This is a genomic window from Bradyrhizobium sp. LVM 105 (assembly GCF_003957705.1).
Lineage (GTDB): Bacteria > Pseudomonadota > Alphaproteobacteria > Rhizobiales > Xanthobacteraceae > Bradyrhizobium > Bradyrhizobium frederickii.
Map to the genome: position 1 here is coordinate 111,359 of NZ_QZMV01000015.1, position 96,765 is coordinate 208,123.

General features: G+C 65.2%; 106 protein-coding genes (1 of these 106 running past the window's edge). 55 read left to right on the plus strand and 51 right to left on the minus strand.

Annotated features, from left to right (window positions below):
- Nucleotides 1-377: the 5' end (the start) of a sigma 54-interacting transcriptional regulator gene (locus D6B98_RS31175; protein ID WP_126260851.1), read on the minus strand. It extends 1,573 nt beyond the left edge of the window; 377 of the gene's 1,950 nt are visible here — the first part of the coding sequence; its start codon is at nucleotides 375-377; the stop codon falls past the left edge of the window.
- A gap of 159 nt (nucleotides 378-536) precedes the next feature.
- Here D6B98_RS31175 and D6B98_RS31180 point away from each other — a divergent pair, with 159 nt between their 5' ends.
- The 4 genes from D6B98_RS31180 (at nucleotide 537) to cynS (ending at nucleotide 4,349) form a co-directional block, all read left to right on the plus strand.
- The gene (locus tag D6B98_RS31180; RefSeq protein ID WP_126260852.1) at nucleotides 537-1,916 is read left to right on the plus strand and encodes a CmpA/NrtA family ABC transporter substrate-binding protein; all 1,380 of its coding nucleotides are present in this window, start codon (nucleotides 537-539) and stop codon (nucleotides 1,914-1,916) included.
- Nucleotides 1,917-2,073: 157 nt separating this feature from the next.
- Nucleotides 2,074-2,916, plus strand: a complete 843-nt coding sequence (gene ntrB / locus D6B98_RS31185) for a nitrate ABC transporter permease (protein ID WP_126260853.1) — start codon at nucleotides 2,074-2,076, stop codon at nucleotides 2,914-2,916.
- 5 nt (nucleotides 2,917-2,921) lie between these two features.
- Nucleotides 2,922-3,845, plus strand: a complete 924-nt coding sequence (locus D6B98_RS31190; protein WP_126260854.1) for an ABC transporter ATP-binding protein — start codon at nucleotides 2,922-2,924, stop codon at nucleotides 3,843-3,845.
- Between the two features lie 15 nt (nucleotides 3,846-3,860).
- Nucleotides 3,861-4,349 carry a cyanase gene (cynS, locus tag D6B98_RS31195; RefSeq protein ID WP_025037304.1) on the plus strand — a complete coding sequence of 163 codons (489 nt, stop codon included), beginning with the start codon at nucleotides 3,861-3,863 and terminating at the stop codon, nucleotides 4,347-4,349.
- A 114-nt stretch (nucleotides 4,350-4,463) separates the two neighbouring features.
- Here cynS and D6B98_RS31200 read toward each other — a convergent pair whose 3' ends face one another.
- Nucleotides 4,464-4,787, minus strand: coding sequence for a DUF1476 domain-containing protein (locus D6B98_RS31200; RefSeq protein ID WP_126260855.1), 324 nt, complete (start codon nucleotides 4,785-4,787; stop codon nucleotides 4,464-4,466).
- Between the two features lie 323 nt (nucleotides 4,788-5,110).
- Here D6B98_RS31200 and purC point away from each other — a divergent pair, with 323 nt between their 5' ends.
- The gene (purC, locus tag D6B98_RS31205) at nucleotides 5,111-5,878 is read left to right on the plus strand and encodes a phosphoribosylaminoimidazolesuccinocarboxamide synthase (protein ID WP_173015815.1); all 768 of its coding nucleotides are present in this window, start codon (nucleotides 5,111-5,113) and stop codon (nucleotides 5,876-5,878) included.
- 14 nt (nucleotides 5,879-5,892) lie between these two features.
- Nucleotides 5,893-6,135 carry a phosphoribosylformylglycinamidine synthase subunit PurS gene (gene purS / locus D6B98_RS31210; RefSeq protein ID WP_007602264.1) on the plus strand — a complete coding sequence of 81 codons (243 nt, stop codon included), beginning with the start codon at nucleotides 5,893-5,895 and terminating at the stop codon, nucleotides 6,133-6,135.
- A gap of 158 nt (nucleotides 6,136-6,293) precedes the next feature.
- On the opposite strand, the gene D6B98_RS31215 is transcribed toward purS, so the two are convergent.
- Nucleotides 6,294-7,310, minus strand: a complete 1,017-nt coding sequence (locus D6B98_RS31215) for a magnesium and cobalt transport protein CorA (protein ID WP_126260856.1) — start codon at nucleotides 7,308-7,310, stop codon at nucleotides 6,294-6,296.
- Between the two features lie 177 nt (nucleotides 7,311-7,487).
- On the opposite strand from D6B98_RS31215, the gene purQ reads away from it, so the two are divergent.
- The 3 genes from purQ (at nucleotide 7,488) to D6B98_RS31230 (ending at nucleotide 10,079) form a co-directional block, all read left to right on the plus strand.
- Complete coding sequence (purQ, locus tag D6B98_RS31220; protein WP_126260857.1) at nucleotides 7,488-8,189, plus strand: phosphoribosylformylglycinamidine synthase subunit PurQ; 702 nt, start codon at nucleotides 7,488-7,490, stop codon at nucleotides 8,187-8,189.
- Nucleotides 8,186-9,160 (plus strand): tripartite tricarboxylate transporter substrate binding protein BugD, encoded by a 975-nt coding sequence (locus tag D6B98_RS31225; RefSeq protein ID WP_126260858.1) that lies wholly within the window; start codon nucleotides 8,186-8,188, stop codon nucleotides 9,158-9,160. The genes purQ and D6B98_RS31225 overlap by 4 nt, the downstream gene beginning before the upstream one ends.
- A 181-nt stretch (nucleotides 9,161-9,341) precedes the next feature.
- Nucleotides 9,342-10,079, plus strand: coding sequence for a tetratricopeptide repeat protein (locus D6B98_RS31230; RefSeq protein ID WP_126260859.1), 738 nt, complete (start codon nucleotides 9,342-9,344; stop codon nucleotides 10,077-10,079).
- Nucleotides 10,080-10,267: 188 nt separating this feature from the next.
- Here D6B98_RS31230 and D6B98_RS31235 read toward each other — a convergent pair whose 3' ends face one another.
- Entirely contained in the window at nucleotides 10,268-10,657 is a 390-nt protein-coding gene (locus D6B98_RS31235) for a RidA family protein (RefSeq protein WP_126260860.1), read from the minus strand.
- A gap of 145 nt (nucleotides 10,658-10,802) precedes the next feature.
- Here D6B98_RS31235 and D6B98_RS31240 point away from each other — a divergent pair, with 145 nt between their 5' ends.
- Entirely contained in the window at nucleotides 10,803-11,399 is a 597-nt protein-coding gene (locus D6B98_RS31240; protein WP_126260949.1) for a TetR/AcrR family transcriptional regulator, read from the plus strand.
- 33 nt (nucleotides 11,400-11,432) lie between these two features.
- Here the strand turns inward: D6B98_RS31240 and D6B98_RS31245 are convergent, their stop codons facing one another.
- Both D6B98_RS31245 and D6B98_RS31250 read right to left on the minus strand, forming a co-directional pair.
- A complete protein-coding gene (locus D6B98_RS31245) occupies nucleotides 11,433-12,395 on the minus strand; it encodes a DMT family transporter (RefSeq protein ID WP_126260861.1) in 963 nt (320 codons plus the stop codon).
- A gap of 75 nt (nucleotides 12,396-12,470) precedes the next feature.
- On the minus strand, nucleotides 12,471-12,950 hold the full coding sequence (locus D6B98_RS31250; RefSeq protein ID WP_164718984.1) for a PaaI family thioesterase: 480 nt from the start codon (nucleotides 12,948-12,950) through the stop codon (nucleotides 12,471-12,473).
- A 183-nt stretch (nucleotides 12,951-13,133) separates the two neighbouring features.
- Between D6B98_RS31250 and purL the strand changes: the two genes are divergently transcribed.
- Complete coding sequence (purL, locus tag D6B98_RS31255; RefSeq protein ID WP_126260862.1) at nucleotides 13,134-15,344, plus strand: phosphoribosylformylglycinamidine synthase subunit PurL; 2,211 nt, start codon at nucleotides 13,134-13,136, stop codon at nucleotides 15,342-15,344.
- 120 nt (nucleotides 15,345-15,464) lie between these two features.
- On the opposite strand, the gene D6B98_RS31260 is transcribed toward purL, so the two are convergent.
- Nucleotides 15,465-16,655: an acyltransferase family protein gene (locus tag D6B98_RS31260; RefSeq protein ID WP_126260863.1), complete on the minus strand. Its 1,191-nt coding sequence runs from the start codon at nucleotides 16,653-16,655 to the stop codon at nucleotides 15,465-15,467.
- A 184-nt stretch (nucleotides 16,656-16,839) separates the two neighbouring features.
- Between D6B98_RS31260 and D6B98_RS31265 the strand changes: the two genes are divergently transcribed.
- Nucleotides 16,840-17,013 (plus strand): DUF1328 domain-containing protein, encoded by a 174-nt coding sequence (locus tag D6B98_RS31265; protein WP_126260864.1) that lies wholly within the window; start codon nucleotides 16,840-16,842, stop codon nucleotides 17,011-17,013.
- A 102-nt stretch (nucleotides 17,014-17,115) separates the two neighbouring features.
- On the opposite strand, the gene D6B98_RS31270 is transcribed toward D6B98_RS31265, so the two are convergent.
- The gene (locus D6B98_RS31270; protein WP_126260865.1) at nucleotides 17,116-17,475 is read right to left on the minus strand and encodes a DUF427 domain-containing protein; all 360 of its coding nucleotides are present in this window, start codon (nucleotides 17,473-17,475) and stop codon (nucleotides 17,116-17,118) included.
- 188 nt (nucleotides 17,476-17,663) lie between these two features.
- On the opposite strand from D6B98_RS31270, the gene D6B98_RS31275 reads away from it, so the two are divergent.
- Entirely contained in the window at nucleotides 17,664-17,900 is a 237-nt protein-coding gene (locus D6B98_RS31275) for a BolA family protein (protein ID WP_011088461.1), read from the plus strand.
- Nucleotides 17,901-17,945: 45 nt separating this feature from the next.
- Nucleotides 17,946-19,127, plus strand: coding sequence for a low temperature requirement protein A (locus D6B98_RS31280; protein ID WP_164719001.1), 1,182 nt, complete (start codon nucleotides 17,946-17,948; stop codon nucleotides 19,125-19,127).
- Between the two features lie 12 nt (nucleotides 19,128-19,139).
- Here D6B98_RS31280 and egtD read toward each other — a convergent pair whose 3' ends face one another.
- Nucleotides 19,140-20,111, minus strand: coding sequence for an L-histidine N(alpha)-methyltransferase (egtD, locus tag D6B98_RS31285; protein WP_164718985.1), 972 nt, complete (start codon nucleotides 20,109-20,111; stop codon nucleotides 19,140-19,142).
- Between the two features lie 137 nt (nucleotides 20,112-20,248).
- The gene (egtB, locus tag D6B98_RS31290; protein ID WP_164718986.1) at nucleotides 20,249-21,544 is read right to left on the minus strand and encodes an ergothioneine biosynthesis protein EgtB; all 1,296 of its coding nucleotides are present in this window, start codon (nucleotides 21,542-21,544) and stop codon (nucleotides 20,249-20,251) included.
- A 241-nt stretch (nucleotides 21,545-21,785) separates the two neighbouring features.
- On the opposite strand from egtB, the gene grxD reads away from it, so the two are divergent.
- The 4 genes from grxD to D6B98_RS31310 are packed head-to-tail and all read left to right on the plus strand — an operon-like array spanning nucleotide 21,786 to nucleotide 25,240.
- Nucleotides 21,786-22,112: a Grx4 family monothiol glutaredoxin gene (grxD, locus tag D6B98_RS31295; RefSeq protein WP_126260869.1), complete on the plus strand. Its 327-nt coding sequence runs from the start codon at nucleotides 21,786-21,788 to the stop codon at nucleotides 22,110-22,112.
- Nucleotides 22,113-22,115: 3 nt separating this feature from the next.
- The gene (locus D6B98_RS31300) at nucleotides 22,116-22,670 is read left to right on the plus strand and encodes an O-acetyl-ADP-ribose deacetylase (RefSeq protein WP_126260870.1); all 555 of its coding nucleotides are present in this window, start codon (nucleotides 22,116-22,118) and stop codon (nucleotides 22,668-22,670) included.
- Between the two features lie 43 nt (nucleotides 22,671-22,713).
- On the plus strand, nucleotides 22,714-24,000 hold the full coding sequence (locus tag D6B98_RS31305) for a serine hydrolase domain-containing protein (RefSeq protein WP_164718987.1): 1,287 nt from the start codon (nucleotides 22,714-22,716) through the stop codon (nucleotides 23,998-24,000).
- Nucleotides 24,001-24,037: 37 nt separating this feature from the next.
- A complete protein-coding gene (locus tag D6B98_RS31310) occupies nucleotides 24,038-25,240 on the plus strand; it encodes a serine hydrolase domain-containing protein (RefSeq protein WP_502699950.1) in 1,203 nt (400 codons plus the stop codon).
- Here D6B98_RS31310 and D6B98_RS31315 read toward each other — a convergent pair whose 3' ends face one another.
- From D6B98_RS31315 to D6B98_RS31355, 9 genes are all read right to left on the minus strand, one after another.
- Nucleotides 25,241-26,308, minus strand: coding sequence for a threonine aldolase family protein (locus D6B98_RS31315; protein ID WP_126260872.1), 1,068 nt, complete (start codon nucleotides 26,306-26,308; stop codon nucleotides 25,241-25,243).
- Between the two features lie 36 nt (nucleotides 26,309-26,344).
- Nucleotides 26,345-26,647, minus strand: coding sequence for a type II toxin-antitoxin system RelE/ParE family toxin (locus D6B98_RS31320; protein WP_126260873.1), 303 nt, complete (start codon nucleotides 26,645-26,647; stop codon nucleotides 26,345-26,347).
- A complete protein-coding gene (locus D6B98_RS31325; RefSeq protein WP_126260874.1) occupies nucleotides 26,626-26,853 on the minus strand; it encodes a hypothetical protein in 228 nt (75 codons plus the stop codon). The genes D6B98_RS31320 and D6B98_RS31325 overlap by 22 nt, the downstream gene beginning before the upstream one ends.
- A 116-nt stretch (nucleotides 26,854-26,969) precedes the next feature.
- Nucleotides 26,970-27,587, minus strand: coding sequence for a 30S ribosomal protein S4 (gene rpsD / locus D6B98_RS31330; protein ID WP_126260875.1), 618 nt, complete (start codon nucleotides 27,585-27,587; stop codon nucleotides 26,970-26,972).
- 296 nt (nucleotides 27,588-27,883) lie between these two features.
- Nucleotides 27,884-28,648, minus strand: coding sequence for an acyltransferase (locus D6B98_RS31335; protein ID WP_126260876.1), 765 nt, complete (start codon nucleotides 28,646-28,648; stop codon nucleotides 27,884-27,886).
- 196 nt (nucleotides 28,649-28,844) lie between these two features.
- On the minus strand, nucleotides 28,845-29,618 hold the full coding sequence (locus D6B98_RS31340; RefSeq protein WP_126260877.1) for an HpcH/HpaI aldolase family protein: 774 nt from the start codon (nucleotides 29,616-29,618) through the stop codon (nucleotides 28,845-28,847).
- A gap of 61 nt (nucleotides 29,619-29,679) precedes the next feature.
- Nucleotides 29,680-30,477, minus strand: coding sequence for a glutamate racemase (murI, locus tag D6B98_RS31345; RefSeq protein WP_126260878.1), 798 nt, complete (start codon nucleotides 30,475-30,477; stop codon nucleotides 29,680-29,682).
- 155 nt (nucleotides 30,478-30,632) lie between these two features.
- Nucleotides 30,633-31,439, minus strand: a complete 807-nt coding sequence (locus D6B98_RS31350) for a Crp/Fnr family transcriptional regulator (RefSeq protein WP_164718989.1) — start codon at nucleotides 31,437-31,439, stop codon at nucleotides 30,633-30,635.
- Nucleotides 31,440-31,687: 248 nt separating this feature from the next.
- On the minus strand, nucleotides 31,688-32,761 hold the full coding sequence (locus D6B98_RS31355; RefSeq protein WP_126260880.1) for a SecDF P1 head subdomain-containing protein: 1,074 nt from the start codon (nucleotides 32,759-32,761) through the stop codon (nucleotides 31,688-31,690).
- A gap of 255 nt (nucleotides 32,762-33,016) precedes the next feature.
- Between D6B98_RS31355 and D6B98_RS31360 the strand changes: the two genes are divergently transcribed.
- Both D6B98_RS31360 and D6B98_RS31365 read left to right on the plus strand, forming a co-directional pair.
- Nucleotides 33,017-34,924: an acyl-CoA synthetase gene (locus D6B98_RS31360; protein WP_126260881.1), complete on the plus strand. Its 1,908-nt coding sequence runs from the start codon at nucleotides 33,017-33,019 to the stop codon at nucleotides 34,922-34,924.
- A gap of 198 nt (nucleotides 34,925-35,122) precedes the next feature.
- Nucleotides 35,123-36,925 carry a caspase family protein gene (locus D6B98_RS31365; protein WP_126260882.1) on the plus strand — a complete coding sequence of 601 codons (1,803 nt, stop codon included), beginning with the start codon at nucleotides 35,123-35,125 and terminating at the stop codon, nucleotides 36,923-36,925.
- 133 nt (nucleotides 36,926-37,058) lie between these two features.
- On the opposite strand, the gene D6B98_RS31370 is transcribed toward D6B98_RS31365, so the two are convergent.
- Nucleotides 37,059-38,234: a M20 aminoacylase family protein gene (locus D6B98_RS31370; protein WP_126260883.1), complete on the minus strand. Its 1,176-nt coding sequence runs from the start codon at nucleotides 38,232-38,234 to the stop codon at nucleotides 37,059-37,061.
- Nucleotides 38,235-38,344: 110 nt separating this feature from the next.
- Complete coding sequence (gene purB, locus D6B98_RS31375; protein ID WP_126260884.1) at nucleotides 38,345-39,652, minus strand: adenylosuccinate lyase; 1,308 nt, start codon at nucleotides 39,650-39,652, stop codon at nucleotides 38,345-38,347.
- 554 nt (nucleotides 39,653-40,206) lie between these two features.
- On the opposite strand from purB, the gene D6B98_RS31380 reads away from it, so the two are divergent.
- Nucleotides 40,207-40,794: a TetR/AcrR family transcriptional regulator gene (locus D6B98_RS31380; protein ID WP_126260885.1), complete on the plus strand. Its 588-nt coding sequence runs from the start codon at nucleotides 40,207-40,209 to the stop codon at nucleotides 40,792-40,794.
- 49 nt (nucleotides 40,795-40,843) lie between these two features.
- Here the strand turns inward: D6B98_RS31380 and D6B98_RS31385 are convergent, their stop codons facing one another.
- The 3 genes from D6B98_RS31385 to D6B98_RS31395 form a co-directional block, all read right to left on the minus strand.
- Entirely contained in the window at nucleotides 40,844-41,149 is a 306-nt protein-coding gene (locus tag D6B98_RS31385; RefSeq protein WP_126260886.1) for a hypothetical protein, read from the minus strand.
- A gap of 111 nt (nucleotides 41,150-41,260) precedes the next feature.
- A complete protein-coding gene (locus D6B98_RS31390) occupies nucleotides 41,261-41,911 on the minus strand; it encodes a response regulator (protein ID WP_126260887.1) in 651 nt (216 codons plus the stop codon).
- Between the two features lie 7 nt (nucleotides 41,912-41,918).
- Nucleotides 41,919-43,289: a sensor histidine kinase gene (locus tag D6B98_RS31395; RefSeq protein ID WP_126260888.1), complete on the minus strand. Its 1,371-nt coding sequence runs from the start codon at nucleotides 43,287-43,289 to the stop codon at nucleotides 41,919-41,921.
- A 201-nt stretch (nucleotides 43,290-43,490) separates the two neighbouring features.
- Between D6B98_RS31395 and D6B98_RS31400 the strand changes: the two genes are divergently transcribed.
- The 5 genes from D6B98_RS31400 (at nucleotide 43,491) to D6B98_RS31420 (ending at nucleotide 47,855) form a co-directional block, all read left to right on the plus strand.
- The gene (locus D6B98_RS31400) at nucleotides 43,491-44,273 is read left to right on the plus strand and encodes a MotA/TolQ/ExbB proton channel family protein (protein ID WP_126260889.1); all 783 of its coding nucleotides are present in this window, start codon (nucleotides 43,491-43,493) and stop codon (nucleotides 44,271-44,273) included.
- Nucleotides 44,270-44,956, plus strand: coding sequence for a DUF2135 domain-containing protein (locus D6B98_RS31405; RefSeq protein ID WP_126260890.1), 687 nt, complete (start codon nucleotides 44,270-44,272; stop codon nucleotides 44,954-44,956). Before D6B98_RS31400 ends, D6B98_RS31405 begins: the two co-directional genes overlap by 4 nt.
- The gene (locus tag D6B98_RS31410) at nucleotides 44,949-45,554 is read left to right on the plus strand and encodes a hypothetical protein (protein ID WP_126260891.1); all 606 of its coding nucleotides are present in this window, start codon (nucleotides 44,949-44,951) and stop codon (nucleotides 45,552-45,554) included. The genes D6B98_RS31405 and D6B98_RS31410 overlap by 8 nt, the downstream gene beginning before the upstream one ends.
- A gap of 115 nt (nucleotides 45,555-45,669) precedes the next feature.
- A complete protein-coding gene (locus D6B98_RS31415; RefSeq protein WP_126260892.1) occupies nucleotides 45,670-46,410 on the plus strand; it encodes a metallophosphoesterase family protein in 741 nt (246 codons plus the stop codon).
- 5 nt (nucleotides 46,411-46,415) lie between these two features.
- Nucleotides 46,416-47,855: a bifunctional serine/threonine-protein kinase/universal stress protein gene (locus D6B98_RS31420; protein WP_126260893.1), complete on the plus strand. Its 1,440-nt coding sequence runs from the start codon at nucleotides 46,416-46,418 to the stop codon at nucleotides 47,853-47,855.
- Between the two features lie 26 nt (nucleotides 47,856-47,881).
- Here D6B98_RS31420 and D6B98_RS31425 read toward each other — a convergent pair whose 3' ends face one another.
- From D6B98_RS31425 to rpe, 5 genes are all read right to left on the minus strand, one after another.
- Nucleotides 47,882-48,070 carry a hypothetical protein gene (locus D6B98_RS31425; protein WP_126260894.1) on the minus strand — a complete coding sequence of 63 codons (189 nt, stop codon included), beginning with the start codon at nucleotides 48,068-48,070 and terminating at the stop codon, nucleotides 47,882-47,884.
- Nucleotides 48,071-48,098: 28 nt separating this feature from the next.
- Nucleotides 48,099-48,272, minus strand: a complete 174-nt coding sequence (locus tag D6B98_RS40200; RefSeq protein ID WP_164718990.1) for a hypothetical protein — start codon at nucleotides 48,270-48,272, stop codon at nucleotides 48,099-48,101.
- Nucleotides 48,273-48,277: 5 nt separating this feature from the next.
- Nucleotides 48,278-48,421 (minus strand): hypothetical protein, encoded by a 144-nt coding sequence (locus tag D6B98_RS40205; protein WP_164718991.1) that lies wholly within the window; start codon nucleotides 48,419-48,421, stop codon nucleotides 48,278-48,280.
- A 91-nt stretch (nucleotides 48,422-48,512) separates the two neighbouring features.
- The gene (locus D6B98_RS31430; RefSeq protein ID WP_245481502.1) at nucleotides 48,513-49,073 is read right to left on the minus strand and encodes a hypothetical protein; all 561 of its coding nucleotides are present in this window, start codon (nucleotides 49,071-49,073) and stop codon (nucleotides 48,513-48,515) included.
- Nucleotides 49,074-49,160: 87 nt separating this feature from the next.
- A complete protein-coding gene (rpe, locus tag D6B98_RS31435; protein WP_126260896.1) occupies nucleotides 49,161-49,862 on the minus strand; it encodes a ribulose-phosphate 3-epimerase in 702 nt (233 codons plus the stop codon).
- A 250-nt stretch (nucleotides 49,863-50,112) separates the two neighbouring features.
- Here rpe and D6B98_RS31440 point away from each other — a divergent pair, with 250 nt between their 5' ends.
- Entirely contained in the window at nucleotides 50,113-50,895 is a 783-nt protein-coding gene (locus tag D6B98_RS31440; RefSeq protein WP_126260897.1) for an EF-hand domain-containing protein, read from the plus strand.
- Between the two features lie 12 nt (nucleotides 50,896-50,907).
- Here D6B98_RS31440 and D6B98_RS31445 read toward each other — a convergent pair whose 3' ends face one another.
- From D6B98_RS31445 to D6B98_RS31455, 3 genes are read right to left on the minus strand one after another with little or no spacing between them, the layout of a single operon-like run.
- Nucleotides 50,908-51,120 (minus strand): KTSC domain-containing protein, encoded by a 213-nt coding sequence (locus D6B98_RS31445; RefSeq protein ID WP_126260898.1) that lies wholly within the window; start codon nucleotides 51,118-51,120, stop codon nucleotides 50,908-50,910.
- A 51-nt stretch (nucleotides 51,121-51,171) separates the two neighbouring features.
- On the minus strand, nucleotides 51,172-52,167 hold the full coding sequence (locus D6B98_RS31450) for a P1 family peptidase (protein ID WP_126260899.1): 996 nt from the start codon (nucleotides 52,165-52,167) through the stop codon (nucleotides 51,172-51,174).
- Nucleotides 52,168-52,224: 57 nt separating this feature from the next.
- Entirely contained in the window at nucleotides 52,225-55,032 is a 2,808-nt protein-coding gene (locus D6B98_RS31455) for a PAS domain S-box protein (protein WP_126260900.1), read from the minus strand.
- 236 nt (nucleotides 55,033-55,268) lie between these two features.
- Here D6B98_RS31455 and D6B98_RS31460 point away from each other — a divergent pair, with 236 nt between their 5' ends.
- Nucleotides 55,269-55,655: a response regulator gene (locus D6B98_RS31460; RefSeq protein ID WP_164718992.1), complete on the plus strand. Its 387-nt coding sequence runs from the start codon at nucleotides 55,269-55,271 to the stop codon at nucleotides 55,653-55,655.
- Between the two features lie 83 nt (nucleotides 55,656-55,738).
- Here the strand turns inward: D6B98_RS31460 and D6B98_RS31465 are convergent, their stop codons facing one another.
- The 5 genes from D6B98_RS31465 to D6B98_RS31485 all read right to left on the minus strand — a co-directional run bounded on the left by D6B98_RS31465 (nucleotide 55,739) and on the right by D6B98_RS31485 (nucleotide 60,829).
- Entirely contained in the window at nucleotides 55,739-56,857 is a 1,119-nt protein-coding gene (locus D6B98_RS31465; protein ID WP_126260901.1) for a branched-chain amino acid ABC transporter substrate-binding protein, read from the minus strand.
- 161 nt (nucleotides 56,858-57,018) lie between these two features.
- The gene (locus D6B98_RS31470; protein ID WP_126260902.1) at nucleotides 57,019-57,756 is read right to left on the minus strand and encodes an ABC transporter ATP-binding protein; all 738 of its coding nucleotides are present in this window, start codon (nucleotides 57,754-57,756) and stop codon (nucleotides 57,019-57,021) included.
- Complete coding sequence (locus D6B98_RS31475) at nucleotides 57,753-58,586, minus strand: ABC transporter ATP-binding protein (RefSeq protein ID WP_126260903.1); 834 nt, start codon at nucleotides 58,584-58,586, stop codon at nucleotides 57,753-57,755. Before D6B98_RS31475 ends, D6B98_RS31470 begins: the two co-directional genes overlap by 4 nt.
- Nucleotides 58,583-59,884, minus strand: coding sequence for a high-affinity branched-chain amino acid ABC transporter permease LivM (gene livM, locus D6B98_RS31480; protein ID WP_126260904.1), 1,302 nt, complete (start codon nucleotides 59,882-59,884; stop codon nucleotides 58,583-58,585). The genes D6B98_RS31475 and livM overlap by 4 nt, the downstream gene beginning before the upstream one ends.
- Nucleotides 59,885-59,911: 27 nt before the next feature.
- On the minus strand, nucleotides 59,912-60,829 hold the full coding sequence (locus D6B98_RS31485) for an ABC transporter permease subunit (RefSeq protein ID WP_126260905.1): 918 nt from the start codon (nucleotides 60,827-60,829) through the stop codon (nucleotides 59,912-59,914).
- 279 nt (nucleotides 60,830-61,108) lie between these two features.
- On the opposite strand from D6B98_RS31485, the gene D6B98_RS40210 reads away from it, so the two are divergent.
- Together D6B98_RS40210 and D6B98_RS31495 are read left to right on the plus strand one after the other, a co-directional pair.
- Nucleotides 61,109-61,279: a hypothetical protein gene (locus tag D6B98_RS40210; protein WP_164718993.1), complete on the plus strand. Its 171-nt coding sequence runs from the start codon at nucleotides 61,109-61,111 to the stop codon at nucleotides 61,277-61,279.
- Nucleotides 61,280-61,553: 274 nt separating this feature from the next.
- Entirely contained in the window at nucleotides 61,554-62,090 is a 537-nt protein-coding gene (locus D6B98_RS31495; RefSeq protein WP_126260906.1) for a hypothetical protein, read from the plus strand.
- On the opposite strand, the gene D6B98_RS31500 is transcribed toward D6B98_RS31495, so the two are convergent.
- The 3 genes from D6B98_RS31500 to D6B98_RS31510 all read right to left on the minus strand — a co-directional run bounded on the left by D6B98_RS31500 (nucleotide 62,052) and on the right by D6B98_RS31510 (nucleotide 64,722).
- Nucleotides 62,052-62,444: a carboxymuconolactone decarboxylase family protein gene (locus D6B98_RS31500; RefSeq protein WP_126260907.1), complete on the minus strand. Its 393-nt coding sequence runs from the start codon at nucleotides 62,442-62,444 to the stop codon at nucleotides 62,052-62,054. The genes D6B98_RS31495 and D6B98_RS31500 overlap by 39 nt on opposite strands.
- A gap of 112 nt (nucleotides 62,445-62,556) precedes the next feature.
- A complete protein-coding gene (gene pcaD, locus D6B98_RS31505; RefSeq protein ID WP_126260908.1) occupies nucleotides 62,557-63,339 on the minus strand; it encodes a 3-oxoadipate enol-lactonase in 783 nt (260 codons plus the stop codon).
- 27 nt (nucleotides 63,340-63,366) lie between these two features.
- Nucleotides 63,367-64,722 (minus strand): 3-carboxy-cis,cis-muconate cycloisomerase, encoded by a 1,356-nt coding sequence (locus tag D6B98_RS31510; RefSeq protein ID WP_126260909.1) that lies wholly within the window; start codon nucleotides 64,720-64,722, stop codon nucleotides 63,367-63,369.
- A gap of 172 nt (nucleotides 64,723-64,894) precedes the next feature.
- Between D6B98_RS31510 and D6B98_RS31515 the strand changes: the two genes are divergently transcribed.
- The 11 genes from D6B98_RS31515 (at nucleotide 64,895) to adhP (ending at nucleotide 74,122) form a co-directional block, all read left to right on the plus strand.
- Nucleotides 64,895-65,341 carry an SRPBCC family protein gene (locus D6B98_RS31515; protein WP_126260910.1) on the plus strand — a complete coding sequence of 149 codons (447 nt, stop codon included), beginning with the start codon at nucleotides 64,895-64,897 and terminating at the stop codon, nucleotides 65,339-65,341.
- A 134-nt stretch (nucleotides 65,342-65,475) separates the two neighbouring features.
- A complete protein-coding gene (locus D6B98_RS31520; protein WP_014494194.1) occupies nucleotides 65,476-65,961 on the plus strand; it encodes a (2Fe-2S)-binding protein in 486 nt (161 codons plus the stop codon).
- 27 nt (nucleotides 65,962-65,988) lie between these two features.
- Nucleotides 65,989-66,795, plus strand: coding sequence for an FAD binding domain-containing protein (locus D6B98_RS31525; RefSeq protein WP_126260911.1), 807 nt, complete (start codon nucleotides 65,989-65,991; stop codon nucleotides 66,793-66,795).
- 59 nt (nucleotides 66,796-66,854) lie between these two features.
- Nucleotides 66,855-67,778, plus strand: coding sequence for an AAA family ATPase (locus D6B98_RS31530; RefSeq protein WP_126260912.1), 924 nt, complete (start codon nucleotides 66,855-66,857; stop codon nucleotides 67,776-67,778).
- 146 nt (nucleotides 67,779-67,924) lie between these two features.
- Entirely contained in the window at nucleotides 67,925-69,127 is a 1,203-nt protein-coding gene (locus D6B98_RS31535; protein WP_126260913.1) for a vWA domain-containing protein, read from the plus strand.
- Between the two features lie 10 nt (nucleotides 69,128-69,137).
- Nucleotides 69,138-69,461, plus strand: a complete 324-nt coding sequence (locus D6B98_RS31540; RefSeq protein WP_007602422.1) for an XdhC family protein — start codon at nucleotides 69,138-69,140, stop codon at nucleotides 69,459-69,461.
- A gap of 2 nt (nucleotides 69,462-69,463) precedes the next feature.
- Complete coding sequence (locus D6B98_RS31545) at nucleotides 69,464-70,165, plus strand: XdhC family protein (protein WP_126260914.1); 702 nt, start codon at nucleotides 69,464-69,466, stop codon at nucleotides 70,163-70,165.
- The gene (locus D6B98_RS31550; protein ID WP_126260915.1) at nucleotides 70,162-71,766 is read left to right on the plus strand and encodes an NTP transferase domain-containing protein; all 1,605 of its coding nucleotides are present in this window, start codon (nucleotides 70,162-70,164) and stop codon (nucleotides 71,764-71,766) included. The genes D6B98_RS31545 and D6B98_RS31550 overlap by 4 nt, the downstream gene beginning before the upstream one ends.
- Nucleotides 71,767-71,996: 230 nt before the next feature.
- Nucleotides 71,997-72,386, plus strand: a complete 390-nt coding sequence (locus tag D6B98_RS31555) for a DUF4189 domain-containing protein (protein WP_126260916.1) — start codon at nucleotides 71,997-71,999, stop codon at nucleotides 72,384-72,386.
- A 161-nt stretch (nucleotides 72,387-72,547) separates the two neighbouring features.
- Complete coding sequence (locus D6B98_RS31560; protein ID WP_126260917.1) at nucleotides 72,548-72,958, plus strand: DUF2000 family protein; 411 nt, start codon at nucleotides 72,548-72,550, stop codon at nucleotides 72,956-72,958.
- Nucleotides 72,959-73,096: 138 nt separating this feature from the next.
- Nucleotides 73,097-74,122, plus strand: coding sequence for an alcohol dehydrogenase AdhP (adhP, locus tag D6B98_RS31565; protein WP_126260918.1), 1,026 nt, complete (start codon nucleotides 73,097-73,099; stop codon nucleotides 74,120-74,122).
- A gap of 4 nt (nucleotides 74,123-74,126) precedes the next feature.
- On the opposite strand, the gene D6B98_RS31570 is transcribed toward adhP, so the two are convergent.
- From D6B98_RS31570 to D6B98_RS31580, 3 genes are read right to left on the minus strand one after another with little or no spacing between them, the layout of a single operon-like run.
- Nucleotides 74,127-74,540 (minus strand): GFA family protein, encoded by a 414-nt coding sequence (locus D6B98_RS31570; protein ID WP_126260919.1) that lies wholly within the window; start codon nucleotides 74,538-74,540, stop codon nucleotides 74,127-74,129.
- A gap of 12 nt (nucleotides 74,541-74,552) precedes the next feature.
- Complete coding sequence (locus D6B98_RS31575; RefSeq protein WP_126260920.1) at nucleotides 74,553-75,017, minus strand: SRPBCC family protein; 465 nt, start codon at nucleotides 75,015-75,017, stop codon at nucleotides 74,553-74,555.
- Nucleotides 75,014-75,349 carry an ArsR/SmtB family transcription factor gene (locus tag D6B98_RS31580; RefSeq protein WP_126260921.1) on the minus strand — a complete coding sequence of 112 codons (336 nt, stop codon included), beginning with the start codon at nucleotides 75,347-75,349 and terminating at the stop codon, nucleotides 75,014-75,016. The genes D6B98_RS31575 and D6B98_RS31580 overlap by 4 nt, the downstream gene beginning before the upstream one ends.
- Before the next feature lie 108 nt (nucleotides 75,350-75,457).
- On the opposite strand from D6B98_RS31580, the gene D6B98_RS31585 reads away from it, so the two are divergent.
- The 6 genes from D6B98_RS31585 to D6B98_RS31610 all read left to right on the plus strand — a co-directional run bounded on the left by D6B98_RS31585 (nucleotide 75,458) and on the right by D6B98_RS31610 (nucleotide 81,637).
- Nucleotides 75,458-76,144 carry a TetR/AcrR family transcriptional regulator gene (locus tag D6B98_RS31585; protein ID WP_126260922.1) on the plus strand — a complete coding sequence of 229 codons (687 nt, stop codon included), beginning with the start codon at nucleotides 75,458-75,460 and terminating at the stop codon, nucleotides 76,142-76,144.
- Nucleotides 76,141-77,058, plus strand: coding sequence for an HlyD family secretion protein (locus D6B98_RS31590; RefSeq protein ID WP_245481503.1), 918 nt, complete (start codon nucleotides 76,141-76,143; stop codon nucleotides 77,056-77,058). Before D6B98_RS31585 ends, D6B98_RS31590 begins: the two co-directional genes overlap by 4 nt.
- Nucleotides 77,055-77,987 (plus strand): ABC transporter ATP-binding protein, encoded by a 933-nt coding sequence (locus D6B98_RS31595; RefSeq protein ID WP_126260923.1) that lies wholly within the window; start codon nucleotides 77,055-77,057, stop codon nucleotides 77,985-77,987. The genes D6B98_RS31590 and D6B98_RS31595 overlap by 4 nt, the downstream gene beginning before the upstream one ends.
- The gene (locus D6B98_RS31600; protein WP_126260924.1) at nucleotides 77,984-79,147 is read left to right on the plus strand and encodes an ABC transporter permease; all 1,164 of its coding nucleotides are present in this window, start codon (nucleotides 77,984-77,986) and stop codon (nucleotides 79,145-79,147) included. The genes D6B98_RS31595 and D6B98_RS31600 overlap by 4 nt, the downstream gene beginning before the upstream one ends.
- 110 nt (nucleotides 79,148-79,257) lie before the next feature.
- On the plus strand, nucleotides 79,258-80,565 hold the full coding sequence (locus tag D6B98_RS31605) for an adenylate/guanylate cyclase domain-containing protein (RefSeq protein ID WP_126260925.1): 1,308 nt from the start codon (nucleotides 79,258-79,260) through the stop codon (nucleotides 80,563-80,565).
- A gap of 157 nt (nucleotides 80,566-80,722) precedes the next feature.
- Complete coding sequence (locus D6B98_RS31610; protein WP_126260926.1) at nucleotides 80,723-81,637, plus strand: PhzF family phenazine biosynthesis protein; 915 nt, start codon at nucleotides 80,723-80,725, stop codon at nucleotides 81,635-81,637.
- A gap of 119 nt (nucleotides 81,638-81,756) precedes the next feature.
- Here the strand turns inward: D6B98_RS31610 and D6B98_RS31615 are convergent, their stop codons facing one another.
- Together D6B98_RS31615 and D6B98_RS31620 are read right to left on the minus strand one after the other, a co-directional pair.
- Nucleotides 81,757-82,218: a DUF488 domain-containing protein gene (locus D6B98_RS31615; protein ID WP_126260927.1), complete on the minus strand. Its 462-nt coding sequence runs from the start codon at nucleotides 82,216-82,218 to the stop codon at nucleotides 81,757-81,759.
- Nucleotides 82,219-82,357: 139 nt separating this feature from the next.
- Nucleotides 82,358-83,179: a DUF72 domain-containing protein gene (locus D6B98_RS31620; RefSeq protein WP_164718994.1), complete on the minus strand. Its 822-nt coding sequence runs from the start codon at nucleotides 83,177-83,179 to the stop codon at nucleotides 82,358-82,360.
- Nucleotides 83,180-83,296: 117 nt separating this feature from the next.
- Between D6B98_RS31620 and D6B98_RS31625 the strand changes: the two genes are divergently transcribed.
- The 4 genes from D6B98_RS31625 (at nucleotide 83,297) to D6B98_RS31640 (ending at nucleotide 86,833) form a co-directional block, all read left to right on the plus strand.
- Entirely contained in the window at nucleotides 83,297-83,677 is a 381-nt protein-coding gene (locus D6B98_RS31625) for a hypothetical protein (RefSeq protein ID WP_126260929.1), read from the plus strand.
- A gap of 71 nt (nucleotides 83,678-83,748) precedes the next feature.
- Entirely contained in the window at nucleotides 83,749-83,952 is a 204-nt protein-coding gene (locus D6B98_RS31630; protein WP_126260930.1) for a hypothetical protein, read from the plus strand.
- Nucleotides 83,953-84,192: 240 nt separating this feature from the next.
- Nucleotides 84,193-85,326, plus strand: coding sequence for a glycosyltransferase family 2 protein (locus tag D6B98_RS31635; RefSeq protein ID WP_126260931.1), 1,134 nt, complete (start codon nucleotides 84,193-84,195; stop codon nucleotides 85,324-85,326).
- 4 nt (nucleotides 85,327-85,330) lie between these two features.
- Nucleotides 85,331-86,833, plus strand: a complete 1,503-nt coding sequence (locus tag D6B98_RS31640; RefSeq protein ID WP_126260932.1) for a glycosyltransferase family 39 protein — start codon at nucleotides 85,331-85,333, stop codon at nucleotides 86,831-86,833.
- Nucleotides 86,834-86,838: 5 nt separating this feature from the next.
- Here D6B98_RS31640 and D6B98_RS31645 read toward each other — a convergent pair whose 3' ends face one another.
- Nucleotides 86,839-88,725: a CHASE2 domain-containing protein gene (locus D6B98_RS31645; RefSeq protein ID WP_126260933.1), complete on the minus strand. Its 1,887-nt coding sequence runs from the start codon at nucleotides 88,723-88,725 to the stop codon at nucleotides 86,839-86,841.
- Nucleotides 88,726-88,817: 92 nt separating this feature from the next.
- Nucleotides 88,818-89,342, minus strand: coding sequence for a FecR domain-containing protein (locus tag D6B98_RS31650; protein ID WP_164718995.1), 525 nt, complete (start codon nucleotides 89,340-89,342; stop codon nucleotides 88,818-88,820).
- A gap of 691 nt (nucleotides 89,343-90,033) precedes the next feature.
- On the opposite strand from D6B98_RS31650, the gene D6B98_RS31655 reads away from it, so the two are divergent.
- Nucleotides 90,034-91,125, plus strand: a complete 1,092-nt coding sequence (locus D6B98_RS31655; protein ID WP_164718996.1) for a DUF2778 domain-containing protein — start codon at nucleotides 90,034-90,036, stop codon at nucleotides 91,123-91,125.
- A gap of 31 nt (nucleotides 91,126-91,156) precedes the next feature.
- Here the strand turns inward: D6B98_RS31655 and D6B98_RS31660 are convergent, their stop codons facing one another.
- From D6B98_RS31660 to D6B98_RS31670, 3 genes are all read right to left on the minus strand, one after another.
- Nucleotides 91,157-92,509, minus strand: a complete 1,353-nt coding sequence (locus D6B98_RS31660) for a caspase family protein (protein ID WP_126260936.1) — start codon at nucleotides 92,507-92,509, stop codon at nucleotides 91,157-91,159.
- A gap of 108 nt (nucleotides 92,510-92,617) precedes the next feature.
- A complete protein-coding gene (locus D6B98_RS31665) occupies nucleotides 92,618-93,256 on the minus strand; it encodes a glutathione binding-like protein (protein WP_126260937.1) in 639 nt (212 codons plus the stop codon).
- Nucleotides 93,257-93,267: 11 nt separating this feature from the next.
- Nucleotides 93,268-93,861, minus strand: coding sequence for a cysteine hydrolase family protein (locus D6B98_RS31670; protein ID WP_126260938.1), 594 nt, complete (start codon nucleotides 93,859-93,861; stop codon nucleotides 93,268-93,270).
- Nucleotides 93,862-93,990: 129 nt separating this feature from the next.
- Between D6B98_RS31670 and D6B98_RS31675 the strand changes: the two genes are divergently transcribed.
- The 3 genes from D6B98_RS31675 to D6B98_RS31685 all read left to right on the plus strand — a co-directional run bounded on the left by D6B98_RS31675 (nucleotide 93,991) and on the right by D6B98_RS31685 (nucleotide 96,054).
- The gene (locus D6B98_RS31675) at nucleotides 93,991-94,830 is read left to right on the plus strand and encodes a LysR family transcriptional regulator (RefSeq protein WP_126260953.1); all 840 of its coding nucleotides are present in this window, start codon (nucleotides 93,991-93,993) and stop codon (nucleotides 94,828-94,830) included.
- Nucleotides 94,831-94,958: 128 nt separating this feature from the next.
- The gene (gene lepB, locus D6B98_RS31680) at nucleotides 94,959-95,708 is read left to right on the plus strand and encodes a signal peptidase I (RefSeq protein ID WP_126260939.1); all 750 of its coding nucleotides are present in this window, start codon (nucleotides 94,959-94,961) and stop codon (nucleotides 95,706-95,708) included.
- A 70-nt stretch (nucleotides 95,709-95,778) separates the two neighbouring features.
- Complete coding sequence (locus D6B98_RS31685) at nucleotides 95,779-96,054, plus strand: GIY-YIG nuclease family protein (protein WP_126260940.1); 276 nt, start codon at nucleotides 95,779-95,781, stop codon at nucleotides 96,052-96,054.
- 336 nt (nucleotides 96,055-96,390) lie between these two features.
- Here the strand turns inward: D6B98_RS31685 and D6B98_RS31690 are convergent.
- Nucleotides 96,391-96,765: TCP-1/cpn60 chaperonin family protein (locus tag D6B98_RS31690; protein ID WP_283810176.1), on the minus strand; the 375-nt coding region annotated here is incomplete at its 5' end.

Here is a 96,765-nt window from a genome sequence, read left to right on the forward strand (position 1 = left end):
AGATCGGTCAGGGTGAGCAGCACCAGCGTGCGGTCGCCATGGCTGACGAGGCAACCTGAATATTCGAGGCGGAGCTCCTGGCCCGTGGCGTGACGCGGCGTCAGCGCAGTGGTCCAGTAGGCGCGCTTGTGCAGCACGGCCTGGGTGAACACGGTGAGTGCAGGAAGCTGGCCGGCGTGCAGGGCGCTGGCTTTGGTCTGTCGCAACAGCACGCGGTCATAACCGAGCAGGGTGCAGGCAGCCGGATTGGCGTCAACGATAAGGTCATCATAGGGATCGATCAGAAGCGTGGCCTCGACCGAGGATTCGAAGGCCGCCACGCGCGGGTCGAGGGCCTCGGCGGTATCGTCATGGGCCGGCATTGGCGTCGTTGCCATTGCGAAATCTCGTAATTGAACTACGAAATCTCGTTTATCACGAGTTTTCGTAGCGGCCAAGCGTGACTGAAAATGCTGCGTCCTCAAGGCACTGGCCGCTGTGACGGACGTGGCATGCTCCTTGCGTAATTACACCTGCAACGACGCGCAGGAGGGCCGATGTCCACGTTCGACAATCCGTTTGATCCCGATCGTAACCTTCGAGCCGGCTGCGCCTGCGGCCAGCATCGTTCTGCTGCAGAGCACGAGCAGGCGGCAGCGCTACGCTGCGAGCCGGTGGAGAGCGAGGAAAAGCGCTACGAGGGCGTGGTCGCCTCCGCCGTGATGCGCGCGATGTTTCCCCAGGACGTGGCGCGGCGTGCTTTCCTGAAATCGGTCGGTGCATCGACTGCGCTCGCGGCACTGTCGCAGTTCTTCCCGCTCAAGACGGCGACCGAGGTGTTTGCGCAAGGAGGCGCCCCCGAGAAGAAGGATCTCAAGGTCGGCTTCATCCCGATCACCTGCGCCACGCCCATCATCATGGCGGCGCCGATGGGCTTCTATTCCAAGCACGGTCTCAACGTCGAGGTGGTCAAGACCGCCGGCTGGGCCGTGATCCGCGACAAGACCATCAACAAGGAATACGACGCCGCCCACATGCTGGCGCCGATGCCGATCGCGATCTCGCTCGGTCTGGGTGCCAACGCCATTCCGTTCGCGGTGCCTGCGATCGAGAACATCAACGGGCAGGGCATCGTGCTCGCGACCAAGCACAAGGACAAGCGCGATCCGAAGGACTGGAAGGGCATGAAGTTCGCCATCCCCTTCGACTATTCCATGCACAATTACCTCTTGCGCTATTATCTCGCCGAACACGGTCTCGACCCCGATACCGACGTGCAGCTGCGCTCGGTGCCGCCGCCGGAGATGGTGGCGAATTTGCGCGCCGACAACATCGACGGTTTCCTGGCGCCCGACAACATCTGCCAGCGCGCGATCTATGACGGCGTCGGCTTCATGCACCTGTTGTCGAAGGAGATCTGGGACGGCCACCCTTGCTGCAGCTTTGCCGCCAGCCGCGAGTTCATCACGAGTGCGCCGAACAGCTTTGCGGCGCTGACGCGGGCCATCGTCGATGCCACGGCCTACGCCTCCAAGGCGGAGAACCGCAAGCAGATCGCGGAAGCGATCGCGCCGGCCAATTACATCAACGCGCCGGTCACGGTGCTGGAGCAGGTCCTGACCGGCACCTATGCCGACGGCCTCGGCGGGGTGAAGACCGACGCCAAGCGCGTCGATTTCGATCCGTTCCCCTGGCAGTCCTTTGCGGTCTGGATGCTGACGCAGATGAAGCGCTGGGGCCAGATCAAGGGCGACGTCGACTACAAGGCCGTGGCCGAGCAGGTGTATCTGGCAACCGATACCAAGAAGCTGATGACCGAGATGGGCCTGTCGCCACCGGCGAGCGCCTACAAATCGTTCGCGGTGATGGGCAAGACTTTCGATCCGGCCAAGCCGGAGGATTACGTGGCGAGCTTCAAGATCAGGAAGGCGTCGTGAGAAGCTGTGTCGTTCTTTCTTCACCTCGCCCCGCTTGCGGGGAGAGGTCGATCGCGAAGCGATCGGGTGAGGGGGGCTCTCCGCGAGTCCAATTCTCACCTCCTTCGCGGAGAGCCCCCCTCACCCCAACCCTCTCCCCGCAAGCGGGGAGAGGGAGATGACCACATCGTCCCTCCGTCTCCGCGCGGGCCTCGTCTCGATCGCGCTGCTCGCCGCGTTTCTCGGGATCTGGCATCTCGCCACGCGCTCGACCGGAACCGCGGCGACGATGAGCCCCGAATATGCCAAGCTGATGGGTCTGACCGCGACGCAAGGCAAGTCCGCCATGCCCGGGCCGCTCGATGTCGGCGCCAAGCTGTGGGAGCATCTGAAGCGGCCGTTCTACGACAACGGACCGAACGACAAGGGCCTCGGCATCCAGCTCGCTTATTCCATCGCGCGCGTCGGCACCGGCTATCTGCTGGCCGTGCTGGTCGCGATCCCGCTCGGTTTCCTGATCGGTATGTCGCCGCTGCTCAGCAAGGCGCTCGATCCCTTCATCCAGGTGCTGAAGCCGATCTCGCCGCTGGCCTGGATGCCGCTCGCGCTCTACACCATCAAGGATTCCTCGATCTCCGCGATCTTCGTCATCTTCATCTGCTCGATCTGGCCGATGCTGCTCAACACCGTGTTCGGCGTCGCCAGCGTGCGCAAGGAATGGATCAACGTGGCGCGCACGCTCGAGGTCGGCACCGTCAGGCGCGCCTTCACCGTGATCCTGCCCGCAGCCGCGCCGACGATCCTGACCGGCATGCGCATCTCGATCGGCATCGCCTGGCTCGTCATCGTCGCCGCCGAAATGCTCGTCGGCGGCACCGGCATCGGGTATTTCGTCTGGAACGAGTGGAATAACCTCTCGATCACCAACGTCATTATCGCGATCCTCCTGATCGGGATCGTCGGCATGCTGCTCGACCAGATCCTGGCGCGCTTCACGCGCATGGTCACGTTTCCGGAGTAGGCGCGGTGTCCGACAAGTTCATCTCCATCGAAGCGATCGCAAAGCGCTATCCCGGCGCAGGCGGCGCCACGACCACCGTGTTCGAAAATCTGTGGCTGTCGATGGCGCGCGGCGAGTTCGCTTGCGTGATCGGCCATTCCGGCTGCGGCAAGACCACGGTGCTCAACATCCTCGCCGGCCTCGATGCGCCGAGCGAGGGCGCGGTCATCGTCGACGGCCAGGCGATCTCCGGCACCAGCCTCGACCGCGCCGTGATCTTCCAGAGCCATGCGCTGTTGCCCTGGCGCACCGTGCTCGGCAACGTCGCCTACGCCGTCAGCTCGAAATGGCGGAGCTGGGACCGTGCCAAGGTCAAGGCGCACGCGCAGAGCTTCATCGATCTCGTCGGTCTCACCGGCTCCGAGCACAAGCGGCCCTCGGAACTGTCGGGTGGCATGAAGCAGCGCGTCGGCATCGCGCGGGCGCTGTCGATCACGCCGAAGATGATGCTGATGGACGAGCCGTTCTCGGCGCTGGACGCGTTGACGCGCGGCACGCTGCAGGACGAGGTCCGGCGCATTTGCCTGGAGACCGGGCAGACCGCGTTCATGATCACCCACGACGTCGACGAGGCGATCTATCTCGCCGACAAGATCTTCCTGATGACCAATGGGCCCGGCGCGGTGCTCGCCGAGGTGGTCCAGAACCCGCTGCCGCGGGATCGCGGCCGCACCGATCTGCACCGCCATCCGCTCTACTACGCGCTGCGCAACCACATCATCGATTTCCTGGTGACGCGCAGCAAGACCTTCACGGCCGAGACACCCGGTCACGATCCGCGCAACGTGCCGGTGGTGCACATCGGCAAGCCCGGGCTGACGATCGCCTCGAACGGCGAGGAGCAAAGACAGACCTGGATACCCGGGCCCAGTCCCGGACTCACTGCCTGAAGAGGAGACCCAGACATGAAACGCGAAGACCTCACCGAGAAGCTGCTCGACATCAAGCGCGAGAAGGGCTGGAGCTGGAAGCACATCTGCGAGAAGATCGGCGGCTATTCCGAGGTGTTGATCGTCGGCGCGATCATGGGCCAGATGAAGCTGACCAAGCCGCAGGCGGCCAATGCCGGCGAGCTGTTCGGCCTGTCGAAGGCCGAAGTCGCGATGCTGAACGAAGTGCCGATGCGCGGCACCGGCACGCCGATGCCGCCGACCGATCCGCTGATCTACCGCTTCTACGAGATGGTGATGGTGAACGGCCCTGCCTGGAAGGCGCTGATCGAGGAGGAGTTCGGCGACGGCATCATGTCCGCGATCGACTTCGACATGGGGATCGAGCGCGTCGCCAACCCGAAGGGCGATCGCGTCAAGATCACCATGAGCGGCAAGTTCCTGCCGTACAAATATTACGGCGCCAGCGGCAATGTGCCGGAGTACGGTTTCAAGGAAGAGTGAGGTTTGGGGTCATTCCGGACGCCGCGTCAGCGGCGATCCGGAATCTCGAGATTCCGGGTTCGGCTCTGCGAGCCGCCCCGGAATGACGGTGTGTGTGGGGGGATGCGCGGGCGCTTATTTCCCTGCCTTCACCTCGGCGGCCGCGACCGCCAGCAGCTCGCTCATCTTGGCGCGAATCGCCTGCTCGGTGACGGCGACGTTCTTGGCGGCGAAATCGGCCGCCAGCTTGCGCACGACGTCGGCATCGCCGGCCTCCTCGAAGTCGGACGCGACCACTTCCTTGGCATAGGCCGTGGCGGCATCGCCGGACATGCCGAGCTTTTCAGCCGCCCACAGCCCGAGCAGCCGGTTGCGGCGGGCCTCCGCCCTGAACTTCTGCTCCTCGTCGAGGGCGTATTTCTTCTCGAAGCCTTCCTGGCGCTTGTCGAACTCGCTCATGCCTTGTTCCAAATCCCCTGCTGAATGGTGCGGGAGCCTTCCGTTGCGGCGCCCCGGGTGCATGCCTACATAGATAGCACGAATCGGCAAAACAACGGGCCGTTAAGCCGCAGGCAAGACGGTATAAGTTGGCGCCGGACGGCCGGATCGATTGTGCTCGGACAGCCAATCGGATAGGTTGCCTGAATGCTTGGTTCCCGTTCTGTTTCCAAGGGTTTATGGATGGGTTCCGGGCCGTTCACGGCAGCTCCGCTGTGGGTCATAAATCCTGGTAATCGGAGCACACCAAATACATGGATTTCAACAAAACACGGTACATCCCCATGAGCCGTCGGCGTCGCATTTATGAAGGCAAGGCAAAGGTTCTCTATGAAGGCCCGGAGCCCGGTACCCTGATCCAGCACTTCAAGGACGACGCCACCGCGTTCAATGCGAAAAAGCATCAGGTGATCGAGGGCAAGGGTGTCCTCAACAACCGGATCTCGGAGTACCTGTTTCAGCACCTCAACGACATCGGGGTGCCGACCCATTTCATCCGCCGCCTCAACATGCGCGAACAGTTGATTCGCGAGGTCGAGATCGTGCCGCTCGAAGTGGTGGTTCGGAACGTCGCCGCCGGCTCGCTGTCACAGCGTCTCGGCATCGAGGAAGGCACCCAGCTGCCCCGGTCGATCATCGAATTCTACTACAAGAACGACCAGCTCAACGATCCCATGGTGTCGGAAGAGCACATCACCGCCTTCGGCTGGGCGACGCCGCAGGAGATCGACGACATCATGGCGCTCGCCATCCGCGTCAACGACTTCCTCACCGGTCTCTTCCTCGGCATCGGCATCCGCCTCGTCGACTTCAAGATGGAGTGCGGCCGCCTGTTCGAGAACGAGATGATGCGCATCATCGTCGCCGACGAGATCTCGCCGGATAGCTGCCGGCTGTGGGACATCAAGTCGAACGAGAAGCTCGACAAGGACCGTTTCCGCCGCGACCTCGGCGGTCTGTTGGAAGCCTATACGGAAGTTGCAAAGCGCCTCGGCATCCTGATGGAGAACGAGCGTCCGCAGGGCTCCGGCCCGGTGCTGGTGAAGAGCTGAAGAGGAATCTTGACGTGAAGGCACGTGTCACCGTTACCCTGAAGACGGGCATCCTCGATCCGCAGGGCAAGGCCATCGAAGGCGCGCTGAAGTCGCTCGGCGTCGACGGCGTCGCCAGCGTCCGCCAGGGCAAGGTGTTCGACATCGAGCTCGCCGGCGCAGACAAGGCCAAGGCGGAAGCCGCGCTGAAGGACGCCGCGGACAAGCTGCTGGCGAACACCGTGATCGAGAACTATCGGGTGGAGTTGATCGGCTGAGCTGCCACTCCTCATCCTGAGGAGCGCGCTGTTCGCGCGCGTCTCGAAGGATGGAGGCCGAGCTGTAAGAGCTGGGCCTGCATGGTTCGAGACGGCGCTTGCGCGCCTCCTCACCATGAGGGTCTATTAGCTGAGCTGCTGTTGGTTGAACGCTTTGCTCACAGCCATCCGACGCTGCGAAAACGCAAGTACAGCGTGGTGCACGCCGTCAGCATCAAGCCGAGCAGCATGAAGTAGCCGTACTCCCATTCCAGCTCCGGCATGTGCTTGAAGTTCATGCCGTAGATGCCGGCGAGCGCGGTCGGGATGGCGATGATCGCGAGCCAGGAGGCGAGCTTCTTGGACACCGCGGTCTCCTGCGCCTGGCCGACGAGCAGGCTCGCCTCGAAGGCGAAGGCCAGCACCTCGCGCATGGAATCGATGCGCTCCTGAATGTTGCGGACGTGGTCGGTGACGTCGCGGAACAGCGGCTGCATGGCCTGCCGCACCATCGCCAGCTCGTCGTGCTCCAGCCGGCGGCAGACCTCCACCAGCGGTCCGATCGCGTTACGCAGCCGCAGCAGGTCGCGGCGCAGCATGTAGAGACGCTCGATCTGCGCCTTGCTGAGCGGCTTGGACAGCACGTCATCCTCGATGCCCTCGACCTCGTCGTGAATGCTCTCGAGCACGGGCGAGTAATTGTCGACGATGAAATCGAGGATGGCGTAGAGGATGTAGTCCTCGCCGCGGGCCAGCGCCCGCGGGCAGCTCTCGCAGCGCTCGCGCACCGGCGTGTACGACGTCGAGGCGCCGTGGCGCACCGAGACCAGATAGCCTTCGCCGACGAAGATATGGGTCTCGCCGAAGGCGATGCGGCCCTCGATCAATTGCGCGGTGCGCGCCACGATGAACAGCGCTTCGCCATATTGCTCGATCTTCGGACGCTGATGGGCGTGGTTGGCGTCCTCGATCGCGAGCTCGTGCAGGTCGAACTGCTTCTGCACCGCGCTGAGCAGCGCCATGTCCGGCTCATGCAGGCCGATCCAGACCACGTGGCCGGGCTTGCCCCGCCAGCTCGAGGCCTCGCTGATCGCGATATTGGCAACGCGCCGGCCGTCGACATAGGCGCCGGCCGCGACGACGCCCTCGGCGGAGACCGGCTCGGCAGGGGAGGTGGGCCGCGACGGGACGTTCATGGCTTCAATCCCGGGCAATTGATCGGCAAACGGCGGTGTCGCCGACCGATACGCATGGCCTGTGTACAAGGCCCTCTGCCGAGGCTAGCACTGGTAAAATCCCCGTCAAATGGTTATGTCTCTTCGCGAAATGGCCTGTTGGCCAGCCCGATTCCCGCCACCGTCGGAACCTCTGCCATGAAAGCCGCCATCCTCGTCTTTCCCGGAATCAACCGCGAGCGCGACATGGCGCGTGCGCTGAGGCTGATCTCCGGCAGCGAGCCGGCGATGGTGTGGCACGCCGAGACGTCACTGCCTCCTGGCACCGATCTCGTGGTGGTGCCCGGCGGCTTCTCCTACGGCGATTATTTACGCTGTGGCGCCATTGCGGCACGGGCGCCGGTGATGGACGCGGTGCGCGACTATGCGGCCAAGGGCGGCCTCGTGCTCGGCGTCTGCAACGGTTTTCAGATCCTCTGCGAGTCCGGCCTGCTGCCGGGTGTCCTGATGCGCAACGCGCGGCTGAAATTCATCTGCCGCGACGTGCACCTGCGCGTCGAGCGCTCCGATACGCCGTTCACCCGCGGCTACAATGCCGGGCAGGTGATCCGCGTGCCGGTCGCCCATGGCGAGGGCAATTACGAGGCGGATGAGGAGACCATCAAGCGGCTCGAGGGCGAGGGGCGGGTGCTCTATCGCTATTGCTCCGCCGCCGGCGAAGTCGACGATTTCAACAACATCAACGGCGCGGCGCATTCGATCGCCGGCATCGTCAATGACAAGGGCAACGTGCTCGGCATGATGCCGCATCCGGAAAATCACGTCGAAGACATCATGGGCTGCACCGACGGCCGCGGCCTGTTCGCCGGCCTCGTCCAGCATCTGGAAAAGGCCGCGTGATTTCGTTCATGCTGAAGCGGCTCTCGGTCGCTGTCGCCGCCGTTGCTTTTGCGACGGCCGCGTTCGCCCAGGATTATCCCAAGCGTCCGATCACCATGATCGTGCCGTTCGCGGCCGGCGGCACCTCGGACGTGATCGCGCGCGCGGTGGCCGAGCAGATGGGCATCGCGCTCGGCCAGACCATTGTGATCGAGAACGTTGCCGGCGCCGGCGGCTCGACCGCGCTGGCGCGCGCCTCGCGCGCCGAGCCCGACGGCTACACCATCGCGATCGGCAATGCCGGCACCAATGCCGCGAGCTACACGATCTATCCGAAGCTGCCGTTCACGCCTGAATCGTTCGTGCCGATCGCCATGGTGGCGAAGACGTTCGGCATCATCGCGCTGCGCAAGGATTTTCCGGCGAAGGACCTGAAAGAGTTCATCGCCTATGCCAAGGCCAATCCCGGCAAGATCAATCTCGGCCATGCCGGCGTCGGCTCGTCGAACTATCTGATCTGCAAGAGCTTCGTCACCTCAGCCGGGATCGACGCGACGCTGGTCGGCTATCGCGGCGCCGCGCCCGCGCTGACCGACGCCGTGGGCAGCCAGATCGACGGCGTCTGCGATGCGGCCGCCTCGGTCTCGCAAGCGATCAACGAGAAACTGGTGAAGGGCCTCGTGGTCGGCTCGATCGTGCGGCTCGCCACTCTGCCGGACCTGCCGACCTCAGCGGAAGCCGGCCTGCCCGAATTCGAGGCGCAGGGCTGGAACGGCCTGTTCGCGCCCAAGGGCACGCCGCCGGCCGTGATCGCCAAGCTGAACGCCGCCGCGCGCACCGCCGTCGAGACCGATGCGGTGAAGAAGCGCTTTGCCGACCTGTCGACCGTCGCGCCCGATGCCAACGAACACGCGCCGGAGCTGCTGCAGCAGCTCGTGACGCGCGACGTGGAAAAGTACCGGAAGATGCTGACGGACGACGCCAAGCAGTAGATGCATTCGGCTGCAATCCCATGAACCTGCATCGCGTTTCGGACGACTGACTCCTCGTTGCCGTCATGGCGCGCGGCGTGCGGTTCGCTGATCTTGGAGGGTGAAGGCAACTCAAAGTTGTTTCATCGCTTCAGTTGCGATATCAGGAGGCCGACGCTTTCGTTGTGCTCGTGGATGTCACATGCCCGTCGCTTTGGTCGTTCTGCTGCTCGATATCAGTCTGATCTATCACGCCTCGCGGACCGGACGTTTGCGGCCCTGGGCCTTCATCATCCTGATGGTGCCTCTGATGGGTGCGCTGGCCTATATCGCGGTCGAGCTCATTCCCGAATGGTTCTCCAGCCCCGGCGCGCGCCAGGCGCGCCAGCGTGTCGCCAATCGTCTCGATCCGGAGAAGCGCTATCGCGAGTTGTCAGACCGGCTGACCGGCGCCGACACCATCGCCAATCGCGCGGCGCTGGCCGAGGAGTGCGCAAATGTCGGCCGGTTCGCCGAAGCGGAAGCGCATTATGATCACATCCTGAAGCTGCCGATGGGCCACGATCCGGCCTATGCGCTCCGCAAGGCGCAGACCGAGTTTGCCGCCAAGCGCCCCGCCGATGCGCTCGCGACGCTCGACGAGCTCCAGAAGCAGTGGCCGGATTTCGATTCCGCCGACGCGCACCTGCTCTACGCCCGCGCGCTCACGGAGGTCGGGCGTCTCGACGAGGCCCTCGAGGAATATCACGCTCTCGCCGGCTATTTTCCCGGCGCCGAGGCGCGGGTGCGTTACGGCCTGCTGCTGCAAACGGTCGGCCGCAGTGCCGAGGCGCGGATGGTCTTCAACGAGCTGCTGATCCAGATGCGCCGCGCGCCGAACTATCTCCGCAAGGCGCAGGCCGAGTGGCTGTCGATTGCGGAGAAGCAGCTCTCGACATGAGCGGTGGCGGGACTCGCCTCGCTCTTCCGCTTGAGGGAGAGGTGCATCGGATTTCAACCGCTCCGCCGGCACCGTCATGACCGCAACGCCGGCCATGACGAGCAGCAGCCCCAGCGGATGCTGGCGGACGACGCCAAGCCATTGGCGCGCCTCGCGACGTGCGCGCTATGGCGGCGCAAATGCTTATGTCACGGGATCCGGGCGATCACCTTGATCTCGAAGTCAAAGCCGGCCAGCCAGTTCACGCCGACAGCCGTCCAGTTCGGATAGGGCGGGCCACCGATCTCCGTGCCGCGAACCGCCATCACCTTCTCGATCTGCGTCGCCGGATCGGTGTGGAACGTGGTGACGTCGATGACGTCGTCCAACGTGCAGCCCGCGGCTGCGAGCACGGCACGCAAATTTGCAAAGGCACGCCGGACCTGGTCCTCGAACTCCGGCTCGGGTGAGCCGTCCTCGCGACTGCCAACCTGCCCTGAAACGAAGAGCAGGTCGCCTGAGCGGATGGCTGCAGAATAACGATGCGCTTCATAGAGCGCATGGCGGTCGGCGGGGAAGATTGCCTCGCGCTGGGGCATGTACTTGATCCTTCTAATCGAGCAGGGAAACGGGCGAACTCAGGCAAGCCGACGCCTGGCGCTTAGCGTGTCGTTCATATACGGTGCGTATGTGAACTGTATCGCTCAGATACGAGGCGTATGTCAATGGGGAAGTGGGACCGGCATGGCAAAGGGGAAACGCGCGGCCGGCATGGCTGAAAACCGGGCCAAGCTGATCCGCGCAGCTCGCGCGGCATTTGCCACCCAAGGTTATGCAGCCGCGTCGATGGATGAACTGACGGCTTCGGTCGGGCTGACGCGGGGGGCGCTCTATCACAGCTTCGAAGACAAGAAGGGGCTGCTCTGGGCCGTCGTCGAGCAGATCGACGGCGAAATGGCGGAACGGCTCCGCGCGATTCGCGAGCAGGCGCCGACGCTGTGGCAGGGCCTGCTTGCAGAGGGCTGTGCCTATATCGAGATGGCGCTCGATCCTGAGATTCAGCGCATCATGCTGCTGGACGGGCCTGCCGTCCTCGGCGATCCATCCAAGTGGCCGGGCGAGAATGCCTGCCTCGACATCACCATGCGAACGATCCGGTCGCTGATCGAAGCGGGGGTCGTGAAGCCGGTTGATGTCGAAGCAGCGGGACGGCTGCTGAACGGCGCTGCGCTCAGCGCCGCATTATGGGTTGCCGCAGCCGACGATCCGAAGGAGGTCCTGAACAAGGCGGTCGACGCGTTTCGACAATTGGCGAGCGGATTGCTCCGCCAGCCGGTTTGACCGCGCGTCATGCAAATGTGCCGATGACCCGCGCTACCACAGCTTCAGCCGCTCCGCCGGCACCGTCATGGCCGCAACGCCGGCCATGACGAGCAGCAGCCCCAGCGCCAGGTTCGACGGCACGCTCTCGCCGAGCAGCAGCACGGAGAGGCCGACGCCGATCGGGATGCGCAAATAGCCTTGCGCGTTCGTGGTCAGCGTGCCGAGGCGGCCGAGGCAAACGTAGAACAGCATCAATCCCAGCGCGCTCGAGACGATGCCCATGACGATGGTGGCGACGATCGCCGTCGGGGTCGGGTGCAGCGTCCAGGGCTGGTCGATGATCAGCGAGGGCGGCAGCAGGATGAGGCCGCCGAACAGCAGCGAGCCGGCCGCCACCACCATCGGGTCGTAGTCGGACAGGCGCAGGCCGAAGATCGTCGCGCAGGCAAAGGAGATGGTGGCGAGCAGGATCGCGATCTCCGCGACGATCTCGCTGCCAAAGCCACGCAGTGCGTCGAGCCCGACGATGAGAACCGTGCCGGCAAGGCCGAGGATGGCACCCGCGAGCTTCAGCAGCGTCGCCGGCTCGTGCCGCGTGATCAGCGAGGTGATCAGGAAAGCGAAGATCGGCGTCGTCGAGGCCAGCACCACGGTGTTCGACGCCGGCACGTATTGCTGCGACCAGGTGATAATCAGGAACGGGAAGGTCGAGTTGATCAATTGCTGGGTGGCAAACAGCTTCCACGCTTTGGCGTCGGTCGGGACTTTGATGCCGCGCATCCACAGGATCGCGAACAGGAAGGCGGCCGCAATCAGCGAGCGCGCCGAGATGAAGGTGATGGGCGGGATGGTGGGAAGCGCCAGCTTGGTCAGCGGATAAGTCGAGCTCCAGCAGCAGGCGAGCGCGAGCAGCAGCGCATAGTCGTGCCAGTTACGCGCGCCGGTGGCGACGGTTGGCAACGGCGCTGATGCGGACGCCGCCGCGCGCCCCGCCTCCGATGTGCTCTCCGGCACCTTGTTCTCGCTCCCCGGCGCGACAGCGCTTGCCGGAAGTCTGGGCGAGCGCGCCGGAAAAGGGAAGGCGCCGAGCTATGCGTTTGGCTGAGGGAGCGCCTTCCGCTTCATCCGCTTGATCGTGCCGGAAAAGGTCAGCAGCACCCGCTCCCCGGACATCATCTTGCCGCGCAGGAAGATCAGCGAGCCGCCGGCGCGGGTCACCTCGCCGGTGCATTCGATCAGCTCGCCCTCTCGTGCCGCGTCGAGGAATTCGCAGGCGAAGTTGGTCGTCACCGCCCGGCTGTCCAGGACATGGGTGGCGATCGCGAACAGGGAATAGTCGGCAAAGGCCATGTAGCAGCCGCCGTGGACGTTCCCGGAGCCGTTGAGATGCTTCTTCTCGACCCGGAAGGCACTGCGGACGGTGCCGTCCGCCTCGATCCGATGCCAGAAGGGGCCGACATGGGCTTCAAAACTGTCGCGAATCCAGGTCCGCCAGCCCACAAACTCGCCTTCGGTGGCGATGTGGAGGTCGGGGCGGCGGGGCGGGGGCGCTTTGGTCAATTCGTGCAAGGAAATGGGCCTTCAATTGCGGGTCGTTAGCCCTTAAATCCGATCCGTCCGCGCCGTGCAATTCCTGTTCCCGCCGTCCGTGCCCGCAAAACGTGGGACAGCGGGAAAATGCGCCATAAAGGGCTTTTCCCGGCCCTCCGATCTTCCTAAGAACGGCCAAACGCCGCCGAAAGCCCCGAATCCATGAAGAATGAACCCAAGATCACCCCCGAACTGGTTGCCGCCCACGGGCTCAAGCCCGATGAGTACGAGCGCATCCTGAAGCTGATCGGGCGGGAGCCGAGCTTCACCGAGCTCGGCATCTTCTCGGCGATGTGGAACGAGCACTGCTCGTACAAATCCTCGCGCATCCATCTGCGCGGCCTGCCGACGAAAGCGCCCTGGGTGATCCAGGGCCCAGGCGAGAATGCCGGCGTGATCGACATCGGCGACGGCCAGGCGGTGGTCTTCAAGATGGAGAGCCACAACCACCCGAGCTACATCGAGCCGTATCAGGGCGCGACCACCGGCGTCGGCGGCATTTTGCGCGACGTCTTCACCATGGGCGCGCGCCCGATCGCCTGCCTCAATGCGTTGAGCTTCGGTGCGCCGGAGCATGCCAAGACGCGGCACCTCGTCTCTGGCGTGGTTGCAGGCGTCGGCGGCTACGGCAATTCCTTTGGCGTGCCGACGGTCGGCGGCCAGGTGCGTTTCCACACCCGCTATGACGGCAACATCCTTGTCAATGCGATGGCGGTCGGCCTCGCCGATGCCGACAAGATCTTCTATGCGGCGGCCTCCGGCGTGAACATGCCGATCGTGTATCTGGGCTCCAAGACCGGGCGCGACGGCATCCACGGCGCCTCGATGGCGTCGGCCGAGTTCGACGACAAGTCCGAGGAGAAGCGTCCGACCGTGCAGGTCGGCGATCCCTTCGCCGAGAAACTGCTGCTGGAAGCCTGTCTCGAGATCATGGAGAAGGGCTGTGTCATCGCGATCCAGGACATGGGCGCGGCGGGGCTGACCTGCTCGGCGGTCGAGATGGGCGCCAAGGGCGACCTCGGCGTCGATCTCGATCTCGACGCGGTGCCGACCCGCGAGACCGGCATGAGCGCCTACGAGATGATGCTTTCGGAGAGCCAGGAGCGCATGCTCATGGTGCTCAAGCCCGAGAAGGAAAAGGAAGCCGAGGCGATCTTCAAGAAGTGGGGCCTCGACTTCGCCGTGGTCGGCTACACCACGCCGAGCAAGCGTTTCGTGGTCAAGCATGGCGGCGACGTCATGGCCGATCTGCCGATCAAGGAGCTCGGCGACGAGGCGCCGGTCTATGATCGCCCGCACGTCCCGTCTGCCGCGCTGCCGATCGTGCATGCGCGCGAGGTGCCGGCGCCGATGGGCCTCGGCGCTGCGCTGGAGAAACTGATCGGCACGCCCGACATGTGCTCCAAGCGCTGGGTCTGGGAGCAGTACGACCACGTCATCCTCGGCAACACCATGCAGCGCCCCGGCGGCGATGCCGCCGTGGTGCGCGTGCAGGACGGGCCGAAGGGCCTGGCACTGACCGTCGACGTCACGCCGCGCTATTGCGAGGCCGATCCGTTCGAGGGCGGCAAGCAGGCCGTCGCCGAAGCCTGGCGCAACATCACCGCGGTCGGCGGCAAGCCGCTCGCAATCACCGACAATCTCAATTTCGGCAATCCTGAGCGGCCCGAGATCATGGGTCAGTTCGTCGGCTGCCTGAAGGGCATCTCGGAAGCCTGTCGCACGCTCGACTTCCCGGTCGTCTCCGGCAACGTCTCGCTCTACAACGAGACCAATGGCCGTGCGATCCTGCCGACGCCCTCGATCGGCGGCGTCGGCCTGCTCGACGATTTCACAAAATCCGCCTCGCTGGCCTTCAAGGCCGAGGGCGAGGCGATCCTCCTGGTCGGCGAAACCCATGGCTGGCTCGGCCAGTCGGTGTACCTGCGCGACATCTGCGGCCGCGAGGAGGGCGCACCGCCGCCGGTCGATCTCGCCGCCGAGAAGCGCAACGGCGATTGCGTGCGCGGCATGATCCATGCGGGCACCGCGACCGCGGTGCATGACCTCTCCGACGGCGGTCTCCTGATCGCGCTGGCCGAGATGGCGATGGCGGGCGGTATCGGGGCGAAGCTGCTTGCGGCGCCGACTGCGCTGGTGCCGCAGGCCTATTGGTTCGGCGAGGACCAGGCGCGCTATCTCGTCACCGTGCCGGAAACGGAAGCCGGCCTCGTGCTGGCCAAGATGCGCGGCTGCGAGGTGCCCTGTGTGCGGATCGGCACCACCGGGGGCGATGCGATCGCCATCGCGGGCGAGGCGCCTGTGGCGATCGACGCGCTACGGACGTCGCACGAGCGTTGGCTACCGGAGTACATGGGCGGGAAGGCGGCGTAAGGCGCTGCCGCACACTTCGTCATTGCGAGGAGCAAAGCGACGAAGCAATCCAGACTACCTCCGCGGAGGGATTCTGGATTGCTTCGCTGCGCTCGCAATGACGAGTGGAGAGACCGCGCCTCACAACACGCGTGATGCGCCCGGGATCTGCCGCAACGCTCGCGTCAGGGCCCAGCTCGCTGCGACAGTCAGTACAAACCCGATCGTGGCCTTGACGATCGCCGGCAGGTCATAGTCGAACAGCCAGTATTGCAGCCACAATGCGATCGGATAGTGCACCAGGAACATGCCGAACGCGTCGCCGTGCATTGGATCGAGCAGCCTGGCTGAGCCTGATTGCTTGAATCTCTGGAAAATGGCCAGGATCAGAAACATGATGGCCACGCTGAAGACAGTGAAGCAGATGGCATAGAGCGCTTCATACCAGTCCGGCAACGGCGACGGGTTGCCCAATATTTCGCGCTTGATCAAGATCAGCCCCCACAAGAGGCAATACGGAACGATCGCCAGGACCATCCAGTCCCAGCTGACCTTTGCCATGCGGCCGTCGACAGCGAGCAGCCCGCGATCCATTTGCGCAACGCCAATGCCGGCACCGAAAAAGAAATAGGTCGCGTAAAGCATCACGCGCCCGTGCTGGACCGAGAACGGCCCGAACTCGAACCAGCTGCTGTGTCCGTAGTGAACCAGTCCGGGAATGTAGAACGCCGCGGTGACGGCCAGCATGACCGCGAAGAACACGGCGGGCCGACGCCGACCATGCAGCGAGAGGCGATTGATCGGATCGAGCAGATTGGGTGAGAGCCGGTACAAAAGGCAGGCCACCAGGTCGAAGGCGAACAAGACCCACAGGAACCAGATCGGCCCGCTCGGCCACGGCCCCTTCGTGACCATATTCCACCAGAATTCGGCAAACCCGATCTCGGGATGCTGCCGCAGGGAGATCGCGTAGTAGGCAACCGGAATGACCGTAAGGGCGCAGATCGCGAAGGGTAAGCCAAGCCGAAGCAGGCGATCTGCCATATAGCTCCGCACTCCCTTGCGGGCGATGCCGGACCAGGCGAACAGCCCCGACAGGAAGAAGAACATCGCCATGAAGAAACTGTCGGTGGCGAGCACGATCATGTCGAAGCCGAAGAAATAACTCGGATCGGTATGACCGAAATAAGTATAGGGGATCACGGCGTGATGCAGCAGCACCACGAGAGTGAGGAAGGTGCGGACGCGATCAATCGCCAAATTGCGCACCTTGCTCGTGGGTGCGGCGTGCGCTTCCGCGCCGATCGTCGCTGAATGTGACATCGTGATCATGGCTGCCCCGCGCTCGTGCTCCCCGCGGGACTGTGCCGCCGGCAAATGTTTTCAGCAAGCCTCGTTTCAGCAGGCCTCTCGGCCCAGAGCAAGACTAGGAACCAGTTTTGCTCCGCGAAGTTAGCGTCTGCGAACAAAGCGTGGAGGGGCCGCAGGCGAGCGGCCGCCGATTGCGGAGCTGGCGATGACGATCCTGAAATGGGCGCTGATTTTCCTGCTGATCTCGATCGTGGCCGGCGTGCTCGGCTTCACCGGCATCTCTGCCGCCTCCGCCGATGTCGCCCGCTTCCTGTTCTACGTCTTCATCGTGATCTTCCTGGTGCTGCTGATCCTCGGGCTGACCATCTTCAGGGCGTAGCTTTTCCTTTCGTCATTCCGGGGCGGTCCGCAGGACCGATCCCGGACTCTCGAGACTCCGGGCGCGATGCTTCGCATCGCCCCGGAATGACGGCGTCCAAAATTACCCCACTTCCTCGATCTTCACCTTGTCCGGGTAGAAGGCGAGACGGCCCGAGATCTCCGTCATCGCGGGGAAGGGCGTCTCGTAGGTCCAGATCGCGTTCTCGAGCGTCTTGCCGTTGGCCTTGATGCTGTAATAATTGGCATCGCCCTTGTAGGGGCAATGGGTGGTGCGCTCGGTGCGCTCCAGCAGGGCCATGTTGGTGTCCTCCCGCGGCACATATTGCACCGCCGGATATCTGGCCTCCTTCAGCGTCAGCGCCTTGGCAGTCTCGGCTATCACGATGTCGCCCGCGGTCACGCGGACGCGCCGGGGATTTTGGGTGATGGTGATGGGGTGGTCGGGCCCTGGAAGCTTCATATGTCACGCCTTTTCGATCGATCTGCCGCGCGCGGCACTTTGTCGTGCCTTTATCCTGATGGGATCAGGGATATAGTGCAGGAATGCGTGACCTAGAAGGCCGTTCACGCTAAGTTTGGTCCTGCCGGCGAGGGGACCCCGGCAGCGATTCGAGCCGAGACCGACAGAAGCAAAGGAGCACCACCCGAATGCCCATGGACGCCCACGATATCGAGGCGATGATCAAGGCAGCGATCCCCGATGCCGAGGTGACCATCCGTGACCTCGCCGGCGACGGCGACCATTATGCCGCGACCGTGATCTCGGAATCCTTCCGCGGCAAGTCCCGCGTCCAGCAGCACCAGATCGTGTATCAGTCCCTGCGCGGCCAGATGGGCGGCGTCCTGCACGCGCTGGCGCTGCAAACCGGCGTACCCGGCACCTGATCTGGCGGGCCACCTGATCTGACCAGCGCCACAGGGGGACGGATGATGGCTGCGGACAATCCGCGCGGCGCGATGTTTCGCGTGATCACGCCGAACCAGCACAGCCGCGTCACCAATGCCGAGCTGTTCTTCGATCTCGTCTTCGTCTTCGCGGTCACGCAGGTGTCGCACACGCTGCTGCACCACTTCACGCCAATCGGCGCGGTGCATGTCACCGTGCTGTTTCTGGCGATGTGGTGGGTGTGGGTCTTCACCGCCTGGGTCACCAACTGGCTCGATCCCGAGCTGACGCCGGTCCGCATCCTGCTCTTCGCGATGATGCTGGGCGGCCTCGTGCTGTCGACGACGATCCCGACCGCCTTCGAAGGGCGAGGCCTGTGGTTTGCGATCGCCTACGCAGCCATGCAAGTGGGGCGCACGGCGTTCTGGCTGTTGGCAACGCCGCTGCATCGGACGGCGGTGCGCCACAACGCCATCCGCATCCTGACCTGGCTCTGTATCTCCGCGGTGTTCTGGATCCTCGGGGGCCTTGCCCATGACGAGGCCCGTCTGTGGTTTTGGATCGCCGCCCTGACGATCGAATACATCTCGCCCGCGGTCCGCTTCTGGGTGCCGAAGCTGGGCTTCTCCTCAATCGAGGCCTGGGCCGTCGAAGGCGGCCACATGGCCGAGCGCTGCTCGCTCTTCGTCATCATTGCGCTCGGCGAAGCCGTCGTCGTCAACGGGGCGACCTTTGCCGAGCTGGAATGGAGTGCGGCCAACATCCTGGCCTTCGTCTCCGCCCTGGTCGGCGCCATCGCGATGTGGTGGGTCTATTTCCACAAGGGCGCGGAGGCCGGCGCCGCGCGCATCTCGAAGTCCGCCGAATCCGGCCGGCTGGCGCGGCTCGCCTACACCTATCTGCACATGCCGATCATTGCCGGCATCATCCTGACCGCGGTCTCGGACGAACTGGTGCTGAAGCACCCCACCGGCCATTCCGATATGCGCACGATCGTGAGCACGATCGGCGGTCCGCTGGTGTTCCTGGTCGGCACGATCCTGTTCAAGCACGCGATCCGCGGCTTTCTGCAACTCTCGCACGGCATCGGCATCATGCTGCTGCTGGTGCTGTGGTGGTTCGCCGCCGATCTCTCGCCGCTCTGGCTGTCGGTCGCGACCAGCGTCATCATGATCGTGGTGGCCGTCTGGGAGTCGGTATCGCTGGGGTCGGCGCCGGAGGAGTAGGCGCGGAGGAGCTTACTCCGCCACCTCCAGCGCATGCACCGAGAACATCTTGGCCGCATCCGTCCAGCTTTCGCGCACCCGCCAGCCGGCGCCCTGCGCCAGCGCGGCAAAACGCTCGAGGCTGTATTTGTAGCTGTTCTCGGTGTGGATGCTCTCGCCCGGCTTGAACGAGAAGCTGGTGCCGAGCAGTCGCACGGTCTGGCTCTTCTTGCTGATCAGGTGCATCTCGATGCGATGGCGCTCGCGATTGTAGATCGCGCGATGGGTGAAGGCGGACAGATCGAAATTGCCGCCGAGCTCGCGGTTGATGCGCACGAGAACGTTGAGGTTGAAGCGCGCGGTGACGCCGGCGGCATCGTTGTAGGCATCATAGAGCACACGCTCGTCCTTCTCGAGATCGGCGCCGATGATCATCTGCGCGCCCCGGCCCAGAATCTTGCGCGCGCTGTTCAGGAAGGCCTGGGCTTCCTGCGGCTCGAAATTGCCGATGGTCGAGCCCGGGAAGAATCCGACCTTGGGCATGGACGCGACCTGCCTGGGCAGCTCGAACGGCGTGGTGAAATCGGCCGCGACCGGATAGATGCCGAGCGAGGGGAAATCCCGTTTCAGGCCGTTGGCCTGCGCCTTCAGGAAGTCGCCGGAGATGTCGACGGGCACGTAGGCCGCGAACTTGCAATGGTTCAGCAACAGGCGAACCTTGGTGGTCGCGCCGGCGCCGAACTCGACCAGGGCGGCATGCTCCGGAATGATCTTTGCGATCCCGCTGCCGCGCTCCCTCAGGATCGCAAGCTCGGTGCGCGTCGGATAATATTCCGGAAGCTTCGTGATCGCCTCGAACAGCTCCGAGCCGGTCGCGTCGTAGAAATATTTCGGCGACAGCTTTTTCGGCTGCTGCGAGAGGTCCTCGATAGCTTCGCGGGCGAAGGCGGTGGTCTGCTCGTCGGGAAGATGGGCTTCGGCCAAAGCGCTGGCGTGCACATTCATGATACTCTCCTGAACGCGCTGTCCGGCGCGCATTTGTCGTCGGATGAACCCAAAGCGCGACGAGGTCGCACCTCAGGTTCTGTTTCTTTGAGCATGATGTTATCGGAAAACCGCTGCACACTTTTTCGGATCATGCTCTACTCGTAGTCGGCGAGCCGCAGTCCCGTGAACTGCCAGCGGTGGTGCGGATAGAAGAAGTTCCGATACGTGATACGGCTATGGCCCTCCGGAGTTGCAAGCGAGGAGCCGCGCAGCACCAATTGGTTGACCATGAACTTGCCGTTGTACTCGCCGAGCGCGCCTTCGATGGCGCGGTAGCCGGGATATGGCGAATACGAAGACCGGGTCCATTGCCAGACGATGCCGAAGGCGTCGTTGAGCTGGCCTGTGCGCGCTGCGACCTCCCATTCCATTTCGGTCGGCAGATGCTTTCCGGCCCAGCGCGCGAAGGCATCGGCCTCGTAATAGCTGACGTGGCAGACCGGCGCTTCGGGATCGACCGGCTTGAGGCCGGCGAGCGTCATGACCTGCCATGCGCCATCGACCTCGCGCCAATGGCCCGGGGCCTGCCAGTCGTCCCTGCTGGCCGCGGCAAAGCCGTCCATCAGCCACAACGTCGCGGTCCGGTAACCGCCGTCGCGCATGAAGGCGAGCCACCCGCCATTGGTGACGAGATTGCGCGCCAGCTTGACCGGGCCAACGAGGGCGCGATGCGCGGGCTTCTCATTGTCGAAATGGAAACTGTCGTCGACATGGCCGACGGTGTGGATGCCCTCGTTGAGTTGCAGCCATTCATCGCCGGTGCGCATCGCGGAGGGAAAGCGCCAGTCCGGGTCGTAGGCCGGATAGACCGGGTTCTGCGCAAATGCGTGCAGGATGTCGGTGAACATCAATTCCTGATGCTGCTGCTCATGGTTCAGCCCGACCTCGACCAGCGGCGCGATCTCGCGAAGCTTGTCCGCGCCGGTCTCCCGGAAGAATTTGACGACGGCCGCATCGACATATTTGCGATAGGCGCCGACCTGATCGGCGCTGGGACGGGTGATGTCGCCGCGATGATTGCGCGCATGACGCGGGCCGGCGCTGACGTAATAGGAATTGAACAGGAACGCGAAATCGGGGTGGAAGGGCCGATACCCTGCGGCGTGCTCGCCGAGCAGGAATTGCTCCCAGAACCAGGTGGTATGCGCCCGATGCCATTTCGTCGGGCTCGCATCGGGCATGGACTGGATCTGCTGGTCCTCCGGCGAGAGCGGCGCGGCCCGGCGCTCGGTCTCATTGCGGACGGCAATGAACGCGTCCTGCAGCCTCTGGGCGAGGCCGCCCGGACCGGACAGTGACGAAAGCGGGGCGGCGGCCGTGGCGGAGGCTTGTTTCGTCACGTTTTTCTCCAGACAGGACAAGAGAACGTTGTTGGCGTTACCCGGTTCCACAACCGACGTTCGTCCTAGATAGGGGCTCCGTTACGGTATGAAAGTCCTCTCCGGCGATGATATTGATGTCGTCAGCCTATGGACCCGGCCCGGGTCAAACCGGTCGCAGGGGGACCTCTCGCCGCCATTTTACTTTGGATGCACAACGGTTTGGGCTACATATATAGGAAGGTATCGGGTTAGATCGGCTGAGCCGACCCGAGGGATATTGTTGAGGGCTCTGCCCCAGAAGGACACGGATATGAGCATCGCGGAATTTATCGACAACGAAGTGAAGTCGAACGACGTGGTTCTGTTCATGAAGGGTACGCCGCAATTTCCGCAGTGCGGTTTCTCGGGCCAGGTCGTCCAGATCCTCGACCATATCGGCGTCGGCTATAAGGGCCTCAACGTGCTCGAATCCGCCGAACTCCGCAACGGAATCAAGGAATATTCGAACTGGCCGACCATTCCGCAGCTCTATGTGAAGGGCGAGTTCGTCGGGGGCTGCGACATCGTCCGCGAGATGTTCCAGGCCGGCGAATTGCAGCAGCTTCTCTCCGAGAAGGGCGTCGTCGTCGCGGCCTGATAAATGGCCCAGCTGGCTCGCCGGATCGGCGGCGCCGAGCTCGAGGTCATCGTTGCCGACATCACCACGCTCTGCGTTGACGCCATCGTCAACGCAGCCAACACGTCGCTCCTTGGCGGGGGCGGCGTGGACGGCGCGATCCATCGGGCCGCCGGGCCCGACCTGGTCGCCGAATGCCGCATGCTGCACGGCTGCAAGACCGGTGATGCCAAGATCACCAAAGGCTACCGGCTCAAGGCCGCCCATGTGATCCACACCGTCGGACCGGTCTGGAATGGCGGCACGAGTGGCGAGGACGATCTGCTCGCCTCCTGCTATCGCCGTTCCATGGAGCTGTGCGGGAAGCACAGGCTGACCTCGGTGGCATTCCCGGCGATTTCGACCGGCATTTTCTGTTTTCCCGCCGACCGGGCGGCCGGCATCGCCGTGCGCACGACGATCGAAGGCCTCACTGCTGCGCCGTCCGTGACCCGGGTCGTGTTCTGCTGCTTCGCGGAGCCAAGCGCCAAACTCCATGCCGAGGCACTTGCGCGATACGCCGGCCCTTGTGCCGACTGAGGCGGCCGGTACACTCCGCCGGACCATGTTCCGGGGAGGGGATATGATTTCACAGTTTGGGCTGCGTGCGCTGGTTTGCGGCGCGCTGGTGTCGCTCGGCGCGATGTCGCTGGCGCGCGCCGAGGGCACTTACGAGATTCCGGCCGGCGCGCATTTCAATCAGGACAAGCTCGCGCGGATCACCGAGTTCTTCAAGAACGAGGTCGCGACCGGAAAGATCGCCGGTGCAACCGTCCTGATCCAGCAGCACGGCAAGCCGGTCTATCATGAAGCCTTCGGCGTGCAGGACGTGGTCAGCAAGGCGCCGATCACCGACAAGACCATCTTCCGCCTGTTCTCGATGACCAAGGCGATCACCGCTGTGGTCGCGATGCAATTGGTCGAGGACGGCAAGATCAAGCTGGATGATCCCGTCTCGAAATACATCCCATCCTTCGCCAATGTGAAAGTCGGCGTCGAGAAGAAGGCCGAGGACGGCACCAAGTCGCTCGAACTGGTGCCGCCCAATCGGCCGATGACGGTACACGATCTGATGACGCACACCTCGGGCATCACCTATGGCTTCTATGGCGATAGCCTGGTCCGCAAGGCCTATCGCGAGGCCAACATCTATGCCGGCGATTTCGACCTCGCCGAGTTCGCCGAGCGCATCGCCAGACTGCCGCTGCACAACCAGCCGGGCGCGCTCTGGCAATACGGTCATTCCACCGACGTCCTGGCGCGCGTGATGGAGGTCGCCGCCGGCAAGCCGCTGATCGACATCATGCGTGAGAAGCTGCTCGATCCACTCGGCATGGTCGATACCGGCTTCTTCGTCACCGATCCCGAGAAGCAGAAGCTGCTGGCGCAGCCGCTGCCGAACGACAGCGATTTCCGGGTCGGCCGCATCAACGATCCGACCGTGGCCAAGAAGATCATGTTTGCCAGCGGCGGCATGGTGACGACCATGGCGGACTATCGGCGGTTCGCGCAGATGCTGCTCAACGGCGGCAGCCTCGACGGCAAGACCATTCTCAAGCCGGAGACGTTCAAGCTGATGGCGACCGACCAGGTCGGCCCCGGCTCCGGCGTCGATCGCGACTTTTTCTATTTTCCCGGGGACGGTTTCGGCTTCGGTCTCGGACTTGCGGTCCGTACCGATCCCGGCAACGCCAAGCCGCCGCCCCCCGGCAACCTCGGCGAACTCAAGTGGGACGGCGCCTCCGGCTGCTACTTCGTGATCGACCCCAAGCAGGACATGTTCTTCGTGCTGCTGGAGCAGACCCCGAGCGAGCGCCAACGCGTGCAGCGGACCTTGAAGCAGCTGGTCTATGAAGCCATGAAGAAGTGAGGCGTTCGTTCGGATCGTCCTCGCCGCCGCCTTTGTCTTGCTGGCGGGCGCGGCGAGCCAGCTCCGTGCCGAAGCGCCGGCTGCCCGCAGTTTCTCGGCTGCGGGACTTGCGCGCGTCAGTGCGTTCCTCGACGATGCGGTCGCCGCCGGCAGGATCCCCGGCGCAATCCTTCTGATCCAGCAGCACGGCAAGCCGGCACTCTACCGCAAATTCGGCCAGCGCAACGTCGCAACGGCGCAGCCGATGACGGACGACACCATCTTCCGCCTCTACTCGATGTCGAAGCCGATCACCTCGGTGGCGGCGATGATGCTGGTCGACGACGGCAAGCTCGCTCTCGATGACCCCGTCGCGAGATACATTCCGGCCTTCGCCGATGTGCAGGTCGGCGTCCCGCAAGCAGATGGCAAGCTGGCCCTCCAGCCGCTGGCGCGACCGATCACGGTGCGCGATCTGCTCCGGCATACGTCCGGCATCACCTATGGCTTCTATGGCAGCAGTGCCGTCCGCAGGCTCTATGCGGAAGCCGGCCTGTTCGACGGCGATCCCGACAATGCGCAATTCACCGAGCGGCTCGCGCGATTGCCCTTGGCCGAGCAGCCGGGGACGCTGTGGGACTACGGCCATTCGACCGACGTGCTGGGCCGGGTGATCGAGTCGGCATCGGGCCGGTCGCTCTATCAGTTCGAGAAGGAGCGGCTGCTCGATCCCCTTGGCATGCGGGATACGGCGTTCTTCGTCGCCGACGATGCCAGGCGGCCGCTGATCGCAGAAGCTTTGCCCGGCGACTGGTTCGATCGTCCCGTCGCCGGCATCATCGAGGCGACCGCGCCGCGTCGCTGGGAATCCGGTGGTGCGGGCATGGTCGGCACCATCGGCGACTATGCACGTTTTGCACAGATGCTGCTCAATGGCGGCGAGCTCGAAGGCCGTCGCTATCTCAAGCGCGAGACCGTAACGCTGATGGCGTCGGACCAGCTCGACGGCGGGATCGCGAAGAATCCGGAATTCTATTTTCCGGGACCCGACAGCAGCTTTGGTCTTGGCTTTGCCGTGCGCACGCGCGCGAAGCCGCCGCTGCCCGCAGGCGAATATCGCTGGGACGGCGTCGGCGGCACCTTCTTCTTCATCGATCCCGCCGACGACATGTTCGTGATCTGCATGATGCAGTCGCCTTCGCAGCGCGGCCCGATCCAGGACGAGCTGAAGCGGCTGGTCTATGAGGCGATGGGACGCTGACTACGCGCCGCGCACGATCTCGCGGACGTATCCGATCGTCTCCTCGATCTGGCCTGCATCGACGTCGAGATGCGTGCAGGCGCGGATGCGGCCGTCCATCATCGCGAGCGTGACGCCGCGCTGGCGCAGCGCCGCGACCATCTTGTCGCCGGCAATGCCGGCGCCGTCGGGCCTAAAGAACACGAGATTGGTCTCGGGCTCCTGGACCTCGATGCCTGCGATCTGCGACAGACCGCGGGCGAGCGCGCGCGCATTGGCGTGGTCGTCGGCGAGCCGATCGACGTGATGGTCGAGCGCGTAGATGCAGGCGGCGGCGCAGATACCGGCCTGGCGCATCGAGCCGCCGAGGCGCTGCTTCCATTGCCAGACCGCATCGATGAAGGCGCGCGAGCCCGCGAGCACGCCGCCGATCGGCGCGCCCAGCCCCTTGGAGAAATCGATCCAGGCGGAGTCCCAGCCCGCCGTCATGTCGCGCGGGGAGACGCCGCTGGCCACGGTGGCGTTGAGCAGGCGCGCGCCGTCCATGTGTGTGACGAGGCCGTGCTGCCTGGCGATCGTCACGATCTCGTCGAGAGCTGCCTTCTTCCAGATCGTGCCGCCGCCGATATTGGCGGTCTGCTCGACGCTGACGACGGTCTGCGGCGGCTGGTAGCGCGTGCGCGGATGCAGGGCCTTCCGGAGCGTCTCCGGCGTGAACTGGCCGCCCTCGCCCTTGAGCTGCGTGACCTGGAAGCCGCCGAGCGCAGCATGAGCGCCGCCTTCGCGGGCGATGATGTGCGCGGTCTCGTGGGCGAGGATCTCGTCGCCGGGGCGGCAATGCACCAGCGTCGCGGTGACGTTGCACATCGTGCCCGAGGGCATGTAGACTGCTGCCTCCTTGCCGAGCAGATCGGCCACGCGCTCGCACAGCGCGTTCACGGTCGGATCGTCGCCGACCTGCTCGTCACCGACCTCCGCGCGCGCCATCGCCTCGCGCATCCCGGCCGTTGGTTTCGTCTGCGTGTCCGAGAGCAGATTGATGCGCACCGGCGGCGCCTTGGGGTCGACAGGGGGAGGGGTGTAGAGCATCAACTTGCTCCCTGAGGGAAATGCATGTGCTCGCGGTCAGCGAGCTCTGGGTGGACGCCGCGCGGCGTGACGAAACCGCATAATAACGATTTCTGTCTCGGTCACACGATAATCGATCAGACAGGGATAAGGGTTGACCGGCAAGCGACGGACGTATGCACGAGTGGTCTGCCGGCCTGCGTACGGGTGATCCCCAAGCAGCGTGATGAGTGCGACGAGGCGGTCGCGCACGTGATTGGCTCCTTGGGGAGAACGCGAATCGATGTAGGTCAGAACTTCGTCGATTTGGGCGAGCGCCCGCTTGGTGTAGCGGACCTTCACAGTCCGTGCTTGGCCCACATCGCTCGGACTTCGTCGGCGCTGGCCAACTCGCCGCGGGCGATTTCAGCTTCGGCCTCGGCGAGATCTGCGTCTTCCGCCGCCGTTAACTGGATAGGAGGTTGATCGATGCCGGCGAGCTCGAGCAGGGCTCGCGCCAGCTCGTCCTGCTCTGAATCGGGCAGGCTGGAAACCTTGCTGAAAGCCTCTTCCAGAAGACGCGTCATGGTCAACTCCGCTAGGTGCGAGCATAGCACGGACCGGCTGAAACAGGCGAGTGGCCGCCCAAAAATGAAAAGGCCCCGGAAAACCGGGGCCTTTGAATGTCGTTCTGCCGAAATGATCAGCGCGAATAGAATTCGACGACCAGATGGGGCTCCATCTGCACCGGGAACGGCACGTCGGAGAGGCCGGGGATGCGGATGTACTTGGCGGTCATCTTGCCGTGGTCGACTTCGAGATAGTCGGGCGTGTCGCGCTCGGGGAGCTGGCTGGCTTCGAGCACGTGGGCGAGCTGCTTGGAAGCTTCCTTGACCTCGACGAGGTCGCCGACCTTGAGCTGGTAGCTCGAGATGTTGACCTTGCGGCCGTTCACCTTGATGTGGCCGTGATTGATGAACTGGCGTGCGGCGAAGATCGTGGAGACGAACTTGGCGCGGTACACGACCGCGTCGAGACGACGCTCGAGCAGGCCGATCAGGTTCTCGCCGGTGTCACCCTTGAGGCGGCTCGCCTCGACATAGATGCCGTGGAACTGGCGCTCGCTGATGTTGGCGTAGTAGCCCTTCAGCTTCTGCTTGGCGCGCAGCTGCACGCCGAAGTCGGAGAGCTTGCCCTTGCGGCGCTGGCCGTGCTGACCGGGACCGTACTCACGACGGTTCACGGGGCTCTTCGGGCGGCCCCAGATGTTCTGGCCCATACGGCGATCGATCTTGTACTTCGCCTCACTGCGCTTAGTCATCGCGTCCTCTTCGGTTGCATGGTTTGAGGAAACGCGCCCTCCTGTGTGACGGACCTGGGCCCGGCACCGACAGGTCCGATCCCCAAAGCTTAAGGGAGTGGACCACGGGTCGCGAAACGCTTCGCGGGCCGAAATCGGCCCGCGAGCAGGCGGCTTTTAGGGGAGTTTGGGGCGTCCTGTCAACGTCACCCCGGTCATTCCGGGCGCCCACAGGGCGAACGCTAGTGTGCAACTGCGCACCTGAGAACCTCGAGATTCCGGGTTCGGGACTCCGCGCCGCCCCGGGATGACGGGCCTTAACCGCCGACCGCCCGGATGGACTTGGGACCGGCCCGCAATTCGGCAGCGATTTCAGTGTTCAGCACCTGTTCCAGCCGGGTCAGGACCCGGGCGATCGGAGCGCCGTCGGTAACCCGGTGATCCCAGCGGATCACGACGTGGATGGTCTGGTCGGGCTCGACCACCCCATAGCTGACGATGAAGGGGCCCGGCGTGATCGGATGGAGCTCGCCGCCGCCATAGGCGGCCACCGAGCTGACCGCGAAGCTGCCGAACCAATTGCCGCGCTGCCGGCCGAAATTCAGGCCGATCGCCCAGGACAGGCGGCGCAGCGGCAGCGGCAGGCGGGTCGCCCGCATGATCTTGCGGAACATCGGGACGTCGTTGAACGGCGCCGTCTTGGCGCGGCGGATCTCCGCATCGACCGCGGCCAGCGCCATGGCCTCGGGCGCAGCGATTCGCTGCGGCATCACGCATTCCTCGCCATCCTCGACCCGGGCCACGGCCACCAGCGCCACGCTCCTGGGAAGCTCGTAGAGCGTGGGACGGGGCCATTTGGCGTAGACGGTGCGCAGGATCGGCTCGTCCCTGGCGATCAGGGCGAAGGCCTTGACGAACATCGCGGCCCAGCCCGCGGGCGCTAGCGCGCCTGCGCGGGCCTCCAGCAGGGGGCGGACATTGAGCGAGCGGGACAGCGAAACGAATGGCACGTCCATCGAGGCGCGCATCAGATCGCAAATCAGCCGGCGCGGCAGCGAAATGTTCTTGGCTTTCCCGCGCATCGGTCTTTCGGTTCCCGCGGATGAAAATATGTGCAGCGAGCGCGTTTCCCGCTCGCTGTCTGCTCTAGCACGAACCAACCCTGTTGGGGCTAGTCGGTTCGGCGCACGGCAGCGACGGCGGCTGCCGCCTTTTCGAGGTGAAAATACAAATTGTTTTCAATGGCTTACTAATTTTCCTGGGGTCGTTTGGGCTGGCTCAGCGCCTGATCCCCTCGAACGCCGCCATGATGCCGCGCTGGAATAGCGACCAGTCGAAGCCGAGCGCGATGGCGCGGTAGCCGCGGTCGATCAGGGCGTTTGCCTGGTCGGCGGTGCGGGCGACGCCGCCGATCGGCACGCCGCTTCTGAGGATGCCGGCCTCCGCGCGTGCGATCAACGCCAGCAGCTCCGGGTCGTCCATCTGGCCGCGCTTGTTGATGGACGTGGCGAGATCGCCGGGGCCGATCACCGCGACGTCGATGCCGGGCGTCGCCATGATCTCGTCGATGCGGTTGACGGCGTCGACATGCTCGATGGTGACCATGCAGATCATCTCGTCGTCGGCGCTGGCCATGTAGTCCGGCATCGACTGGCCCCACCGGAACGGGGCGTGGAAGGGGCCCCAGAGCCGATCGCCACGCGGCGGATAGCGCACGCTGCGCACCGCCTTTTCGGCGTCCGCGCGGCTGGTGATCATCGGGAAGTTGATGCCGAAGGCACCAATGTCCATCGGCGCCTTCGCAAGCCACGGCTCGTTCGCCGCGATCCGCACCAGGGGCGTGCACGGCGTGCCCGTGGTTGCGGCGATCATCGCATGTGCTTCGGTCAATCCGATCGGGCCGTGCTCGAGATCGACAATGATCCAATCGAGCGAGCGCGCCATGATCTGCACCATCTGCACGCTCGGGATGGTCGCGATCGCACCGAAGGCGGGGCGCCCCTCGCGCCAGAGCTGGCGGAGACGGTTGAGTGGCGTGGACGGGACCGACATCGAAAGACCTGCGGCTGGGTGACGACGGCAAAACGTAGCAGCGCGGCACCGAGGCGGAAAGTCAGGCCAGCGCGCGTCCGCCGAAGAACGGCGTCAGCGTCGCCGAAAGGCCGTGCACGCGGTTCGAGGTAAAGATCATCTCGGCGCCGGACTGCGCGACCTCTCCGCTGCGCGGACCGAGCAAATCGGAAACGCGCCGGGCGATCGCCGGCGCGGGATCGATCCAGTCGACCGGCCAGGGTGCCAGCCGCTTCAGCCGGTCAAGCAGCAGCGGATAATGCGTGCAGGCGAGCACGACGGTGTCGGTGCGCGCGCCGGCATCCTCGGTATCGCCGACGAAGCAGGGCGCGAACTCGGCAAGGATGTCGCCGTCGCTGACGGAAGCGCCGCCAAGCGCGGCCTCGGCGAGCGAGGCGAGTTCGGGCGAGCCGACCAGCGTCACCTCGCAGCCTTGCGCGAAATCGCGGATCAGCGCCTTGGTGTATTCGCGCCTCACCGTGCCCTTGGTGCCGAGCACCGAGACGCGGCGGGTCCTCGACTGCGCGCAGGCCGGCTTGATCGCCGGCACGGTGCCGACGAAGGGCACGGAATAAGCGGCGCGCAAGTGCGACAGGACCAGGGTGGACGCGGTATTGCAGGCGATGACGACGATATCAGGGTCATGCGTGCCGATCAGCTCCCCCATCAGCGGCACGACGCGGGCGATGATCTCGTCCTCGCTGTGATGGCCGTAGGGGAAGAAGGCGTCGTCGGCGACGTAGACAAAGTGCGCCTCGGAGCGCGCGGCCACGACCTCACGGAGCACCGTGAGCCCGCCAAGGCCGGAATCAAACACCAGGATCGTCGGAGAATGGGTCACGTCGTCACCTTAAGGCGCCATGGTTACCATTCGGTTTTTGGGGCGGTTTTGCGGCGTGGCTGCTCGGCGCCATTGGAAGGGAGGCAGGGAGCGCGGACGGCGGCTTCCGCAGAAATCCCGGGGGCCGACGTGACGCGGCCCGGCGTGGGCCGCGTTCACGCGATCCTGTTCGTCGTGGCTGCCCGTTCCGTAGCCAGCTGCTTCTGCAAGCGATCGATGTTCTGCAGGAGGCGCTGGCTGGTCAGCACCAGGAAGTAATAGCCGAACTGCGGATCCTGGAAGTAGATCTCGAGCAGCCGGTCATAGGTGATCGTCAGCACCTGGCCGTCCTCGATACATTCGACCGTGCCGGTGCGCCGGTTGTCCGGCGTGAGGAAGCCGAGCTCGCCCATCAGCGCTCCCGGCCCGATCTCGACGTTGATCTCCTTGACCAGGAACTTGCCGGTGACCGTGAGGAACATCTCCTTTGCGGGATCGCGCAGCTTGAACAGCGTGTCGCCGCGGCGATATTTGCGCTCGGTCATGAACGGCTTGAGCCATTCGATCGACATGTCGCCTTCGGCGGCATGGCGCGCCTTCTTGACCAGCTTGAGCATCTGCCGCAGGCGCAGGGCGTTGATCGGAAGCATCAGCAGATAGAGCAGGAACGTTGCGACGTTGGCGGAGAGCGCGCCGAAGATGGCAAAGAACGCGCAGCCGATCATGTTGGCGACGCGCAGCGGCACCATCGTCCGCATCAAGAGCGTGGCGACAAAGAAGACAGCCCCGACCACGGCGAACATATTGGCCAGCGTGATGTTGCTGACGAAGATCTCCAGCAGGCGGTCGAAGATCGCGTCGTAGGTGACGTTGTTGGGATCGAGGCCCATCTGAACCAGGATCTTTGCGATCCTGAGATTGTCCGTGGCCGCGTCGAGAATGCGGTCGAGGATCGAGGAAATGTCTGCGCTGCCGGACGGCATGGTACTAACCCCGCGTAAGGCCTTCAGTCCTGGTCGTGTGCTCGACACCTATAGCCGAAATCGCACGACGGCCGGCTGAAATGAAGCCTTCGGCCGCCATGTCGCAAGAGGCAAATTCTAGCCCGATCGGGGCTTTCGGCAATTGCCCGTTGGTGCCCACCAGGCTGTGGCGCGCCGTGATTCGGGCAGGGGCCGGCGTCGCGGAGGCGGCTGCATGCCCCAGGCGGGGGCGCCGGACGATCTTCGCCTTACGGCTTGGCGGCGGGCTGCACGACCTGCTGCTCGACGAGCCCAAGGCGCCCCGGCAGCGAAGCGGCCCGCAGCATCATGGCGATGCTGTTGGCTTCTTCCAGTGTCAGGTTTCCGGAGATCTGGCCGGAGCCGCCGGTGATCGGCTCGCGGATCTCGGGAGCCGAGACGACCTTGTCGTCGAGCACGATGGCGAAGGGTTTGCCGACGTTCTCGCTGGTGATGTGGGCAAAGCGCCGCGTGCCGCGGCCGTTGAAACGGAACGAGGCGACGGGCTCTTTCGTGCCGCTTGCAAATCCCGGACCCGCATAGCTGATGTCGTCCCCGTCGAGCGCGCTGTGCTTGGCGACGAGATAGGGTTTGTTGTCCTTGATGCCGAGCAGAACTTCCGTGCCGTCCGGCGGCGCGCCCCGCTGCGCCTGCTCGGCGGGCATCGAGAGGTCGACCTGGCGGAAGCTGACCTTGACCTTCCTGGCGAAGATCGCGGTGATGCGCTCGGGCTCCGTCATGCCGGGCAGGAAGATGCGAATGCGATCTGTCCCCTCGGGTTGGACGCTGGCGAGCGTGACGCCGGCGTCCTTGAGGCGCTGCTCGATCATGGCGATGCAATCGTCGACCAGCTCGTGCAGCCGCGCGGCGGATGCAGCCTCGGTCGGCGCCAGCCTGATCAGCCCGTCGCCACTGCCGGTGACGGCGAGCGCGTGCGTGGGCAAGCCCTCCGCTGCCGAAGCGAGCTTGCGTGTGAGCTGTTCACGGCCCTTCGCGTCGGGGATATTCACCTCGACGCGGCCGTCGCGGATCGCGAGTCCGGAGAAGGCGATCCGGCCCTCGCGCAGGGTCTTGTAGACGTCGTCGCGCAGCTCCGCGACGACTGCCTCGCGCAAGCCGTCGGTGTCCACCCTGTAGACGACGCGCGATCCGCCCAGCTTCTCCATCTTCTCGGCGATGAAGGCCGCGACCTTGGCTCGCATCTTGTCGAGCTGGGCGTCGGCCGACGCCGCACCCGGCATGGCGATCGCCGCTGCCATGGCGAGCGCTACGCGCAGCCTGGTGATGAAGTTGCTCCGATGCATGGGCACGATCACCTCAAGTCTTGCGGCAGGACGCTGGCCGGCGAATCCGACGCCAGTTCTTGGTCCCTGAATTGGGTGTGGAGGTTCAATTCCGGTGTCGATCGAGGCGGCCGCCGCGGCGGGTAGGCCATGGACGAACGGCAAATCATCCATCATTCTGCGCTCGCTCGACCGGCGATCGGTCGAGGCCTCGCCGAACAAAAATGTCAAAAGACAGCGGGCGAGGGACATGCATCTGAGGGAGGACGGAATTCCATGGCGGGCATCCATGCGCTCGATCGGCTTATCGGCAACGACTATCCGGAGCTTTTGACGGACGCGGACGTCCGCGCCTTCGAACAGGTCCCTTACGCAGAGCGCGTTGCGGCCGAGAGCACCTATGACGCCATCAAGCTGGGTGCTGAACGCAACCCCGACGGCGCGGCGATCCAGTTCCTGCAGAACGCCGATCCCGCCGACACGCCGGTCGTGGTCACGTACCGCGATTTCATCGCGCGCGTCACGCAGGCCGCCAACATGTTTCACGCGCTCGGCGCGGAAAAGGACGACGTCATCAGCTTCATGCTGCCGCTGGTGCCCGATGCCTTCGTGACGCTGTTCGGCGCGGAGGCCGCCGGCATCGCCAATCCGGTCAATCCGCTGCTCGAGCCGCACCAGATCGCGGAAATCCTGGAAGCTGCGAACACCAAGATCCTGGTGGCGCTCGGGCCGATGCCGGGCACCGACATCTGGCAGAAGGTCGAGCAGATCCGCCCCCAGCTCAAGCACCTCAAGGCGATCGTGCAGGTGTTCGGCGGCGGCGATCCCGACAAGGGCATCTTCGCCTTTGGGGACCTCATCAAGCAGCAGCCGTCCGACCGGCTCGTCAGCGGGCGCAAGATTGCCGGCCGTGACATCGCCGCCTATTTCCACACCGGCGGCACCACCGGCACGCCGAAGCTGGTGCGGCACACCCATGCCAACCAGGTCTATCAGGCCTGGGCGCTCAATCTGCTGCTGAAGGGAAAGCCCGGCGCCAATCTGCTGTTCGGCATGCCGCTGTTTCACGTCGGGGGCTCCTTGACGCAGGTGCTGACGATGCTGTCGAGCGGAGGCTCGCTGGTCGTGCTGTCGCCGAGCGGCTGGCGCAATCCGAATGCGGTGAAGAACATCTGGGGACTGGTCGAGCGCTTCAAGCCCGAGGCGCTGTCGAGCGTGCCGACGGTGCTGGCCGCGACACTCGCGGTGCCGCCTGGCAATGCGGATATCTCCAGCCTGAAATATGCCGCCGGCGGCGGCTCGGCGATCCCCGTTGCTGTCGGCTCGGCGATCCAGGACAAGCTGAAGCTGCCGGTGGTCGAGGTCTACGGCATGACCGAGACCTCGAGCGTGCACACGCTGGCTTATCCGTCACGACCGATCCGGCTCGGCTCGGTCGGCTTGCCGATGCCTTATTCGCGCGTGCGCATCGTGCAGCTGGACGCCAACGGCCGCCTGATCCGCGACTGCAAGCCGGACGAGATCGGCGTCGTCATCATGGCCGGGCCCGGCGTGTTCGGCGGCTATCTCAACGACGAGCACAACAAGGGCGCCTTCATCGACGAGGTCTGGGTCAATTCCGGCGATCTCGGTCGGCTCGATGCTGACGGCTATCTCTGGATCACCGGCCGCGCCAAGGACCTCGTGATCCGCGGCGGCCACAATATCGACCCGGCGCCGATCGAGGAAATCATGTTCCGCCATCCCGCCGTCGGCTTCGCCGCCGTGGTCGGCCAGCCCGACGCCTATGCCGGCGAATTGCCCGTGGGATACGTGCAGCTGAAGCCGGGCGCCAAGGTCGAGCCGGGCGAGTTGGAATCGTGGGTTCGCGAGCGCACGCCGGAGCGCGCCGCCGTTCCGGTGCAGGTCATTCCGATCGACCCGATGCCGGTGACGGGCGTCGGCAAGGTGTTCAAGCCGCAGCTGCGCTGGGACGCGGCGGAGCGCGTGTTCACCAAGGTGCTGGCCCCGCTGGTCGAGCGCGGCATCGATTGCAGGGTCAAGGTCGGCGCCCATGGCAGTCACGGCTCGATCGCGACTGTGATGCTTGCTGGTGTGCCGCCGGATCAGCGCGAGACGATTGCGGGCGAGGTGCACGCTCTGCTCGCGCCGTTCGTGATGCGGCACGAGGTGGTGCAGGTGTAGCGCCCATTTGGCTTACTGAAATCGGACAGGAAGGGGACGCATCGGCACGTTATCCATATCGAAGTCTGGGGCCTTTATGTGATGGATATCACATAAGAAGGATTGGAAATCGGCGACGCTAGCGAATAGTCTCATGGAATTGCATCCTGGGGGACGCAAGTGATTCCGCTTCGGCTATTTGTTTTGTTGATGTTGGCGATGGGCTTTGCCTGCGGACCGGCGCATGCCGACCGGCGGGTGGCGCTCGTCATCGGAAATTCCGCCTACAAGAGCGCACCCAAGCTCGGCAACCCTGCGAACGATGCCACCCTGGTTGGAGGCATGTTCAAGAAGGCTGGCTTCGATTCCGTCGATGTCAGGCTGGATCTCAATGCCAGCGAGATGCGGCGGATGTTGCGCGAGTTCGCGGGCAGGACGCGCGATGCCGACATGGCGGTAATTTATTACGCCGGGCACGGCATCGAGCTCGACGGAACCAACTATCTCATTCCGACCGACGCGACGCTGGAGACCGACGGCGACGTTCTCGACGAGACTATTCCGGTCGAGCGTGCGCTCTTTGCGGTCGAGCCCGCCAAGCAACTGCGTCTGATCATCCTGGACGCGTGCCGCGACAATCCATTCGCGAAGTCGATGAAGCGCACGCTGGCCTCGCGCGCGATCGGACGCGGCCTCGCCAAGGTCGAGCCGACCAGCCCTAACACCATGATTGCCTTCGCGGCTAAGGCGGGATCGACCGCCTCCGACGGCGATTCCAGAAACAGCCCGTTCGCCGCCGCACTGGTCGAGCACCTGCCGAAGCCGGGACTTGACCTGCGCAAGGCCTTCGGTTTCGTGCGCGACGACGTGCTCAAGGGCACGGGCTACAAGCAGGAGCCCTATGTGTACGGCTCGCTCGGCGGCGACGACGTGCCCCTCGTCGCGAAGCAAGCCCCAACCGGTCCCCAGGCTAACCCGCAGGAGGCCGTGCGCAGGGACTATGAGCTCGCGCTCCAACTGGCCACGCGCGATGCCTGGGAAGCCTTCCTGGCGGCGTATCCGGACGGCTTCTACGCCAACCTCGCCAAGGGCCAGTTGAACAAGATCGGCGCCGAAGAGACGCGCGCTGCCGCTGAACAAAAAGCGAAGACAGCCGAGCAGGAAAAAGCGAGGCTCATCGCCGAGCGAGCCCAGAAGGCCGAGCAGGAGAAGGCGGCTGCTGCGGCCAAGGCCGCCGAAGAGGCGCGCATCGCGGCAGAGAAACAGAAGCAGATCGAGCAGGCGAAGGCCGAAGCAGCCGAGCACCAGCGTAAGCTGGCTGAGGCGGCGGCGGCGAAAGCCTTGGCCGAAAAGCAGGCGGCGGAAAAAGCCAAGGCCGAGCTGGCTGCCCGGCAGGCCGCCGAGAAGTCCGAGCAAGCGGCAAAACCGGCACCTGACAGGCAGATACCCGAGGTCGAGAGCAAGAAAGTCGCCGCGCTCTCGGCTGGGGCAACCGCGACATTGTCCGCGACTGACCTCAGCAAGTCCGTACAGAGCGAGCTGCGCCGCGTCGGCTGCCTGACGTCCGCCGCAGAGGGCGAGTGGACGTCGGCCGCGCAGCGTTCGCTGACGCTCTTCAACAAATATGCCGGCACCCAGTTCGACGTGAAGCTCGCCAGTATCGACGCGCTCGATGCGCTCAAGGCGAAGCCGGGACGGGTCTGTCCGCTGGTGTGCAATTTCGGCTTCAAGGCCGACGGTGACCAATGCGTGAAGATCGCTTGCCGCCCGGGCTATCGCGTCGGCGACGACAACGAATGCGAGAAGATCCAGGAGAAGAAGCCGGTCGCGACGCGCGAGGACCCGAGGAGGCGCGATCAGGACCGGAAAGAGGCGGAATCTGCGGCACCGAAGTCGCAAGCGTCCGGTCAGATGATCTGCAATCAAGCCGGCTGCAGACCGGTCGCAAAGGGTTGCCGCCTTGGTACGGTGCCCAGTCCAGGGAGTGGGGTCGTGAAGATCACTGGCGAGATCTGCAACTGACCAGCCGGGCTTGGCTCGCCGAAGGCTTCCCCTAAAGCGCGATGCGATTGGGATGAATCGTCATCGCGCTTTAGGTTGATGTTTGAGCATGATCTTTTCGGAAAACCGCTGCGCACTTTTCCGGATCATTGCTTTAGCTCGCCGGCATTCGCGTCTCGACCAGTCGTGCCCAGAACGAGGCGCCGTGGCCCAAAATGTTGTCGTTGAAGACATAGGCCGGGTGGTGGCACTCGTTGCCGTCGCCCATGCCGACCAGCACCATCGCGCCGGGACGCGCCTCCAGCATGAAGGAGAAGTCCTCGGCGCCCATCATCGGGATGAACTTGTCGTTGACGCGATCGGCGCCGACGATGTCGCGGGCGACGTCGGCGGCAAGGCCGGCCTCGCGGGCATGGTTCATGGTCACCGGATACATCCGCGTGTATTTGGTCTCGGCCGAGCCGCCATAGGCGCGGGCGACGCTCTCGGCGACTTCGCCGATGCGGCGCTCGACGAGATCGCGCACCTCGGGATCGAGCGTGCGCACGGTGCCGCCGAGTTCGGCGATCTCGGGGATGATGTTGAAGGCCGTGCCGGAGTGGAATTGCGTGATCGAGATGACCGCCGACTTCAACGGATCGACGTTGCGCGCCACGATCGATTGTAGCGCACCCACGATCTGCGAGCCGATCAGCACGCTGTCGACGGATTTGTGCGGACCGGCGCCGGCGTGGCCGCCCTTGCCGTGGACGGTGATCTGAATGTTGTCGGAGGAGGCCAGCATCGCGCCGGGCGTGGTTGCGAAATGCCCCTCCGGCAGGCCCGGCATGTTGTGCATGCCGTAGACCTCCTGGATGTTCCAGCGCGTCATCAGCCCGTCCTCGACCATGGCCTTGCCGCCGCCGCCGCCGCCTTCCTCGGCGGGCTGGAAGATCACGACCGCGGTGCCATCGAAATTGCGCGTCTCGGTGAGGTACTTTGCGGCGCCGAGCAGCATCGCGGTGTGGCCGTCATGGCCGCAGGCATGCATCTTGCCGGGGACCTTCGACGCATAGGGCACGCCCGACGTCTCCATGATCGGCAACGCGTCCATGTCGGCGCGCAGGCCAATGGTCTTGCCGGAGGCGGATTTGCGGCCGCGGATCACGCCGACCACGCCGGTGCGGCCGATGCCGGTCACCACCTCGTCGCAGCCGAACTCGCGCAGCTTGTCGGCGACGATGCCGGCGGTGCGGTGGACTTCGTAGAGCAGCTCGGGGTTCTCGTGGAAGTCATGGCGCCAGGCGGCCATTTCGTCGGAGAGGGCGGCAACGCGGTTGACGATGGGCATGGGGGATCCGTTTTGTTGGTTGTAGCCCGGATGAGCGGAGCGACATCCGGGATCTTTCGCGAGAGTTTTCCCGGGTATCGCTGCGCTCACCCGGGCTACGAAGGCGACGATCAGCTCTCGCCGAACACGCGCTTGAAGATCGTATCGACGTGCTTGAGGTGATAGCCGAGGTCGAACTGCTCCTCGAGCTCGGCGTCCGAGAGATACTTCTTCACCTCGGCGTCCTTCTTCAAGAGCTGCAGGAAGTCGCCTTCGCCGCGCCAGACCGGCATCGCGTTGCGCTGCACCAGCTTGTAGGAATCCTCGCGGCTCGCGCCCTTCTGCGTCAGCGCCAGCAGCACGCGCTGCGAATGCACGAGGCCGCCGAGGCGGTCGAGGTTCTTCTGCATGTTGGCGGGGTACACCAGCAGCTTGTCGATCAGGCCGGCGAGGCGCACCAGCGCGAAGTCGAGCGTGACGGTCGCATCCGGGCCCATCATGCGCTCGGCCGAGGAGTGCGAGATGTCGCGCTCGTGCCAGAGCACGACGTTCTCCAGCGCCGGCGTCACATAGGCGCGCACCATGCGGGAGAGCCCGGTGAGGTTCTCCGACAGCACCGGGTTGCGCTTGTGCGGCATGGCGGAGGAGCCCTTCTGCCCCTCGGAGAAGAACTCTTCGGCCTCCAGCACCTCGGTGCGCTGCATGTGGCGGATCTCGACCGCGATACGCTCGATCGAGGAGGCGATCACGCCGAGGGTCGAGAAGTACATCGCATGGCGGTCGCGCGGGATCACCTGGGTCGAGATCGGCTCGGGGACGAGGCCCATGGCTTTCGCCACGTGCTCTTCGACCCGCGGATCGATCTGCGCGAAGGTGCCGACCGCGCCGGAGATGGCGCAGGTCGCGACCTCTTTCCGTGCGGCGATCAGGCGCTCCTTGGCGCGGGTGAACTCGGCATAGGCATAGGCGAGCTTGAGGCCGAAGGTCACCGGCTCGGCATGGATGCCGTGGCTGCGGCCGATGGTCGGCGTCATCTTGTGCTCGAAAGCGCGCTTCTTCAGCGCGGCCAGCACCTTGTCGAGGTCGGCGAGCAAGAGGTCCGCGGCACGGGTGAGCTGGACGTTGAGGCAGGTGTCGAGCACGTCGGAGGAGGTCATGCCCTGGTGCACGAAGCGCGCCTCGGGCCCGACGATCTCGGCGAGGTGGGTGAGGAAGGCGATGACGTCGTGCTTGGTCTCGCGCTCGATCTCGTCGATGCGGGCGACGTCGAAGGTGGCATTCCTGGCCTTGGCCCAGACCGTTTTGGCGGCCTCCTTGGGGATGGTTCCGAGCTCGGCGAGCGCGTCCGCCGCGTGCGCCTCGATCTCGAACCAGATCTTGAACCGGGTCTGCGGCTCCCAGATCGAGGCCATTTCGGGACGAGTATAGCGGGGGATCATTGGGCGGCTCCAGGAAGGTGGGCGGGCGATCCTGAGGAGGCGGCGCCGGCCAAAATGCTTTTTACGCCGTGATTTAACAGAGCGGACAGGGCGAAACAAACGATCTGGCCCGCAGGGAGGGGGGATCGCCGAGCTATCCACCGGACTGGCCCGCAGGGGTGGCTGCCCCGGCCGCAAAAATTAACTGTCAATCACGGATCATTGACTGACAGATATTGAAATCTGTCAGCGAGACGTGTATATCCGTTCCCGGACGCTCCGATTGGGCGTCCCGCGACAAGCCCCGGCGAGCCCGACATCCGAAGCGGATTGGAGGGCGAATTGAAGAACCGGGACCCGCGGACGAATGGAGACTTAAGACAATGACGACCGAAATCCTCAATCTGACCGGCGTGATTGGGCATTGGCTCAATTTGCTGGTGGCGCGCCAGATCGCGGCGCAGGCTGCAAAACTGCCTCATTAGGGCATAGGCTTTCCGAAACGACCGGCCAGGGCGCTTCGGAAGCAGCCCTACTGCCGGGAAACTGAGCCCGAACGGGAACATGGTGCTGGCATGAATGAAGCTGTTGTCTTGACGCCGGAGCGGATTCTCGACGTTACCGAGGACGTGCTCAGGCGGTTTGGACTTGCCAAGGCCACCGTGGTCGACGTGGCCCGTGCGCTCGATGTGAGCCACGGCAGCGTCTACCGCCATTTCCCGAGCAAGGCCTCGCTGCGCGAGGCCGTCGCCAAGCGCTGGCTGGACCGCATCGACACGCCGTTGCGCGCCATCGTCGAGGAGCAGGGCCCGGCGCCGGACAGGCTCGCGCGCTGGCTGCGCACGCTGTTCGCTGCCAAGCGTTCGCGCGTCCTCGACGACCCCGAAATGTTCGAGACCTACCTGACGCTGGCGCGCGAGGCCTGTGCGGCCGTGAAGTGTCACAAGGACACCATGATCGACCAGATCGCGGCGATCCTGGGCGACGGCGTGAAGCAGGGCGTGTTTGACGTCGCCGACACGAAGATCACGGCGCGCGCGATCTTCGATGCGACCGTCCGTTTCCACCATCCGGCTCATGCCGAGGAGTGGAAGGATGCCGATCTTCCCGCGCGCGTCGACGCGACGCTGGCGCTGCTGCTGCGCGGTCTGAAGGCGGCCTAAAGCCGCAGGACTCATTCAATTCGCGGTGCGCAATTCGCGGTGCGGCCGATCAACCTCTCGCCTTGTGAAGAAGGGCGCCGTTTTGAAGCGAGGGCGATGAAGCCGAATGTCTTCGCGCTTGGAGGGCAGGATCGGACGATGGCACGACCGGCGGACTCTCCGGATATACATTGACCGCGATCTCGACGGCGTCTTTTGACCGCTTTCGAAGACGGTAGAATGTCAGCTCTTGATCGAGCATCGGGCAGCGGAAGTGGACGGCGGCGGTGTCGGGCAGGCGGCAGAGTTCGTCGATCAGCTCGCCTACCGTGATAATGGGGGGATGGTCGACTGACTTGTGATGACCCTTACTCATGACCCTGTACTCCTTCATTGCCGGGTTAACCGGAGCCGGATGGTCTCCGTTCCAATTTCGTTCGGCAGATTGAGAAGCTTCGGGGGCCAAACCGGTGCGGCAGCTCTGCTGCTAGATCCTCGTCAGACCGCACGTCGCGGCGAGCCGCACCAGCTGCGCATCCGTGCGTGCGCCGGTCTTGGTCTTGATCAGGTAGTGATAGTTCTGCACCGTCTTCACACTGAGATTGAGATGCGCCGCGATCTGCTCGGTGGTGGCGCCGCCGGCGAACTGGCGCAGGATCTCGATCTCGCGTTCCCCCAACTGATCCAGCACTGAACCCGACGACAGGCTGTCCTCGGCGAGGACATGCGCGATGTCGTCGCTCATGGCACGTTCGCCGCGGGCGACGGCCCGGATGGCGCCGACCACGGCGGACGGCTCGCTGCTCTTGGTGACGAAGCCGCTGGCGCCGGCGCTGAAGGCGGCTTTCACCAGCACGGCCTCGTTGTGCATGGTGAAGACGAGGATCCGCGCCCGCGGGCTGCGCGCGCGGATGTTGCGGATCGCCTCCAGCCCGCTCGCGCCCGGCATCGAGATGTCGAGCACCACGACATCGGGGTCGTGCGCCTTGAAGGCGCCATAGGCGTCCGCGGCGTTGTCGGCTTCCGCCACGACGTGCAGATCGCCCTGGCTTTCCAGCACGCGCCGGTAGCCTTGCCGGACGATTGGATGGTCGTCGACCAGCAGCACGGAGATGCCTGTTGCTGCCACCTCGCTCATGTCGGCCTCACGCGGCGAGCGGGATGGTGGCGGCGACGCTGAGGCCGCCGCGGGCAGGCTGGATCGAGAGCGATCCGCCGGCCGCATTGACGCGCTCGCGGATGCCGGTCAGGCCGAAGCCGGCCGACTGTGCGACGCGCTCCGCATCGCCGCCGCCGTCGTCCTCGACCCGGATCAGCAGCGCGTTGTCGTCGCCGGTCCGGCGTTCGATGCGCAAGGAAATCTCGCGCGCCGCGCTGTGACGCAGCGCGTTGGTCAGGCATTCCTGCGCCACGCGATAGGCTGTGGTGGCGGCCGCTCCCCGCACGTCCGTCAGGTCGCCTCTGAGGTCGAGCCGGATCGTCGGCCGCGCCGCGCTCTGCGAGCGCCAGCTGTCGACGAGATTGACGAGGCTCGCCTCGAGCCCGAGCTCCTCGGGCAGAGGATTGCGCAGACGCTTCAGCGCATCGCGGAGCGAGGCCATCAGGTGATGGGTGGCCTGCGAGATCATGCGCGCATCCTGGGCGATGCCGATGTCGGCGTTTCCCTTCTTGCTCGCCGTCTCGATCGTGTTGGCGAAGGCGAGAATGGCGGACAGATTCTGCCCGAACTCGTCGTGCAGCTCGCGGGCGAGGGCGCGGCGCTCGTCCTCGCGGATCTCGATCAGGCGCCGCGTCAGCGCGGCGCGCTGCTCGGTGGCTTCCTCCAGGCGGTCGCCGAGCTCCTCGACGGCGCCGCCGATCATCGCCAGCTCCATCGAGCGGAAGCGCGGCAGTCTGGTGCGATATTGTCCGCGCGCCATGCGCTGCAGCGCCGTCACGATCGCGCGCGCCGGGGCCAGCGCATGCGCAATCGCGAGCGATGCCAGCAGTGCGATCGCCGCCGCCATCAACAGCGCCACATCGATCACGTTGAGGATGTATTCCCAGGCGAGCGAGATCGCGGCGGCGGCATCGGGCGTCGCGACCACCGTACCGGCGGAAGCGGCGCGGGGACTGACGGGCCGCACCACCTCGGCGTGGCTGCCGAGGAAAATCGGCACGACGGCGGCGAACCAGCGCGGCGGAGTCTTGCCCAGCCCCTCGCTCTGGCCGCAGAGCGGCTTCTCGAATGCCGCGGCGGGCTGGAACTCGACGCAGACGCCGGGCGCGATCAGCTTCATGGTCTCCAGGGTGCGCCAGTCCGGAACGGGCAGGATATGCTCGCGGGCCCTGCTGCTACGCAACAAAAGCTCGCGCCAATAAAGCGCCTGAAGCGCCTGCGCGACCCGCTGCGCCGAGGCTGCGGTCGACCGATCGACGCTGCGATAGGCATCGAACGTGGCCCAAATGGTTGCCGCGCCAAGGCACAGGGCCACGATGAGCAGCAGACGGGCGACAAGCTGAAGCACGAGGCGCATGCGATCACCCTCGACGTTTGATAAGGTCAGCCTAACAACGCCGCCGCGCCTTGCCAATTGCGGGGTTCGGCAGGGATTGCAGCTCGGGCAAATTTCCCAAGCCGGATTGGGCATGGGTCTTTGGACCTGATACGGCCGCTTTGATCTAATCGGGTGGAAATCTTGATGGGCCAATCGTTGCGGCCCGAGGAGCGTTGCAGCATGAGTTCGATGACGATTGGACCGATCGCGTCGGCCGCGACCGACCCGTCCGAGCGCAGCGCGCTGCTGTTCTGGATGATCTTCACCGGGCTCTCGATCTTCGCCGTCGTGCTGCTGTGGCGGTTCGGTTTGATCCATCTGATGCTGACCTCTGACCGCACCTACATCTCCAGCGTCATCGCGCTGCTCTACGTCGTCACCTGCGGCCATTGCTTCCTGCGCACGCGGGCGATCGCGCGAGAGGGCGCGGCGGCGCGGCGTTGCCGGGCGGCGCTCGCGGCCCCCGATGGCGGCAAGGTGCTCGATGCGCGTGCGGCGGCGTTGCCGCGCGGGCTGGTGCGGGATCACATCGAAAGCCTGGTGACCAAGGCCGCGGCGCAGGATTATCGCCCGGTGGATCAGACGCTGCTGCTGCGAACGCTCGCCGATCGGCTGCGCGGCTCCAACGGGTTCGGCGCCTTCGTCTCGGACACGCTGATGAAGCTCGGCCTGCTCGGCACTATCATCGGCTTCATCATCATGCTGGCACCGATCGCGGGGCTCGATGCCGCCGACAAGGTCGCGATGCGCTCCTCGATGGGGCTGATGAGCGACGGCATGGCGGTCGCGATGTACACGACGCTCGCCGGCCTCGTCGGCTCGATCCTGGTCCGCATCCAGTATTACATGCTGGATGCGGCGACCCAGCGCGTGTTCTCGGATGCGGTGGTGCTGACCGAGACCTATGTGACGCCGGTGCTCGAGCGCAAGGGCGCGGCAATCAAGGGCGCCACCCCGCCATGATGGATGATTTCGGTCTCTATCCGCGCGAGGAGCCGTTCGACCCCCTGGGCGTGATGCTGTTCAAGGCGCTCCAGGTGATCGCGTTCCTGTTCTTCCTGGCGCTGCTCGCGGTCTCTCCGGACGCCAAGGAAGGCAAGATCGACTCCAAGGCCGAGTTCATGATCACGCTGGACTGGCCGGACAATCACCCCGACGATCTCGACCTGTTCGTGCAGGATCCCGCCGGCAACATCGCCTGGTACCGCCACCGCGAGGCCGGCTTCCTCACCCTCGACCGCGACGACCGCGGCGGGGCCAACGACTTCATCATGGTCGCCGGCAAGAAGATCGCCTCGCCGATCCGCGAGGAGATCGTCACGGTGCGCGGCATCCTCGCCGGCGAATACACCGTCAACATCTCGCATTTCGTGGCGACGACCGGTGAGCCCGTGACGGCCAGCGTGAAGGTGCAGAAGCTCAATCCGACGGCGCAGGTGGTGTTCGACAACAAGTTCACGCTTGATCACACCGGCGACGAGAAGACCGCGGTCCGGTTCCGGATCGATGACGAGGGCAAGGTCGTCAACGTGGACCAGCGGCCGAAATCGCTGCTGGAGACGTTCCGCAGCGGCTGGCGCAACGGCGCCGATCTCGACCCGCGGACAGGAGTGAGCAGGAATCCTATGAGGATACGCCGTGACTGATCTGCAGACAGTCATCCTGACGCTGTCGGTCGCCTACGCCGTGATCGGCGCGCTGCTGCTGGTCGTGCTGGTCTATGCACGCCTGCACTGGTCGCTGAAGGCGGTCGCGGTGATCGTGACCAGCGCCTTCTATGTCGTCAGCTTCACCGAGATGCGCGGGCTGCTCGGCTGGGCCAGTTCCGACCGGCTGCCGGCGACCTTCAAGCTGCTGAAGGCCCGCATCGTCGAGCCGCATTCGCTTCAGGGCGATCCCGGCTCGATCTATCTCTGGGTCGAGCAGCTCGACGAGGACAATCGCCCGAGCGGCATCCCGCGGGCCTTCCGCGTGCCCTACAACGACAGGCTCGCCGACAAGACCCATGCCGCGGAGAACGAGATCGCGCTCGGACATCCGCAAGGCGGCCGCGCCGCCGATTTCGGCGGCGGCGATGGAAGCATCATCGACATGGTCCGCGAATATGTGACGCCCAAGACGATCTTGGAGACGACCGGCGGCGATTCCTCGACCGGCGAGTTCATCGCTCCGCCGGCCGGTGCGCAAGGCGCCGTGTTCACCCCGCTGCCGCCGCCCCGAATGCCCCCGAAGGACGAGCAATAGGCTCGTCACCATCGCCCGCAGGGCGCTGGTAATCCGCGCGGCGCTGGCGCATCTTCTTGACCTCCCTCAATTTGGCCCTGTCGGCCTTCAATAAGAATTCGAGGGTGGAGGGTGTGTGCTCCTAGCTGTCTTTTCGGATATCCATGGCAACAGGCAGGCCTTCGAGGCCTGCCTGAAGGTCGCCCGTGCGAAGGGCGCGGAGCAATTCGTCCTGCTCGGCGATTTCGTCGGCTATGGCGCCGATCCGGAATGGGTTGTGGATACCGCGATGGAGCTCGTTGCCCAAGGTGCTGTCGCCGTGCGCGGCAATCACGACCAGGCGGTCAATTCCTCCGCAGAGACGATGAACGCCGAGGCGCAGGTCGCGATCGAATGGACCCGCGGCCGGCTCGACACCGCGCAGCGGCGGTTCCTGACCGAATTGCCGATGCTGGTCGAGGACGGCGATCGGCTCTTTGTGCATTCGGAAGCCTCACACCCCCAGCGCTGGCACTATGTCCGCTCGACGGTGGAGGCCGCCAAGAGCCTGATCGCGACACCGGCCCATGTCACGTTCTGCGGCCATGTTCATCGTCCCGCGCTCTATTCGATGTCGGTGACGGCGAAGATGACGAGCTTCGTGCCGAAGACCGACGTCCCGGTGCAGCTCTTGCGCGGACGGCAATGGCTCGCCGTGCTCGGCTCGGTCGGCCAGCCCCGCGACGGCGATCCGTCGGCAGCTTTCGTCTTGTTCGACACCGAATCGTGCCAGATCACCTATTGCCGCGCGCCCTATGACGTCGCGACCGCGGCGGGCAGAATTCGCGACAACGGTCTGCCGCATTGGCTCGCCGACCGGCTCTCGCAGGGGCGCTGAAGGCAATGCCGAAGCCTCTGGTCAAATCCGGCGCGGTGATCGATGGCTACACCATCGGCGAATGCGTTCATGCCGGCGGCATGGCAACGCTGTGGACCGTCACCCATCCCGGCATCGACGTGCCGCTGCTGATGAAGATCCCGCGGGTCTCGGAGGGCGAGGACCCCGCCGCGATCGTCTCCTTCGAGATGGAGATGATGATCCTGCCGCGGCTTGCGGGCCCGCACGTCCCCACCTGTTTCGGCACCGGCGATTTCGCGCACCAGGCCTATGTCGTGATCGAGCGCATCGGTGGCGCCACGCTCTACAAGCGGCTGCCCGACCTGCCGCTGCCCTATGACGAAGCGCGGCAGCTCGTCGCCAGGATCGCGAGCGCGCTGGCCGATCTACACCGGCAGAACGTGATCCATCACGACATCAAGCCGAGCAGCATCATGTTCCGCGAGAGCGGCGAGGCCGTGCTGATTGATTACGGCCTGTCGCACCACAACCACCTGCCGGATCTGTTGCAGGCGGAGTTCCGCCTGCCTTACGGCACCGCGCCCTACATGGCGCCCGAGCGGCTGTCGGGCGTGCGCGACGATCCGCGTAGCGATCTGTTTTCGCTCGGCGTGCTGCTGTATTTCTTCACCACCGGCGAGCGGCCGTTCGGCGAGGGCGAGACACTGCGCGCGATGCGGCGCCGGCTGTGGCGCGATCCGTATCCGCCGCGCAAGCTCCGCCCCGACTATCCGGCCTGGCTCCAGGAGGTGGTGCTGCGGTGTCTCGAGATCGAGCCGGTGTGGCGCTATCCGACGGCGTCCCAGCTCGCCTTCGATCTCACCCATCCCGACCAGGTCAAGCTCACCACGCGCTCGGAGCGGGTCAAACGCGACCCGCTCAGCGTCGCCTGGCGTCGCCGGTTCAATCTGGGCGTCATGGCCCCGCGCGCGAAATCGGATGTCGCCGCCCAGATCGCATCGAGCCCGATCCTCGCCGTCGCGCTCGACACGGTGGAAGGCGCACCGGAGCTCAACGAGGCGCTGCGCGTGACCACCGAGCGCATCCTCGCGACCCTGCCGTCAGCGCGGCTCGCCTGCGTCAACGTGCTCAAGCTGAGCCGGATCGCGGTCGACCGTACCTTGGACGAGCAGGGGTCCAACAAGCATATCGACCGCCTGGTCGCGCTCCGGCATTGGGCGATGCCGCTCAAATTGGATGAGAGCCGGATGACGGCCCATGTGCTGGAGGCGGTCGATCCCGCCGCCGCGATCCTGGAATTCGCCGAGGTCAACCAGGTCGACCACGTCATCATCGGAGCGCGGCAAGACTCATTCAGGCGCACGCTGCTCGGCAGCGTATCGGCCAAGGTCGCTTCGGAAGCCAGGTGCACCGTCACGGTGGTGCGGCCGCCGCGGATGGCTGGCGATGCCGGCGAGTCCGATGCCGGCGAAGCACCGGCATAGGCCGCCTGCCGACTTGAACGGGCGGATCAGGCGTGGGCGGACTGAGCGAGCCGCTTGCGGCGGATCGGCCAGGAGAATTGCGGGCCGGGCTCGCCGTGATCCGCGCTGCCGCCGAAATACTGAATGATCTCGCGGCAGGGCTCGCAATTGAACAGGTTACGCGACGCGGATGCCTTGGTCATTTCCTTCAGGCAGTTCGGGCAGTGCGGTTTCATGGGTAAGTCCGAAAAAAAAGTGTCAGTGTCAGTGCTGCGAGGCCAGCGAATGATCGAGGTCCGTCGTGTCGAGCCTGACGTCGCCGTCCATCGCCCCAGCGGGGCGCTCGAGGCGGCCGAAGAAATAATCAAGGCCCGGATGTGGGCGGCGCGGGATCCGGCACCTGCGCTTCGGCTGGCGCTTCACGAGTGTGATCTGCATGGCGCTCAATCCCGACGACGATGAAGCTGGATGACGCGGGCAGGGGTCTTGGCCTTCACCGGTCGCGCCACATGCAGGCTGCGGGCCGCAATCGCCGCATTGAACGCCAACCACAACGCTACGCCAGTCCAGAGCAGGATCGCCGTCATGATGTCCTCCCGTCAAAAGCAGGCAGGAATCACTTGCGGTGATTTGCGCGAATCAGTGAAGTCCGGATGAGTACGGATCAAGACTGCAATTTTAGGCATTGCGCGTCGCAACACCCGTAAAAGCCGCGACTTTTTTTCCGTGCTGTCGCATCGCGCCCGTGCGCGCACCTTCGAGGATCTCCCGTATGCGCGGCGCTTCTCGAAGACAGCGAAATCCGTAGCGTCCAGTATAGTCGGTATCGGGCGAGCGGGTCGACCTTCCCGACGCGAAATTGAGGTGACCGGCGCCACGGCCGATGTCGAGGATTTCGAAATCCGGGTCCATCGCCTGGAATGGCGTTTGGCTCACCGTCCGTCTGCCCCAGGCCGTTCGCAAGATGAGCGCTCGGCGATCGGTAATGAGATAGAGCGTCTGCAGGTCCTGAAGCAGCATCACCAGCGGGGCCGCAACCATCGCAACGCCGAGCATCGCGAGAGGCTCGGCCGCGCCGCGGATCCAATCGAAGTCGATGGCGATCACGGTCAGCAACAGCCAGGGAAATCCGATCCACCAAAGATACCGCCACATCATCATGTGGGCGACGCCGTCGGGCTGGCCCTGCCAGATCACCCGCTCTCCGTCCTGCAGGGATTCGGCGCGCAGGCGTTCCAAGCCTGCGGAAAACGGGGTGGCGCGAATTCCATTCATAGCCTTTGGTCGCGGCGGCGGTGGCGCCGGTTCGGGCCCCGCGAATGGTTCTCAGATGGCTTCGCCACGGGCCCCCAACGCCGCATTGCGGATCGCGGCGATGTTGGCTTTGTAGGCATCCTGCGTGCCGCCCCGGAATACGGATGTGCCGGCGACGAAGGCGTTGGCGCCGGCCGCAGCGAGCGCGCTGGCGACGTCGGGGCCGACCCCGCCATCGACCTCGATGTCGATCGGGCGTCCCGCCGTCATCGCGCGGATGTCGCGGATCTTTCCGATCGCGGAGGGAATGAAGGCCTGGCCGCCGAAGCCGGGATTGACCGACATCACCAGCACGAGGTCGACGAGATCGAGCACGTATTCGAGCGCGCTGACCGGCGTGCCTGGATTGAGCGAGACCCCGGCCTTCTTGCCGAGCGCGCGGATCGCCTGCAGGGAGCGGTGCAGATGGGGACCGGCCTCCGCATGCACGGTGATGTGGTCGCAGCCGGCTTTCGCAAAGGCCTCGAGATAGGGGTCACACGGCGAGATCATCAGATGCGCGTCGAACACCTTCTTGGTGTGCGGGCGCATCGCCTTGATGATGTCGGGGCCGTAGGAAATGTTGGGAACGAAGTGACCGTCCATCACGTCGAGATGGATCCAGTCGGCGCCGGCGGCGTCCACGGCGCGCACCTCCTCGCCGAGCCTGGAGAAATCCGAAGCCAGAATCGAGGGCGCGATGGCCAGGGGGCGGGGGGCGAAGGCTTGGGTCATGGCGGTTTCCCGTGGCGGCCGTGAAAGATGGGCCTCGCCTAACATGGGCCTCCATGGCGGGCAATGCAGGGCAGGCGTGCTTGCTGTGGGCGGAAAATTCTGCCGCGACCGGCACGAATTGCCGGTGTTCCCCGGCCGTCCAAGGCGCGGCGGAGCCGGATTTCATTGACCTTTTTGCGCTGGCACGACGCTTGCTGACATCGCCTGCAGAACATTGGCCGCGGCATGCCGCATCGGTTGGAGTTGTGCAATGTTGTTTGCCCTTGGGGCCGTCGGGGCCGTATCGAGTGCGCTCGACGCGATTCAGTCGCTGACGAACTCGAAATCGTCCTCCTCGACGCATAAGACGGGATCGGCGCAGAGCGCGACCAATCCGTTCGCGATCGACAGCGGCAGCAGCAACACGACCAGCGGCGCGACCTCGTCGGTCAACTCGGGCAATTGCGCGCAGATTTCGCCGGAAACGATGAGCGCGCTGATCGCCGCGCAGAGCCAATCGTCCGACGGCAGCAGCGTGGCGACCTCGACTTCGTCGACCTCGACGTCGAAAGGCCGGGATGCTGCGCTCAAGGATCTGTTCTCGCAGATCGATGCGGATGGCGACGGCAGCATCACCAAGTCCGAGTTCGAGGACGCGCTGGGCGCAGGCGGGACCAACCTCGCGCAGGCCGACGACGTGTTCTCCAAGCTGGATGCGAACTCCGACGGCGACGTCAGTCTCGACGAGATGTCGAAGGCCCTGAAGAGCGGTCACCACGGCCACCATCAGGCGCAAGGTGCCGGCGGCTCGGGCGATGGATCGGATTCCTCGTCGAAGTCCAGCGGCGGATCGACCTCGACGACGACGACCGCTGCCGACGGCTCGACCACCACCACCGTCACCTATGCCGACGGCTTCAAGATGTCGACGACGGTGCCGGGCGCCTCCAGCGCCCGCAATTCGGCCTATGATCTGTTCGCGCAGTTGATGCAGCAGCAAGGCGGCCAGGGCTCTTCGGCGGCGGCCGGTTCGTCGATGTCGATGAGCGTCTGACCGGCATCCGGATCAGCCGGCATATTCGTTCGTGATGTCACGATAGACATAGCGGTCACGGATTACGTGGTTGAAGAACGCGCCCTTTGAGCGCGCGTCCCGGAACGCTGCGGCGACCTCGGGCGGAACGTCCTCGTAGACATAGAGACGACCGCTGACGAAAGTCACCTCCAGCTCCCGCGTGTCGGGCGCATAGCGGAAGAACCGGACCACGTAAGACGGCATGGCAGTACACCTGGGAGCCGCCAGGGTAACGCCGTATCAGCCGTTTCGTTTCTAGCCGAATCTGTCCTTCCACGCCGGCTGCGCCCCCGGGAACGGCAGCGCGATCGCGCTGTACACGGCGCGGCCGATCGCGCGCGCGACCACGTTGGCGGCGACGGTGCCGAGCTCGGTGAGGCCGACCAGCGGCTCGATCGGCTTCTCGCCGGTCGCCGCCGCGAACAGCACGTCGCCATCGGTCGGTGCGTGCACCGGATAGATGGCGCGGGCGAAGCCGGTGTGCGCGATCATCGCCAGCCGCTTGGCCTGGGGTTTGGTCAGCACCGCGTCGGTGACGACCGCGCCGATCGTGGTGTTTTCCCGCGCGCTCGCCGCCGGACCGCCCTTGATGCGCATGCGGAGCATGTCGTCGGTGAACGTGTCGGGCAGGCCGCGGCCGCCGAATTCGCCGCCGATCTCGAACGGCGCCGCCCAGAACCACGGCCCGTCACCGACGGTAACGCTGCCCACCGCGTTGACGGCGACGATCGCGGCGACCTTCACGCCATCAGGTGTCACCGCCGAAGCCGAGCCGAGCCCGCCCTTGAACGTCGCGGTGGTGGCCCCGAGGCCAGCGCCGACGCTGCCGAGCGCGAAGTCGGTGCCGGCGGCAGCGGCCGCGGCGTAGCCGAGGTCGCGATAGGGCGAGAAGCGTCCCCAGGCCTTGTCACCGCCGTTGAGCAGATCGAACAGGATCGCGCCCGGCACGATCGGGATCAGGGCTTCGCGAACCCTGAAGCCGCGCCCCTGCTCGGCGAGCCAGGCCTGGACGCCGCCGCCGGCATCGAGACCGAAGGCGGAACCGCCGGACAGCGCGATCGCATCGACCCGCTCGACGGTGTTGGCGAGATCGAGCAGGGCGTCCTCGCGCGTGCCGGGACCGCCGCCGCGCACGTCGATCGCCGCGACCGCGGGGGAATCGAAGATGATCGCGGTGGTGCCGGTGGCGACTTTGGCATCCTCGGCATGGCCGACGCGGACCCCTGCAATGTCGGTGAGCAGATTCTTCAAGGTGGCCTCGTGCGCTGAAAGGAGCTCGCCTTGCGATAGCGCACGGATGCCGCAGGCTCAACTCGCCAGTGCCGTCCTGAGCATCTTGGCGAGTTCGGTCTTGCGGTAGGGCTTCGCCAGCAGCAGCACGCCGGAATCGAGCCGGCCGTGATGGACGATGGCATTCTCGGTATAGCCCGATGTGAAAAGCGTCTTCAGATCGGGGCGGCGGCGGACCGCTTCGTCGGCCAGCTGACGGCCGTTCATGTTGCCCGGCATGATGATGTCGGTGAAGAGCAGGTCGATGGTCTTGTCGTTGTCGAGGATGGTCAGGGCCTCGGCGCCGTTGGCGGCCTCGAGCGCGGTATAGCCGAGGCTCTTGACCTGGGTCACCACATATTGCCGCACCAGCGCATCGTCCTCGACGATCAGGATCTTCTCGTTGCCGCCGGTGACGGGCGCATTCTGCAGCGCCTCGAACTCGCTCTCCTGCACGCCGCTCGAGCGCGGCAGGTAGATCTTCACGCTCGTGCCATGGCCTTGCTCGCTGTAGATCTTGATGTGGCCGCCGGACTGCTTGACGAAGCCGAACACCATGCTCAAGCCCAGCCCGGTGCCCTTGCCGACCTCCTTGGTGGTGAAGAAGGGATCGAACACGCGGTCGATCAGCTCCGGCGGGATTCCGGAACCGGTGTCGCTGACCGCGATCATCACGTAATTGCCGGCGGCGACGTCGGGGTTCATGCTGGCATAGCCGTCGTCGAGGAAGATGTTGCGGGTCTCCAGCACCAGCGTGCCGCCCTCGGGCATGGCGTCACGGGCGTTCAGCGCGAGATTGAGGATCGCGGTGGACAATTGGCCGGGATCGACCAGCGTCGGCCAGGCATCTTCGGTGAGCTGCGGCACGATGGTGATCTGCTCGCCCAGGGTGGGGTGCAGTAGCTTGGCGGCTTCGAGCGCCAGCGCGTTGACGTCGATCTCGCGGGGCTGGAGCGGCTGCTTGCGGGCGAAGGCCAGCAGATGCTTGGTCAGCTGCGCGCCGCGCTCGGCGGCATCGTCGATCAGCTTGGTGATCGCAGCCAGCTCGGGGCGGTCGGCGACCGCGTCGGCCAGGATGCCGATCGTGCCGGTGATGACGGTCAGCACGTTGTTGAAATCGTGGGCGACACCGCCGGTCAACTGGCCGATGGAGTCCATCTTCTGGACGTGCCGGAACTGGGCTTCGGCGGCCTGCTTCTCCGTGAGATCCCGGCCGATGAAGAAATGGCGCTTCACGGGCTCGGACCAGGTGCCCATCCAGTTCAGCGTGACCTCGTGACCGTCGTAATGATAGTAGCGCGCCTCGAAGCTGCGCTTGACCGCGCCGCGCCGCGCCGCCCGCATCTCCTCCCGCGTCTTCTCGAGGTCGTCAGGATGGATGAACTCGGTCGCGCTGTGCCCGATCATGTCTTCCGGGTTGAAGCCGAGGATGTTCTTCACGCTCGGGCTGACCTGGACGAAATTGCCGAAACCGTCGGTGACCAGGATCAGGTCCTGCGAGGTCTCGAAGATGCGCTGGCGCTCCTCGGTCTCGCGGCGCAGCTTCTCGCGCGCCTCTTTCTCCTCCGTGATGTCATGGGCGATCTTGGAGGCGCCGATGATCTCTCCGTGGTCCGATCTCAATGGCGAAACATTCAGGACGACGTCGAGCGGGCGGCCATCTTTCCGAATCCGCACCGTCTCGTGCTGGGCGATCGACTCGTTGCTGGCGATCCGGTTGAGGATGCTCCTGACTTCGTGCTTGCGGTCCGGCGGCACGATGATGTCGATCGACCGTCCGACGGCCTCCGCGGCGGAATAGCCGAACAGATGCTCGGCGGCCTTGTTCCAGCCGGTGATGATGCCGTCCAGCGTCTTGGTGATGATGGCATCGTTGGAGGATTCGACGACGGCGCCGTACAGCGCGAGGCGCTTGCCGTAGTAGTCGCGTTCCGAGGCCGATTGCTGGCGCAGCCTGCCGACGAGGCCGACGGTGTGCACCTGAAGGCGGACGTTCTCGATCAGCAGCACCGCGAGCACGAAGCTCGACGCGCAGAGGCCGTAGAGACGGCCGGCGTAGAAACCGAGATCGAAGCGCGCGACGTTGACGATCGCGGACAGCGCGACGTCGAACAGCCATGCGCACATCACGACCATGAGCCAGACGTCGATCACCGAATGCGGGCGGCGGAACCACAGCGAAACGAGCGCGGCGAAGCTCAGCGACCACACGAAGGACACGACCCCGATCATGGTCGCCGTGTAACGGCCGTCGCGGAGCAGAACCGGCAGCAGATCGTGCTGGGCGGTGACGATCCAGGTAAAGGCACCGATGGCCGCGACGACGCCGAGCGCGATGGCGCAGATCGCGGTGCTGGTCGGACCCTGGATCCTGGGGCCGCCGTCCTTTTCCTTCTGCCAGGCATAGCCGAGCACGAACAGCGGGAAGACGCCGTGCCAGATCATGTAGAGCCAGACGGTGGTCTGGCTGCCCGCGCCAAACAGCCCGGTCGGGGTGAATAGGCCGGGGAAGGTGAGGGCGTGGACCAGCGCCGCCGCGGCGGTGAAGAGATAGCCGGTCGACAGCCACAGCAGCGCACGGGTCCGCAACACCGAAAACTGCGATAGCAGCAGCACTGCCGTGATGATGTCGCTCACGGCCAGGGCTGATTGATAACTCGCGACGAAGGCCGGGACCGGCGGCAGTGGGATACCTGCGAACGGAACGGCCGATGCGAACAGGATCGACGAGATGCCGACGATCCACAATGCCGCGGTCCGATCGGTTGACGTGGCCGGCAGAGTAGAAAGAAATGTGCTTCGGTCGATCGCAGGCGCGTTCATCTCGTGCAGACCCGTTTTGAGCATCTCCGCAGTTCCAAGATCGGGCAGTCTTGACCTCCACGGTAGCCCGTTCCGGGCACGGGTCGTGAACTGATGCAGCGACGACTCAACCGAAGGTTACAGTTTACTTAATGGGGGTGGGAACGCGGAATAGGGATCGGGTAAGATGCGCTTTACTGCGCGGTGTCATAATGCCCTGCCACGGTGCCGGGTTCCAGGTTTGAATCATACGATTTGATCGATCTGCGGGAGTTGTTCCCATGCCTCGCGTTCTCATCATCGACGACCAGAAGGACGTGCGCGCGATGGTCGCGATCGTGCTACGGGTCAACCATTACGAGGTTGCCGAGGCCGACAGCGGCGCGGCCGGGCTGAAAACCTTCGCGGAAGGCCGCTTTGACGCAGCGATTGTCGATATTTTCCTTGGCGATACCAGCGGGATCGACGTCATCGCGGCCCTGCGCGAGCGTGCGCCGGGGATCCCCATCGTCGCGGTGTCCGGAATGACGGCGCTGGACTTCATGGAAGCGTCGCCCCACCTCGCCAACGTGATCTGCCTGCAAAAGCCGTTTCGGCCGAACGATCTCCTGCAAGCGCTTCGGAAGGCCCAGACTGCGGCCGCCGGCGAGCTGCCCGCAGCCGTCTGATCCTGCCGCAAAAACAAAAACGCCCCGGGCAAGCCGGGGCGTTGGTGAGGATTGCATGCGAGGTTTGAGCCTCGGAGCCGCGTTCAGGTGCCGCTGCCCGTGATCTGGGCGTAGCCGCCCTTGGCGTCCCACTTGTAGACGACGTAATCGAGCAGCTTGATGTCACCCTTGGCGTCATACTCGATCGGCCCGATCACGGTGTCCCACTTGCCGGCCTTCATTGCTTCCATGACCTTCTTGGCGTCGGTGGTGCCGGCCTTCTTGGCCGCCTGCGACCACACCTGCATCGCCGCGTAGGTGTAGAGGGTGTAGCCCTCCGGATCGATGTTCTTGGCCTTGAAAGCCTCGACGATCTTCTTCGCGGTCGGCTTGTTGCGCGGATCGGGGCCGAAGGTGAACAGCGTGCCTTCGCCGGCCGGGCCGGTGATGGAGGCGTACTCCTTGTCGGCGAGCGCGTCGCCGGCCATCAGCACGGTCTTGAGGCCCTGGTCGCGCATCTGACGCAGGATCAGGCCGCTCTCCTGATGGTAACCGCCGACATAGACGAGGTCGATGTTGTCGCGCTTCAAGCGCGAGACGATCGCGTTGAAGTCCTTGTCGCCCTTGTTGTAGGACTCATACATCTTCTCGGTGACGCCGGCCTTGTTGAGCGCCTTCTTGGTCTCGTCCGCAAGACCCTTGCCGTAGGTGGTCTTGTCGTTGAGGATCGCGATGTTCTTGCCCTTGTAGTTCTTGGCGATGTACTGCGCCGCGATCAGGCCCTGCTGATCGTCACGGCCGCAGACGCGCGCCACGTTCCAGAGCTTGCGCTCGGTGAAGAGCGGGTTGGTCGAGGCCGGCGTGATCTGGAGCACGTTGCCGTCGGCATAAGCTTCAGAAGCCGGGATCGACGACGACGAGCAATAGTGCCCGGCCACGAACGGGATTTTCGCGCCGGCGATCTTTTCGGCGATCGAGCGCGCCTGCTTCGGGTCGCAAGCGTCGTCCTCGACGGAAAGCGCGAGCTTCTTGCCGTTGACGCCGCCGGCGGCGTTGATATCGGCCACGGCCATTTCGGCGCCGTTCTTCATCTGGCGGCCGAAGGCGGACTCGCCGCCGGTCATCGGACCTGCGACTGCGATGGTGACATCCTGCGCGAACGCCGCGCTCGACAGCGCGATCGATACGCCGAATGCCAGACCGATGAGCTTCAGTGATTTCATGAGATACCTCGCGGGTGGTCGCCTGTGGAAGTTGCCGGGCATGCCCGGTCCAAACCGGCGCCATTCTTGAATGAATCTCGGGAGAAGTCACCGGCAAAATACGGGCATTGGCGCAGATATCTCGCCCCATTCGGCCGCACGCGGGGCCGCGCGTGGCTCGGTCAGCCGTGCCGGCCGCCTTCCAGATAGGCGGCGCGAATCTCAGGGCGCTGCAACAATTCGGCGCCGGTGCCGGCCAGCGTGATCAGGCCATTGACCATGACGTAGCCGCGATGGGCGAGCTTGAGGGCATGGTTGGCGTTCTGCTCGACGATCAGGACGGTCAGGCCGTCCTGCCGGTTCAGGGTGCGGATCGCATCGAAGATCTGGCGCGCGATCAGCGGCGCGAGGCCCAGCGAGGGCTCGTCGAGCAGGAGCAGGCGCGGACGGCTCATCAGGGCCCGGCCGATCGCCAGCATCTGCTGCTCGCCGCCGGAGAGGGTTCCGCCGCGCTGGTCATAGCGCTCCTTCAGCCGTGGAAACAGCGTGAAGACGCGCTGGAGCGTCGCCTCGCGTTCGGCCTCGGTGCATTCGGTGGCGTCCGCCCCCATCTGGAGGTTTTCCGCCACGCTCATGCGCGGGAAGATGCGGCGGCCCTCCGGCGATTGCGCGATGCGCAAATGCGCGATCTCGTGGGTGGGGACGTTGGTGATGTCGCGGCCTTCGTACAGGATCTGGCCGGCCCGGGCGCGCGGCTTGCCGAAGATCGTCATCATCAGCGTCGACTTGCCGGCGCCGTTGGCGCCGATCAGCGCCACGATCTCGCCGGCATTGATCGCGACGTCGACGCCCTTCAGTGCCTCGATCTTGCCGTAGGCGGCGCGCAAGCCCTGGATCGCGAGCAGAGGAGAGGTTGTCACGCTCCGCCCTCCATCACGGCTGCCGCCTCTTCCTCGTCGGCGCCGAGATAGGCCGCGATCACCTTGGGATCGTCGCGGACGTCGCGCGGCGTGCCTTCCGCGATCTTGACGCCATGGTCCATCACCACGATGTGGTCGGAAATCTCCATCACCACCGACATATCGTGCTCGATCAGGAGGATCGAGGTGCCGAGCTCGTCGCGGATCGAGAGCAAAAGCTCGCTCAAGGCCGCGCTCTCGCGCGCGTTGAGGCCAGCGGCGGGCTCGTCCAGGCACAGAAGCGCGGGCTCTGTGCACATTGCGCGCGCGATCTCGAGCCGGCGCTGGTCGCCATAGGCGAAATTGCCGGCGGCATCGTCGGCGCGGTCGATCAGGTTGACCCGCTTGAGCCAGTCGGTGGCGAGGTCGATGGCGCGCTTTTCGGCGTCACGATAGGTCGGAACGCCGAGCAGCCCGAGGAGGGTGAATCCGGAGGCGCGCATCAGCGCGTTGTGCTGCGCCACCATCAGGTTCTCCAGCGCGGTCATGCCGGGAAACAGCCGGATGTTCTGGAAGGTGCGTGCGACCTTGGCCTGCTTGGCGATGCGGAAATCGCTCAGCCGCTCCAGCGCGACCGTCGTGCCGTCGTCGTGCGTGAGGCGGATGGCCCCGCCGCTCGGTTTGTAGAAGCCGGTGATGCAGTTGAACACGGTGGTCTTGCCGGCGCCGTTCGGCCCGATCAGCGCGGTGATCTTCTTCCGCTCGGCGGCGAAAGACAGGTCCTGCACGGCAACGATGCCGCCGAATCGCATGGCGAGCCGGTCGATGCTGAGAATCTTGTCGCCGCTCATCCGTGCCCTTCCTTGACGAGGTCGGAGGAGATCGCTTTCGCCTTGGTCAGATAGACGGTGGGTGCGCGGTGGCCGACGAGGCCGCGCGGCCGCCAGATCATGATCAGCACCATGGACATGCCGAACACCAGCATGCGGTAGGTCTCGAGGCCGCGGAACAATTCGAAGCCGCCGATCATGGCGAGCGCGGCAAGCGCCACCCCGAGCTGCGAGCCCATGCCACCGAGAACGACGATGGCGAGCACCAGCGCCGATTCCTGGAAGGTAAAGGATTCCGGGCTGATGAAGCCCTGGCGGGTGGCGAAGAACGCGCCGGCAAAGCCGCCGAACATGGCCCCCGTCGCGAACGCTGTCAGCTTGGTGGTCGTGGTGTTGATGCCGAGCGCGCGGCAGGCGACCTCGTCCTCGCGCAAGGCCTCCCAGGCCCGACCGATGGGGAGGCGGCGCAGGCGGATCGTCGCCCAGTTGGTGAGCAGCGCAAGCGCCAGGATCAGGTAGAACAGGAAGATGATGCGGTGCGTCGGCGAATATTCGATGCCGAGCTTGGCGGCAAGGCCGTCGTCGCTGTTGTCGAGCGGGATGCCGAAGAAGGAGGGGCGGGGAATGCCCGAGACGCCGTTGGGGCCGCCGGTGAGCTCCTGCCAGTTGATGATGACGAGGCGGATGATCTCGCCGAAGGCGAGCGTCACGATGGCGAGATAGTCGCCGCGCAGGCGCAGCACGGGGAAGCCGAGAAGCACGCCCCAGAACGCCGCGAGGATGCCGGCGAGTGGCAGGCAGATCCAGAACGACCAGCCGAAATTGGTCGCAAGCAGCCCGTAGGAATAGGCACCGACCGCATAGAAGGCGACGTAGCCGAGATCGAGCAGGCCGGCGAGCCCGACCACGACGTTCAAGCCCCAGCCCAGCATCACATAGGTGAGCACGAGGATGGCGAGGTCGAGGATGTAACGCTGGTCATAGAAGATGACGGGCACCAGCACCGTAAAGATCAGAAGTGCCGGCGCGAGGTAGCGGCCGATAAAGGACATGCCGCTCTGCACCGCCGGCGGCACCAGCTTCTCGGCACCGGTCGGGCCGATCCATTGCCGTAGCAGCTCGATCACGATCGAGCCGCCGAACACCGCCCCGACGAGGGAGGCGAGTTCGCCGAAGCGCGTCCAGTAGGTGAGCTGGCCGTCGGATCCCGCCTCGGTGCGGATACCGACCATTAACGAGAACAGCACCAGCGCGATCAGGGCGTTGACGAAAGCCGTCTTCAGGATGGAGGTGATGCCCGTTGCAGGTTTGGCAGTCATGGGTGAGGAAGTTGCCACGCGCGACCGTCAGACTTTTTCGACTTCGGGGCGACCGAGCAGGCCGGTCGGCATGAAGATCAGCACCACGATGAGGATCGAGAACGCCGCGACGTCCTTGTATTCGACCGAGAAATAGGCCGACCAGAACGTCTCGATCAGGCCGATCGCGAGGCCGCCGAGCATGGCGCCGGGCAGCGAGCCGATGCCGCCGAGCACGGCGGCGGTGAACGCCTTGATGCCGGCGACGAAGCCCATGAAGAAGTCGACGAGACCGTAATATAGCAGGTACATCAGGCCCGCGACCGCGGCGAGCGCGGCGCCGATCACGAAAGTCATGGAGATGGTGCGATCGACGTCGACGCCGAGCAGCGCCGCCATGGTCTGGTCCTGCTCGCAGGCACGCATATCGCGCCCCAGCCGGGTGCGCGACACCAGCCAGGTGAAGATCGCCAGCAGCACGATCGTGGTGATGACGACCACGATCTGGATGTTGGAGAGCTGGATCACGAAGCCGTCGGCGCTCTCGTGCAGCGTGTAGCCGCCGGTGATCACGGGCGGCACTGGCTTCACCCGCGCGCCTTGCGCCACCTGCGAATAGTTGGTCAGCACGAAGGACATGCCGATCGCCGACAGCATCGGGGCGAGGCGGAAGGAGTGGCGCAGCGGACGATAAGCGATGCGCTCGATGGTCCAGCCATATAGGGCCGTGATCGCCATCGAGACCAGGATTACGATAAGCAGGATCACCGGGACCGCGGTCAGGCCGGTCGAGACCAGAAGAAGGAAGGTGATCAGCGCGATGAAGCCGCCGATCATGAAGACGTCGCCATGGGCGAAGTTGATCATGCCGACGATGCCGTAGACCATCGTATAGCCGATGGCGATCAGGCCGTAGATCGAGCCTAGGACGAGACCGTTGATGAGCTGCTGGGCGAAATAATCCATGGGCTTGCCGTACTCAAACCTGACGCGGGCTCAAAGCGAGCTCTTGGGAGAGTGGGTTGGAGGGTGGTTTTCTTGGGCCCCGGCAGCCGCTAGCATTCTGCACGTTTTGTAACAGCAGGGAACTGATGGCTGCAACACCTCACGCGGCGGCAGGAGGTCTTGTACAGAGCTCATTTGGCGTTCCGGGTTCCGCAGGTGCGAGAAACCGGGTTCCGCCGGCAACCTAACTGGGGGGCGACCGTTGTCTCGTCTCTGACGTCCAACAAGGGAGTTCCCCGAATGACGAAGCAGCAGAACCAGAATCCGGGCCAACAGAGTCAGAACCCCGGCCAGCAGCGCCCCGGGCAGCAGCAGGGCGGTGGTCAGAAACCCGGACAGCAGCAGCAGAACGATCCGATGCGCCAGGGCGATCGCCCCGGCCAGCAGGGCGGCCAGCGCGACCAGGAATAGTGCGCTTGATAGCCGAGGAATAATAAGAGGGCGACGAGGGGCCCCGCCGAAAGGCGGGGCCTTTTTTGTTGGCCTTCTAGCGTCGTCGTTCCGGGGCGGCTCGCAGAGCCGAACCCGGAATCTCGAGATTTCGGCTTCGACTGCCCCGCAATGACGACCTCTGCGAGGCCAGTTAAGGTAAACAAAGGGTTTAAATTGCCGCCACGGTCCGATGCGAGTTAGCTCCCCGCAAAGCCTTCGATCGAAGGCGAAGGCAGGCGAAGCGGGAAGCTGCATGTTCAGGAATTGGCGGATCGGCTCGGTCAACGGCGCGCTGCTCGCGGCCTATTTCATCCCGGCCTGGGCCCTGGTCGCCTTCAATATCATTGTCGCACCGGTGCACGGCCTCTACGAGCGGCCGAGCGTCGCGGTTGCGCTGTACCTCAGCGACCATCTCCAGATGGCCGGCATGGACACGGTGCGCGCCGCCTGGCTGCTGGCGCTGGGCCGGCTGACGGTCGTGGCGTTCTTTGCGATCTATCTCGTGCTGCTCTGCATTCCTCGCATCCGCAGGAACGGCGGCAGCGACGAGGCGCTCGGCATTGCCCTGGCGATCGGCAGCCTGATCTCGTTTGCCAGCATGATCATGGCTTCGAAGGTCGGCGAGATGGCGGCGCTCCGGCTGCACGCCACCGAGCTGCTGCTCCTGCTCGGCGCCGCCATCGTGGTGGTGATCGAACGGCCCGATGCCGCGCCCAGGACTGTTCAGAAGACCGTCGAGACCGCAGCACCCCTAGGGCTTGAGCAGGCCGAGCTCCTGCACAATCGCTGAGGCTTCCTTGACGGCGTGGTTTGCGGCCGGCACGCCGCAATAGATCGCCTGCTGCAGCAGGATTTCCTTGATGTCGTCGGGCGTGAAGCCGCCTTCGGCAAGCGCCGCCCGCACGTGCAGGCGGAATTCGTCCCATTGCGCGAGCGCGACCATGGTGCCGATGACGAGCACCCGCCGCGTTCGCTCGTCGAAATGCGGCCGCGTCCAGATCTCGCCCCAGGCATAGCGCGTGATCATGTCCTGGAAATCGGTGTTGAAGGTGTTGCGGTTCGCGATCGACTTGTCGACCCAGGCATTGCCCAGCACCTTGCGGCGCACATTCATGCCGGCATCGCGGCGTTTCTGGTCGTCCATTCTATCCTCCTCTCCGTCATTGCGAGGAGCGTAGCGACGAAGCAATCCAGAATGTCTGCGCGGAGAGATCTCTGGATTGCTTCGCTACGCTCGCAATGACGGCGTTCTGCTGCTAGCGCTGCGTCAAGAATCCCACCACCGCGTCGGTAAACGCGTGCGGCTGCTCGACGTTGGAAATGTGCGCGGCGTCGATGATGGTCATGCTGGCGCCGGGAATCTTCGAGCGGATCAATTCGCCCGCCGAGATCGGCGTCGCCATGTCGTGGCGGCCGGCGATCACCAGCGTCGGACTCTTGATCTTGGCAAGCAGCTCGCGCTGGTCCAGCGTCGACAGCGCCTCGCAGCAGGCAAGGTAGCCTTCGACAGGCGAGGCGAGCAGCATCGACTTCATCCGCGCGGTGATGTCAGGCTCGCGCTCGCGAAAATCCTGCGTCAGCCAGCCTGCGATCACGGCATCGGCGACCGCGGCGATGCCGCCCTTCTTCACGGCGTCGATGCGCTCCAGCCATCTGGTCGGCTCGGCATAATAGCAGGAAGTGTTGGCGAGGATGAGCTTGCCGAAACGCTCGGGCGCGTTGGCGCCAAGCCATTGCCCGACCATGCCGCCCATCGACAGGCCGCACCAATGCACCTTCTCGATGTTGAGGTCGTCGAGGATCGCCAGCACGTCGCGGCCGAAGCGCTCCATCGTATAGGGGCCGGGCGGCACGTTCGACTTGCCGTGGCCGCGACGGTCGTAACGGATGACGCGGAACAGCTGCGTCAGCGCCTTCATCTGCGGCTCCCACATCTGAAGCGTGCAGCCGAGCGAGTTGGACAGCATCAAGGTCGGCCCGCCGTCGCGGCCCTCGACGGAGACGTTGAGCAGGCATCCGTCGGCATCGATCATGGGCATGCGGCGTCTCCGTCGTATCTGCGGTTCTTATTCGCGGTCGAGGCTGTCGAGCAGCCGGTCGATCAGGGCCTGGGAAGCCCCTTGATAGGCCATCGGCTCGAACAATGCCGCAATTTTTTCCGGCGAAAGCTGCGCATTGACCTGCGAATCGGCCAACAGCACCTCGCGCAGATGCTTCTTCTCGGCGACCGCGCGCTTGCTGGCGGCCTCGACGAGGTGGTGCGCATCGCTCTTGCCGATCTTCTCCGCCAGCGCGAACGTGACCGCCTCCGCCATGATCAGCCCATGCGTCGCGTCGAGATTGCTGCGCATGCGCGCGGCGTCGACGTCGAGGCCTTCCGCGATGTCGACGATGGCGGAAAGCGCGCCCGAAGTGACCAGCATCAATTGCGGCAGCGTCGGCCATTCCGCATGCCAGGGACCGGCGCTGCGCTCGTGGTCCTGCACTTGCGCCGCGAAGATCGTCGCGGCGAGCTGCGGGGCCATCGTGGCGGCGCCCAGGGCGCTCGCGGCGGCGACCGGGTTGCGCTTGTGCGGCATGGTCGAGGAGCCGCCGCGGCCTTCGCCGGCCGGTTCGAACGCTTCGGCGACGTCGGTCTGCATCATCAGCGAGACATCGCGCGCGATCTTGCCGCAACTTCCAGCCAGAATGGCGAAACAGGAAGCGGCCTCCGCGATCCGGTCGCGATGGGTGTGCCAGGGCGCTTCCGGCAGCGCCAGGTCGAGCTCCCGCGCGAGGCGTTCCGCCACGGCCAGGCCGTTGTCGCCGAGGGCCGCGAGCGTGCCGGCGGCGCCGCCGAATTGCAACGCGAGGCCCTCGCGGCGGAGCCGCCGCAGCCGGCAACGGGCGCGGGCGAGGCTTGAGGCATATCCGGCGGCCTTGAGGCCGAACGGCATCGGCAGTGCGTGCTGGAGCCAGGTCCGTGCCACCATCGCAGTGTTGCGATGGCTGCGCGCCAGTGCGGCAAAGCCCTTGATGGCGCGGCCAAGGTCGGCGTCCAGCGCATCGATGCCGGCGCGAAGCGTGAGCATGGTCGCGGTGTCGATGACATCCTGGCTGGTGGCGCCCCAATGCACGTAGCGCGCGGCCTCTTTGTCGGCCTTGCCGACATTGGCGGTCAGGGTCTTGACCAGGGGAATCGCAAGATTGCCCGATCGTGTGGCGGCCTCTGCCAGCGCGGCCATGTCAAAGGAATCGGCCTTGCAGGCGGCCTCGATCGGTCCCACGGCGGATGTCGGAATCACATTCGTGGCGGCCTCGGCGCGTGCCAGGGCTGCCTCGAAATCAAGCATGTTCTGCAAGGTCGACCGGTCGTCGCAGACCGCGCGCATGGCGGCGCTCGACAGCATCGGTGCGAGCAGGGGGGAGAGGGACGTACTCATGTTGCGCGCGACCTAATCATCATGGCCCGGCCATGCCAATCCCCAACCGCCCGCACACGCCATTTTGCAGTTGCGAATGTGCATTGCACGTGACCGGTCGCCGCCCTTTCCTTTGTCGCGTCCCTGCGTTACTTGATCAGCACTATAGTTGCGCGATCCGGGAGGCACCCTCATGGCCATGACGATGAACGGCGAAGTCCAGCTTGCGGCGCCGCGCGAGGCCGTGTGGGCCAAGCTCAACGATCCCGAGGTGCTGAAGGCCTGCATCCCCGGCTGCGAAGAGCTCGAGAAGACCGACGACGGCGGCTTTCGCGCAACGGCGAAAATGAAGGTCGGGCCGGTGTCGGCGCGCTTCAAGGGCAAGGTCACGCTGTCTGATCTCGACCCGCCGAACGGCTACAAGATCTCCGGTGAGGGCGAGGGCGGGGTTGCCGGCTTCGCCAAGGGCGGCGCGGCGGTCAAGCTGGCGGAGAAGGACGGCGGCACGCTGCTTTCCTACGACGTCGAGGCGCAGATCGGCGGCAAGTTGGCGCAGCTCGGCCAGCGCCTCATCAACGGCGCCGCCAAGAAGCTCGCCGACGAGTTTTTCGCGAACTTCGCCAAGGCCGTACAGAGCTGAAGGTCATCGCCTTCGGCATGGCGCCTTGCGTCCGGGGCGATGTTGCCCCGGGGCATAATGGCCCATATGATGGGTTGGAATAATTATAAGAACCGCTTCGATGGGACCCGTCGGGGCGCTGATAGAGAGTGCTTATGGCAAAAATCTCCCTCATCGTGAACGGCAATCCTGTCACGGCCAACGTCGATCCCCGCACCCTGCTGGTGCAGTTCCTGCGCGAGAATCTGCGCCTGACCGGCACCCATGTCGGCTGCGACACCTCGCAGTGCGGCGCCTGTGTCGTGCATCTCGACGGCAAGGCCGTGAAGTCCTGCACCACGCTTGCGGTGATGGCCGACGGCCACGAGGTCAAGACGATCGAGGGGCTGGCCGCCGACGGCGCGCCGCTGCATCCGATGCAGGAAGCCTTCCGCGAGCACCATGGCCTCCAGTGCGGCTTCTGCACGCCGGGCATGATCATGACCGCGATCGACATCGTGCATCGCAAGGGCCACGAGCTCGACGACCATACGATCCGGGAAGAACTGGAAGGCAATCTCTGCCGCTGCACCGGCTACCAGAACATCGTCGCCTCGATCTCCGCCGGCGCCAAGGCGATGGCGAAATCCGACCTCGCGTAACGCGCATCCCGCGATCAGGACATTCAGATGTACGAATTCAAATATCATCGCCCCGGGACCGTTCGGCAGGCCGCCAACCTCCTGGTGAAGAACGAGGACGCCAAGGTGATCGCCGGCGGCCACACGCTGATTCCCGTCATGAAGCAGCGCCTGGCGAGCCCCCCGCATCTGGTCGACCTCTCCCATATCGAGGGGCTCAACACGATCGAGATGAAGGGCCGCTCGCTGGTGATCGGCGCCACCGCCAAGCACGCCGAGGTCGCGGCCTCCGCGATCGTCGGTGAGGCGATCCCGGCGCTGGCCAATCTCGCCAGCCAGATCGGCGATCCGGCGGTGCGCCACAAGGGCACGATCGGCGGCTCGCTCGCCAACAACGATCCGACCGCGGACTATCCGGCCGCGGTGCTCGCGCTGGGCGCGACCATCGTCACCAACAAACGCCGCCTCAAGGCCGAAGAATATTTCCAGGGCCTGTTCACGACCGCGCTCGAAGCCGACGAGATCATCACCAAGGTGCTGTTCCCGCTGCCGAAGAAGGCGGCCTACATCAAGTTCCGCAACCAGGCCTCGCGTTATGCGCTGGTCGGCGTGTTCGTGGCGCGGCGTCCGTCGGACGTGCGGGTCGCCGTGACCGGCGCCGGCTCCGAAGGCGTGTTCCGCGTCGAGGCGTTCGAGGAAGCCCTCAAGAAGCGCTTCTCGTCCAAGGTGCTCGATGGCATCAACGTGCCGGCGGAAGGCCTCAACAGCGACATCCACGGCAGCGCCGAATACCGCGCGCACCTCATCGGCGTGCTGACACGGCGCGCCGTCGATGCGGCCAACGCCAAGGAATAAGCGGGACACCGACGGGCCCGATGCCTGCCCTCTGAGGGCGCAACCGAGACTGGCGTTTCATGACTTCAGTGGCCAATACTTCCAGTGCCATGCCGGCATCGGTCGATGCGATGCTCGAACTCCTGACCTCGCGCGGCTATCTCGCCGAGCGATCGCTGGCGACGGTGACGTACCTTTCGCTGCGCATGGGCCGGCCGCTGTTCCTGGAAGGCGAAGCCGGCGTCGGCAAGACCGAAATAGCCAAGGTGCTTGCGGCGGCGCTGGGGCGGAAGCTGATCCGCCTGCAATGCTATGAAGGCCTCGACGTCTCCTCGGCGGTCTACGAGTGGAACAGCGCGGCGCAGATGATCGCGATCCGGATGGCGGAAGCCGCCGGCGACACCGATCGCGACCAGCTCTCGAGCGACATCTTCGCCGACCGCTACATGATCAAGCGGCCGCTGCTCCAGGCGCTGGAGCCGGACGTCGCCGGCCCGCCTGTGCTGCTGATCGACGAGCTCGACCGGGCCGACGAGGCATTCGAGGCTTACCTGCTCGAAATTCTCAGCGACTTCCAGGTAACGATCCCGGAATTCGGCACCGTGAAGGCGCCACACCCGCCGATCGTCATCATCACCTCCAACCGTACCCGCGAGATTCACGACGCGCTGAAGCGGCGCTGCCTCTATCACTGGGTGGATTATCCCGCCGCCGAGCGGGAGCTCGCGATCGTCAAGTCGCGCGTGCCCGGCATCTCCGCAAAGCTGTCGCAGCAGGTCGTGCGCTTCGTGCAGGCGCTGCGCAACCAGGACTTCTACAAGTCGCCGGGCGTTGCCGAGACCATCGACTGGGCCACCGCTTTGTCCGAGCTCGACGCCCGCTCGCTGACCCCGCAAGTGGTCGGCGATACGCTGGGCGCGCTGCTCAAATATCAGGACGACATCACCCGGATGCAGGGCGACGCCTTGCAGAAGGTGCTGAAGGAAGCGACGAGCGAGAACTAGCCCCGCGTCAAATTGAGCTCGTCATTCCGGGGCGCGACGAAGTCGCGAGCCCGGAATCCATCGGGCCGCAGGGATTGCGGGTAAATGGATTCCGGGCTCGCGCCCAAGAGGGCGCGCCCCGGAATGACGGCGGAGAGTGTGGACCCATGGCCATCAACCACCTTGCCCCGGAGCAAACCGAGCAATTCGCCGACAATATCGTCGGCTTCGCCCGCGCGCTGCGCGCCGCGGGCATGCCGGTGGGGCCGGGTGCCGTCATCGATGCCATGAGCGCGCTGCAGGTGATCGAGATCGGCAACCGCGCCGACGTCTTCACCACGCTGGAGGCGATCTTCGTCAAGCGCCATGAGCACGCGCTGATCTTCAGCCAGGCCTTCAACCTGTTCTTCCGCGCCTCCGAGGAGTGGAAGCACATGCTGGATTCAGTGCCGCTGCCGGACGAGGCCAAGAAGAAGCCGAAGGCCGGCTCGCGCCGCGTGCAGGAGGCGATGTCGCAGCCGCGCATGACGGAGACGCAGCAGCACCAGGAGCAGGATCTGCGCCTGTCGGTCTCGGACAAGGAAATCCTTCAGAAGAAGGATTTTGCGCAAATGAGCGCGGCGGAGATTGCCGAGGCGCTGCGCGCCATCGATCGCATGCACCTGCCGCAGGCCGAGCTCTTGACGCGCCGCTACCTGCCCAATCCGCGCGGGCTTCGCCTCGACCTCCGCCGCACGCTGCGTGCATCCTTGCGCACCGGCGGCGACATCATCGACGTCCGCCGCCTGGGACGGATCGAGAAGCCGGCACCGATCGTGGCGCTGCTCGATATTTCCGGCTCGATGAGCGAGTACACCCGCCTGTTCCTGCATTTCCTCCACGCCATCACCGATGCCCGCAAGCGCGTCTCGGTGTTCCTGTTCGGCACCCGTCTCACCAACGTCAGCCGTGCGCTGCGCCAGCGCGATCCCGACGAGGCGCTGGCGAGCTGCTCGGCTTCGGTCGAGGACTGGGCCGGCGGCACCCGGATCTCGGCCTCGCTGCACAACTTCAACAAATTGTGGGCGCGCCGCGTGCTGAGCCAGGGCGCCATCGTGCTGTTGATCTCCGACGGGCTGGAGCGGGAGGCCGATTCCAAGCTTGCCTTCGAGATGGACCGGCTGCACCGGTCCTGCCGGCGGCTGATCTGGCTCAACCCGCTCTTGCGGTTCGGCGGCTTCGAGGCCAAGGCGCAGGGCATCAAAATGATGCTCCCGCACGTTGACGAATTCCGCCCGGTACATAATTTGAGTTCGATCCAGGAGCTGATCACGACGCTCTCCCGGCCGCTGCCGCCGCATCACCGCAGCCTGATCCGCTCCGCAGCTTGAGAGGCCACCCATGCTCGATCGCGACGAGGATATCCTGAAGGCGGCGGAGGACTGGCAGAAGGCCGGCCGTGGCGTCGCGCTGGCGACGGTCGTCGAGACCTGGGGCTCGGCGCCGCGCCCGGCGGGCTCGAGCCTCGTCATCAACGACGAGGGCACGTTCTTGGGCTCGGTCTCCGGCGGCTGCGTCGAGGGCGCCGTGGTCACCGAGGCCATGGATGTGATCCAGAGCGGCAAACCGAGGATGCTGGAGTTTGGCGTCGCCGACGAGACCGCCTGGAATGTCGGGCTGTCCTGCGGCGGAACCATCCGCGTCTTCGTCGAGAAGGTCGGCTAGCCGTGAAGCTCGAGATCCTGCACGAACTCAATGCCGAGCGGGCCGCGCGCCGGCCGGCGATCCTGGTGACGGACACCGAGAGCGGCGAGCAGCGCCTGGTGAAGGCGAAGGATTTTGCCAAGGATCCGCTGCGCTCCGAGCTGGAGAAGCAGCTTCGCATGGGCAAGAGCGCCAGTGTCGAGGCCGGCGGCAAGAAACTGTTCCTCAACGTCTACGCGCCGACCGCAAAGCTCGTCATCGTCGGCGCGGTGCATATCAGCCAGGCGCTGGCGCCGCTGGCGCGCTCGCTCGGTTACGACGTCACCGTGGTCGATCCGCGCACCGCCTTTGCGAGCCCCGAGCGCTTCCCCGATATTCCGCTGGTGGCCGAATGGCCGGACACCGCGCTGCCGCCGCTCAATGTCGATGCCTACACCGCCTTCGTCGCGGTGACGCACGATCCCAAGATCGACGATCCCGCATTGCTGCATGCCTTCGAGCGCGGCTGCTTCTATATCGGCGCGCTCGGCTCGCGGAAGACGCACGCCAAGCGTGCCGACCGGCTGCGGGCGCAGGGCGCGAAGGAAAACGACATCGCGCGGATCCACGCGCCCATCGGGCTTGCAATCGGCGCGGTCTCTCCGTCCGAGATCGCGGTCGCGATCATGGCGGAGATCACGGCAGTGCTCCGCCTGCCGCCCAAGGAAAAAGAAGAAGCGGCATGAAATTCGGCCCGGCCAGTCCCCAGGATGCGATCGGCGGGGTGACCGTTCACACCCTGCGGCAGGGGCCGCTGGTGCTGAAGAAGGGCACGACGATCGGCCCCGCCGAGGTCGAGGCGCTGGAGCGCGCCGGCATCAAGGACATCGTCGTGGTGCGCATGGAGGCGGGCGACGTCTCCGAGGATGTCGCGGCCGCCAGCATCGCGCTCGCCGTCGGCGGCGAGGGCATCCATGTCGAGCGCGCCTTCACCGGCCGCGCCAACCTGTTCGCCGCGCGTCCGGGCGTGCTGGTGATCGACCGCGCCGCGGTCGATCGCATCAACAATGTCGACGAGGCCATCACCTTTGCGACGCTCTCCGCCTACAAGCCGGTGGTCGAGGGCGAGATGGTCGGCACCGTCAAGATCATCCCGTTCGGCGTCGCGGGAAGCTTGCGCGATGCCGCGGTGAAGGCGGCGGGCAAGGACGTGCTGAAGATCGCGCCTTACGTGATCCAGCGTGTCGGGGTGGTCTCGACCCTGCTGCCGGGCCTGTCCTCCAAGGTGATCGACAAGACGCTGCGCGTCACCGCCGAGCGGCTCGCGCCCGCGGGTGCCGCCATCATCGCCGAGCGGCGTGTCCAGCACGATGAAGGCGAACTGTCGGCCGCGATCAAGGAATTGCTGGGCCTCGGGGCCGAGCTGGTCATCGTGTTCGGGGCGTCCGCGATCGCCGATCGCCGCGACGTGATCCCCGCGGCCGTCACCGCGATCGGCGGCGAGATCGAGCATTTCGGCATGCCGGTCGACCCCGGCAATCTCTTGCTGATTGCGCGCGCCGGCGGCGTGCCGGTGCTGGGCGCGCCGGGCTGTGCGCGCTCGCCGGTCGAGAACGGGTTCGACTGGGTGTTGATGCGGCTCCTCGCCGGCATTGAGGTGACGCGCGCCGAGCTGATGGGCATGGGCGTCGGCGGCCTGTTGATGGAGATCGTCACGCGCCCGCAGCCGCGCGCAAAACCCGAGACCGAGGGCAACAGCCAGGTCGCGGCCATCGTGCTCGCGGCGGGCCGTTCGACCCGGATGGGCGGACCGAACAAGCTGCTCGCCGAGCTCGACGGCAAGAAGCTGGTGCGCCTTGCGACCGAGCAGGCGCTGGCCTCGAAAGCATCCGAGGTGATCGTCGTCACGGGGCATCAGGCCGAGCTGGTCGAGCAGGCGCTGCAAGGCCTAAAGGTGAAATTCGTCCGCAATCCGGATTTCGCCGGCGGTATCGCCAGCTCGGTCAAGGCCGGCATCGCCGCCGTGCCGGAGGCCTGCGGCGGCGCCGTGGTGTGCCTCGGCGACATGCCGCTGATCGATTCCGGCCTGATCGACCGTCTCATCGACAGCTTTGCGCCCGACCGCGGCAATCTCATCGTCGTGCCCGTCAGCGAAGGCCGCCGCGGCAATCCCGTGCTGTGGTCGCGCCGCTTCTTCAAGGAGCTGATGACGCTCGACGGCGACGTCGGCGCGCGCCACCTGATCGCCAAGCATACCGAGGCCGTCGCCGAAGTGCCCGTTGATGGCGAGAGCGCCTTCCTCGACATCGACACGCCGCAGGCGCTGGAAGCGGCAAGGGGCGGATGACGCTGCCGTAGTGCCGTAGGGTGGGCAAAGGCGCTTGCGCCGTGCCCACCATCTCTCGATTGCGACTACAATTCGTGGGCACGCTTCGCTTTGCCCACCCTACGGCACCTTTGCACGCCCCACGGCGCCGGCGATCGCTCCTGGCTGCCATTTTCAACCACCCGTTCACCAAGTGGAAACGACCCGGGCTTAGACTTGCCTCTACCTGCCTTGGGGGGAGGGGATTTTCCATGGCTTCGAACGTCGTCGCGCGCCGTTGCGCGATGTTTTGCTTTGTCTTGTCAGTTGCCGTCACCGGCGCCCGCTATATCAGTGAAGCCCGTGCCGCCGGTGCGTTTGCGGTCGGCAAATGCGGCGCGTATGGCCAGGCCTTCGATTATGGTCACGAGCATGAAGCGCGCGCCGCCGCGCAGAAGCAGTGCAAGGGCGATTGCACCACCGTGACGATGAAGCACGCCTGCGCGGCCATGTCGGTCGATCTCGCCAACCCCTGCGGCGCCTATGGCTATGCCGTCAAGCCGAAGATATCGGCCTCGCTCAACGCCGCCACGCGCGAATGCTACAAATACGGCGGCAAGGAATGCGTGATCCGCGCCTGGGCTTGCGACGCCAAGGGTTGATTCCATCCGCCTCTCTTGCTGTCATTCCGGGGCGATGCGTAGCATCGAACCCGGAATCCATTCGTCCACTTGCTCAGTAGCGCGATGGATTCTCAGGTGCGCAATTGCGCACCGTAGCTCGCGCCAAGTGGCGCGCCCCGGAATGACAGTCGAGGAATTGCATGCAGTTCGACACCAAGATCGCAGTCGTGATCCGCACCGATCTTCAGGTCTGGCAGAAGCTCAACGTCGCCGCCTTCCTCACCAGCGGCATCGCCGCCGCTTTTCCCGAATGCATCGGCGAAGCCTACGAAGACGCCTCAGGCACGAAATATCATGCGCTGATCGGTCAGCCGATCCTGATCTATGGCGCCGACGGTCCGGCGTTGTCGCGCGCGCTGGACCGTGCGCTCACGCGCAACGTCAAGCCGGCGGTCTATACCGAGGACATGTTCAGCACCACGCATGATGCCGCCAACCGCGAGGCGGTGAGGGCAGTGGCGCGCAACGATCTCAATCTCGTCGGCATCGCCATGCGCGCCGAGCGCAAGGTGATCGACAAGATCCTTGACGGCCTCAAGTTCCATAGTTGACACGTCGACATTTCGCCCAGCGTCATCGTTGTGTCATGATGGGGCTGGCCTTGCGCAAACTTTGTGCTGTTTGACCCCCGTCAAAGGGAGCGGGTGTGGCATCGCTAGTCTGCTTCACAACGCGCAAAGGAGCAGCAGATGCCGACCATGAAAGCCGCAATCGTCAAGCAATTCGGCAAGCCATTGGTGATCGAGGACGTGCCGGTGCCGCAGCCCGGTCCCGGCGAGGTTCTGGTCAAGGTCAAGGCCTGCGGCGTCTGCCACACCGACCTGCACGCGGCCTCCGGGGACTGGCCCGTGAAACCGGTTCCGCCCTTCATTCCCGGCCACGAGGCGGCCGGCATCGTCGCCGCGCTCGGGCCCGGTGTAAAGAATCTGAAGGTGGGGGATGCCGTGGGCGTCGCCTGGCTGCACGATGCCTGCATGGCTTGCGAATATTGCGAGACCGGCTGGGAGACCCTGTGCGAGCACCAGCACAACACCGGCTACAGCGTCAACGGCGGCTTCGCCGAATATGTCATCGCCTCGGCAGCTTTCGCAGCAAAGCTGCCGGCGACGGTCGATTTCGCTGCCATCGCGCCGATCCTGTGCGCCGGCGTCACCACTTACAAGGGCTTGAAGGAGACGGAGGCCAGGCCCGGCGAGTGGGTGGTGATCTCAGGCGTCGGCGGGCTTGGTCATGTCGCGATCCGGTACGCCAAGGCGATGGGGCTCAAGGTCGCTGCCGTCGACATCGCCGAGGACAAGCTCGCGTTGGCGCGCGAAACCGGCGCCGATCTCGCGGTCAGTGCGCTCGCGGATGGCGCGGTGGACAAGGTGCTGACGGCAACCGGCGGCGGGGCTCACGGCGTGCTGGTGACGGCGGTCTCGACCGCCGCGTTCGGCCAGGCGCTGAAGATGGTGCGCCGGAAGGGCACCGTCAGTCTCGTCGGCCTGCCGCCGGGCGAATTCCCGACGCCGATCTTCGACGTCGTGCTCAAGCGCATCACGGTGCGCGGCTCGATCGTCGGCACGCGGCGCGACCTCGACGAAGCCGTCGCCTTCGCTGTGGAAGGCAAGGTGAAGGCCGAGGTAACCAAGGTGCCGCTTGCGCAAATCAACGATGTCTTCGAGCGGATGAAGGCCGGCAAGATCGACGGCCGCATGGTGCTGGATTTCGGCTAGCGCCTCATCCGGGCGGCATGCCTGCGAACTTTAGCAGGCTGGGGTCGATCTGATCCCAGTCATGGGCGCGCGCCGCGAAAGTGATTGCTTGCGGCTTGTAGCGGGCCGGCTCGTCGAGGCTTGCGGCGCGGATCGTGAAGACGTCGGGCTGCGCCGCGAAGGTCATATACACGGCCACGCCGCATTGCGTGCAGAAACCCCGCGTCTTCACCTTGCCGCTGTCGGCGACCATGTCCCAATGCCTGGCCTCGCCAGCGACCGTGACGCCGGCCCGCGCGAACGTCGCGTACGAGCCATGGCCGCTGCCGCTTTCCCGCTGACAGTCCCGGCACTGACAATGATTGCTGAACAGGGGCTCACCCAGAATCGAATAGCGGATCGCGCCGCAGGCGCAGCCGCCGGTATAGGGCTTGTCCATGGTGATGCGTCCTTACTTGTCTTCGCCGGAGATGGCATCGAGCCGCTGCAGCACCTTGACCCAGCCATCGCTCATGTTGCGATAAGCGGTATCGTTCTTCGGCGTCACGAAGCCCGAATGCACCACACGCACGCGCGTGCCTGCTTCGACCGGTGTGAGCGACCAGGTGACGACCGTGTCGAGCGCCGAGCCGTAACCGGTATTGCTCTCGTCGCCGCCCTTCCAGGCATAGGCAAAGCGCTGGTTCGGCACGACCTCCAGAACGCGGCAATGGATCGTGCCGTCCCAGGCGCCGGCCGGATTGGTCTTGAAGGTGAAGGTGTTGCCCTCGACAGCCTCGAAACCGGTCGGCGGCATCAGCCAGCGCGCAATCAACTGAGCGCTGGTCAGCGCCTTCCAGATCGTCGCGACGGCGTGAGGGAAGACCTCGTCGAGGACGATGTCTTGGGTTTGGACTTTGGAAGCAACTGCACTCACGGATCGATCTCCTTCAACAGGTCACGCAGGTTCTGGAAGCGCTCGCGCCAGAACACACCGTAATGGTCCATCCAGGTGACCAGGGGCTCGAGCCCCTCCGGCGCGGCGCGGTAATAGACGTTGCGGCCCTCGGCGCGCTCGGCGACGAGGCCCGCCTGCTTCAGCGACTTCAGGTGCTGCGAGACCGCGCCCTGGGTCACGCCGCTGCCGCGCGTCAGCTCGGCGACGCTGATCTCCTTGCTCTCGAACACGCGCTCGAACACGGCCCGCCGCGTCGGGTCGGCGAGGGCGCGCATCACGGCGGTGACGGGGTTTGGGGCAGCTTCGGTCATGACGTTAAATTAGTATACACTAATTCATTAGTCAACACTAATTCGTCAGTCCCGCCCTAATGCATCGTAGGACTTGACTATGACTGACTAGTCAGTCATAAATTACCCATGCCAAAGAAATCGACCAGGCTCGCCAAACCGTCTGCAGAGGGTGGAGACCATCCGTCCGCGACCCGCGGAGAGATGCCCGCGTCGAACCGCGCGGCGCGCGCGCTGGAGCGGCGCGCGGCCATCGTCGAGGCGGCGATGGAGGAATTCATCGCCCGCGGCTTTGCCGCGACGCGGCTCGACGACATCGCCAAGCGTGCCGGTGTCGCCAAGGGCACGATCTATCTGCACTTCAAGGACAAGGAATCGATGTTCGAGGAGCTGGTGCGCATCGTGATCGTGCCGGTCGTGGCGCGGCTGACTGCGCTGCCGCCGCCGACGGGCTCGGTGCGCGACCTCATCGAGGCCTTTGCCGGCAACTTCCTCAAAGAGGTCATCGGCACCAGGCGCGGCGATCTGGTGCGGCTGATTGTGGCGGAGGGGCCGCGCTTTCCTGCCGTCGCCGACTTCTACTACCGTGAGGTCGTCTCGCGCGGCATCGCCGCCATGCGCGGTCTGATCGAGCTCGGCATCGCCCGCGGCGAGATTCGCCAGAAGGACCTCGCACACTATCCGCAGATCCTGGTCGCGCCGGCGATGATCGCGGTGATCTGGCAGAGCCTGTTTGCGCGGCATGCGCCGCTCGACGCGCAGGACATGCTGCGCGTCCATCTCGATCTGATTTTTGGCGAACGGAGGACGACATGAGGTCGTCGCGAACCATTTCTCACCACATCCTGAGGAGCGCGGAACGCGCGTCTCGAAGGATGCAGGCCCGGTTGCGGCTCCTCGCCCTTCGAGACGCCGCTTCGCGGCTGCTCAGGGTGAGGGATCGACAGCAATATCTGCCGCGCCTTTGCTCGATCGTGGTTCTGGTGTTCGCGACCTCGCTTGCCGGCTGCAACGAGAAGCGCGATCCCGGCTTCCAGGGCTGGGTCGAGGCCGACATGATCTTCGTCAGTCCGGACGAAGCGGGGCGGGTGACGAAGCTCAATGTCCGCGAGGGCGACGAGGTCAAGGTCGGCGATGCTCTCTATTCCGTCGATGACGATCTCCAGCGCGCCGATCTCAACCAGAACAAGGCGACGCTGGCGAATGCGCAGCAGACCTATGATCGCGCGGCCTCGCTGAGCAAGACCGGCTCGGGCACGCAGGCCAATCTCGACTCCGCCGTGTCCGCGTTGCGTGTCGCGGAAGCGCGGGTGGCGACGTCGGAAACGCGGATGGCGCGGCGCAAGGGCTTTGCGCCCGTTGCCGGCACCATCCAGCAGATTTATTTCCGCGAGGGGGAGATGGTGGCGGCGCAGCGGCCGGTCCTGTCGATCATGCCGCCCGGCAACATGAAGCTGCGCTTCTTCGTGCCGGAGACGGCGCTGCCGAAGCTTGCGATCGGCGATACGGTGCGCGTCTCCTGCGACAATTGCGCGGCCGATCTGACCGCAAAGATCTATTTCATCGCGACCTCGGCCGAATACACCCCGCCGGTCATCTACAGCCTCGATGAGCGCAGCAAGCTGGTCTATCTGGTCCAGGCGCGGCCCTCGCGCCCCGACGCGCTACGGGTCGGCCAGCCGATCGACGTCTATCTCAACCCCAAGACTCCGGTGGCGGACAAGCGATGAACGGCGGCAACGGCATCGCGATCGACGTCAAGGGCCTGAGCAAATCGTTCGGCGGCCGCGAGGTCGTGCACGATCTGTCGATGCAGGTGAGGCGCGGCTCGATCTACGGATTTCTCGGGCCGAACGGCTCCGGCAAGACCACCACCATCCGCATCCTCTGCGGGCTGCTCACGCCCGACAGCGGCGAGGGCACCTGCCTCGGCTACGATATCCGCCGCGATGCCGAGAAGATCAAGCGCCAGGTCGGCTACATGACCCAGCGCTTCAGCCTGTACCAGGATCTCTCCGTGCGCGAGAACCTCGAATTCGTCGCGCGGCTCTACGGCCTGGCTGACGCGCGCGGCGCCGCACGCGACATGGTCAAGCGGCTCGGGCTCTCAGGGCGCGAGGGGCAGCTTGCGGGCGAGCTCTCCGGCGGCTGGAAACAGCGGTTGGCTCTCGGAGCCTGCACGCTGCCCAATCCACAATTGTTGCTGCTCGACGAGCCTACCGCCGGCGTAGACCCCAAGGCGCGGCGCGATTTCTGGAACGAGATCCATGCACTCGCCGCCGAGGGCCTCACCGTGCTGGTCTCGACCCATTACATGGACGAGGCCGAGCGCTGCCACGAGATCGCCTACATCGCCTATGGCCATCTGCTGGCCCACGGCACGGTGGAGGAGGTGATCGCGAAATCCGCGCTGACGACCTACACCGTGACGGGCGAGGACCTCAACGCGCTTGCGGCCGAGCTCATCGGCAAGGCGGGGGTCGACATGGTGGCACCGTTCGGCACCTCGCTGCACGTTTCGGGGCGCGACGTCGCCGCGCTCGAAGCCAGCATCGGGCCGTGGCGCGAAAGAAGCGGCCTGCACTGGCACAAATCGTCGCCCTCGCTGGAAGACGTGTTCATCGAGCTGATGGGGCGCTCCAAGGACAATTTCCAATGAGCGCCGTCGAACATCCCGCGCCACGGCACGACATCCGGGAGCGCTTCGGTTTCCTGCGGCGCTCCTATGCAATGCTGATCAAGGAGTTCATCCAGCTGGGGCGCGACCGCGTCTCGTTCGCGATGATCGTGATGCTGCCGGTGATGCAGCTCATGCTGTTCGGTTACGCCATCAATACCACGCCGCATCATCTCCCGAGCGCGGTGCTGCTCCAGGAGGATTCCGACCTTGCCCGCTCGATCCTGAAGGCTCTGGAGAACACCGCCTATTTCCGCTTCCTCTACGAAGTCCACGACGTCGAAGAATTCGACAATCTCCTGAAATCCGGCAAGGTGCTGTTCGGTGTCGAGATCCCGCGCGGCTTCGAGCGCGCGGTGCGGCGCGGCGACAAGCCGGCGCTGCTGGTCGCCGCCGACGCCACGGACCCGGTCGCGGCGAGCGCGGCGATCGGTTCGCTCGGCATGGTCGTGCAGACCGCGCTCAAGCACGATCTCTATATCGGCGATCCCCCGGAGATGCCGTTCGAGATCCGCGCGCATGCGCGTTACAATCCGGCAGCGGCCTCCAGCCTCAACATCGTGCCAGGCCTCGTCGGCACCATCCTCACTATGACCATGCTGATCTTCACCGCGCTGTCGGTCACGCGCGAAGTCGAGCGCGGCACCATGGAGAGCCTGCTGTCGATGCCGATCAAGCCGGTCGAGGTGATGCTCGGCAAGATCATCCCTTACGTGCTGGTCGGCTTCGTCCAGGCCTTCCTCATCATCAGCATCGGCGTCGGCCTGTTCGGCGTGCCCGTGCTCGGCAACCTCGTCCTGCTGGCGCTGCTCTCGACCCTGTTCATCACCACCAATCTGTCGATCGGCTACACCATATCGACACTGGTGCAGAACCAGCTTCAGGCGATGCAGATGTCCATGATGTTCTTCCTGCCAAGCATCTTGCTGTCCGGCTTCATGTTTCCGTTCGCTGGCATGCCGGCCTGGGCGCAATATGTCGGCGAATGCCTGCCGCTGACCCATTATCTGCGCATCGTCCGCGCCATCATGCTGAAGGGGGCGACCATGCAGAATTTGCACTTCGACACGCTGGCGCTGGCGGCTTTGATGCTGTTCGCCATGACCATCGCCGTGACGCGCTTCCGCCGTACGCTGGATTGAGGCAAAGTGTCGATTGAGAGTCATTCCGCGGCACGCGTAGCGTGAGCCCGGAATCTCGAGATTCCGGGTTCGATGCTGACGCATCGCCCCGGAATGACCTTGGGGGGATGATGGCCAAGTTTGCGAGCAGGAAAGCGCGGCAGCATGCCGTCTTGTCGGAGGACTTCGAGCGCGAGCTGACGCGGGAGGTGCTGCGCACCGAGCTGCTCCGGGTGCGGGCGCTGATCGCGACCGGCTGCGTCATGACGCTGTTCCTCACCGCGATGTATTTGATCGCCCCCGCCGTGGTGAACCGGGTCTGGCGCGGCACCGAAGGGCTCGCCGAAGTCTACGGCCTGCTCGTCGGGTTCATTTTGTTCGAGGTCTGGGTCCACACCCAGATCAGGAAGAACCTCCGCCTCGATCGCGACCTGCCCGTGGTCAGGCGCTATATCGGCGCGCTGATCGAGACATCGGTGCCGACGGTGATCCTGATCCTGCAAATCCGGACCATGGGCGCAACCCAGGCGCTCGGCTTCGTCGTGCCGCTGATCTATTTCATCTTCGTCATCCTCTCGACCCTGCGGCTCGACTTCTGGCTCTCGACCTTTACCGGCTTCGTCGCTGCTGCCGAGCTGTTCGCGGTCGCACTGGTCTACGACGCCTCGAGCAGCATCGGCGCACCCCAGCTCTATTTTCACGCGGTCCGCAGCACCATCATCCTGATCTGCGGCGTGCTCGCTGGCGCCGTCGGCGCGCAACTGCGGCGGCAGTTCGCCGCGAGCATCGCGGCCGCCACCGCGCGCGACCGGGTCACCAATCTGTTCGGCCAGCACGTCTCGCCGCAGGTGGTGGAGCGGCTGATGACGGCGGGAACGCGCGCAAGCGGCGACGTCCGCCGCGTCGCGGTGATGTTCGTCGATTTCCGCGGCTTCACGGCCGGCGCGCAGTCGCGCACGCCGCAGGAGGTGGTCGACCGGCTCGACGGCGCCTTCGCCGTGCTGGTGGATATCCTCGATCGCCACGGCGGCATCGTGAACAAGTTCCTGGGCGATGGCTTTCTCGCCCTGTTCGGCGCGCCGCTGGAAGCATCCGACGCCGCGCACCGCGCGGTCGCCGCCGGTCGCGAGATGCTCCGGGCAATGGACCGCATCAACGCAGAGACGAGCTGGCCGCTGCGGATCGGCATCGGCATCCATTTCGGCGAGGTCGTCGCCGGCAATATCGGCTCGCCCCGGCGGAAGGAATACACCGTCATCGGCGACACCGTGAACTTCGCCTCGCGGCTTGAGGCTCTGAACAAGGATTTCGGCTCGCAGCTCCTGATCTCCGCATCCGTGCGCGACGCGCTGGGAGCCGACGGCAGCGATGCCGTCGCGCTCGGCGAAGTCGAGGTGCGCGGCTACGAGCAGAAGGTGCCGGTGTTTCAGCTGGGGTAGCGCGCCTTCACAGGTCACTCCCGCTCGATCGAAGCGGGATCGCGCTTGCGAATGCTCCGATTGCTCCGAATTTTAGGGCATGACGAGCGATATCGCGGGCTTGTAGACTGCCGGCGATGCGGCCGGTTGCGGCCGCGACTTGCATGGGGAAGTGACGATGCAGCGCCGCTACATCACCGTTGACGTGTTCACCGATCGCGCCTTCGGCGGCAACCAGCTCGCCGTGGTGCTCGACGCCGGCGGGCTCACGACGGCGCAGATGCAGGCGATCGCCACCGAATTCAACTATTCCGAGACCACCTTCGTGCTGCCGCCGCACGACAAGGCCAATGATGCGCAGGTCCGCATCTTCACGCCGGTGCAGGAGATTGCCTTTGCGGGCCATCCCAACGTCGGCACCGCCTTCGTGCTCGCCTCGATGGCGAAGGAGCCGAAGCCGCGCCTGCTGTTCGAGGAGAAGGCCGGGCTCGTGCCCGTCGACATCGTGAGAGAGCAGGGCCGGGTGACCAGGACCGAGCTGACCGCGCCGCAGCCGCTGGAGCGGCTCTCACGACTGTCGGCTGCCGAAGCCGCGAGCTGCATCTCGCTCGTCGCGGACGACATCAAGACAGACATTCACGAGCCTGAGATCGTCACCGTCGGGAACGCGTTTCTGGTGATGGAGCTGCATTCGCGCGAGGCGCTGAAACGCGCGCGGCCGGATGCGGCAGCCTACGGCAAGGTCTTGCCGCGCGACGGGGCCCGCTCGGTGTGGTTCTATACGCGCGACGTGCCCGCGGCGGAGGTGCCTTGCGAACGCCAGGCGCGGATGTTCATGCGCGGCGCCAGCGGTCTCGTCGAGGATCCCGCCACCGGCAGCGCGACGGTCGCCGCCGCCGCGCTGTTCGCCGATCTCGATCCCGTGCGCGACGGCGAGCTCAAGCTCACCATCGGCCAGGGTTTTGACATGGGCCGGCCGAGCATCTTGCTGACGCGCGTGAGCAAGCAGGGCGGCAAGATCGTCTCCGCCCATGTCGGCGGACAATGCGTGCAGATGATGGAAGGAACGTTCAGGCTCGCGGGGGAGGGCTAGATCTATCAATCCGTCATTCCGGGGCGCGTAGCGCGAGCCCGGAATCCATCGAGCGGCAGGGTTGGTAGATGCATGGATTCCGGGCTCAGCGCTTCGCGCTGCCCCGGAATGACAGGTCACTACACCTGCCGTCCCACCAAGTTCGTCACCGCGACCCCATCGCGTTCCTCGATGATCTCCGCGATCATCTGGCGGTGGCAATGGGTATGGTCGCGCTCATAGCAGAGCAGGCACACCGGGCCTGCCTTCTTCATCAGCGCCGAGAGCTCGTCCATCGCTTCCCTGGCCTCGGGCGCCTTCAGGTGCTTTGAAAAAATCTTCTCCAGCACGTCGTACTGTCCGCTGCGTGCGGCGAGGCGGCCTTCCCTGGGCGTACCGAGCGCGGCGAGGTGGACATAGGCGATGCCGCGTTCGTCGAGCCCCGCCGCAAGCTGCTTCTTGGAAAAGCCCGGCCGGCGCGACGACGTCACCGCGCGCACGTCGACCACGAGCTTGACGCCGGCCTCTTCCAGCTCGTCCAGCACCGCCTTGGGCGGCGTCTGTTCATAACCGATGGTGAACAGCTCTTTCGCCTTTGCCATGGATCACCTCAAGTTATGACAGGGGAGGCCGTCATGCCCGGGTTTGTCCCGGGCATCCACGTTCTTCGTGCCGCGCAGCAGCCATGACGTGTGGAGGCTTCGGTGCTCTCAACTACAAGCGACAAAGGCCATAGCTCGCTCAGCTCACCCGCGCGATCAGTTCCATGGCGCCGGCCGGTGCGCGCACCTTGCCCTCGTGAATGACATAGGCGAACACGTCGCGCGGCGCCTTCTTCGGCCTGGCTTCGTCCACTTTGGGCAGGTCGTCCGGTTCACCGCCGGAAGCCCAGGCTTGAAAGCGCTCGGCCCAGGCATCGAGCTGCTTTGGCGGATAGCAGGTCTTGATCTCGTCATTGCCCTTCTGAAGCCGGGCATAGACGAAATCGCCGGCAACATCGGCGATGGCGGGATATTTGCCGTGCTCGGCGAACACCACGGGCGTCTCGAATTCGCGGATCAGCGCCACGAAATCCGGCGTGCAGAAACTGTCGTGGCGAACCTCGACGACGTGGCGCAGTGCGCGCCCCTCGAGCTTGCGCGGCAGCAGTTCCAGGAACTTGCCGAAATCGGCGCCGTCGAATTTCTTGGTCGGCGCGAACTGCCACAGCACCGGCCCAAGATGGTTGCCGAGTTCCAGCACGCCGGAATCATAGAAGCGCTTGATGGAATCGCCTGCTTCCGCCAGCACGCGGCGATTGGTGGCAAAGCGCGGTCCCTTCACCGAGAACACGAAACCCTCGGGCACCTCGCTCGCCCATTTGCGAAAGCTCTCCGGCTTCTGCGAGCCATAATAGGTGCCGTTGATCTCGATCGAGGTCAGCTTCGAGGCCGCATAAGACAGCTCCTTCGCCTGCGCCAGCTTCTCCGGATAGAACACGCCGCGCCAGGGCTCGAAGGTCCAGCCGCCGATTCCGATGAAGATGTTGCCGGATTTTTTGGACGCGGTTTTTGCTTTGGCCACGGAAGATCTCGCATCGACGGGGAGGGAAGACTGCATCCTAGTCAAACGAGATGTGATTGGCCAGTTCTCGCCTCCGGTCTAAGCTCGGCAGTGCGATCTGCGAAAAAGGAGAACAAGATGCGGATGCTGATGCTGGGAGCGGCGCTCGGCATGATGACATCTGCCGCCATGATGTCCTCGGTCATGGCGGATGACGACGGCGCCAAGGGCGCGCAGAAGCTCGCCCAGCAGGGCCGTGACGATTACTGGCATTGCCTGGCGCGGGAATATTCGCGCGACAGCAATCAGGGAATGACGGAACAGGATTTTAGCCGCTCGGTCGCGGGCGCCTGTCGGTCGGAGCGGCAATATTACCGGGTGGCGCTGCTCGACTATCTCACCACGCAATATCCTGAGATCGATGCCGGCGCCCATCTCGCGACCGCGAACAGGGCGGTGGAATCCGCGCAGAAGGACATCGTGACGGCCTTCGTCAAGCACAGGCCACCGGCGAAGTAGGGCCGTGGCCCTTCCGGCTCCGCGCGCATCCGTGGTATCACAGCGCGCATCTGGAACAGGGATGGGTTTCCATGGCGTCTGAGTCGGTGGGGGGCATTTTGGGCGCGATCGTTGCCGCGATCGTGCTTGCGGTCGCCGTCGTCTTCGGGCCGATCGGCCAGTACGGCAAGCCGCCCAAACCGGCGAAAGCCGAGCAGGCCCCGACTGCGGCACCCGCAGCCCCCGCCGCGCCCGCTCCGCGCGGCCCGATCATCCGGGAAGTGCCGAACCAATAAGGCTTAAATTCCGGTTTCCGGCCCCTTGCGAAGCTGTCTTGTCGTTCCTATCTAGGTTCTAACGGCGACGTTGAGCGAAAACTCCGGCGCTGGGACGACCTTGGAATAGCTTAGGCTTGCGCCGGATGTACGCGCAGCCCGCCGTTCCGGGGTCGTTGGCATTTTAGGCCCCCTTTTGGGGCTTTTCCCACAGACCTCCCGGCTTGGCAGCGCAGGATGCGGCAGATATACGCTGCCGTCATGAATGAAGCGATCAGACCGGGCTCCGACAACCCGCGACAGGCTCAAGAGGGCCCGGAACTGTCGGTCATCGTCCCGACCTTCAACGAGCGCGACAACGTCACGGTGCTGTACCGGCGCCTGGAGGCGACGCTCACCAATGTCGCGTGGGAGGTCGTGTTCGTCGACGACAATTCGCCCGACGGCACCTGGGACGTGGTGCGCGCGCTGGCGCAGGAGGACAGCCGCGTGCGCTGCATCCGCCGCATTGGCCGCCGGGGTCTGTCAGGCGCCTGCATCGAGGGCATCCTGGCCTCCAGCGCGCCCTTTGTCGCCGTGATCGATGCCGACCTCCAGCACGACGAGACGCAACTTCCGAAGATGCTGTTGCTGCTCGCCAGCGACCAGGCCGATCTCGTGGTCGGCAGCCGCTACATCGAGGGCTACAAGAGCGAAGGCTTCAACAAGCAGCGCGCCGGCGCCAGCGCGCTGGCGACCGAGGTCGCAAGGAAGATGCTCCGGGTCGAGATCGCCGATCCGATGAGCGGATTCTTCATGATCCGCCGCGACCGGTTCGAGCAGCTCGCGCCGAAGCTGTCCGTGCACGGTTTCAAGATCCTGCTCGACGTCGTCGCGACCGCGCACGGCAACTTGCGGGCGGTCGAGATTCCCTACACCTTCGGCGCCCGTCAGCACGGCGAGAGCAAGCTCGATTCCATGGTCGCGCTCGACTTCCTCGGCCTCGTGCTCGCCAAGCTGAGCAACGACATCGTCTCGCTGCGCTTCATCCTGTTCGCGATGGTCGGCGGCATCGGCCTCGTGGTGCATCTGGCCACGCTGTTCATCGCGCTTCAGCTGTTCAACGCGCCGTTCGCGGAGGCGCAGGCCGCCGGCGCCATCGTCGCCATGACCAGCAATTTCGTCCTCAACAACTTCCTCACCTATCGCGATCAGCGGCTGAAGGGGTTTGCGCTGCTGCGCGGCCTGATCGCCTTCTACATCGTGTGCAGCGTCGGCCTGCTCGCCAATGTCGGCGTCGCCTTCTCGGTCTACGACCAGGAGCCGATCTGGTGGCTGGCCGGCATGGCCGGCGCGCTGATGGGCGTGGTGTGGAACTACGCGATGTCCGGACTGTTCGTCTGGCGCAAGAAATAGCGCGATGGGCGGGGCTGACGCGCGGATCGTCCGCAACACCGCGCTGCTGATTCTCGCGCTGGTGGCCCTGCGGCTCATCGCGGCCGCGTTGACGCCGATCACCTTCGACGAAGCCTATTACTGGATGTGGTCGAAGAACCTGGCCGGGGGCTATTACGACCACCCGCCGATGGTCGCCTACGTGATCCGCGCCGGCACCATGATCGCCGGCGATACCGAGCTCGGTGTCCGCCTGGTCTCGATCCTGCTGGCGCTGCCGATGAGCTATGCGGTCTACCGCTCCGCGGCGATCCTGTTCGGCGGGGCGCGCGTCGCGGCGACCAGTGCCATCCTGCTCAACGTGACGCTGCTGGCCTCCGTCGGCACGCTGATCGTGACGCCGGATGCGCCGCTGCTGGTCGCATCCAGCTTCGTGCTGTTCTTCCTCGCCAAGGTGCTGGAGACCGGCCGCGGCGTCTGGTGGCTCGCGGTCGGCGCGGCGGTCGGCGCGGCGCTGCTGTCGAAATACACCGCGATGTTCTTTGGCGCCGCGATCCTGATCTGGCTCGGTTTCGTGCCGAAGCTGCGGCGCTGGTTTCTCTCGCCCTGGCCCTATCTCGGCGGCCTCGTTGCGCTCGCGCTGTTCGCGCCGGTGATTCTCTGGAACGCGGACCATCAATGGGTCTCGTTCGCAAAGCAGCTCGGCCGCGCCAGGATCGAGGACTTCCGTCCGGTCTTTATCGCCGAGCTGATCCCGACCCAGATCGCGTTCGCGACCCCCTTGGTCTTCATCCTCGGCGCGATGGGTCTGCACGCGCTGACCTGGCAGCGCGCGGGCGCGCTGGCCTCGCGCGTGCTGATCGAGGCGATGTTCTGGACCATCGTCGCCTATTTCGTCTGGCATTCGCTGCATGCCCGCGTCGAAGCCAACTGGTTCGCGCCGGTCTATCCGCCCTTCGTCATTGCTGCCGCGGCCGCCGCCAACCTCGTGCAGTGGAAGCCTCGTGCGCGGCGCCTGGCGGATGTCTGCCTGCGCTGGGCGGCGCCCACCGGCATCGTGATGTTTGCCGCGCTGATCGTGCAGGCCAACACCGGCTGGCTGTCGGGCTATCGCCGCGATGCCACCGTGCGCAGCGTCGGTGTCGGCTGGCGCGAGCTCGCCGCGGGAATCGAAGAGGTGCGCGCGCGCCATGGCGCGAGCTGTGTGCTCGCGCAGGACTACGGCACCACGGGATGGCTCGCTTTCTATTTGCCGCGCGGCACCTGCGTGCTGCAGCAGAACCAGCGTATCCGCTGGGTCAACATGGGCGAGCCCGATCCCAAGCTGCTTGCAGGCAAGCTGCTCTATGTCGACGAGCTGCGCTCCGGCGGTCACCCTGTCCTCAGCGATCTCTTTGCGAAGGTCACGCAGGTCGCGCAATTGCAGCGCAAGCGCGGGCCGCTCGTGGTCGAGACCTACAGCATCGATCTGCTCGAAGGCGCCAAGGGCGACGTGCTGGATCGCTCGCCGCCGCCGGAAGCAAGATAGCTACCTCAGCCGATCACTTCGGCCTTGACCGCAGCCTGGCCCGGGCCGCGTTGATCGCGCCAGAACCACACCGTCACGACCCCTGAGCGGCCGCGGATGCGGGCGAGCAGGGGTCCCGACAGGATGCCGTCGGGATCCCCGTGGAAGTCGGCTGCATCCAGCAGCGTATCGCTGAGCGCGAGCCGGGCGCCGTTCTGGGCGGCCACCTCCATCAGCCGGCTCGCGACGTTGACGGTGTCGCCCGTCGCCGTGATGTGCTGGTGACTTTCGCCGAGCCGCGAGGCGACGATCTCGCCGAAATGCGCGCCGATCTTGAAGCCGAGTCGATCGCCGATGGCCGGCGGCAGCGAGGCGATCCAGCGTTCGACGCTGCGATGCAGGTCGATCGCACATTTCAGCGCGCGCGCCGGATCATCGGGCATCGCACCCGGAAGTCCGAACAGGATCATGGCGCCGTCGCCGAGAAAGCCGGTGATCGTGCCGCCGCAATCAACTGCAACCTTGTCGATCAGCGCGTGGAATGCCTTCAGGACCTCCTGGATCGCATCCGGATCGGTCCGTTCGCTCAGGGCGGTGAAGCCGGAGAGATCGATGAAGACCACCGCTGCGTTCTGCCGGACGGGTTTTGACAGGAAATTCGGATCGCGCGCCAGCCATCCTTGCACTGCAGGTGACTGGAACCGGGCAAGCGACTTGCTCTTGGCGGCGAGATATTGCGTGCGGCGGCCTCCGGCCCACAGCTGTACACCGGCAAAGATCGCAACCGGAGGCACCGCGGCGGCCAGCGTGGTTGCCGCATTCAGCCAGACGCCATGCGTGAACGCGAGCGTATTGAGCGCAGCCCAGGCGATCATCACAGCGGCCGCCGCCATAATGCCGAGCGCGCTGCGGCGCCAGGCGAGCAAGCCGACCAGCAGCATCGGCAGCAGGATCGCAGCCAGCGCGTCGGCGATACGAACCCTGTGGTCGCGCACGATGCCGTCGCCGGCCACAAGATGGGTGATCGCTGTCGAGACCACCTCGACGCCGGGCATCAACGAATCGAACGGTGTGGGATAGAAGTCGCCGCCGCCGGCGACCGAAGCGCCGATCACGACGATCCGGTTTTCGATCGCCGCGCGATCGAGCGTGCCGTCGAAGATGCTCTGCGCGCTGACGGTGCGGATGGTGCGTCGCGGACCGTAATAGGTGATCGGCAGCGCGAAATCGGTGTCGGTCGGCACCGCGCGGTCGCCGAGCATGAGACGATCCGGCGCGATCGTCAGCGGCTTGTCGAGCGCGCGGCTGGCGACCCGCAGGGGGAACGACAGCTCGACCTTGTCGTGGGTCCGGAACAGCATCGGCACTGAGAGTGGAGAGCCAGACTGTCCTGTCGCGACATTGACGACGCCGACCTCGGCGTGGTCGGCGAACGCCGGCAACGGCAGCAGGAAGCGTTCGGCTTGCGGCAGCACGGCGAGGGGACCCTGGCTGCTCGGCTCCACGGTTTCGCTGGCGCTGGGGAAGATCGCCGCGGCGGCGAGCACCATGGGACCGGTCGCCAGCGTGTTGGCCAGCGTGGCGTCGCCGATCGCAGCGCTGCGATCGACGAGCAGGAGATCGATCGCGACCACCTTCGGCTTGAACTGCACGATGGTGTCGACGACGCGGGCGAGGTCGGCGCGCGGCAGCGGATAGCTTCCGCCGCGCTTCACCACGGTATCGTCGATCGCAACGATGGTGACGAGGTCTGGCGGACGCTGCACGCCGCGGATTTGGGTCCGCCAATCGGTCAGCGTTGCTTCGAGGCGGTCGAGAAAGCGCAGATGCCCGTAGCCGTGCGCGGCATAGATGCCCGCGCCCCACAGCGCGGTGAGGATGAGTGCCACCAGGATCTGAACGCGTCTAGTCACTACGTGCTGCAATCTTCTTTGTTCTAAGTCCTGTTGGCCAAGTCTCTTACTGGCCAAGTCTCTTACTGGCCAAGTCTCTTACTGGCCAAGTCTTACTGGCCGAGCCTTGCCATCAGCGCGTCGACGCGCGGCTGGCCCCATGTCTTGATCGTCAACGGGCCGGTCGCTTCCACGTCGACGCCTTCGCCGGGACCGAGAACGACGCCGCGCCCGGGTGTCCTGCGGTTGACGCCGACCCGGCCGTCAGCAACGAAGACGGAGGTCTTGGCCTCGGCGGCATCGACGGCCCATCTGGTGCCACGCACCGCGGCGATCGCCTGCGGCGTCAGCACCTTGAAGGCATTGCCCCGGGGCTTCCTGGGCACCTCGACCAGCAGCGCTTTGCTGCTCAACTCGACGGAGTCTATATGTCCGTCGCGGTTGGCGTCCTTTAGTTCAAATCTGGCGCCGTTTTCTGCGACGATGGTGATGCCGTTGTCGCAGCGCAAAATTTGTGTGCCCGCGGTAGATGGCGCTGCCGTGCAGCCCGCATTGGCCGCAGGCTGTGCAATTGCAGAACCAATCAACAGAAACGACGACGCCAGGGCGAAAAACCCGGCGCGCGCGAACCCACTCATGCCAGCCTCCGTTTGCGTGCTTGGCACAGTTCAAGGCGATGTTGATACGGTACCGTATCATCCGCAGAGGCTGCTGAAAAGTGCCGCCCTGTCAGCTATTTCCCCGCTGCGGCATTTTCCAGTCCGGTCCGATCAACTTTCGGTCAGGGAAGGCCGGTGCCACGTGAGTTGCGCTGTCCGACGCGTGATGGCGTGAGCGGCCCAACGCGGGCGCCAAGGGAGCGCCAAGAGAGCCAAGTGAGAGGTGGAGGGACGCATCGCACGCCAGCCTCGCGCAATGCGTCCCCGTTATCATCCGGGCATAGAGGATCACGAAAAGGACTTGGTTGGATGCGCTTAAAGGCGCGGCCGGAGAGGCCCGCTGACTACACCGATCTGGCCGAGAATCATGGTTAACAGACGCGCCTAAGTCCGTACTTCTGCGGGCTTTTTTCTCAAAATGGGACAGCGTTGACGAGCCGCCCTACATCCGCCCGAACTTAATCCGCATTTAACTAAAAGTCGCCTTAATGACGCTCCGACCCTCTGCGAGATGCTGTTCCCGGATCGTGACCAGCGGCACTTTGAAGGGGGACTGAGTGACACCGTCCTGGACGCAAGGCGAATGAGTACGAGTATCGCTGCGCCGAGTAACGCGGCACGGAAATCGAAAAATTTCTCGAAAAGCCATTCGCGGAAATCTTCCCGGCAAATGACCACGACCAATTGGCTTGGCGCCGCGGCGATCGGCTGCGCCGTGATGGGCGCCGGCTGGACCATCTACAGCAACGTCTTCGGCGCGAGCGTCTATCCGACCGTCGGCAGCATCGGCTACGACGAGCCCGTGATCAAGCGGGCGCCCAAGGTCGCGCTGCGCGAGGCTGGCGAGGCCATCAAGGACGCTTTTGCGCTCCTGCCTGACCGGTTGCAGGTGGCAGCCCCGATCTCGCGCGAGATGTTCAACGAGCGCTTTGCCGCAGCTGCGACGCAGGGCGTGCCCTCGAATGCTTCGAGCGCCGCATCCGCGACCCAGGTTGCCGTGGCTAACGACCCGCCGAAGCAGAGCGTGATCGCCAAGGTCGCGGAAGCGCTGAAGCCGTCGGCCCCGGCCAAAGTCGCCGACAAGACCACCGACAAGGCCGCAGACAAGACCAAGCGCGCTCCGGATGCCCAGATCCAGCTCGCCTCGGCCGATCCGGCCCAGATCGTGCCGGCACCCGAAGGCAAGAAATCGTTCGCCGATCGCGCCAAGGCCGCGGTGATGTCGATCACCTCGCCGCGTCAGTCGATGGTGGAAAAGCTCTGGGGCAAGCGTGATCCGTCCGGCGGGCTGCTTGCTTATGCCTCGGCCGATGCCAGCATCACCGCGTCCATCGCGCCGAAGGAGCAGAACCCGATGTTCGGCGGCGCGCCGCCCTATGAGCGCGACACCGCGGTCTACGACATCACCGCCAAGACGGTGTATCTGCCCGACGGCACCAAGCTCGAGGCGCATTCCGGCCTCGGCTCCAACCTCGACGACCCGCGCTCCCAGCGCCAGCGCATGCGCGGCGTGACACCGCCGCACATCTACACGCTGAAGCCGCGCGAGGCGCTGTTCCACGGCGTGCCCGCGCTGCGCCTGACCCCGATCGGCGGCGAGAGCGCGATCTACGGCCGCGACGGCCTGCTCGCGCACACCTTCATGCTCGGGCCGAACGGCGATTCCAACGGCTGCGTGTCGTTCAAGGACTATTACGCGTTCCTCGACGCCTACCGCAACAAGGGCATCCGCAAGCTCGCGGTGCTGGCGCGGGTGGAGTGAGGCGAAGCGCGCCTCACCGCTTTCTGCACGATCAACGCTTGACGAAAACAAGATTGCAGGCGCGCGCCTCGTTGCGCTTGCCGGTGCCGCGGCTGCGATCGAACTGCGCATCGACCGTGAAGGCGTAAGGCGAGCCCGGCGCGAGGTTGTTGAGCGTGTACGCGCTTGCTCCGGTCGTTCCGCGCGCGCTCAACGTCGTCCTGCCGTCGGCCGGGATCTGGCCGTCGATCTCCAGGCGGTTGACGTCCTTGCCTTGAGCCTCGGCGTGAAACACGCCGTTGGTGACGGTGGCGACCAGGGGCCTGGTGAAACCCTGCGCTTTGCCGGCGGGCGGGCAGTTCAGGGTCACGTCCCAGTGGCCGTCGAAATCATTGCTGCCGGTGGTCCTGGCATTGCCGCTCGGTGCTACCGCCACCTTCTGCTTCAGGCTGTCGATCCGCGCCTTGGCGAGGCTGGCGAAGCTGCAACTCGAAAATCGCGCCAGATGATCCTCGAAGACGCCGACGGTGCCGATTCCGTCCGCTGCCTTCCAATGGGCCTCCGCGGCTGCGCAAGGGTCGGGCCGCGGCGCGGCTTGCGGCGCCGCCGGGGCGAGCGTGACCGCGACCGGGCCGTTCAGATAGAACTTGCCGATGATCGACAGTGACAGCTCCGGCAGCTGGGTCTTGCCGCTGGCGTCATAGACGTCGCTGCTGATGTCGCGAAAGACGTCGCCGATCTCCTGCGGCTCCTCGATGTGCTTCAGGAACGCCGTCGTGTAGGGGCTGTTGCGGCCAACGCCGTCGGCGGCGACCTGGCCTGATTGCGTCGAGAACGACACGATGGTGCCGCGCGGCGCCTCGACCTTCGACAGACCGCGCCCGATCGAGGCGGCCCGCGTCGTGCCGGCGGAGCGTTTGAGCGTTTCTGCCAGTGGATTGTCGCGGCAGGAATCGAGCACCAGGATGCGCAGGTTCTTGGCCTGCTGCAGGTCGTTCACGATGTCGTCGACCCGGACGAAACGCTTGAGGTCCGCTTCATCGGTCAGCGAGGCGTCGACGGGCATCAGATAGTTCACGCCGTTGTACTGCATCGCATGGCCGCTGTAGTAGAACAGGGCGACGTCGGCTCTGCTCGCCGCGCGCGCGAAGCGGATGGTCAGGTCCTGCATGTCGGCCTGGCGCAGATCGATGCCTTGGATCACCTCGAAGCCGCTGCGCCGCAGCGAAGCCGCCACGTCCTCGGCATCGTGCGACGGGTTGGGAAGCCGCGCCGTCGAGGCATAGGCGCCGTTGCCGACGACGAGCGCGACCCGCGTCTCGGCTGATGCGGGACCAAGGCCCAGCCAGCAGGCGAGGAGAGCCAGGGAGAATCCGGGCAGCTGAAGACCTGAAAAAGCGCGCATGAAAACCGTCCGGGAAATATTGAAAAATATCTTCCAGATTAGCGCATGCCGCGCCGGCATCAATGCCCTCGCGACGGGGCGATCGGATCCGCCGGCCGTGACATCCTGTCACGCAGCGCTGGCCGCCACGGTCTTGCGCAGCGCCATCTCGGTCGCGATCGCCTCCCGCACGGCGGGGCGCGCCTGCATGCGCGCGAGATAGGCCGACAAGGACGGCCATTGCGCGATGTCGACTCCCGCGGGACGCAGCAGCAGCAGGGCCCAGGTGAGGTGCGCATCGGCCACCGTGAAGCTGTTGCCGACGAGGAATTCGCGCTGCGCCAGATGCGCAGATGGCACCGACAAGGTCTGCATGATCCTTGCGCGCGGCTTGGCGAGCGAGCCGTCGTCCTTGTACCAGAAGGCTGGAAACAGGAACGCCTTGTGAATCTCGGCGCCGACGAAGCTCAGCCATTCCTGGAGGCGATAGCGATCGGGATCGCCGGGCGGCGGCGCAAGACGCGCCTCCGGCTTCGCATCGGCGATGTATTGCAGCACGGCCGCGCTCTCGGTCAGCCGCTCGCCGTTCTCCAGCACCAGGACCGGCACCGCGCCTTTCGGCGACAGGTCGCGGAAATCGCTGCCGTCGTCCGCGACCTGCTTGGTCCAGATATGGGCGAGGTGATACCGCGCCTCGATACCGGCCTCCATCAGCGCGATGCGGCTCGAGAGCGAGCAGGCCATCGGGAAGAAATAAAGCTGCAGCATCGCACGCTCCATCAAGTCAGTGCTTCGACTTGCGCGATGATCGCGAAGCGATCCGAGAGTTCGGCCAGCGCGACCTGATGGATCGTCCGGGCGTCCAGCGTGCCGCCGCGGCCGTCGGGCAGGTCGCGGGTGGCGCAGGCGTCGGCCGCGATCGTCGTGCGCAGGCCAAGGTCGAGCGCGGCGCGGGCGGTCGAGGAGACGCACATGTGAGTCATGAAGCCGGCCAGCACGATGTTCTTGCGTCCGGTTGCGGCAAGGCGCGCTTGCAGATCGGTGCCGACGAACGAGTTCGGCAGCGCTTTCTCGATCACGGGCTCGCTCGCGAGCGGTGTCAGGCGCTCGACGATCGCGCCGCGCGCGGCCTCGCGGTCGAACAGGCCGCCGGCGCGGCCCTTGTGCGCGACATGGAAGATCGCGGCTCCGCTCTCCCGTGCGCGCGCGAGCAGGCGCGCCGCCGCGGCGATCGCGGGTTGCGCATCGGGCAGGGCTAGCGGACCGGCACAATATTCGTTCTGGAGGTCGATCAGCACGAGGCAGGCCTCTTTGAGCTTCGGCGGATCGAGATCGGCGCCGGCGAGTTCGAGCAGGGTCTTCGGAGCGGTCATGCGGGGCGGGCCTTCCAGGGATATCGGATGCGCGACACTAGCGCGGCGACGGCCTGCCATTGTGCAGGACTATTGCAGCTTATGGCTGCAGATTTGCAGGGCGCGGCATCGCCTGCTAGGCTCGCCGGAATGAACTGGGACGATCTGCGCATCATTGCCGCGGTGAGGGACGAGGGCACCTATGCCGGCGCCAGCGCGCGGCTGCGCATCGACGAGACCACCGTCGGCCGCCGGCTCGCGCGCATCCAGCGCGATCTCGGCGTGCCGCTGTTCGATGCGGTGGACGGCCAGCGCCGGCCGACGCGCCATTGCGAGGCGGTGCTCGAGCATGTCGGGGCGATGGCCGCCCACGTCGCGGCGATCGACCGCATCAAGGAGAGCCAGCCGGGCCCGGTCGGCCGCCTGCGCATCGCCTCGACCAACGCGGTCGCCGAAGAGCTGCTGGCGCCGCGGGCAAGCAGCTTCCTGCGCGATCATCCCGGCCTGACCCTGCAATTCCTCACCTCCAGCGGCAACGTCAAGTTCTCGCGCTGGCAGGCCGATCTCGCCATCCGCCTGCGCAAGCCCGAGAAGGGCGACTTCACCATCTCCAAGCTCGGCGAGGTCAGGCTGTATTTCTTCGAGCCCGCCGACCGCTCGGGCGGCGAGCCCATCGCCTGCGTCTATCCGGACGAGCTCGACGCGATCCCCGAGCAGCAATTCCTCCGTGCCAAGCGTCTGACGAACGCGCGCTGCGTCACCGACAATGTCCGCATCATCCGCACCATGATCCAGTCGCATCAGGCCATCGGCGTGCTGCCCGAACACAGCTGCGGGCCGCTGCTCGCCGACCGCAGCCTGCGCGCCACGCTGCTGCCGAGGCGCCGCGACGTCTGGCTCCTGGTGCAGAACCATCTGAAGCGCGATCCGGCGACGCGCGTGACGATCGAGTGGGTACGTCACTGCTTCAAGGATTTGTCACACGGCTGATCGCTGGCGACGTTCATGATCTCGCATTGAACGCGGGCCGCGCGATGTGCGACCAAGTTCACGGAGCAGGGATTGCGCGCGCGCCAAGGTTGCGTAATCTCGTGAGGAGACTTGACCGGGGCAAGCGCATGACCACTCTTTCGCAAACGATCCGGCCCTCGACAGCCCAGTCGCGGGAATGGAAGGCGATTCTCATCCTGATCCTCATGGTCCCGGTGCTGTGGTCGCCGCTGATCCTGTTTCGCTTCGTCCTGTACCAGCCGTTCAGCATCCCTTCGGGTTCGATGACGCCGGCGCTTATGGTCGGCGACAACGTCTTCGCCGCCAAATACGCCTACGGCTACGGCCGCTATTCCTTCCCGTTCGCGCCGTCCTGGATCTCGGGTCGCGTCCTTGCCGCCGATCCGGAATACGGCGACATCGTCGTGTTCCGGACGGCGAAGGACAATTCGGTCGACTACGTCAAACGCGTGGTCGGGCTGCCCGGCGACCGCATCCAGATGCGGCAGGGCCGGCTCGTCCTCAACGACCGTCCGGTGACGCGCGTCGCCCTGGAGGCCATGCTTGCCGGCTCAACCTGCGGCGTGGACGATGGCGCAACCGTTAAGCGCTGGCGCGAAACGCTGCCGAACGGCGCGAGCTACGTGACGCATGATTGCGTCGAGAACGGTTATCTCGACAACACCAACGTCTTCACGGTGCCGCCGGGCCACCTCTTCGTGCTCGGCGACAACCGCGACAACTCCACCGACAGCCGGATGATGTCGACGTTCGGCTTCGTGCCGATGGACAATCTCGTCGGCAAGGTGACGCGAATCATCTGGTCGCTCGACGAAGACGGCGAGCCGCGCTTCGAGCGAATGGGGCAGGTGGAGTGAGGCCTCAGTCATTCCGGGGCGCGCCCTCTCTTGGGCGCGAGCCCGGAATCCATAGCCACAGGCGGATGGAATGGCCTACTATGTCTACATCCTCGCGAGTAAGAAGCACGGCACACTCTACATCGGCGTGACGAACGACCTCGTGCGCCGTGTGTCCGAGCACAAGACAAAGGCCGTTCCTGGCTTCACCACGAAGTACGGTGTGAGCAAGCTGGTCTTGTTCGAGATCTACGACGATCCCGCGAGCGCCATTGCGCGCGAGAAGGAGCTCAAGAAATGGCGGCGCGATTGGAAGACGCGCCAGAACCCGAATTGGGATGATCTTTATCCCGGGATCACCAGGTGAGGTTCATCCCGCACTCCTTCCCCCGTCATTCCGGGGCGGCGCGCAGCGCCGAGCCCGGAATCCATAACCACAGGCGGGCGGAATGGCCCGGCTACGCCTGTCGCCTGTAAGAAAGAGTGCAAGAAGTGCGGCGGGATTGGCGGACTCGATAATCGAGGATCGAAATTCGAACCGGGCTGATTTCTATCCCGGGATAACCAATCAAGGTTCGTGGTTATGGATTCCCGGCTCGCGCCCAAGAGGGCGCGCCCCGGAATGACGAAGGGAGAGGGTTTGCCACAAACAAAAACCCCGGCATCGCTGCCGGGGTTTCGTAGTTCTTGAGGTGGTTGGACCTTAGAAGTCCATGCCGCCCATGCCGCCGCCCGGGGGCATCGCCGGGCCGGCGCCGCCCTTCTTGGGCAGCTCGGCGACCATGGCTTCCGTGGTGATCAGCAGGGCTGCAACCGAGGCAGCGTTCTGGATCGCGGTGCGGACCACCTTGGTCGGGTCGATGATGCCCTTCTTGACGAGGTCGGCATATTCGCCGGTCTGGGAGTCGAAGCCGTAATTGTAGGCCTTGTTCTCCAGGATCTTGCCGACGATCACCGAGCCGTCTTCACCGGCGTTGATCGCGATCTGGCGAGCGGGAGCCGACAGCGCCTTGCGCACGATCTCGACGCCGGTCTTCTGGTCGTCGTTCTTGGTGCGCAGGCCCTTGAGCTGCTCGGA

Coding starts and splice junctions, on each gene's coding strand:
- D6B98_RS31180 (WP_126260852.1), top strand. CDS start 537: ATGTCCACGTTCGACAATCCGTTTGATCCCGATCGTAACCTTCGAGCC.
- ntrB (WP_126260853.1), top strand. CDS start 2,074: ATGACCACATCGTCCCTCCGTCTCCGCGCGGGCCTCGTCTCGATCGCG.
- cynS (WP_025037304.1), top strand. CDS start 3,861: ATGAAACGCGAAGACCTCACCGAGAAGCTGCTCGACATCAAGCGCGAG.
- D6B98_RS31200 (WP_126260855.1), bottom strand. CDS start 4,787: ATGAGCGAGTTCGACAAGCGCCAGGAAGGCTTCGAGAAGAAATACGCC.
- purC (WP_173015815.1), top strand. CDS start 5,111: ATGAGCCGTCGGCGTCGCATTTATGAAGGCAAGGCAAAGGTTCTCTAT.
- D6B98_RS31215 (WP_126260856.1), bottom strand. CDS start 7,310: ATGAACGTCCCGTCGCGGCCCACCTCCCCTGCCGAGCCGGTCTCCGCC.
- purQ (WP_126260857.1), top strand. CDS start 7,488: ATGAAAGCCGCCATCCTCGTCTTTCCCGGAATCAACCGCGAGCGCGAC.
- D6B98_RS31230 (WP_126260859.1), top strand. CDS start 9,342: ATGCCCGTCGCTTTGGTCGTTCTGCTGCTCGATATCAGTCTGATCTAT.
- D6B98_RS31235 (WP_126260860.1), bottom strand. CDS start 10,657: ATGCCCCAGCGCGAGGCAATCTTCCCCGCCGACCGCCATGCGCTCTAT.
- D6B98_RS31240 (WP_126260949.1), top strand. CDS start 10,803: ATGGCAAAGGGGAAACGCGCGGCCGGCATGGCTGAAAACCGGGCCAAG.
- purL (WP_126260862.1), top strand. CDS start 13,134: ATGAAGAATGAACCCAAGATCACCCCCGAACTGGTTGCCGCCCACGGG.
- D6B98_RS31260 (WP_126260863.1), bottom strand. CDS start 16,655: ATGATCACGATGTCACATTCAGCGACGATCGGCGCGGAAGCGCACGCC.
- D6B98_RS31265 (WP_126260864.1), top strand. CDS start 16,840: ATGACGATCCTGAAATGGGCGCTGATTTTCCTGCTGATCTCGATCGTG.
- D6B98_RS31270 (WP_126260865.1), bottom strand. CDS start 17,475: ATGAAGCTTCCAGGGCCCGACCACCCCATCACCATCACCCAAAATCCC.
- D6B98_RS31275 (WP_011088461.1), top strand. CDS start 17,664: ATGCCCATGGACGCCCACGATATCGAGGCGATGATCAAGGCAGCGATC.
- D6B98_RS31280 (WP_164719001.1), top strand. CDS start 17,946: ATGGCTGCGGACAATCCGCGCGGCGCGATGTTTCGCGTGATCACGCCG.
- egtD (WP_164718985.1), bottom strand. CDS start 20,111: ATGAATGTGCACGCCAGCGCTTTGGCCGAAGCCCATCTTCCCGACGAG.
- grxD (WP_126260869.1), top strand. CDS start 21,786: ATGAGCATCGCGGAATTTATCGACAACGAAGTGAAGTCGAACGACGTG.
- D6B98_RS31300 (WP_126260870.1), top strand. CDS start 22,116: ATGGCCCAGCTGGCTCGCCGGATCGGCGGCGCCGAGCTCGAGGTCATC.
- D6B98_RS31305 (WP_164718987.1), top strand. CDS start 22,714: ATGATTTCACAGTTTGGGCTGCGTGCGCTGGTTTGCGGCGCGCTGGTG.
- D6B98_RS31315 (WP_126260872.1), bottom strand. CDS start 26,308: ATGCTCTACACCCCTCCCCCTGTCGACCCCAAGGCGCCGCCGGTGCGC.
- D6B98_RS31325 (WP_126260874.1), bottom strand. CDS start 26,853: ATGACGCGTCTTCTGGAAGAGGCTTTCAGCAAGGTTTCCAGCCTGCCC.
- rpsD (WP_126260875.1), bottom strand. CDS start 27,587: ATGACTAAGCGCAGTGAGGCGAAGTACAAGATCGATCGCCGTATGGGC.
- D6B98_RS31335 (WP_126260876.1), bottom strand. CDS start 28,648: ATGCGCGGGAAAGCCAAGAACATTTCGCTGCCGCGCCGGCTGATTTGC.
- D6B98_RS31340 (WP_126260877.1), bottom strand. CDS start 29,618: ATGTCGGTCCCGTCCACGCCACTCAACCGTCTCCGCCAGCTCTGGCGC.
- D6B98_RS31350 (WP_164718989.1), bottom strand. CDS start 31,439: ATGCCGTCCGGCAGCGCAGACATTTCCTCGATCCTCGACCGCATTCTC.
- D6B98_RS31355 (WP_126260880.1), bottom strand. CDS start 32,761: ATGCATCGGAGCAACTTCATCACCAGGCTGCGCGTAGCGCTCGCCATG.
- D6B98_RS31360 (WP_126260881.1), top strand. CDS start 33,017: ATGGCGGGCATCCATGCGCTCGATCGGCTTATCGGCAACGACTATCCG.
- D6B98_RS31365 (WP_126260882.1), top strand. CDS start 35,123: ATGGGCTTTGCCTGCGGACCGGCGCATGCCGACCGGCGGGTGGCGCTC.
- D6B98_RS31370 (WP_126260883.1), bottom strand. CDS start 38,234: ATGCCCATCGTCAACCGCGTTGCCGCCCTCTCCGACGAAATGGCCGCC.
- purB (WP_126260884.1), bottom strand. CDS start 39,652: ATGATCCCCCGCTATACTCGTCCCGAAATGGCCTCGATCTGGGAGCCG.
- D6B98_RS31380 (WP_126260885.1), top strand. CDS start 40,207: ATGAATGAAGCTGTTGTCTTGACGCCGGAGCGGATTCTCGACGTTACC.
- D6B98_RS31385 (WP_126260886.1), bottom strand. CDS start 41,149: ATGAGTAAGGGTCATCACAAGTCAGTCGACCATCCCCCCATTATCACG.
- D6B98_RS31390 (WP_126260887.1), bottom strand. CDS start 41,911: ATGAGCGAGGTGGCAGCAACAGGCATCTCCGTGCTGCTGGTCGACGAC.
- D6B98_RS31395 (WP_126260888.1), bottom strand. CDS start 43,289: ATGCGCCTCGTGCTTCAGCTTGTCGCCCGTCTGCTGCTCATCGTGGCC.
- D6B98_RS31400 (WP_126260889.1), top strand. CDS start 43,491: ATGAGTTCGATGACGATTGGACCGATCGCGTCGGCCGCGACCGACCCG.
- D6B98_RS31405 (WP_126260890.1), top strand. CDS start 44,270: ATGATGGATGATTTCGGTCTCTATCCGCGCGAGGAGCCGTTCGACCCC.
- D6B98_RS31420 (WP_126260893.1), top strand. CDS start 46,416: ATGCCGAAGCCTCTGGTCAAATCCGGCGCGGTGATCGATGGCTACACC.
- D6B98_RS31425 (WP_126260894.1), bottom strand. CDS start 48,070: ATGAAACCGCACTGCCCGAACTGCCTGAAGGAAATGACCAAGGCATCC.
- D6B98_RS40200 (WP_164718990.1), bottom strand. CDS start 48,272: ATGCAGATCACACTCGTGAAGCGCCAGCCGAAGCGCAGGTGCCGGATC.
- D6B98_RS40205 (WP_164718991.1), bottom strand. CDS start 48,421: ATGACGGCGATCCTGCTCTGGACTGGCGTAGCGTTGTGGTTGGCGTTC.
- rpe (WP_126260896.1), bottom strand. CDS start 49,862: ATGACCCAAGCCTTCGCCCCCCGCCCCCTGGCCATCGCGCCCTCGATT.
- D6B98_RS31440 (WP_126260897.1), top strand. CDS start 50,113: ATGTTGTTTGCCCTTGGGGCCGTCGGGGCCGTATCGAGTGCGCTCGAC.
- D6B98_RS31445 (WP_126260898.1), bottom strand. CDS start 51,120: ATGCCGTCTTACGTGGTCCGGTTCTTCCGCTATGCGCCCGACACGCGG.
- D6B98_RS31455 (WP_126260900.1), bottom strand. CDS start 55,032: ATGCTCAAAACGGGTCTGCACGAGATGAACGCGCCTGCGATCGACCGA.
- D6B98_RS31460 (WP_164718992.1), top strand. CDS start 55,269: ATGCCTCGCGTTCTCATCATCGACGACCAGAAGGACGTGCGCGCGATG.
- D6B98_RS31465 (WP_126260901.1), bottom strand. CDS start 56,857: ATGAAATCACTGAAGCTCATCGGTCTGGCATTCGGCGTATCGATCGCG.
- D6B98_RS31475 (WP_126260903.1), bottom strand. CDS start 58,586: ATGAGCGGCGACAAGATTCTCAGCATCGACCGGCTCGCCATGCGATTC.
- livM (WP_126260904.1), bottom strand. CDS start 59,884: ATGACTGCCAAACCTGCAACGGGCATCACCTCCATCCTGAAGACGGCT.
- D6B98_RS31485 (WP_126260905.1), bottom strand. CDS start 60,829: ATGGATTATTTCGCCCAGCAGCTCATCAACGGTCTCGTCCTAGGCTCG.
- D6B98_RS40210 (WP_164718993.1), top strand. CDS start 61,109: ATGACGAAGCAGCAGAACCAGAATCCGGGCCAACAGAGTCAGAACCCC.
- D6B98_RS31495 (WP_126260906.1), top strand. CDS start 61,554: ATGTTCAGGAATTGGCGGATCGGCTCGGTCAACGGCGCGCTGCTCGCG.
- D6B98_RS31500 (WP_126260907.1), bottom strand. CDS start 62,444: ATGGACGACCAGAAACGCCGCGATGCCGGCATGAATGTGCGCCGCAAG.
- pcaD (WP_126260908.1), bottom strand. CDS start 63,339: ATGCCCATGATCGATGCCGACGGATGCCTGCTCAACGTCTCCGTCGAG.
- D6B98_RS31510 (WP_126260909.1), bottom strand. CDS start 64,722: ATGAGTACGTCCCTCTCCCCCCTGCTCGCACCGATGCTGTCGAGCGCC.
- D6B98_RS31515 (WP_126260910.1), top strand. CDS start 64,895: ATGGCCATGACGATGAACGGCGAAGTCCAGCTTGCGGCGCCGCGCGAG.
- D6B98_RS31520 (WP_014494194.1), top strand. CDS start 65,476: ATGGCAAAAATCTCCCTCATCGTGAACGGCAATCCTGTCACGGCCAAC.
- D6B98_RS31525 (WP_126260911.1), top strand. CDS start 65,989: ATGTACGAATTCAAATATCATCGCCCCGGGACCGTTCGGCAGGCCGCC.
- D6B98_RS31530 (WP_126260912.1), top strand. CDS start 66,855: ATGACTTCAGTGGCCAATACTTCCAGTGCCATGCCGGCATCGGTCGAT.
- D6B98_RS31535 (WP_126260913.1), top strand. CDS start 67,925: ATGGCCATCAACCACCTTGCCCCGGAGCAAACCGAGCAATTCGCCGAC.
- D6B98_RS31540 (WP_007602422.1), top strand. CDS start 69,138: ATGCTCGATCGCGACGAGGATATCCTGAAGGCGGCGGAGGACTGGCAG.
- D6B98_RS31550 (WP_126260915.1), top strand. CDS start 70,162: ATGAAATTCGGCCCGGCCAGTCCCCAGGATGCGATCGGCGGGGTGACC.
- D6B98_RS31555 (WP_126260916.1), top strand. CDS start 71,997: ATGGCTTCGAACGTCGTCGCGCGCCGTTGCGCGATGTTTTGCTTTGTC.
- D6B98_RS31560 (WP_126260917.1), top strand. CDS start 72,548: ATGCAGTTCGACACCAAGATCGCAGTCGTGATCCGCACCGATCTTCAG.
- adhP (WP_126260918.1), top strand. CDS start 73,097: ATGCCGACCATGAAAGCCGCAATCGTCAAGCAATTCGGCAAGCCATTG.
- D6B98_RS31570 (WP_126260919.1), bottom strand. CDS start 74,540: ATGGACAAGCCCTATACCGGCGGCTGCGCCTGCGGCGCGATCCGCTAT.
- D6B98_RS31580 (WP_126260921.1), bottom strand. CDS start 75,349: ATGACCGAAGCTGCCCCAAACCCCGTCACCGCCGTGATGCGCGCCCTC.
- D6B98_RS31585 (WP_126260922.1), top strand. CDS start 75,458: ATGCCAAAGAAATCGACCAGGCTCGCCAAACCGTCTGCAGAGGGTGGA.
- D6B98_RS31590 (WP_245481503.1), top strand. CDS start 76,141: ATGAGGTCGTCGCGAACCATTTCTCACCACATCCTGAGGAGCGCGGAA.
- D6B98_RS31595 (WP_126260923.1), top strand. CDS start 77,055: ATGAACGGCGGCAACGGCATCGCGATCGACGTCAAGGGCCTGAGCAAA.
- D6B98_RS31600 (WP_126260924.1), top strand. CDS start 77,984: ATGAGCGCCGTCGAACATCCCGCGCCACGGCACGACATCCGGGAGCGC.
- D6B98_RS31605 (WP_126260925.1), top strand. CDS start 79,258: ATGGCCAAGTTTGCGAGCAGGAAAGCGCGGCAGCATGCCGTCTTGTCG.
- D6B98_RS31610 (WP_126260926.1), top strand. CDS start 80,723: ATGCAGCGCCGCTACATCACCGTTGACGTGTTCACCGATCGCGCCTTC.
- D6B98_RS31615 (WP_126260927.1), bottom strand. CDS start 82,218: ATGGCAAAGGCGAAAGAGCTGTTCACCATCGGTTATGAACAGACGCCG.
- D6B98_RS31625 (WP_126260929.1), top strand. CDS start 83,297: ATGCGGATGCTGATGCTGGGAGCGGCGCTCGGCATGATGACATCTGCC.
- D6B98_RS31630 (WP_126260930.1), top strand. CDS start 83,749: ATGGCGTCTGAGTCGGTGGGGGGCATTTTGGGCGCGATCGTTGCCGCG.
- D6B98_RS31635 (WP_126260931.1), top strand. CDS start 84,193: ATGAATGAAGCGATCAGACCGGGCTCCGACAACCCGCGACAGGCTCAA.
- D6B98_RS31640 (WP_126260932.1), top strand. CDS start 85,331: ATGGGCGGGGCTGACGCGCGGATCGTCCGCAACACCGCGCTGCTGATT.
- D6B98_RS31650 (WP_164718995.1), bottom strand. CDS start 89,342: ATGAGTGGGTTCGCGCGCGCCGGGTTTTTCGCCCTGGCGTCGTCGTTT.
- D6B98_RS31655 (WP_164718996.1), top strand. CDS start 90,034: ATGACCACGACCAATTGGCTTGGCGCCGCGGCGATCGGCTGCGCCGTG.
- D6B98_RS31660 (WP_126260936.1), bottom strand. CDS start 92,509: ATGCGCGCTTTTTCAGGTCTTCAGCTGCCCGGATTCTCCCTGGCTCTC.
- D6B98_RS31665 (WP_126260937.1), bottom strand. CDS start 93,256: ATGCTGCAGCTTTATTTCTTCCCGATGGCCTGCTCGCTCTCGAGCCGC.
- D6B98_RS31670 (WP_126260938.1), bottom strand. CDS start 93,861: ATGACCGCTCCGAAGACCCTGCTCGAACTCGCCGGCGCCGATCTCGAT.
- D6B98_RS31675 (WP_126260953.1), top strand. CDS start 93,991: ATGAACTGGGACGATCTGCGCATCATTGCCGCGGTGAGGGACGAGGGC.
- lepB (WP_126260939.1), top strand. CDS start 94,959: ATGACCACTCTTTCGCAAACGATCCGGCCCTCGACAGCCCAGTCGCGG.
- D6B98_RS31685 (WP_126260940.1), top strand. CDS start 95,779: ATGGCCTACTATGTCTACATCCTCGCGAGTAAGAAGCACGGCACACTC.